Origin of the sequence: Stutzerimonas balearica DSM 6083 (assembly GCF_000818015.1) — a bacterium.
In the GTDB taxonomy this organism is placed as follows: domain Bacteria; phylum Pseudomonadota; class Gammaproteobacteria; order Pseudomonadales; family Pseudomonadaceae; genus Stutzerimonas; species Stutzerimonas balearica.
Genome location: NZ_CP007511.1, coordinates 909846 through 1023010, shown reverse-complemented (window position 1 = coordinate 1023010; position 113165 = coordinate 909846). Strand labels below are relative to the sequence as shown.

General features: G+C 64.4%; 106 protein-coding genes and 2 tRNA genes (2 of these 108 cut by a window edge). 54 read left to right on the top strand and 54 right to left on the bottom strand.

Translation table 11 applies throughout. From position 1 onward, the window contains the following. On the top strand, positions 1-150 hold the final stretch of the coding sequence (locus tag CL52_RS04635; RefSeq protein WP_041111143.1) for a Crp/Fnr family transcriptional regulator. Its footprint begins 648 nt before the window's first position; only the last 150 of its 798 coding nucleotides appear in the window; its start codon lies off the left edge, out of view; the stop codon is at positions 148-150. A 181-nt stretch (positions 151-331) separates the two neighbouring features. Here CL52_RS04635 and CL52_RS04630 read toward each other — a convergent pair whose 3' ends face one another. Then, a complete protein-coding gene (locus CL52_RS04630) occupies positions 332-1231 on the bottom strand; it encodes a ChaN family lipoprotein (RefSeq protein WP_043218807.1) in 900 nt (299 codons plus the stop codon). Positions 1232-1361: 130 nt separating this feature from the next. Between CL52_RS04630 and CL52_RS04625 the strand changes: the two genes are divergently transcribed. The 12 genes from CL52_RS04625 (at position 1362) to CL52_RS04570 (ending at position 15924) form a co-directional block, all read left to right on the top strand. Further along, entirely contained in the window at positions 1362-1697 is a 336-nt protein-coding gene (locus CL52_RS04625) for a Rieske (2Fe-2S) protein (RefSeq protein WP_043218805.1), read from the top strand. Positions 1698-1758: 61 nt separating this feature from the next. Continuing rightward, entirely contained in the window at positions 1759-3519 is a 1761-nt protein-coding gene (locus tag CL52_RS04620) for a protein-disulfide reductase DsbD (protein WP_074519913.1), read from the top strand. Between the two features lie 147 nt (positions 3520-3666). Further along, on the top strand, positions 3667-4110 hold the full coding sequence (gene aroQ / locus CL52_RS04615) for a type II 3-dehydroquinate dehydratase (protein ID WP_041111149.1): 444 nt from the start codon (positions 3667-3669) through the stop codon (positions 4108-4110). 76 nt (positions 4111-4186) lie between these two features. Next, complete coding sequence (accB, locus tag CL52_RS04610; RefSeq protein WP_043218803.1) at positions 4187-4645, top strand: acetyl-CoA carboxylase biotin carboxyl carrier protein; 459 nt, start codon at positions 4187-4189, stop codon at positions 4643-4645. Positions 4646-4662: 17 nt separating this feature from the next. After that, the gene (accC, locus tag CL52_RS04605) at positions 4663-6012 is read left to right on the top strand and encodes an acetyl-CoA carboxylase biotin carboxylase subunit (RefSeq protein ID WP_041111152.1); all 1350 of its coding nucleotides are present in this window, start codon (positions 4663-4665) and stop codon (positions 6010-6012) included. A gap of 138 nt (positions 6013-6150) precedes the next feature. Beyond that, complete coding sequence (gene prmA, locus CL52_RS04600; protein WP_043218802.1) at positions 6151-7029, top strand: 50S ribosomal protein L11 methyltransferase; 879 nt, start codon at positions 6151-6153, stop codon at positions 7027-7029. A 66-nt stretch (positions 7030-7095) separates the two neighbouring features. After that, positions 7096-8328, top strand: a complete 1233-nt coding sequence (locus CL52_RS04595; protein WP_043218801.1) for a DUF3426 domain-containing protein — start codon at positions 7096-7098, stop codon at positions 8326-8328. A 165-nt stretch (positions 8329-8493) separates the two neighbouring features. Continuing rightward, positions 8494-9507: a tRNA dihydrouridine synthase DusB gene (gene dusB, locus CL52_RS04590; RefSeq protein ID WP_041111158.1), complete on the top strand. Its 1014-nt coding sequence runs from the start codon at positions 8494-8496 to the stop codon at positions 9505-9507. Next, positions 9504-9824 carry a DNA-binding transcriptional regulator Fis gene (gene fis / locus CL52_RS04585; RefSeq protein ID WP_041111160.1) on the top strand — a complete coding sequence of 107 codons (321 nt, stop codon included), beginning with the start codon at positions 9504-9506 and terminating at the stop codon, positions 9822-9824. The genes dusB and fis overlap by 4 nt, the downstream gene beginning before the upstream one ends. 83 nt (positions 9825-9907) lie before the next feature. Continuing rightward, entirely contained in the window at positions 9908-11512 is a 1605-nt protein-coding gene (gene purH, locus CL52_RS04580) for a bifunctional phosphoribosylaminoimidazolecarboxamide formyltransferase/IMP cyclohydrolase (protein WP_041111162.1), read from the top strand. Positions 11513-11732: 220 nt separating this feature from the next. After that, on the top strand, positions 11733-13025 hold the full coding sequence (gene purD, locus CL52_RS04575) for a phosphoribosylamine--glycine ligase (RefSeq protein WP_041111164.1): 1293 nt from the start codon (positions 11733-11735) through the stop codon (positions 13023-13025). 115 nt (positions 13026-13140) lie between these two features. Continuing rightward, positions 13141-15924, top strand: coding sequence for a hybrid sensor histidine kinase/response regulator (locus tag CL52_RS04570; protein ID WP_043218800.1), 2784 nt, complete (start codon positions 13141-13143; stop codon positions 15922-15924). Between the two features lie 9 nt (positions 15925-15933). On the opposite strand, the gene CL52_RS04565 is transcribed toward CL52_RS04570, so the two are convergent. Then, positions 15934-17169, bottom strand: coding sequence for a cytochrome P450 (locus CL52_RS04565; RefSeq protein WP_043218799.1), 1236 nt, complete (start codon positions 17167-17169; stop codon positions 15934-15936). Positions 17170-17386: 217 nt separating this feature from the next. Between CL52_RS04565 and CL52_RS04560 the strand changes: the two genes are divergently transcribed. Further along, positions 17387-18331 carry a lysylphosphatidylglycerol synthase transmembrane domain-containing protein gene (locus CL52_RS04560; protein ID WP_041111170.1) on the top strand — a complete coding sequence of 315 codons (945 nt, stop codon included), beginning with the start codon at positions 17387-17389 and terminating at the stop codon, positions 18329-18331. 75 nt (positions 18332-18406) lie between these two features. Beyond that, positions 18407-19126, top strand: a complete 720-nt coding sequence (locus CL52_RS04555) for a VC0807 family protein (protein ID WP_041111172.1) — start codon at positions 18407-18409, stop codon at positions 19124-19126. A gap of 15 nt (positions 19127-19141) precedes the next feature. Here CL52_RS04555 and CL52_RS21740 read toward each other — a convergent pair whose 3' ends face one another. The 5 genes from CL52_RS21740 to CL52_RS04535 form a co-directional block, all read right to left on the bottom strand. Further along, positions 19142-19243 (bottom strand): small membrane protein YohP, encoded by a 102-nt coding sequence (locus tag CL52_RS21740; protein ID WP_446678052.1) that lies wholly within the window; start codon positions 19241-19243, stop codon positions 19142-19144. A gap of 56 nt (positions 19244-19299) precedes the next feature. Continuing rightward, a complete protein-coding gene (locus tag CL52_RS04550; RefSeq protein ID WP_043218797.1) occupies positions 19300-20199 on the bottom strand; it encodes an AEC family transporter in 900 nt (299 codons plus the stop codon). Between the two features lie 86 nt (positions 20200-20285). Continuing rightward, on the bottom strand, positions 20286-21200 hold the full coding sequence (gene rfbD, locus CL52_RS04545; protein ID WP_043218795.1) for a dTDP-4-dehydrorhamnose reductase: 915 nt from the start codon (positions 21198-21200) through the stop codon (positions 20286-20288). 239 nt (positions 21201-21439) lie between these two features. After that, positions 21440-22147 carry a DNA/RNA nuclease SfsA gene (sfsA, locus tag CL52_RS04540; RefSeq protein WP_043218794.1) on the bottom strand — a complete coding sequence of 236 codons (708 nt, stop codon included), beginning with the start codon at positions 22145-22147 and terminating at the stop codon, positions 21440-21442. After that, complete coding sequence (locus tag CL52_RS04535) at positions 22147-23319, bottom strand: pyridoxal phosphate-dependent aminotransferase (RefSeq protein ID WP_043218791.1); 1173 nt, start codon at positions 23317-23319, stop codon at positions 22147-22149. The genes sfsA and CL52_RS04535 overlap by 1 nt, the downstream gene beginning before the upstream one ends. Before the next feature lie 187 nt (positions 23320-23506). On the opposite strand from CL52_RS04535, the gene dksA reads away from it, so the two are divergent. From dksA to CL52_RS04460, 15 genes are all read left to right on the top strand, one after another. Next, positions 23507-23953, top strand: coding sequence for an RNA polymerase-binding protein DksA (gene dksA, locus CL52_RS04530; protein ID WP_041111182.1), 447 nt, complete (start codon positions 23507-23509; stop codon positions 23951-23953). Positions 23954-24005: 52 nt separating this feature from the next. Further along, entirely contained in the window at positions 24006-24917 is a 912-nt protein-coding gene (gluQRS, locus tag CL52_RS04525) for a tRNA glutamyl-Q(34) synthetase GluQRS (RefSeq protein ID WP_043218790.1), read from the top strand. An 85-nt stretch (positions 24918-25002) separates the two neighbouring features. Next, entirely contained in the window at positions 25003-25179 is a 177-nt protein-coding gene (locus tag CL52_RS21025; RefSeq protein WP_003095129.1) for a hypothetical protein, read from the top strand. Then, positions 25163-28117 (top strand): sensor histidine kinase, encoded by a 2955-nt coding sequence (locus tag CL52_RS04515; RefSeq protein WP_043218789.1) that lies wholly within the window; start codon positions 25163-25165, stop codon positions 28115-28117. Before CL52_RS21025 ends, CL52_RS04515 begins: the two co-directional genes overlap by 17 nt. Before the next feature lie 58 nt (positions 28118-28175). After that, positions 28176-29585: a sigma-54-dependent transcriptional regulator gene (locus CL52_RS04510; protein WP_043218787.1), complete on the top strand. Its 1410-nt coding sequence runs from the start codon at positions 28176-28178 to the stop codon at positions 29583-29585. A gap of 634 nt (positions 29586-30219) precedes the next feature. Continuing rightward, positions 30220-31614, top strand: a complete 1395-nt coding sequence (locus CL52_RS04505; protein ID WP_043222943.1) for a polynucleotide adenylyltransferase PcnB — start codon at positions 30220-30222, stop codon at positions 31612-31614. Continuing rightward, complete coding sequence (folK, locus tag CL52_RS04500; RefSeq protein ID WP_043218785.1) at positions 31614-32108, top strand: 2-amino-4-hydroxy-6-hydroxymethyldihydropteridine diphosphokinase; 495 nt, start codon at positions 31614-31616, stop codon at positions 32106-32108. The genes CL52_RS04505 and folK overlap by 1 nt, the downstream gene beginning before the upstream one ends. A 157-nt stretch (positions 32109-32265) precedes the next feature. Next, positions 32266-33066, top strand: coding sequence for a 3-methyl-2-oxobutanoate hydroxymethyltransferase (panB, locus tag CL52_RS04495; RefSeq protein ID WP_043218782.1), 801 nt, complete (start codon positions 32266-32268; stop codon positions 33064-33066). After that, on the top strand, positions 33063-33926 hold the full coding sequence (panC, locus tag CL52_RS04490; RefSeq protein WP_043218780.1) for a pantoate--beta-alanine ligase: 864 nt from the start codon (positions 33063-33065) through the stop codon (positions 33924-33926). Before panB ends, panC begins: the two co-directional genes overlap by 4 nt. A 78-nt stretch (positions 33927-34004) precedes the next feature. Then, entirely contained in the window at positions 34005-34385 is a 381-nt protein-coding gene (gene panD / locus CL52_RS04485) for an aspartate 1-decarboxylase (RefSeq protein WP_041111198.1), read from the top strand. Between the two features lie 201 nt (positions 34386-34586). Beyond that, positions 34587-36254 (top strand): glucose-6-phosphate isomerase, encoded by a 1668-nt coding sequence (gene pgi / locus CL52_RS04480; protein WP_041111200.1) that lies wholly within the window; start codon positions 34587-34589, stop codon positions 36252-36254. Between the two features lie 19 nt (positions 36255-36273). Further along, positions 36274-37149, top strand: a complete 876-nt coding sequence (locus CL52_RS04475) for an oxygenase MpaB family protein (RefSeq protein ID WP_043218775.1) — start codon at positions 36274-36276, stop codon at positions 37147-37149. A gap of 86 nt (positions 37150-37235) precedes the next feature. After that, positions 37236-40118 carry a DUF748 domain-containing protein gene (locus CL52_RS04470; RefSeq protein ID WP_043218773.1) on the top strand — a complete coding sequence of 961 codons (2883 nt, stop codon included), beginning with the start codon at positions 37236-37238 and terminating at the stop codon, positions 40116-40118. Then, on the top strand, positions 40118-40417 hold the full coding sequence (locus CL52_RS04465) for a DUF2845 domain-containing protein (RefSeq protein ID WP_043218771.1): 300 nt from the start codon (positions 40118-40120) through the stop codon (positions 40415-40417). Before CL52_RS04470 ends, CL52_RS04465 begins: the two co-directional genes overlap by 1 nt. Before the next feature lie 41 nt (positions 40418-40458). After that, positions 40459-40734 (top strand): DUF2845 domain-containing protein, encoded by a 276-nt coding sequence (locus tag CL52_RS04460; RefSeq protein WP_061340570.1) that lies wholly within the window; start codon positions 40459-40461, stop codon positions 40732-40734. Positions 40735-40775: 41 nt separating this feature from the next. Here CL52_RS04460 and CL52_RS04455 read toward each other — a convergent pair whose 3' ends face one another. The 16 genes from CL52_RS04455 to rlmE form a co-directional block, all read right to left on the bottom strand. Beyond that, positions 40776-41165: a BON domain-containing protein gene (locus CL52_RS04455; protein ID WP_041111210.1), complete on the bottom strand. Its 390-nt coding sequence runs from the start codon at positions 41163-41165 to the stop codon at positions 40776-40778. A 258-nt stretch (positions 41166-41423) separates the two neighbouring features. Further along, a complete protein-coding gene (gene pnp, locus CL52_RS04450; protein WP_041111212.1) occupies positions 41424-43532 on the bottom strand; it encodes a polyribonucleotide nucleotidyltransferase in 2109 nt (702 codons plus the stop codon). A 167-nt stretch (positions 43533-43699) separates the two neighbouring features. Then, on the bottom strand, positions 43700-43969 hold the full coding sequence (gene rpsO, locus CL52_RS04445) for a 30S ribosomal protein S15 (protein WP_003293213.1): 270 nt from the start codon (positions 43967-43969) through the stop codon (positions 43700-43702). A 110-nt stretch (positions 43970-44079) separates the two neighbouring features. After that, positions 44080-44997, bottom strand: coding sequence for a tRNA pseudouridine(55) synthase TruB (gene truB / locus CL52_RS04440; protein ID WP_043218767.1), 918 nt, complete (start codon positions 44995-44997; stop codon positions 44080-44082). Positions 44998-44999: 2 nt separating this feature from the next. Beyond that, on the bottom strand, positions 45000-45389 hold the full coding sequence (gene rbfA, locus CL52_RS04435) for a 30S ribosome-binding factor RbfA (protein ID WP_041111216.1): 390 nt from the start codon (positions 45387-45389) through the stop codon (positions 45000-45002). A 121-nt stretch (positions 45390-45510) separates the two neighbouring features. Further along, the gene (infB, locus tag CL52_RS04430) at positions 45511-48012 is read right to left on the bottom strand and encodes a translation initiation factor IF-2 (RefSeq protein WP_041111218.1); all 2502 of its coding nucleotides are present in this window, start codon (positions 48010-48012) and stop codon (positions 45511-45513) included. A 30-nt stretch (positions 48013-48042) separates the two neighbouring features. Further along, on the bottom strand, positions 48043-49524 hold the full coding sequence (gene nusA / locus CL52_RS04425; RefSeq protein ID WP_043218764.1) for a transcription termination factor NusA: 1482 nt from the start codon (positions 49522-49524) through the stop codon (positions 48043-48045). Between the two features lie 46 nt (positions 49525-49570). Then, positions 49571-50029, bottom strand: coding sequence for a ribosome maturation factor RimP (gene rimP, locus CL52_RS04420; RefSeq protein WP_041111222.1), 459 nt, complete (start codon positions 50027-50029; stop codon positions 49571-49573). Between the two features lie 129 nt (positions 50030-50158). Continuing rightward, positions 50159-50235 (bottom strand) — tRNA-Met (locus CL52_RS04415). 82 nt (positions 50236-50317) lie between these two features. Then, positions 50318-50403 (bottom strand) — tRNA-Leu (locus CL52_RS04410). Between the two features lie 7 nt (positions 50404-50410). Further along, positions 50411-50779, bottom strand: a complete 369-nt coding sequence (gene secG / locus CL52_RS04405; protein WP_043218762.1) for a preprotein translocase subunit SecG — start codon at positions 50777-50779, stop codon at positions 50411-50413. Positions 50780-50783: 4 nt separating this feature from the next. Next, a complete protein-coding gene (gene tpiA / locus CL52_RS04400) occupies positions 50784-51539 on the bottom strand; it encodes a triose-phosphate isomerase (RefSeq protein WP_043218761.1) in 756 nt (251 codons plus the stop codon). Positions 51540-51603: 64 nt separating this feature from the next. After that, a complete protein-coding gene (glmM, locus tag CL52_RS04395) occupies positions 51604-52938 on the bottom strand; it encodes a phosphoglucosamine mutase (protein ID WP_043218758.1) in 1335 nt (444 codons plus the stop codon). Between the two features lie 11 nt (positions 52939-52949). Continuing rightward, a complete protein-coding gene (gene folP, locus CL52_RS04390) occupies positions 52950-53801 on the bottom strand; it encodes a dihydropteroate synthase (protein ID WP_043218757.1) in 852 nt (283 codons plus the stop codon). An 18-nt stretch (positions 53802-53819) separates the two neighbouring features. Next, positions 53820-55730: an ATP-dependent zinc metalloprotease FtsH gene (ftsH, locus tag CL52_RS04385; protein ID WP_043218753.1), complete on the bottom strand. Its 1911-nt coding sequence runs from the start codon at positions 55728-55730 to the stop codon at positions 53820-53822. Positions 55731-55873: 143 nt separating this feature from the next. Continuing rightward, complete coding sequence (gene rlmE / locus CL52_RS04380; RefSeq protein WP_041111231.1) at positions 55874-56503, bottom strand: 23S rRNA (uridine(2552)-2'-O)-methyltransferase RlmE; 630 nt, start codon at positions 56501-56503, stop codon at positions 55874-55876. A gap of 80 nt (positions 56504-56583) precedes the next feature. Between rlmE and CL52_RS04375 the strand changes: the two genes are divergently transcribed. Further along, positions 56584-56895 (top strand): YhbY family RNA-binding protein, encoded by a 312-nt coding sequence (locus tag CL52_RS04375; protein WP_043218750.1) that lies wholly within the window; start codon positions 56584-56586, stop codon positions 56893-56895. Between the two features lie 14 nt (positions 56896-56909). Here the strand turns inward: CL52_RS04375 and CL52_RS04370 are convergent, their stop codons facing one another. From CL52_RS04370 to grpE, 8 genes are all read right to left on the bottom strand, one after another. Then, positions 56910-57311 (bottom strand): hypothetical protein, encoded by a 402-nt coding sequence (locus CL52_RS04370; RefSeq protein ID WP_043218749.1) that lies wholly within the window; start codon positions 57309-57311, stop codon positions 56910-56912. Positions 57312-57315: 4 nt separating this feature from the next. Then, positions 57316-57792: a transcription elongation factor GreA gene (gene greA, locus CL52_RS04365; protein WP_041111237.1), complete on the bottom strand. Its 477-nt coding sequence runs from the start codon at positions 57790-57792 to the stop codon at positions 57316-57318. Continuing rightward, positions 57789-61010, bottom strand: a complete 3222-nt coding sequence (gene carB / locus CL52_RS04360; RefSeq protein ID WP_043218745.1) for a carbamoyl-phosphate synthase large subunit — start codon at positions 61008-61010, stop codon at positions 57789-57791. Before carB ends, greA begins: the two co-directional genes overlap by 4 nt. 173 nt (positions 61011-61183) lie before the next feature. Further along, the gene (gene carA, locus CL52_RS04355; protein ID WP_041111241.1) at positions 61184-62320 is read right to left on the bottom strand and encodes a glutamine-hydrolyzing carbamoyl-phosphate synthase small subunit; all 1137 of its coding nucleotides are present in this window, start codon (positions 62318-62320) and stop codon (positions 61184-61186) included. Between the two features lie 183 nt (positions 62321-62503). After that, positions 62504-63310 (bottom strand): 4-hydroxy-tetrahydrodipicolinate reductase, encoded by an 807-nt coding sequence (gene dapB / locus CL52_RS04350; RefSeq protein ID WP_043218743.1) that lies wholly within the window; start codon positions 63308-63310, stop codon positions 62504-62506. Positions 63311-63378: 68 nt separating this feature from the next. Beyond that, on the bottom strand, positions 63379-64506 hold the full coding sequence (gene dnaJ / locus CL52_RS04345; RefSeq protein WP_041111245.1) for a molecular chaperone DnaJ: 1128 nt from the start codon (positions 64504-64506) through the stop codon (positions 63379-63381). Between the two features lie 165 nt (positions 64507-64671). After that, the gene (gene dnaK / locus CL52_RS04340; protein ID WP_043218742.1) at positions 64672-66585 is read right to left on the bottom strand and encodes a molecular chaperone DnaK; all 1914 of its coding nucleotides are present in this window, start codon (positions 66583-66585) and stop codon (positions 64672-64674) included. A gap of 97 nt (positions 66586-66682) precedes the next feature. After that, positions 66683-67261: a nucleotide exchange factor GrpE gene (grpE, locus tag CL52_RS04335; protein ID WP_074519915.1), complete on the bottom strand. Its 579-nt coding sequence runs from the start codon at positions 67259-67261 to the stop codon at positions 66683-66685. A 199-nt stretch (positions 67262-67460) separates the two neighbouring features. Here grpE and recN point away from each other — a divergent pair, with 199 nt between their 5' ends. Next, the gene (gene recN / locus CL52_RS04330; RefSeq protein WP_043218741.1) at positions 67461-69134 is read left to right on the top strand and encodes a DNA repair protein RecN; all 1674 of its coding nucleotides are present in this window, start codon (positions 67461-67463) and stop codon (positions 69132-69134) included. Positions 69135-69218: 84 nt separating this feature from the next. Here the strand turns inward: recN and fur are convergent, their stop codons facing one another. Beyond that, the gene (fur, locus tag CL52_RS04325) at positions 69219-69623 is read right to left on the bottom strand and encodes a ferric iron uptake transcriptional regulator (protein ID WP_041111251.1); all 405 of its coding nucleotides are present in this window, start codon (positions 69621-69623) and stop codon (positions 69219-69221) included. 95 nt (positions 69624-69718) lie between these two features. Between fur and CL52_RS04320 the strand changes: the two genes are divergently transcribed. After that, the gene (locus CL52_RS04320; protein ID WP_041111253.1) at positions 69719-70231 is read left to right on the top strand and encodes an outer membrane protein assembly factor BamE; all 513 of its coding nucleotides are present in this window, start codon (positions 69719-69721) and stop codon (positions 70229-70231) included. Positions 70232-70302: 71 nt separating this feature from the next. On the opposite strand, the gene CL52_RS04315 is transcribed toward CL52_RS04320, so the two are convergent. The 7 genes from CL52_RS04315 to mdtD all read right to left on the bottom strand — a co-directional run bounded on the left by CL52_RS04315 (position 70303) and on the right by mdtD (position 77146). Beyond that, positions 70303-72144, bottom strand: a complete 1842-nt coding sequence (locus CL52_RS04315) for a nitric oxide reductase activation protein NorD (protein ID WP_041111255.1) — start codon at positions 72142-72144, stop codon at positions 70303-70305. Between the two features lie 78 nt (positions 72145-72222). Next, positions 72223-73647, bottom strand: a complete 1425-nt coding sequence (locus tag CL52_RS04310; RefSeq protein WP_043218740.1) for a cbb3-type cytochrome c oxidase subunit I — start codon at positions 73645-73647, stop codon at positions 72223-72225. Positions 73648-73650: 3 nt separating this feature from the next. Further along, positions 73651-74091 (bottom strand): c-type cytochrome, encoded by a 441-nt coding sequence (locus CL52_RS04305; protein WP_041111259.1) that lies wholly within the window; start codon positions 74089-74091, stop codon positions 73651-73653. A gap of 174 nt (positions 74092-74265) precedes the next feature. Then, on the bottom strand, positions 74266-74703 hold the full coding sequence (locus tag CL52_RS04300; RefSeq protein WP_041111261.1) for a CBS domain-containing protein: 438 nt from the start codon (positions 74701-74703) through the stop codon (positions 74266-74268). Between the two features lie 118 nt (positions 74704-74821). Continuing rightward, positions 74822-75136, bottom strand: a complete 315-nt coding sequence (gene sugE / locus CL52_RS04295; RefSeq protein WP_200889417.1) for a quaternary ammonium compound efflux SMR transporter SugE — start codon at positions 75134-75136, stop codon at positions 74822-74824. A gap of 131 nt (positions 75137-75267) precedes the next feature. Then, positions 75268-75525: a hypothetical protein gene (locus tag CL52_RS04290; RefSeq protein WP_041111301.1), complete on the bottom strand. Its 258-nt coding sequence runs from the start codon at positions 75523-75525 to the stop codon at positions 75268-75270. Positions 75526-75721: 196 nt separating this feature from the next. Next, positions 75722-77146, bottom strand: a complete 1425-nt coding sequence (gene mdtD, locus CL52_RS04285) for a multidrug transporter subunit MdtD (RefSeq protein ID WP_043218736.1) — start codon at positions 77144-77146, stop codon at positions 75722-75724. A 231-nt stretch (positions 77147-77377) separates the two neighbouring features. On the opposite strand from mdtD, the gene CL52_RS04280 reads away from it, so the two are divergent. Genes CL52_RS04280 through CL52_RS04265 form a run of 4 tightly spaced genes read left to right on the top strand, consistent with a single transcriptional unit; the run spans position 77378 to position 80496 of the window. Beyond that, positions 77378-77911 carry an iron transporter gene (locus CL52_RS04280; protein WP_043218734.1) on the top strand — a complete coding sequence of 178 codons (534 nt, stop codon included), beginning with the start codon at positions 77378-77380 and terminating at the stop codon, positions 77909-77911. After that, positions 77911-78249, top strand: a complete 339-nt coding sequence (locus CL52_RS04275; protein WP_052264517.1) for a cupredoxin domain-containing protein — start codon at positions 77911-77913, stop codon at positions 78247-78249. The genes CL52_RS04280 and CL52_RS04275 overlap by 1 nt, the downstream gene beginning before the upstream one ends. A 19-nt stretch (positions 78250-78268) precedes the next feature. Further along, positions 78269-79126 carry an FTR1 family iron permease gene (locus CL52_RS04270; protein WP_043218731.1) on the top strand — a complete coding sequence of 286 codons (858 nt, stop codon included), beginning with the start codon at positions 78269-78271 and terminating at the stop codon, positions 79124-79126. Next, positions 79123-80496 carry a 4Fe-4S binding protein gene (locus CL52_RS04265; protein ID WP_043218729.1) on the top strand — a complete coding sequence of 458 codons (1374 nt, stop codon included), beginning with the start codon at positions 79123-79125 and terminating at the stop codon, positions 80494-80496. Before CL52_RS04270 ends, CL52_RS04265 begins: the two co-directional genes overlap by 4 nt. 34 nt (positions 80497-80530) lie before the next feature. Here the strand turns inward: CL52_RS04265 and CL52_RS04260 are convergent, their stop codons facing one another. From CL52_RS04260 to CL52_RS04250, 3 genes are all read right to left on the bottom strand, one after another. Continuing rightward, entirely contained in the window at positions 80531-81226 is a 696-nt protein-coding gene (locus CL52_RS04260; RefSeq protein ID WP_043218728.1) for an anaerobic ribonucleoside-triphosphate reductase activating protein, read from the bottom strand. Beyond that, positions 81223-81378 carry an anaerobic ribonucleoside-triphosphate reductase gene (gene nrdD, locus CL52_RS04255; RefSeq protein WP_003287967.1) on the bottom strand — a complete coding sequence of 52 codons (156 nt, stop codon included), beginning with the start codon at positions 81376-81378 and terminating at the stop codon, positions 81223-81225. The genes CL52_RS04260 and nrdD overlap by 4 nt, the downstream gene beginning before the upstream one ends. A 76-nt stretch (positions 81379-81454) precedes the next feature. Next, the gene (locus CL52_RS04250; RefSeq protein ID WP_043222939.1) at positions 81455-83458 is read right to left on the bottom strand and encodes a ribonucleoside triphosphate reductase; all 2004 of its coding nucleotides are present in this window, start codon (positions 83456-83458) and stop codon (positions 81455-81457) included. 242 nt (positions 83459-83700) lie between these two features. Here CL52_RS04250 and CL52_RS04245 point away from each other — a divergent pair, with 242 nt between their 5' ends. Continuing rightward, positions 83701-84378, top strand: coding sequence for a Crp/Fnr family transcriptional regulator (locus tag CL52_RS04245; RefSeq protein ID WP_041111275.1), 678 nt, complete (start codon positions 83701-83703; stop codon positions 84376-84378). 89 nt (positions 84379-84467) lie between these two features. Continuing rightward, entirely contained in the window at positions 84468-84860 is a 393-nt protein-coding gene (locus CL52_RS04240) for a putative zinc-binding protein (RefSeq protein WP_041111277.1), read from the top strand. Positions 84861-84874: 14 nt separating this feature from the next. On the opposite strand, the gene ubiT is transcribed toward CL52_RS04240, so the two are convergent. From ubiT to norR, 5 genes are all read right to left on the bottom strand, one after another. Beyond that, entirely contained in the window at positions 84875-85369 is a 495-nt protein-coding gene (ubiT, locus tag CL52_RS04235) for a ubiquinone anaerobic biosynthesis accessory factor UbiT (RefSeq protein WP_041111279.1), read from the bottom strand. Next, positions 85363-86253, bottom strand: coding sequence for a U32 family peptidase (locus tag CL52_RS04230; RefSeq protein WP_043218725.1), 891 nt, complete (start codon positions 86251-86253; stop codon positions 85363-85365). Before CL52_RS04230 ends, ubiT begins: the two co-directional genes overlap by 7 nt. Positions 86254-86267: 14 nt before the next feature. Continuing rightward, complete coding sequence (ubiU, locus tag CL52_RS04225; RefSeq protein ID WP_041111283.1) at positions 86268-87263, bottom strand: ubiquinone anaerobic biosynthesis protein UbiU; 996 nt, start codon at positions 87261-87263, stop codon at positions 86268-86270. Between the two features lie 156 nt (positions 87264-87419). Further along, complete coding sequence (locus CL52_RS04220) at positions 87420-87629, bottom strand: hypothetical protein (RefSeq protein WP_043218723.1); 210 nt, start codon at positions 87627-87629, stop codon at positions 87420-87422. 88 nt (positions 87630-87717) lie between these two features. Beyond that, a complete protein-coding gene (norR, locus tag CL52_RS04215) occupies positions 87718-89247 on the bottom strand; it encodes a nitric oxide reductase transcriptional regulator NorR (RefSeq protein WP_043222937.1) in 1530 nt (509 codons plus the stop codon). Between the two features lie 146 nt (positions 89248-89393). Here norR and ytfE point away from each other — a divergent pair, with 146 nt between their 5' ends. The 4 genes from ytfE (at position 89394) to CL52_RS04195 (ending at position 91599) form a co-directional block, all read left to right on the top strand. Then, on the top strand, positions 89394-90053 hold the full coding sequence (ytfE, locus tag CL52_RS04210) for an iron-sulfur cluster repair protein YtfE (RefSeq protein WP_041111288.1): 660 nt from the start codon (positions 89394-89396) through the stop codon (positions 90051-90053). A gap of 46 nt (positions 90054-90099) precedes the next feature. Then, entirely contained in the window at positions 90100-90576 is a 477-nt protein-coding gene (locus CL52_RS04205; protein ID WP_043218722.1) for a hypothetical protein, read from the top strand. An 87-nt stretch (positions 90577-90663) separates the two neighbouring features. Continuing rightward, the gene (locus CL52_RS04200) at positions 90664-91341 is read left to right on the top strand and encodes a Crp/Fnr family transcriptional regulator (protein WP_041103887.1); all 678 of its coding nucleotides are present in this window, start codon (positions 90664-90666) and stop codon (positions 91339-91341) included. 66 nt (positions 91342-91407) lie between these two features. Then, positions 91408-91599 carry a hypothetical protein gene (locus CL52_RS04195; RefSeq protein ID WP_041103885.1) on the top strand — a complete coding sequence of 64 codons (192 nt, stop codon included), beginning with the start codon at positions 91408-91410 and terminating at the stop codon, positions 91597-91599. 51 nt (positions 91600-91650) lie between these two features. On the opposite strand, the gene CL52_RS04190 is transcribed toward CL52_RS04195, so the two are convergent. Further along, positions 91651-93930, bottom strand: coding sequence for a TonB-dependent receptor (locus CL52_RS04190; RefSeq protein WP_043218719.1), 2280 nt, complete (start codon positions 93928-93930; stop codon positions 91651-91653). 134 nt (positions 93931-94064) lie between these two features. Between CL52_RS04190 and CL52_RS04185 the strand changes: the two genes are divergently transcribed. Continuing rightward, positions 94065-94745, top strand: coding sequence for a Fe2+-dependent dioxygenase (locus tag CL52_RS04185; RefSeq protein WP_043218718.1), 681 nt, complete (start codon positions 94065-94067; stop codon positions 94743-94745). Further along, positions 94738-95493, top strand: a complete 756-nt coding sequence (locus CL52_RS04180) for a tetratricopeptide repeat protein (RefSeq protein ID WP_043218717.1) — start codon at positions 94738-94740, stop codon at positions 95491-95493. Before CL52_RS04185 ends, CL52_RS04180 begins: the two co-directional genes overlap by 8 nt. 43 nt (positions 95494-95536) lie before the next feature. On the opposite strand, the gene CL52_RS04175 is transcribed toward CL52_RS04180, so the two are convergent. After that, positions 95537-96697 (bottom strand): type III PLP-dependent enzyme, encoded by a 1161-nt coding sequence (locus tag CL52_RS04175; protein WP_043218715.1) that lies wholly within the window; start codon positions 96695-96697, stop codon positions 95537-95539. Positions 96698-97103: 406 nt separating this feature from the next. Here CL52_RS04175 and CL52_RS04170 point away from each other — a divergent pair, with 406 nt between their 5' ends. From CL52_RS04170 to CL52_RS04160, 3 genes are all read left to right on the top strand, one after another. After that, entirely contained in the window at positions 97104-98687 is a 1584-nt protein-coding gene (locus CL52_RS04170) for a peptide chain release factor 3 (RefSeq protein ID WP_041103878.1), read from the top strand. Positions 98688-98751: 64 nt separating this feature from the next. Next, the gene (locus tag CL52_RS04165) at positions 98752-99060 is read left to right on the top strand and encodes a hypothetical protein (protein WP_052264516.1); all 309 of its coding nucleotides are present in this window, start codon (positions 98752-98754) and stop codon (positions 99058-99060) included. Positions 99061-99105: 45 nt separating this feature from the next. Beyond that, on the top strand, positions 99106-99513 hold the full coding sequence (locus CL52_RS04160; RefSeq protein ID WP_043218712.1) for an endonuclease domain-containing protein: 408 nt from the start codon (positions 99106-99108) through the stop codon (positions 99511-99513). A 411-nt stretch (positions 99514-99924) separates the two neighbouring features. On the opposite strand, the gene CL52_RS04155 is transcribed toward CL52_RS04160, so the two are convergent. From CL52_RS04155 to ptsP, 4 genes are all read right to left on the bottom strand, one after another. Beyond that, on the bottom strand, positions 99925-102324 hold the full coding sequence (locus tag CL52_RS04155) for a membrane-bound PQQ-dependent dehydrogenase, glucose/quinate/shikimate family (protein WP_043218709.1): 2400 nt from the start codon (positions 102322-102324) through the stop codon (positions 99925-99927). Positions 102325-102444: 120 nt separating this feature from the next. Then, positions 102445-104184, bottom strand: a complete 1740-nt coding sequence (locus CL52_RS04150; protein WP_043218707.1) for a PTS fructose-like transporter subunit IIB — start codon at positions 104182-104184, stop codon at positions 102445-102447. Between the two features lie 17 nt (positions 104185-104201). After that, complete coding sequence (pfkB, locus tag CL52_RS04145) at positions 104202-105140, bottom strand: 1-phosphofructokinase (RefSeq protein WP_043218704.1); 939 nt, start codon at positions 105138-105140, stop codon at positions 104202-104204. Beyond that, a complete protein-coding gene (ptsP, locus tag CL52_RS04140) occupies positions 105140-108022 on the bottom strand; it encodes a phosphoenolpyruvate--protein phosphotransferase (protein WP_043218702.1) in 2883 nt (960 codons plus the stop codon). Before ptsP ends, pfkB begins: the two co-directional genes overlap by 1 nt. Positions 108023-108252: 230 nt before the next feature. Here ptsP and cra point away from each other — a divergent pair, with 230 nt between their 5' ends. The 6 genes from cra (at position 108253) to CL52_RS04110 (ending at position 112270) form a co-directional block, all read left to right on the top strand. Further along, positions 108253-109242, top strand: a complete 990-nt coding sequence (gene cra / locus CL52_RS04135; RefSeq protein ID WP_043218701.1) for a catabolite repressor/activator — start codon at positions 108253-108255, stop codon at positions 109240-109242. A gap of 171 nt (positions 109243-109413) precedes the next feature. Continuing rightward, complete coding sequence (locus CL52_RS04130; protein ID WP_043218700.1) at positions 109414-109719, top strand: nucleotide pyrophosphohydrolase; 306 nt, start codon at positions 109414-109416, stop codon at positions 109717-109719. Continuing rightward, on the top strand, positions 109716-110465 hold the full coding sequence (locus tag CL52_RS04125) for a methyltransferase domain-containing protein (RefSeq protein WP_043218698.1): 750 nt from the start codon (positions 109716-109718) through the stop codon (positions 110463-110465). Before CL52_RS04130 ends, CL52_RS04125 begins: the two co-directional genes overlap by 4 nt. Positions 110466-110481: 16 nt before the next feature. Continuing rightward, positions 110482-111111, top strand: coding sequence for a DUF4136 domain-containing protein (locus CL52_RS04120; RefSeq protein ID WP_052264515.1), 630 nt, complete (start codon positions 110482-110484; stop codon positions 111109-111111). A gap of 57 nt (positions 111112-111168) precedes the next feature. Further along, on the top strand, positions 111169-111726 hold the full coding sequence (locus CL52_RS04115; RefSeq protein ID WP_043218696.1) for a DUF4136 domain-containing protein: 558 nt from the start codon (positions 111169-111171) through the stop codon (positions 111724-111726). 94 nt (positions 111727-111820) lie between these two features. Continuing rightward, a complete protein-coding gene (locus CL52_RS04110; RefSeq protein ID WP_043218694.1) occupies positions 111821-112270 on the top strand; it encodes a DMT family transporter in 450 nt (149 codons plus the stop codon). A gap of 11 nt (positions 112271-112281) precedes the next feature. On the opposite strand, the gene CL52_RS04105 is transcribed toward CL52_RS04110, so the two are convergent. Then, positions 112282-113165, bottom strand: the 3' portion of a protein-coding gene (locus CL52_RS04105) for an SdiA-regulated domain-containing protein (protein WP_043218691.1). 37 nt of this gene lie beyond the right edge of the window; only the last 884 of its 921 coding nucleotides appear in the window; its start codon lies beyond the right edge, outside the window — the gene reads right to left on this strand; the stop codon is at positions 112282-112284.

Here is a 113165-nt window from a genome sequence, read left to right as displayed (position 1 = left end):
TGTACGGTGATGGTCATCCCCAAGGAGCAGTTCATCGGCCTGGCCCAGAGCAATCCGCGGATTGCACACAGCCTGATCGAGAGCATGGCCCGGCGAATCGATCTGCTGAACAAGGAGCTGACGCAGTTGCGATTCGCCACCGTGGCGTGACGAAAGGTGCATCCGAGTGCTTGACTCGCTAATGAGAATTGTTATTATTACTTCAACTGATCGCGAGATCAGCCGGTAACTGAAAGCCCAGGCAGTCGGACTTTCGGGTTATCTCCTCATCAGGCTAATCACGGTTTTTGACCCGGCACCCGCCGGGTCTTTTTTTGCCTGACGAAACGACTCAGGGCTTTCCGCCGTCGGCCGCGGCCTTGAAGCCCGCACAGTGATCCTGCTCCGGCAGGCCCGGGGTGAACCAGACAAAGTCTGCCTGCCGCGGCTCGACCGGCTCACCGACCTCGGCAAGCATCACCACCAATGGGGCTGGCCCACCCAGGTCGGCAATATGCAGCGGCACACCGACATCGCGGCGCGCATGGAAGCCGCCCGCCAATAACAGGGCCGGCGCCGGCGCGGCCAATAGCCGCTCGGCCATGCGTCGATCACGTTGTTGCTGTATGCCGACCATCGCAGGCACCTGAGTGTCGGGCAACATGCCGCAATGCGACTGCACGATCTGCGCCGTCAGCGCCTCGATCACCGCCCGCCGGGACGAGGCTCTGCCGGGTATCGGCACAGGGGAACGGTAGAGTTCCACTATCTCGCTTCGGTCCAGATTGGCAGCCAGCAGCGGGTATGGCTGAGCAAGCGCATAGCCCACCAGCGATCCGTAGAGATTCCACGGCCAGCCTTCAGACCAGTCCAGCCGGGCGGGCAGATCGGCAGGCCTGTCGCCGCGCGCCAAGTCCGCTCGCGCCTGATCAACCCGGGCCTGCTGTGCCGGAACGATCATTTCCAGCAGCACGCTGCCCTGCGCGCGCTCGTGCGCAAGCGCCTGCAGGAGCCAGAGCTGGAGGCTGTGATGGTCTGGATTGTCGTGGCGCTCCCCTACGATGACCCGCTCGGCGGGCGCTAGCCGTTCGACCAGCTGCCGGGGATCGATCACCTGCCCCGTACGCAAGTCGACGATGCGCCCGACCTCGCTGTGCTCCAGCCCCTCGGTCGCCTGCCACTGCGGCAAGACCGGAGCTGACGAACTGCACGCGGCCAGTAGCAAGCACAACAACGAAAGACAGCGACGCATCGAGACACCTCACAAGCGAACGTACAGGACTGCCGGCGACTATCGCATGCGCAGCGCCGGACAGCACCCGGGGCGATTGCTGCGACCGCAGCGAAGCGGATAATGCGTTCTTTTGCGCGGGAGCCCGAAGATGATTCGTCTCTGTCCTGGCCACGAAATAGGCGAAGGCCAAAGCCGCGGCTTCGAGCTGCCCGAGCTGCGGCTGGTCGCGGTGCGGCGCAATGGCAAGGTGTATCTGTACGAAAACCGCTGCCCTCATCGCCAGCTACCGCTGGAATGGCAGCCGGATCGTTTTCTCGACGACAGTGGCAGCCTTTTGCAATGCGCGAGCCACGGCGCGCTGTTTCTCATCGAAACCGGGCTCTGTGTCGCGGGCCCTTGCGAAGGCCGGGCGCTACGGGCACTGCCACACATAGAGGAGCAAGGCTGGATCTGTCTGCAGGAGGAAGGCCGGGATGACGACTGACCGCGCGCCATGCTGGACGAGCTTGGGTATGATGCCGCGCACTGTTTCAGGTGGAACGACCATGCGCCGTGTGCTGACCCTGCTGTTTCTGCTGCTCTTGCCCCCGCTGACCCAGGCTGGGCTGTTCGATAAGCAACCGCCCGCGCTGGGAACGCTGAACAACAGTGCCGACTTCCTTCCGGTTCGCGAAGCCTTCCGCCTGAGCGTCACCCAGAGCTCACCCACACAAGTGAAGCTGCGCTTCATCGCCGCGCCTGGCTACTACCTCTATCGGCATCGGTTCCAGTTCACCACGACCACCCCCGGCGTGACCCTGGGCGAAGCTCAACTGCCTAGGGGGGAGCAGAAGACCGACGACTACTTCGGCGAGGTCGAAGTGTATTACGGCGTGCTCGATGTAGAGCTGCCGGTCAGCAACCCCGACAGTCGGTCATTCGGTCTGCGTGTCAGCTACCAGGGCTGCGCCGACCAGGGGCTTTGCTATCCGCCAGAAACCGAGATGCTCACCATTGGCGACGAGCCTCCGGCAGGCGAGCAGCCCCAGGCTGCGAGCACCGATGGCGAGCCGCTGCTGCGCTCGGTGCTGCTGTTCTTTCTCGCCGGCCTCGGCCTGACCTTTACCCCCTGCGTACTGCCCATGCTGCCGATTCTGTCCGGCGTGGTCCTGCGCGGTCAGCCAAGCACCGGCCGCAGCCTGGCGCTTTCGCTGGCGTACGTACTGCCAATGGCGACTGGCTTCGCGTTGCTCGGCGCGCTGATGGGGCAGTTCGGCGCCGAACTCAACCTCCAGGCCAGGCTGCAATCGCCCTGGGTACTGGTCCCGTTTGCACTGTTCTTCGTCGCCTTCGCCCTTGCCATGTTCGGCTTGTTCGAACTGCGCCTGCCGCAGGCGATCAGCGCCCGGCTGGATGGTCTCGCCAACCGTGCCCGGGGTGGATCGATTGCCGGCGCCGCGCTATTGGGCGCCGTCTCCAGCCTGCTCGTCTCGCCCTGCGTCTCGGCGCCACTGGCCGGCGCGCTGCTGTACATCAGCGCCAGCGGAGACGCCCTTGGCGGTGGTCTGAAGCTGTTCGCACTGGGTCTGGGCATGGGCACGCCGCTGGTCCTGTTCGCAACGGGCGGCAGTGCGCTGCTGCCCAAAAGCGGGCCTTGGATGGTGCAGGTGCGCAACGCCTTTGGCGTGCTGCTGCTGGCCGTCGCCGTGTGGATGCTCGAACGCATCCTGCCCGGCCCGCTCGCATTGGCACTGTGGGGCACGCTCGCGGCCGGAACGGCGATCTTTCTCGGTGCGCTCGAATTCGTACCCAAGACCTCGCCTCGCAAGCTCGCACAGCTGGCAGGCCTGGCGCTGCTGGTCTATGCCCTGGCCGCCTGGGTCGGTGCGCTGCAGGGAGCCGACGACCCATTGCGTCCGCTGGCACGCGCGCTGCCAACCGAAACGGCGGAAACGACCGATCGGTGGCATAGCATTTCCACCCCCGAAGAGCTGCAGCGCCAGTTCGCGGCCGCCAGACAGGCGGGTCAGCCGCTGCTGCTCGACTGGTATGCCGACTGGTGCATCAGCTGCAAGGTGATCGAGCGCGAGGTGTTTCGCGCCACGCAGATCGCCCCGCGCCTGAACGGTTACCGCCTGGTTCGTTTCGACATCACCGAGAGCAATGCCGAGCAACGCGCCCTGCTGGACCGCTACCAGTTGTTCGGCCCTCCGGCGATCCTCTTCTTCGATCGCCAGGGGGCCGAGATCGGCGCCGCGCGAGTGGTAGGCGAACTGGACGCCGGCGAATTCGCCACGAAGCTGGATATCGCCGCCGACCAGCTGTGATTTGCGCGGCGAATTCCAGATATCGTGCGGCCATTTCCGCCGATCGCCACATGACTGGACAGTCAGCCCGGCCTTCATGCATAGTCTTGGCCTTTTCCGGCCGCGGTTCCACGCGCGCCGTGCCAACGAGAAGAACAAGGGACATCCATGGCCACGTTTCTGGTCCTTCACGGCCCGAATCTCAACCTGCTGGGCTCGCGTGAGCCCGGCGTCTACGGCGCCGTTACCCTGGCGCAGATCAACCAGAACCTCGAGCAGCGCGCGCGCGAGGCCGGCCATCACCTGCTGCACCTGCAGTCGAACGCCGAATACGAACTGATCGAACGCATCCACGCTGCGCGCGACGAAGGCGTGGACTTCATCATCATCAATCCCGCCGCGTTCACCCATACGAGCGTCGCATTGCGTGACGCGCTGCTTGCGGTGAGCATCCCATTCATCGAAGTGCACCTATCCAACGTGCATAAACGGGAACCCTTCCGCCATCACTCCTATTTCTCCGACGTAGCGGTTGGAGTGATTTGCGGCCTCGGCGCCAGCGGCTATCGCCTCGCCCTGGATGCCGCCCTGGAACACATCGCAGCTTCCTGACCGGCGACGCACCTGTCAGCCTCGGGAGACTGCGAACGGTAATGCCCTCTGAACTTAGCCTGGGAGTCAACGCTTCATGGATATTCGCAAAGTCAAGAAACTGATCGAACTGCTGGAAGAGTCGGGCATCGACGAGCTGGAGATTCACGAAGGTGAAGAATCCGTTCGCATCAGTCGCCACAGCAAGCAGATGGCCGTGCAGCAACCGGTCTATGCGCCGGCTCCCGCGCCGGTCGCTGCCCCGGCACCTGCCGCTGCACCCGCCGCAAGCGAATCGGCCCCAGCCGCTCCAAAGCTGAACGGCACCGTGGTTCGCTCGCCGATGGTCGGCACTTTCTATCGCGCCTCTTCGCCGGAAGCCAAGCCTTTCGTCGACGTCGGCCAGACCGTGAAGAAAGGCGACATCCTCTGCATCGTCGAAGCCATGAAGATGATGAACCACATCGAGGCCGAGACCAGCGGCACCATCGAATCCGTCCTGGTGGAAAATGGCCATCCGGTTGAGTTCGATCAGCCGCTGTTCACCATCGTTTGAACCGCCGGGAGCCAACGATGTTGGAAAAAGTACTGATCGCCAACCGCGGCGAAATTGCGCTGCGCGTACTGCGCGCCTGCAAGGAGCTGGGCATCAAGACCGTCGCGGTGTACTCCACCGCCGACCGTGATCTGATGCACGTCTCGCTGGCCGACGAGTCGGTGTGCATCGGCCCGGCGGCCTCCGCCAAATCCTACCTGAGCATTCCGGCCATCATCGCGGCCGCCGAAGTGACTGGCGCCGACGGCATCCACCCCGGCTACGGCTTCCTTGCCGAGAATGCCGACTTCGCCGAACAGGTGGAAAAGTCCGGTTTCACCTTCATCGGCCCGACCGCCGACGTCATTCGCCTCATGGGCGACAAGGTCTCGGCCAAGGATGCGATGAAGAAGGCCGGCGTACCGACGGTGCCGGGCTCCGACGGCCCACTGCCGGAAGACGAGGAAGAAGCGCTGAAGATCGCCCGCGAAGTGGGCTATCCGGTGATCATCAAGGCCGCAGGCGGCGGCGGTGGTCGCGGCATGCGCGTGGTGCACAAGGAAGAGGACCTGATCGCCTCGGCCAAGCTCACCCGTAACGAAGCGGGCGCTGCCTTCGGTAACCCGATGGTTTACCTCGAGAAGTTTCTGGTCAATCCGCGTCACGTGGAGATCCAGGTACTTGCCGACGGCCAGGGCAACGCCATCCACCTGGGCGACCGCGACTGCTCGCTGCAGCGCCGCCACCAGAAGGTGATCGAGGAAGCTCCTGCGCCACTGATCGACGAAGAGGCTCGCCGCAAGGTCCAGGCCCATTGCGTGCAGGCCTGCCTCGACATCGGCTACCGCGGCGCCGGCACCTTCGAGTTCCTCTATGAAGACGGCAACTTCTACTTCATCGAGATGAACACCCGCGTCCAGGTCGAGCACCCGGTCACCGAAATGGTCACCGGCGTGGACATCGTCAAGGAAATGCTGCTGATCGGCGGCGGCCAAAAGCTGTCGATCACGCAAGAAGACGTGGTGATTCGCGGCCATGCCATCGAGTGCCGGATCAACGCCGAGGATCCTCGCACCTTCATGCCGAGCCCGGGCAAGGTAAAGCACTTCCATGCGCCCGGCGGCAACGGCGTTCGCGTCGATTCGCACCTGTACGACGGCTATGCGGTACCGCCGAACTACGACTCGCTGGTAGCCAAGCTGATCACCTTCGGCGGCAGCCGCGACGAGGCCATGGGCCGGATGCGCAATGCCCTGGACGAACTGATCGTTGACGGCATCAAGACCAACGCCCCGCTGCATCGCGAGCTGACGCGCGATGCTGGCTTCTGCAAGGGCGGCGTGAACATCCATTACCTGGAAAAGAAACTGGGTATGGACAAGCACTGAGCCACAGGCCCGGCGCTGCAAACAGAGGCTGCCTTCGGGCGGCCTCTGTCGTTTTCGCAACCCCTCGCTGCACTGGTCGCGCTGCACCCTCTCCAGTAAGCTTGCCCGCCATCCCTGCCCATCCCGAAGAGGCCTCCCATGCCCTGGCTGCAAGTCCGACTCGCCATCACGCCCGAGCAGGCGCCCGAACTGGAAGACCAGCTGCTGGAACTCGGCGCCGTTTCGGTCACCTTCATGGATGCGGAGGACCAGCCCATCTTCGAACCCGACCTGGGAACGACGCCGCTCTGGACCCACACACACCTGCTCGCCCTGTTCGAGGATGACACCGACGGCGACTCGCTGCTCGCGCACCTCGCGCTGCTGCGCGGCGGCCAGGTGCCGGATCACCAACTCGAGCGCATCGAAGACCAGGACTGGGAGCGTAGCTGGATGGACAACTTCCAGCCCATGCGTTTCGGCAGGCGCCTGTGGATCGTACCGAGCTGGCACGAAGCACCGCAGCCCGAGGCGGTCAATCTGCTGCTGGACCCCGGCCTGGCCTTTGGTACCGGCACCCACCCCACCACCGCCCTCTGCCTGGAGTGGCTGGACGGCCAGGCCCTTGGCGGCTGCAGCGTGCTCGATTTCGGCTGCGGCTCGGGCATCCTTGGTATAGCCGCCTTGCTGCTCGGCGCCGCTTCGGCGCGCGGCACCGACATCGATCCACAGGCGCTGGAGGCCTCGCGCGACAACGCCGGCCGCAACGGCTTGGCGGCCGACGCCTTCCCGGTCTACCTGCCGGCCGACCTGCCGCAAGAGCCCGCGGACGTCGTGGTTGCGAACATCCTTGCCGGTCCGCTGGTCGAGCTGGCACCGACCATTACCGCACTGGTCAAAAAGGGTGGGCGCCTGGCGCTGTCCGGGATTCTGGCCGAACAGGCCGACGAGGTCCGCAGTGCCTACCAGGCCGCGTTTGATCTTGACCCGACGGCCGAAAAAGATGGCTGGGTGCGAATCAGCGGCGTGCGCAGCTAACGGCAGCGCTGCCGGATCAGCCATCGCCTGCGCTAGACTAGCCGGCATTTTCCTGCGGAATCGTGCATGACCAGCTTCATCACCCAGTGCCCTCACTGCAGCACCAGCTTCCGCGTCAGCAGCACCCAGCTGACTGCCGCGCGCGGCATGGTGCGTTGCGGCGCCTGCCTGGAAGTGTTCAATGCCGCGCACGCACTTTCGCAGGATCCGCAGAGTGGGCAACCGCAGCAAAGCCCCCTTGCCGAGGCGCCCACGCAAACTCCGGCGCCTGCAGCTGCCGCGCCCAGCGCCGGCCCCGACAGGGCTGCCCAGGACGACTCGCAGTGGATCCACGACGACCTTGACCTGGACAACCTGGATCTCGATGAAGAACTGGCCAAGCTCGAAGCTCAGGAGCGCGCACTCTCGCGCGACCTCAACGAGCTGACCGAAGCCAATACCCTGACGGCTCGCCCGCTCGCGCAGCCGCCACACCCGGACGAGGCCTGGGCCGAAGCGCTGCTGGCCGAGGAACAGCGCGACGACACCAAAGCACCGCCCGCCGCCAGCCCCTTTGCCAATGACCGACTCACGCCGGCTGATCGCAACACCGCGACACCCCCGGCACCACTGACTCGCCCCGCTGCGCCATCCAGCGCGGCCCCGCTCGAGGAACGCATCGAGCCCGCACTGAGCACGACGGCGCTTGAAACGCAGGGTTCCGACGACGAGCAGACGGCCATTGAGCACTCCCGACAGGAGCCCGACCTGCCAAGGGGCGACTTGTTCGAACTCGAGGAAGAGCCGTTGCAGCTCGACTGGCGCGAGCAACGCAAGCCGTGGGGACGCTGGTTGGGCTGGGGACTGCTGAACCTGCTCGCCGCGGGCGGCCTCGCCGCTCAGTATCTGGTCTACAACTTCGACGAACTGGCACGGCAGGATCGCTACCGTCCCTGGTTCGAACTGGCCTGCCCGTCGCTAGGCTGCACACTGCCATCACGCGTGGACATCAGCCAGATCCGCAGCAGCAACCTGGTGGTGCGCAGCCATCCGGACTTCGAGGGCGCGCTGGTGGTCGATGCCATCCTCTACAACCGCGCCCCCTTCGCCCAGCCCTTCCCACTGCTGGAGCTGCGCTTTGCCGATCTCAACGGCAAACTGGTCGCCAGTCGCAGCTTCAAGCCCGGCGAATACCTCGCCGGCGAACTGGCCGGCCAGCACGAGATGCCGCCGCAGGTCCCTATCCACATCGCGCTGGATATCCTCGACCCGGGTGCCAAGGCGGTCAATTACAGCCTCAGCTTCCATTCCCCGGAGTGAACTGGCGGCGCGCCAGGCGCCGCCAACAACTTCTGGCGATAAGCTTTCGGCTGCTCAGAATTTGTTCAGAACAACCTTTAACCCGTCATCCGGAGCGGGTATTATGCCCACCCTTTTTTGCAGTCCCGATCGACCTAACAAGCAGGCTCCAGGCAGGGAATCTACATGTCAGCGGTACGCATCGGCCCTTACACCTTACCGAATCGCCTGATTCTCGCGCCCATGGCCGGCGTGACCGATCAGCCGTTCCGACGCCTGTGTCGTCGCTTCGGCGCCGGCATGGTGGTCTCGGAGATGCTGACCAGCGACGTGCGCCTTTGGCACAGCCGCAAGTCCCGCCTCAGGCTGCAGCACGCAGGCGAGCCCGAGCCCCGCTCGGTCCAGATCGCCGGCGGTGATCCGCAGATGCTGGCCGAGGCGGCTCGGCGCAACGTCGAAATGGGCGCCCAGATCATCGACATCAACATGGGCTGCCCGGCAAAGAAGGTCTGCAACAAGGCCGCCGGCTCCGCCCTGATGCGCGACGAAGCCCTGGTCGCGCAGATTCTCGAAACCGTGGTCGCGGCCGTCGACGTTCCGGTGACGCTGAAGATCCGCACCGGCTGGGACCGCGACAACCGCAACGGCGTGACCATCGCGCGCATCGCCGAACAGGCGGGCATCTGCGCACTTGCCGTGCACGGCCGGACCCGCGCCGACCTCTACACCGGCGAGGCCGAATACGAAACCATCGCCACCATCAAGCAGAGCATCGGCATTCCGGTGTTCGCCAACGGCGACATCGATTCTCCGCACAAGGCACGCGAAGTGCTGGCCCGCACCGGCGCCGACGGTCTGTTGATCGGCCGTGCAGCCCAGGGCCGCCCCTGGATCTTCCGTGAGATCAATCACTTCCTCGAACACGGCACGCTGCTGCCGACGATCGGTGTCGAGGAACTGCGCGGCGTTCTGCTAGAACACCTTGATGCGCTGCATGCGTTCTATGGCGATGTGATGGGCGTACGCATCGCCCGCAAGCACGTCGCCTGGTATCTCGAATCACTGCCGGGCGCACGCGAGTTCCGCGCCCGGTTCAATCGTCTGGACGACAGGCTGGCACAAGGACTGGCCATTCAGTCCTTTTTTGCCGAGCAACGCTCAGGGCCCAACGCGGAGGATGGACAGGGGGAGGCCGCATGACGCTTTTGAACGAAACCTTGGTAACTGGAACAGCATCCGTGAGCGACAACCTGAATCTCAAGCAGCACCTCAGCACGCCGAGCGACGCGGGGCAGACCCTGCGCGGCAGCGTCGAGAAAGCGCTGCACAATTACTTCGCCCGCCTAGAAGGGGCCGACGTCACGGACGTGTACAACCTGGTGCTCTCCGAAGTCGAAGCGCCCTTGCTGGAAACCGTGATGAATTACGTCAAGGGCAATCAGACCAAGGCCTCCGAGCTGCTCGGCCTGAACCGAGGCACCCTGCGCAAGAAACTCAAGCAATACGATCTGCTTTAACGAGGGCCGCGTGCCGCCGAACGCGGGTCCCCGCGCGCGTGCAGCCTGTCGCCCGTAGCCTGCAGTCCCATTCTGGAACCGTTATGACCGACCAAACCACTCGCCTACCCGTTCGCCGCGCACTGATCAGCGTTTCCGACAAGACCGGTGTCGTCGACTTTGCCCGTGAGCTCGCAGCACTCGGCGTCGAGATCCTATCCACCGGGGGCACCTTCAAGTTGCTGCGTGACAACGGCGTGGAAGCAGTGGAAGTTGCCGACTACACCGGTTTTCCGGAGATGATGGATGGCCGGGTCAAGACCCTGCATCCGAAGATCCACGGCGGCATCCTCGGCCGTCGTGACCTCGACGGCGCGGTCATGGCCGAACACGGCATCCGGCCCATCGACCTGGTGGCGGTCAACCTGTACCCGTTCGCGGCCACCGTTGCCAAGCCGGGCTGCACCCTGCCGGACGCCATCGAGAACATCGATATCGGCGGCCCGACGATGGTTCGCTCGGCAGCCAAGAACCACAAGGACGTCGCCATCGTGGTCAACGCCGACGACTACGCGAGCGTGCTCGAGAACCTGAAAAACGGTGGCCTGACCTACGCCCAGCGCTTCGACCTGGCGCTCAAGGCGTTCGAACATACCGCGGCCTACGACGGCATGATCGCCAACTACCTGGGCGGCATCGATCAGGGCACCGATACGCTGTCCACGGACAATCGCAGCCTGTTCCCGCGCACCTACAACATGCAGTTCGTCAAGGCGCAGGACATGCGTTACGGCGAGAACCCGCACCAGCAGGCCGCCTTCTATGTCGAGAAGCCCGATGAAGCCTGCGTCGCCACGGCCCGCCAGCTGCAGGGCAAGGAGCTGTCGTTCAACAACGTGGCCGACACCGATGCCGCGCTCGAGTGCGTGAAGAGCTTTACCAAGCCGGCCTGCGTGATCGTCAAGCATGCCAACCCGTGCGGCGTCGCGGTCGTACCGGAGGACGAAGGCGGCATCCGCAAGGCCTACGACCTGGCCTACGCCACTGACAGCGAGTCGGCATTTGGCGGCATCATCGCCTTCAACCGCGAGCTCGACGCCGAAACGGCGAAGGCCATCATCGAGCGGCAGTTCGTCGAAGTCATCATCGCGCCAGTGGTGGCGGCCGAAGCGCGCGCCGTCGTGGCCGCCAAGGCCAACGTCCGTCTGCTCGAATGCGGCCAGTGGCCGGCCGAGCGCGCACCGGGCTGGGATTACAAGCGCGTCAACGGAGGCCTGCTGATCCAGAGCCGCGACATCGCCATGATCACCGAGGCCGACCTGAAGGTCGTGACCCAACGTGCGCCGACCGAGCAGGAACTGCACGACCTGATCTTCGCCTGGAAGGTAGCCAAGTTCGTCAAATCCAACGCCATCGTCTATGCCAAGCACCGGCAGACCGTCGGCGTCGGCGCCGGACAGATGAGCCGGGTCAACTCAGCACGGATCGCGGCCATCAAGGCTGAACACGCGGGGCTGCAGGTGCAGGGTGCGGTCATGGCTTCCGATGCGTTCTTCCCCTTCCGCGACGGCATCGACAACGCGGCCAAGGCCGGGATCACCGCAGTGATCCAGCCAGGCGGCTCGATGCGCGATGAGGAAGTCATCGCGGCAGCCGACGAGGCCGGCATGGCGATGGTGTTCACCGGCATGCGCCACTTCCGTCACTAAGGTGGCATGGCCGCGCTGAAGCAGGCGCCCGGGTTGTTGCGGACGACTTCGCTCATGCTCATTGCCAGCGGCAACTGCGCTGAGCGAAGCCCTCCGCGCCTGGCACCGACCCGCGCCATCGCGGCCCGGATAGATTCGCAAGAGCAACAGCTTTCGTAGGGTGGACAGCCGTCGCTGTCCACCGATCGGGCCACGGGCCCGACTCCCGCAGGAGAATGCAATGAACGTATTGATCATCGGCAGCGGTGGCCGCGAGCACGCCCTGGCCTGGAAGGTGGCGCAGGATCCCCGCGTCGAAAAGGTTTTCGTCGCCCCGGGCAACGCCGGCACGGCGCTGGAAGCCAAGTGCGAGAATGTCGCCATCGACGTGCTGGCCATCGAGCAGCTGGCCGATTTCGCCGCGACCAATGTCCAGCTCACCATCGTCGGCCCCGAGGCACCGCTGGTCAAAGGCGTAGTCGACCTGTTCCGCAGTCGCGGCCTGTCGATCTTCGGCCCCACCGCGGGAGCCGCCCAACTGGAAGGCTCCAAGGCTTTCACCAAGGACTTCCTCGCACGCCACGACATCCCCACCGCGGCCTATCAGAACTTCACCGAAGTCGAACCCGCACTCGCCTATCTGCGTGAACGCGGTGCACCGATCGTCATCAAGGCCGATGGCCTGGCCGCGGGCAAGGGCGTGATCGTCGCCATGACGCTGGCCGAAGCCGAGGAGGCGGTACGCGACATGCTCTCGGGCAACGCCTTTGGCGACGCCGGCGCGCGCGTGGTGATCGAGGAATTCCTCGACGGCGAGGAAGCCAGCTTCATTGTCATGGTCGACGGCGAGAACGTGCTGCCGATGGCGACGAGCCAGGACCACAAGCGTGTGGGCGATGGCGATACCGGCCCGAACACCGGGGGCATGGGCGCCTATTCGCCAGCCCCGGTGGTCACGCCCGCAGTGCACCAGCGCGTGATGGACGAGATCATCTACCCGACCGTGCGCGGCATGGCCGCCGAAGGCAACGTCTACACCGGGTTCCTCTATGCCGGTCTGATGATCGACAAGTCGGGCGCACCGAAGGTCATCGAGTTCAACTGCCGCTTCGGCGATCCGGAAACCCAACCGATCATGTGCCGGCTGGAGTCGTCGCTGATCCTGCTGATCGAGGCCGCCCAGGCCAAGGCGCTGAACAAGGTCGAAGCGACCTGGGACCCGCGCCCGACCCTGGGTGTCGTGCTGGCAGCCGGCGGTTATCCGGGCGACTACGCCAAGGGCGACGTGATCGACGGGCTCGACGAGGCGGCAGCGCTGGACGGCAAGGTATTCCATGCCGGCACCGCGCTCGACGCCGAAGGCCGGGTGGTGACGGCCGGCGGTCGGGTCCTGTGCGCCACGGCGATCGGCGAAAGCGTCGAACAGGCCCAGCAGCAGGCCTATCGCCTGGCTGAAAAGATCCGCTGGAACGGGATGTTCTATCGCAAGGACATCGGCTATCGCGCCATTGCGCGTGAGCGGTCCGACCGCTGAGCGGGCGCCTTTCGCAAATACGGGCGAAGACGCATGTGATGGCGTCTTCGCCCGATTACAGGCCGGTAGCCGCGTGACTATAATCCGCCGTCACACTCGAGAAGGGACTTCGGTCGTGGGGCGGTTCTGGATTGTCATCGCGTTGTTCCTGAGCCTGCTGGCAAACGCGGACGTGTTTGCAGCCCCGGCGTCCGACGCTCGTCTGGAAGATGAGGCCGGGCAGACCTGGCGCATGCTGATCGATCGCTCTGCGCGCCTGTCACTCGAAGAGGTCGCCGTACAGCGCCCGCTGTTCCAGCGACTCGATGCCCGTGCGTTCAGCGCGCCGGCCAGCGAGCAGGCGGTCTGGCTGCAGGTCAACCTGCCCCCCTTTGCCCAAGCCCATTGGCTCTGGCTGTATGCCCCGCGCATGCAGTACGTGGACTTCTACCTACTCAACAACGGCCAGATCGAACGGCACACCGCCACCGGAGAGCTGCGCCCGCTCAGCTCCCGGCCGTTACCCGATCGCGCCTACCTGTTCGAGTTGCCGAACGACGGTGAGGTACGCACGGCTTACATACGCCTGCAGTCGAGCCATCCGATGATGACCTGGTTCCAGGTGCTGGATGAAGCCGGCCTGGTCAAGCAGGCCAATCCGGCCTACCTGTTCGGCGCCCTGTTCGGTGCGCTCGCGCTGCTGGTGATCTATAACCTGGCGCGCTTCGCCTACACCCGCAGCTACAGCCATGTCTGGCTGGCGCTGACCCTCGCCGCGATGCTCTGCTGCGCGGTCGCCAACCTCGGCTTGCTCGCCACCTGGGCACCGCGACTGGTCTACAGCCAGCCGTTGATCGCCGACCTTTCGACGCTGGCCGGCTGCGTCGCCCTGCTCGGTTTCACCATCGCCTTCTTTCATCAGCGCAGCCGACCCTGGTGCAACTGGCTACTGGGCCTGCTGTTCAACCTCTGCCTGGCACTGGCAGGCGCGATCATGCTTGGCCCCTGGCTGTGGAACGTCTGGCTGATCTACGGACTGGTAGCGCTTGCGGTGTTCGCCTGCTTTGGTGTCGCGACCTATCACTGGCGCGATGGCTACGCTCCGGCGCGCCTGATCAGCATCGGACTGGCGCTGTTCGGCAGCACCTATCTGTTCTTCCTGCCCGCGCTGCTGGGGCTGGAGCAGTTCAAGCCAGGCCTTTTGACCGGCGGGTTGTTCAGCGCAGCGATGTCGTGCGGCCTGCTGTTGAGCCTCGCCCTGCTCGAACGCCAGCGCCAACTGCTCGCCGACAGCCGTACTCGCCATACCGCCCTGGCAGTGATGAGTGCCGAGCTGCGCACCAAGGCGGATTTCCTCGCCCGCGTCAGTCACGAGATCCGCACGCCGATGAACGGCGTACTCGGCATGAGCGAACTGCTGCTCAACACTTCGCTCTCGGCCAAGCAGCGCGACTACGTGCAAACCATCCATAGCGCCGGCAACGAGCTGCTGAATCTGATCAACGAGATCCTCGACGTCTCCAAACTGGAGAGCGGCCAGATCGAGCTGGAAGAGGTCCAGTTCGACCTCAGCGCGCTGATCGAGGACTGCCTGAACATCTTCCGGCCCAAGGCCGAACAGCAGCGAATCGAACTGGTCAGCCATATCCATCCGCAGTTGCCGGTGATCATCACCGGTGACCCCGGAAGGCTGCGCCAGGCGCTGCTCAGCTTGCTGGAGAACGCGTTCCGCCAGACCGAGGCAGGCGATCTGCTGCTGACCTCCTCGCTGGAGCATTCCAATGGCAAGCCCAGGCTGCGCATCAGCCTGCAGGACAGCGGTAAGCCGCTGGAAAGCCATGAGCGCAACGCCCTGCTCAACGCGTCCCTGGACAATCACGAGCTGCTTGCAGCCTCCAGCCATGGCGGCCGGCTCGGCCTGGTGGTAGCGCGCCAGCTGGTGCAACTGATGGGTGGCGAGCTGGGCATCCACAGCGACGACGCCGGCAATGCCGTGTGGATCAGCCTGCCGCTGAACGCCGACGACCTGCTGCATGCCTCCGCCGAATTCGACCGCACTCTGCAGGGCACCCGCTTGCTGGTGGTCGATGACAACGAGACCTGCCGCAAGGTCCTGGCGCAGCAATGCACCAGCTGGGGCATGGAGGTCAGTGCCGTGGGGTCCGGGCGGGAAGCCTTGGCCCTGCTACGCACCAAGGCGCATCTGAAGGATTACTTCGATGCGGTGCTGCTCGACCAGGACATGCCAGGCATGAACGGCATCCAGCTGGCGAGCAAGATCCGCGAGGATTTCAGCCTGACCCATGACCTGTTGCTGATCATGCTCACCGGCATGAGCAGCGCGCCGACCAAGGTCGAGGCGCGCAATGCCGGGATCAAGCGGATCCTGGCCAAGCCGGTGGCCGGCTACACCCTGCGCACGACCCTTGCCGAAGAGCTTGCCCAACGCCACAAACGCGAGGAGCGCCCGGCGCCGCCCGCACCGACCCTGCCGACAGCCACCGAAGTACCGATCGATTTCCGCATCCTGGTCGCCGAGGACAACAGCATTTCGACCAAGGTCATCCGCGGCATGCTCAACAAGCTGAACCTGACGCCCGACACAGCCAGCAATGGCGAACAGGCGCTGCTGGCGATCAAGGAGCAACCCTACGACCTGGTGCTGATGGATTGCGAAATGCCGGTCATGGATGGCTTCGAGGCCACCCGCCAACTGCGCGAGTGGGAAGCCAGCGAGGGGCGCCCACGCACGCCAGTGGTGGCGCTGACCGCGCATATTCTCAGCGAGCATCGGGAGCGCGCCCGGGAAGCCGGCATGGATGCGCACATGGCCAAGCCCGTCGAGCTCTCGCAGCTGCGCGAGCAGGTGGAGCACTGGGTGCAGTTCAAGGAGTCACGCGCCTCGTCCGAGACGCACTGATCGCGGCGCTCAAGCGACGATCTCGCTGATGACCAGGCCGCTCGCCGGCCGGGACGGCATGCGGGTCTCGTCGACGCGCAGATCCTGTTCGGGCACCCGGTAATCCATCCGCTGTGACAGCAGGCGCACCGCAGCCTTGGTCAGCTCGATCGCCGGCCGCTCACCCGGGCAGCGATGCCCTTGTGCCAGGTCCCCGCCACCCTGGGTCAGAAAGCTGTAGGCGTTGCCCTCCCAGCCAACGAATCGTTCGGGGCGGAACGCTTCAGGATCGGCCCAACTGCGCTCGTCGCGGTTGGTGCCGTAGAGGTCCAGCAGAACCCGAGTGCCCTTGGGAAAACGGAACCCACGCCAGTAAAAGTCCTCGCGAACCCGCGCGGCGGTAAACGGGAAAAAGGCGTGCAAGCGGCGCACTTCCTGGACGAAGGGCTCGACCATCCCGTCGTCCTGCCGCAGCCGCTCTCGCCACTGCCGATGCCGGGCCAGCTCCAGCGCGGCGAAGACGATGAAGCGCGATACCGCCACGGTCGGACGCAGCAGGTTCAGAAGCTCGACCGCGGCCGTGGCCAGCGGCAGCAGCTGGCCATTGGCCTCACGGTGCCAGGCCAGCGTCGCCAGCGCCGAAGCCGGCGATGCCTCGGCGCGACGGACCGAGGCGAGCAAGCCGACCGCCCACTGTTCAGCCTCACGCCGAGAGCGGCGCGCGTGCCAATGCCTCGCACCGATGCCGCCGGCACCCTCGATCAGCGCGGTCAGTTGTTCACATCGTTGCCCTACCTCCGCTTCCGGCAGCGGCACGCCCGCCCAGGTGCAGACACTGCGGGTGAGCAATTCCTCGACAGCCGGAAGCAATGTCACCTGCCCCGCCGCGCGCCACCGGGGCAGCGCCGTCAGCCACTGCTGCTGGAACAGCGCAACCAGCGCCTGCACCTGCTCGGCCCCGAGCAACTGGAGAAACATACCTTTGCGCCGCCGATGAGCTTCATCATCGAGGCCTTGCACGCCACCCTGGCCGAACAACGTCTTCTGCAACATCCGCGGAGCCGCGCCGGCGCGCTCGAAGCGACGCTCGTCATAGAACAGGCGAGCCGCTTCTTCGCCGCTGATGCACAGCGTGTTCTGCAGCAGCAGGCGCACCTGGAACACGTCACTGTGCAGTCGCCGGCAGCGCTTCTGGATGAAGGCGTTGCCATCGCTGAGCAACGCCAGCGAACCTTCGATTCGTTCCTCGCGTGGAATTTCGCTCATGGGTCTGTCCCGGCTCATTTCTCATGCTGACCATGCCCATCCGCGGGCGTGCCCGTGCGGCGACGGGCTGCAGGCTGCACTGAACAAATCCGGATTGCCGCTGCCGATCTAAGCAGTACTGGCCGAATCGAACACTTACGTGCATGCTTTGCGCCCCTGCCGGGCAAAGCGCCATATATCCAGACGCCGGACCTGCCGTAGCGAGGAGCCCCAATCGATGACGAGACGAAGCGATGTCGCCTGGACCCTGATCGGGCTCGTGGCGGTACTGCTGTCCGGCTATCTGCTGTACGAAGAGGTTCGCAACATTTCCCTGGCCGAGCTGGCCGACAGCCTGCGAGCCATTGCCCCCATGCACTGGCTGGCGGCCGCCTGCGCCACGGCCGGCGCCTACTTCGCGCTGGCCTGGTACGACCGCATCGCCATGCTCCACCTGGGCAAGCGAATTTCCTGGTGGTTCATCACGCTCTGCTCATTCACCACCTACGCGCTGGCACACAACATCGGTGCTTCGGTGTTTTCCGGTGCCGTGGTCCGCTACCGGGCCTACCGCAGCAAAGGCCTGACACCGCAGGAAATCGGCATCCTGATCGTTTTCTGCTCCTTGACCTTCGGCCTGGGCACGCTGTCGGCCGGCGGCGCGGTACTGGTGCTGAAACCCTCGGTACTTGATCGCATCGTCGAGGTGCAGCCGGCGGTTGCGATCGGCATCGGCACCTTGCTGATGGGGCTCGTCGGGCTCTACATATTCGGTGCCTGGCGCCAGCTGCGCCCCCTCAAGCTGGGCAAGTGGCAGGTGGAGTATCCACGCCTGAGGGTGGTGGCCCGTCAGCTGCTCGCCGGGCCACTCGAGCTGCTCTGCGCCGCAGCGATCATCTACGTGGCATTGCCGGTGGAGAACAATCCGGGTTACCTCACCGTTCTCGGCGTCTTCCTGGCATCGTTCTCGCTGGCCTTGCTATCGCATGCACCCGGCGGGCTCGGCGTGCTGGAGGTAACCTTTCTCGCCGCCATGCCCGAACTGGCCACTGCCGATGTGCTGGCCGCGCTCATCGTCTTCCGTGTGCTCTATCTGTTGCTGCCCTTTGCGCTGGCCATCTTCGTCGTGCTCGGCTTCGAGATAGGTCAGTGGTCCGATCGCCGCAAGCCGCCAGCGGGATGAACAAAACGCGAAGCGGGGCTGGCGACTCGACCCGACACAGGCGATCATGACCGCCCTCGAACGCGACACACCGACATGAACGACACTTCCACCGCCCAGACCGAGCACCAACCTCGCCCGCTGATCGACATGGCGGTCAGCATCGTCATCCCCTCGATCATTCTGATGAAACTCAGCGGCGAGCATCGTCTCGGCGCCGATGGCGCCCTGGTGCTGGCCCTGGCCTTCCCGCTGGGGTGGGGCCTGTGGGAGCTGGTGCGCTATCGCAAGTTCAACTGGATTGCCCTGCTCGGGCTGGTCAGCGTGCTGCTCACCGGCGGCATCGGGCTGTTGCAACTGAATACGCGCTGGCTGGCCATCAAGGAAGCGGCGGTGCCCGGGCTGATCGGGCTCGCGGTCCTGTTCTCCACGCGCACTCGCTATCCGCTGATCCGCACCATGCTCTACAACCCGAAGGTCATCAACGTCGCCAGGGTCCATGAGCAGCTCGAGACCAAGGGGCAGACCGAGCACTTCGAGAAGCGCCTGCAGCGGGCGACCTACTGGCTGAGCGGCACCTTTTTCTTCTCGTCGGCCATGAACTACGTGCTGGCAAAGTGGATCGTGCACAGCCCGGCCGGAACCGAGGCGTTCAACGAAGAACTGGGGCGTATGACGCTGCTCAGCTATCCGATGATCGCCATCCCCAGCATGCTGATGATGATGGCCATCTTCTACTACCTCTGGCGCACCATCCATGGCCTGACCGGGCTATCGCTGGAGGAGATCATGCACGCCCCCCACGAGCGCAAGTAGCGGGCGTGCCTGGCGTCAGAACACCAGCTTGAACAGGCCGATCACGACAATCAGGCCAATGATGAAGATGATGCCAGCAGTGCCACCGATGAACTTGAGCATGGGTACCTCCTTCACAGTCGTCATCCGATGGACAGCGAACGCCGTGCCGGCGTTCTCTCGAACTCACGCCGTCAGCCGGCGAGCAGATGCATCCAAAGTGGCAGACTGACCGCCGCGACCACGGTCGAGAGAAACACCGCCGAGCCGACCGGCCGGGTGTCGTCGGCATGCCGAACGAACGCCAGCACGTTCACCCCGCTCGGGCAGGCCGCCAGTAGCACCAGCACGCTGCGCGCCTCCATGCTCAGCCCGGGCAGCAGCCCCGAGAGCCACCATACCGAGAGCGGAAACAGCCCCAGCTTGATCACGCTCAGCACGAACGCCGCCGGACTTGGCCGCAATCGATAGCGCGCCAGACTCAGCCCCAGCACCAGCAGCGCACAGGGTAGCGCCGCCTGGGCCAGCCAGCCCGCCAGGCGCCAGAATGGCTCGGGTAGGTCGAGCCCCGACAGGTTGAGCAAGGCTCCGGCAACCAGGCCGACGATCAGCGGATTGGCCAGATTCTTCAGCAGCGCGGCGCCACTGACGCGCTCGCCGGAACCCAGCGCCACGTAGAAGCTCTGCAGCGAAAACAGAATCAGGCTGTGGAATACGAGAATGGCGAACACGAAAACCAGGCTTTCGCTGCCCAGCAACGTGCTGACCAGCGGAATGCCGACCAGCACGTTGTTCGAATAGGCGGCGGTGAGGCCGAGCGCCGTGGGACGACCGCGCAGCCGATGCGCCACCAGGTTGACCAGGACGAATACCAGCAGCACCGGCGCGAAGTAGGCGACCAGCAGCATCGGCGACATGCCTTCGCCCAGCTCGGCCCGGGCGATGCCGTTGAACAACACGGCCGGCATGAACAGTTTGAAGGTCAGCGACGCGAGGCCGGAACTCCCCTCCGTGCTCAACCAGCCGCGCCGCCCGATCAGCAGGCCCAGGGCAATCAAGGCGAAGATCGGCAGAATCGCTTGAACCGCTACCATGCAACGCTCCCGCCGCTCAGTACAAAGTTGGCAAAAGCGTCAAGAATACCGGCCACGCCGCGCAGGCGCACGCTTGCCGGCGCGAATCAGGCGAGCGAGGCGTGTGCGCTGCGTGCTGACGCCATGGACAAGCGCTCCAAGACGTCGGCGAGATCCTGCCGCCAGTCGCGCTGGGCTATCCCGAAGGCCTGTTCCAAGCGGCTGCAGTCAAGCACTGACCAGGCCGGCCGCTGCGCGGGTGTAGGGTAGTCGAGCGTCGCGATCGGGCTGACCTGCGGCAGCTGCGCAAGCAGCCCGATCCGGCCGGCCTGCCGAAAGATTTCTTCGGCGAACTCGTACCAGCTGCACGACGGCGAGCCGCTGTAGTGGTAGAGGCCCCAGGCCAGCGAGCCCTCCCGGCCATAGCGGCGCGCCAGCTCGAGCAGCACCTCGGCGATGCTGCCAGCCGCCGTCGGACCACCCATCTGGTCGCTGACCACACCCAGCGCGTCGCGCTCGCCGCCCAGACGCAGCATGGTCTTGACGAAGTTGCGCCCGTGCACGCCGTAGACCCAGCTGGTGCGCAGGATCAGATGCCTGTCCAGACATTCGCGTATCGCATCTTCGCCGGCCAGCTTGCTGGCACCGTAGACGCCGGTAGGTCGCGTGGGGTCGCTCTCGCGATAGGGCGCTCGACCATCACCGGCGAAGACATAATCGGTGGACAGATGCAGCAGCGGAATGCCGGCGCGCGCAGCAGCCTCGGCCAGGTGGCGCGGGCCGTCTCGATTGACGGCGAAGGCCTGCTCGACCTCCGTCTCGGCATGATCGACATGCGTATAGGCGGCCGCATTGATGATCAGTTGAGGCTGAAGCTGCCAGAGATCACGCTCGATCTGTACCGGGCAGCCGATATCGAGCTGCTGGCGGCTTCGCCCGATCGCCGTCATGCCGAACGCCGCCGCCCTCTCGACCAGCTCGCGGCCGACCTGCCCGCTCGCGCCACATACCAGAATCCGCATCGTGTAATTGCCCCGTCGATGACACGCCCGCTGCCAGCGTGCGCCTTGGAATGATTGCCGAGCCAGCCGACCACCCCGAGCCGACGTAGCCCTTCGTCCCGCTCGTTTATCGACCGTCAGGCTGCTTGCCGGAGCTGCGCTCAACCGATCTCCGCACGCAGCCTCGTTGAGGCTCGCAAACGGCCGCTTTGTTCCGCGCCCGTATCATTCAGCTACAACTTTGGTCGCAAGCTTGAGTATCAGAGGAGCACCGGCACCCGCCGCGCCAGGCGGATTTCCTCGGGAGACAGCTCCGCCGCATAGGCGAGCACCTCGACGCCGGCCGCCCGCGCATCCTGCAGCGCCGCATGGTAAGCCGGATCGATCTCCCGGGCGGCGCGGACCGCCTCGACGTCAGTCAGATTCACGCAGTACAGCAGCACCGCCCGGACACCCGCACGCGCCTGGGCCGCGAGCTCTCGCAGGTGCCGCGCCCCCCGCGCGGTGACCGCATCGGGAAAGGCTGCGATCGGGTCGTCGGCAAACCCAAGCGTGACGCTTTTGACTTCCACGTAGACCTCGCCACGGGGAAAGCTCAACTGAAAGTCCACTCGGCTGTTTTCCTGGCCATAAGCGACCTCCCGCCGCAGCGCGGTAAAGCCATCCAGCTCGGCGATCACACCGGCGAGCAGCGCTTCTTCGACCAGCCGATTGGCCCGCGCCGTATTCACGCAAGCCAGGCGCCCATGTGGTGTCTGCACCAGCTCCCAGGTGCCCGGCAGCTTGCGACGCGCATCGTTATGACGGGAAAACCATACGCGCGCGCCCTCCCCCATGCAGTTGAGCATCGAACCGGTGTTGGGGCAGTGGATGCACAACGGCTCGCCGCCATCGGTCAGCACGTCGGCGAAGAAGCGCTTGTAACGACGAACCAACGTGCCCGTCTCGAGCGGCTGCGGGTAACGCATCAGGGTCGCCAGCTCTGCAGGCCACGGGCGATGCGCGCCACCGCCTGCTCCAGCACCGGCAGCGCCTGGGTATAGGCGAATCGCACATGGTGCCCGGCCTGGTAACGACCGAAATCGAGACCGGGCGTGATGGCGACGAACTCGGTTTCCAGCATGTGCTGACAGAATCGGTAGGCATCGCCGCCGAAGGCGCGGATATCGGCATACAGATAGAAAGCGCCCTGCGGCTCCACCGCTATCACGAAGCCCAACTCGCGCAGCGCCGGCAGCAGGAAGTCACGACGCCTGGCGAACTCGGCGCGACGCGCCTCGAGGATTTCCAGCGTCGGCGCCTCGAAACACGCCAGCGCCGCATGCTGGGCCATGCTCGGGGCACTGATGTAGAGGTTCTGCGCCAGCTTCTCCAGCTCCGGCACCGCGGCCGGCGGGGCGACGAGCCAGCCCAGCCGCCAGCCAGTCATGCCGAAGTACTTGGAGAAACTGTTGAGTACGAAGGCCTGGTCGTCGACTTCCAGAACACTGGGCGCGTCCATGCCGTAGGTCAGCCCGTGATAGATCTCATCGACCACCAGGTGGCCGCCGCGCGCGCGCAATGCAGCCGAAAGCGCCGCCAGCTGTGCGCGATCCAGCACCGTGCCGGTGGGATTGGCTGGCGAGGCCACCAACGCGCCGACGCTGGCGGCGTCCCAGTGGCGTTCGACGAGTTCGGGCGTCAGCTGGTACTGGCTCTCCGGGCCGACCGGCACCAGCTGCGCGGCCCCTTCGACCAGGCGCAGGAAATGCCGATTGCACGGGTAGCCGGGATCGGCCAGCAGCCAGTGCTTGCCCGGATCGACCAGCAGGCTGCTGGCCAGCAACAGGGCACCGGAGCCACCGGGCGTCACAAGAATGCGTTCGGGGTCTATGGTTAAACCATGGCGCAGCCCATAAAAGGAAGCGATCGCCTCGCGCAGCTGCGGCAAGCCTCGCGCGGCGGTGTAGCGGGTGTGGCCGGCCGCGAGTGCCGCCTGCCCCGCCGCGACGATGGGCGCCGCCGTGGTGAAGTCGGGTTCGCCGATTTCCAGGTGAATGACGTCATGGCCCTGAACCTGCAGCTGATTGGCCCGGTCCAACAACGCCATGACATGAAAGGGTTCGATCGCACGGCTGCGTGCGCTGAAAGACGAGGTCATCGGACCTACCTGATCGGTCAAAACAGGGATTCTAACCAAGGCCCCGCAAAGCCAGAAGCCACCATCGTTTAGGGGAGTAGCGCGCCCCGAGCCGATCTGGTAAGTTCGCCCGCTTGCAGCCGCAGGGCCGGCACGGGCCGGCGGGGACCACCATCTGCGCAATGGACATAGCGAGAGGCGTTCATCCATGCCCATTACCAAAGCGACACCGACTAGCAGTCAACTGATTCGCGCCTTCGAGCCGTACAAGGAAGCCCCCGGCGAGGAGTACATGAGCGACAAGATGCGCGCTCATTTCACCGGCATCCTGAACAAGTGGAAGCAGGAGCTGATGGAGGAAGTCGATCGCACCGTGCACCACATGCAGGATGAGGCCGCCAACTTCCCGGATCCGGCCGACCGCGCCAGCCAGGAAGAGGAATTCAGCCTGGAGCTGCGCGCCCGCGACCGCGAGCGCAAGCTGATCAAGAAGATCGACGAAACCCTGCAGCTGATCGAGGACAACGAGTACGGCTGGTGCGAGTCCTGTGGTGTCGAGATCGGTATCCGCCGCCTCGAAGCCCGTCCGACCGCCACGCTCTGCATCGACTGCAAGACGCTGGCCGAGATCAAGGAAAAGCAACTCGGTTCCTGATCCCGACGGGGCGCTTAGGCGCCCCGCTTCTTTTCCCCCTGTCGCCCCATCGATGCCCGCCCGTTCCACGCCCACTGCCGCAGCCGAACGCTATGTCGGGCGTTTCGCACCTACCCCCAGTGGCCTCCTGCACTTCGGCTCACTCGTAGCCGCGCTGGCCTCCTACCTGGATGCGCGTGCCGTCGGCGGCATCTGGCTGCTGCGCATGGAAGACCTGGATCCACCGCGCGAGATGCCCGGCGCGCAGGACGCCATCCTGCATACGCTCGAAGCCTACGGTATGCAGTGGGACGGGCCGGTTCTGCGCCAAAGCGAACGTCTCCCCCTCTACAACGCGGTCATCGACGACCTGCTTGCCCGCGGGCTGGCTTACCCTTGCAACTGTTCGCGCAAGCAGCTGCAAGCCCATGCCGGCGTTTACCCGGGCTTCTGTCGTGACGCCAACCTGCCGCTGCAGGACGCCGCCATCCGTCTTCGCGTACCAGCCCGCGAGTACAGCTTCGACGACCGCGTACAGGGTGAGTTTCACCAGCACCTGGGACGCGAGGTGGGCGATTTCGTCATTCGGCGGCGCGACGGCCTGATCGCCTACCAGCTCGCCGTGGTGCTCGATGACGGCCAGCAGGGCGTGACCGACGTGGTTCGCGGCGCCGACCTGCTCGACTCCACGCCACGCCAGCTCTACCTGCAGGAGCTGCTGGGCCTGACACGTCCGCGTTACCTGCATTTGCCGCTGATCATCCAGCCCGACGGCCACAAGCTGGGCAAGCGCTACCGCTCACCGCCGCTGCAGCCCCACGAGGCCGCGCCTCTGCTGTTGCGCGCATTGCGCGCGCTCGGCCAGCAGCCGGACCCGGCATTGGCGCAGGGCACGCCGGAGGAGGTGCTGCGCTGGGCGACAGCCCACTGGGATGCGACGCGCATTCCTCGCTGCCGCACGCTGGCCGAGGCCCAGCTGCGCTGATCGCACGCGCTTCGCAGAGGCAGCGCGCTTCTAGCCGGCAGCTGCTTCCTTTACCATCGGGCCCACTTCCGATGTGAGAGGCGGCATGTACATCTACCGACTGGTGCTGCTCCTGGTGGTGGGGATTTACCTGTTCTCCCCAGCCATCATGGACTGGTGGATCGACCCCAACGGCGCGTGGTATCGGCCCTATCTGCTGTGGCTGATCCTCATCGTGGTGACCTTCATCCTGCAGAGCCAGCGTGATGCCGACGAACTTTAGCCTGAGCCACCTGGTACTGATCAGTGCCGCCTACCTGCTGGCGTTGTTCGGCGTCGCCTGGTTCAGCGAACGTGGGCTGATCCCGCGGGCGATCATTCGCCATCCGCTGACCTATACGCTGTCACTCGGCGTCTATGCCAGCGCCTGGGCCTTCTACGGCACGGTCGGGCTGGCCTATCAGTACGGCTATGGCTTTCTCGCCACCTACCTGGGCGTGTGCGGTGCCTTCCTGCTGGCACCCGTGCTGCTCTACCCGATCCTGCGTATCACGCGCACCTATCAGCTCGCCTCGCTGGCCGACCTGTTCGCCTTTCGCTTTCGCAGCACCTGGGCCGGCGCGCTCACCACGATCGTCATGCTGGTCGGCATGCTGCCGTTGCTCGCCCTGCAGATCCAGGCGGTGGCCGACGCGATCGGCATCCTGACCCTGGAGCCGATGCAGGAGCGCGTCGCGCTCGGCTACTGCGCACTGATCATGCTGTTCACCGTGCTCTTCGGTGCACGCCATATTGCCGCCCGGGAGAAACACGAAGGTCTGGTCTTCGCCATCGCCTTCGAGTCGGTGGTCAAGCTGGCAACCTTTGGCGCGATCGGCCTGTATGCGCTCTATGTGGTATTCGGCGGCCCGCACCAGCTGGAGCTCTGGTTGCTGCAGAACCAGTCGGCGCTGCAGGCGTTGCATACGCCCCTGCAGGAAGGGCCCTGGCGCACACTGCTGCTGGTATTTTTCGCCTCGGCGATCGTCATGCCGCACATGTTTCACATGACCTTTGCCGAAAACATCAACCCGCGTGCGCTGGTCAGCGCCAGTTGGGGGCTGCCGCTGTATCTGCTGTTGATGAGCCTGGCAGTACCGCTGATCCTCTGGGCCGGGCTCAAGCTCGGGGTAAGCACCAACCCGGAATACTTCACGCTTGGTCTCGGCATTGCCGCCGGCAACGAAGCGCTGGCACTGCTCGCCTTTCTCGGCGGCCTGTCGGCTTCCAGCGGGCTGATCATCGTCAGCACCCTGGCCCTGTCGGGAATGGCACTCAACCACCTGGTCCTGCCGCTCTACCAGCCGTCCTCGGAAGGCAACATCTACCGCTGGCTGAAGTGGACGCGGCGCAGCCTGATCCTGGCGATCATCCTGGCCGGCTACGGCTTCTACCTGCTGCTCGGCGCCGAGCAGGACCTGTCGAACCTGGGGATCGTCGCCTTTGTCGCGACCCTGCAGTTCCTTCCTGGCGTGCTCTCGGTGCTCTACTGGCCGACCGCCAATCGGCGCGGCTACATCGCCGGGCTGGTGGCGGGAATCGGCGTCTGGCTGACCACCATGCTGCTGCCGCTGGTCGGCAACCTGGATGGCTTCTACATCCCCTTGCTGAACATGGTCTACGTGCTGGACGACACCAGCTGGCACCTGGCGGCAATTGCCTCGCTGGCAGTGAATGTCCTGGCCTTCACCCTGGTTTCGCTGTTCACCGACAGCAGCCCGGAGGAGCAGAGCGCGGCCGAGGCCTGCGCCGTGGAAAATCTGCGGCGACCGCAGCGCCGCGAACTGCTGGCCGCCTCACCCCAGGAGTTCGCCACCCAGCTGGCCAAACCGCTGGGCGCCAAGATCGCCCAGCGCGAGGTCGAACAGGCCCTGCGCGACCTGAAGATGCCCTTCGACGAGCACCGCCCCTACGCCCTGCGCCGGCTGCGCGATCGCATCGAAGCCAACCTGTCGGGCTTGATGGGCCCTAGCGTCGCGCAGGACATCGTCGAAAATTTCCTGCCCTACAAACATGGCACAGAGGGCTACGTCACCGAGGACATCCACTTCATCGAGAGCCGCCTGGAGGATTACCACTCGCGCCTGACCGGCCTGGCCGCCGAGCTCGACGCCCTGCGCCGCTACCACCGGCAGACCCTGCAGGAGCTGCCGATGGGGGTCTGCTCGCTGGCCAAGGATCAGGAAATCCTGATGTGGAACCGTGCCCTGGAAGAGCTGACCGGCATTCGCGCGCTGCAGGTCGTGGGCTCGCGGCTGCCCACCATCGCCGAACCCTGGCGCAGCCTGCTGGTGGATTTCATCGCCCAGGCCGACGAGCATCTGCACAAGAAGCGCCTGTCGCTCGATGGCACCCGGCGTTGCCTGAACCTGCACAAGGCGGCCATCGCCGAACCACTGGCGCCCGGCAACAGCGGCCTGGTCCTGCTGGTCGAAGACCTCACCGAGACCCAGGAGCTGGAGGATCGGCTGGTGCATTCCGAGCGCCTGGCCAGTATCGGCCGGCTCGCCGCCGGGGTCGCCCACGAGATCGGCAATCCGATCACCGGCATCGCCTGCCTGGCGCAGAATCTGCGCGAAGAGCGCGAGGGCGACGGGGAGATCATCGAGATCAGCAGCCAAATCATCGAGCAGACCAAGCGCGTCTCGCGGATCGTGCAGTCGTTGATGAGCTTCGCGCATGCCGGCGGCCGCCAGCAGAGCCTGTATCCGGTGAGCCTGCGCGACATCACCCAGGAAGCCATCGCCCTGCTCTCGCTCAACCGTCAACGCACCGAAGTCCGCTTCGTCAATCAGTGCCACGCCGAGCACCTGGCCGAGGGCGACGCCCAGCGCCTGGCCCAGGTGGTCATCAACCTGCTGTCCAACGCGCGGGACGCCTCGTCGCCAGGCGGCACGATCCGCATCAGCAGCGAGCAATCCGAGCAGACGGTCTACCTGATCGTCGAGGATGAGGGCAGCGGAATTCCCAAGGCCATCCAGGATCGGCTGTTCGAGCCATTCTTCACCACCAAGGACCCTGGAGAGGGCACCGGGCTGGGCCTCGCGCTGGTCTATTCGATCGTGGAAGAGCATTATGGCCAGATCGATATCGACAGCCCGGCTGACCCGGTAACGCAGCGCGGCACCCGTTTCCGCATCACCCTGCCGCGGCATGTCGAGGCATCACATGCCGCAAGTTGAAGAGGCGACGCCGTCCGGCTCGACGCCGGGACGCCTCCAGACCGCCGAGAGAGTACCGATGTCACACATACTGATCGTCGAAGACGAAACCATCATCCGCTCCGCCCTGCGACGCCTGCTCGAACGCAATCAGTACGAGGTCAGCGAAGCCGGTTCGGTGCAGGAGGCGCAGGAGCGCTACAGCATCCCCGCCTTTGATCTGATCGTCAGCGACCTGCGGTTGCCCGGAGCGCCGGGCACCGAGCTGATCAGACTCGCCGAGGGCACCCCGGTGCTGATCATGACTAGCTACGCCAGCCTGCGCTCGGCGGTGGACTCGATGAAGCTAGGAGCGGTCGACTACATCGCCAAGCCGTTCGACCACGACGAGATGCTGCAGACCGTGGCGCGTATCCTCAGCGACCGTCAGCAGCTTGCCAGCCAGCCTGCCATCGCGCGCGAGGCCCCGCCTTCGACCGCCGCCAGCAGCAACCAGGCGAGCGATATCGGCATCATCGGCCACTGCGCGCCAATGCTCGACCTGTTCGGCAAGATTCGCAAAGTCGCCCCGACCGATTCCAACGTGCTGATCCAGGGCGAATCGGGCACCGGCAAGGAGCTGGTCGCCCGCGCGCTGCACAACCTCTCACGCCGCGCCAAGGCGCCGATGATCTCGGTCAACTGCGCGGCAATTCCGGAAACCCTCATCGAATCCGAGCTGTTCGGCCATGAAAAAGGCGCCTTCACCGGCGCCAGTGCCGGGCGCGCCGGACTCGTCGAAGCGGCCGACGGCGGCACGCTGTTCCTCGACGAGATCGGCGAGCTGCCGCTCGAAGCCCAGGCACGCCTGTTGCGGGTGCTTCAGGAAGGCGAGATCCGTCGTGTCGGCTCGGTGCACTCGCAGAAGGTCGACGTGCGACTGATCGCCGCCACCCACCGCGACCTCAAGACCCTGGCCAAGACCGGGCAGTTTCGCGAGGACCTCTATTACCGTCTGCACGTCATCGCGCTGCGCTTGCCGCCGCTGCGCGAACGCGGCCACGACGTACTGGAGATCGCCCGCGCCTTTCTCGATCGCCAGTGCGAGCGCATGGGCACCGAGCCAATGCACTTCTCGCGCGAGGCCGAGCAGGCGATCCGACGCTATTCCTGGCCGGGCAACGTGCGTGAACTCGAAAATGCCATCGAGCGAGCCGCGATTCTCAGCGAAGGGCCGGAAATCAGCGCCGAGCTGCTGGGGCTGGATATCGAGCTCGACGACATCGACGATGACTTCGAGCCGAACTGCGGACCTCTCGCCGCAAGCGCCTCCAACGAGCCCACCGAAGATCTGTCGCTCGAGGACTACTTCCAGCACTTCGTCCTTGAGCACCAGGACCACATGACCGAAACCGAGCTGGCCCGCAAGCTCGGCATCAGCCGCAAATGCCTGTGGGAGCGCCGCCAGCGCCTGGGGATACCGCGACGCAAGTCGGGCGCTACCGGCTAGGCAGGTGTTACCGCCGCAGCGACGAGTAACAGGGAACCGGGTTCATCGGTAACGAAGAACCCGGTTTTTTATTGCCTTGTACCTCCCAAGATTACGTAACCACCTGAAATATAAGACTTTTCCAAAAGTGGCACGCCACCTGCTTACTACATGGCACAACAACAATAACAAGCGACCCCACAATAAGAACAAGACGTAACGGCTCCAGCAAAACAACGACAACAACGCGGAGGCGCAGCTAACTGATTCTTTTGGAGAGGACTTGCCGAGGCCACTGGCCAGCTGACCGGACCGAGAAGAACAAGAACTGCATGAAAGCAGTACCCGTACCGGCCGACAGGCAACTCAGCGACCAAAGAAATCCGTTTGCTATTGGCTCCTGATCGGAGCGTTCTTCCCAGCGATACTGATCTCTGGGAACAGGCGAAAACAAAAACAAACGCCTGCGAACAATAACAACAGCACGCGACAATCTTTCCAGAGGGGAGCTTCGGCTCCCCTCTGTGCTATCGCCTCACAGTTTTGACACCCCCGCCTCCTTCGTTCACCATCGCTTGCTACCCGGTGCTAGAATCCGCGCACGTTTGCCGGCATTCGCGTGCCGTTCCGCTATCTCGCCAACAGTGCCTCCCTCATGCTGAAAAAGCTGTTCCAGTCATTTCGCTTTCCCCTGCGCCGCGTCCCGCACGCCCGACGCTCTCCCGAAATACTGACCAGCCGGCAACACTCGCTGCATCGAAACGAAATCAGCCGGTACGCCGTCAATGTCGTCGAGCGCCTTCAACAGGCCGGCTACGAGGCCTACGTCGTCGGCGGTTGTGTCCGCGACCTGCTGCTCAAGCTCGACCCCAAGGACTACGACGTCGCCACCAGCGCCACGCCGGAGCAGGTGCGCGCCGAATTTCGCAACGCGCGGGTAATCGGCCGCCGCTTCAAACTCGTCCACGTGCACTTTGGCCGCGAGATCATCGAGGTGGCTACGTTCCGCGCCCACCACCCGCATGAGGACGAGGAGCAGGACCAACACCAGGCCGCTCGCAACGAAAGCGGGCGCATTCTGCGCGACAACGTCTACGGCACGCTGGAAGACGACGCCCAGCGGCGCGACTTCACGATCAATGCCCTGTACTACGATCCAAGCACCGAGCGCATCCTTGATCACACCCACGGCGTGCATGACATCCGCAATCGTCTGGTGCGGCTGATCGGCGATCCCGAGCAGCGTTACCAGGAAGACCCCGTACGCATGCTGCGTGCCGTACGCTTCGCCGCCAAGCTCGACTTCGAGATCGAACGGCACAGTGCCGAACCCATTCACGACCTCGCCGAGCTGCTGGAAGACATCCCGGCGGCACGACTGTTCGAAGAGGTCCTCAAGCTGTTCATGGGCGGTCGTGCCGAGCAGACCTTCGACCTGCTGCAGGAATATGGGCTCTTCGCACCGCTGTTCCCGGCAACCGCCGTGGCGCTCGAGCGCAACCCCGACTATGCCGAGACGTTGATCCGCAACGCCCTGGCCAATACCGATCTGCGCATCCAGCAGGGCAAACCGGTCACACCGGCGTTCCTGTTCGCTGCGCTGCTCTGGCCCGCCCTGCCGGCACGCGTGCTCGAGCTGCAGGATCGCGGCATGCCACCGATCCCCGCCATGCAAGAGGCGGCGCACGACATCATCTGGGAACAGTGTCAGCGCACTGCGATTCCCAAGCGCTTCACCATCCCGATGCGCGAGATCTGGGATATGCAGGAACGCCTGCCGCGCCGGCAGGGCCGCCGCGCGGATCAGCTGCTGGAGAATCCGCGCTTCCGCGCCGGCTATGATTTCCTGCTGCTGCGCGAGAGCGCTGGCGAACAGACCCACGGCCTTGGCGAATGGTGGACGCGCTATCAGGACGTCGACGACAGCGAGCGCCGCCACATGATTCGCGAGCTCAGCAGCCGCGACGAAGGCGGCGCCCCGCGCAAACGCCGCCGCAGCGGTGGGGGGCGTCGCCGTCGCGGCAGTGGCTCGCCGGCCGCGGCCGACTGATGGAGCGCGCCTATATCGGGCTGGGCAGCAATCTGGCGGAACCCGAGCAGCAGCTCCGCGATGCGATCGCCGCGCTCGCCGGCATCGTGAATACCGAGCTGATGGCGGTCTCCTCGTTCTATGCCAGCGATCCACTCGGGCCAAGTGACCAGCCGCGCTATGTGAATGCGGTCGCCGCACTGGATACCGGGCTTGCGCCGCTGCAACTGCTCGATGCACTGCAGGCGATCGAACTCGCCCAGGGGCGTCAACGCAAGGCCGAGCGCTGGGGCCCGCGCACCCTTGACCTGGATATCCTGCTGTTCGGCAATCGATCGCTGAGCGAGCCGCGACTGACCGTGCCGCATTACCACATGCACGCGCGTCCCTTCGTGCTATATCCGTTGGCCGAGCTCGTGCCCACCGGCTTTCGCCTTCCGGACGGCCGTACGCTGGACGAGCTGATCGCCGCGTGCCCCTTCACCGGACTGGAACGCTTGGCGACCGATCTGTAACGCATTGCGGTAACGACCGTAACACCCGGGTAACACCCATCATTGACTTAGCTGGGCGTCAACCCGAGTATAAGCGCCCTCTGCTGGTACCGATTGTCGCACGCAGCTGCGCACGGCCCGGCGACAGACCCCTCAGAGGCCCCGAAGAGGACGGCTCATGCCAGACGTAACCCTGACCACACTGCAAGGGCTCAAGCAGAAGGGCGAGAAGATCGTCATGCTGACCTGCTACGACGCCACCTTTGCCCGCACGGCATGCGATGCGGGGGTGGAGATGCTGCTGATCGGCGACTCGCTCGGCATGGTCCTGCAAGGTCACGACAGCACGCTGCCGGTGAGTGTTGCCGACATGGCCTATCACACAGCCAGCGTCAAACGCGGTAACCGCGGCGCCATGATCGTCGCCGACCTGCCGTTCATGGCCAATGCCACGCTCGAGCAGACGCTGAACAATTCCGCGATGCTGATGCAGGCCGGAGCGCACATGATCAAGCTCGAAGGTGCCGGTTGGCTGGCCGAATCGATCGGCCAGCTGGCTGAGCGCGGCATCCCCGTCTGCGCGCACATGGGCCTGACGCCACAGGCGGTCAACCTGTTCGGCGGTTACAAGGTGCAGGGCCGGGGCGAGGCGCAGGCCGAGAAGATGCTCGCCGATGCCCGTGCCCTGGAGGCTGCCGGTGCGGCCATGCTGCTGCTCGAATGCGTGCCCAGCGAGCTGGCGGCCCGCATCACCGAAGCGGTTCGCATCCCGGTGATCGGCATTGGCGCCGGCAGCGCCACCGATGGGCAGGTTCTGGTGCTGCATGACATGCTCGGCCTTTCGCTCAGCGGTCGGGTACCGAAGTTCGTGAAGAACTTCATGCAGGCACAGAACAGCATTCCGGCCGCCATTGCCGCCTATGTCCGCGCCGTGAAAGCGGTCGAGTTCCCTGCAGCCGAACACGAGTTTTCCGCATGAACATCGTCAAGACCGTCGCCGATCTGCGTGCCGCCGTGGCGCGTGCCCGCGGCGAGGGCAAGCGTATCGGCTTCGTGCCGACCATGGGCAACCTGCATGCCGGGCATATCGCCCTGATCAAGAAGGCCGGCCAACGCGCCGACTTCGTCGTCGCCAGCATTTTCGTCAATCCGCTGCAGTTCGGTCCCAACGAGGATCTGGCCAGCTATCCGCGGACACTGGCCGCCGACCAGGAAAAACTGGTCAACGCCGGTTGCCACCTGTTGTTCGCCCCCAGTGTCGAGGAAATGTACCCCCACGATCAGGCAGACCAGACGCTGGTGCGCGTGCCCGGTGTGTCCGAGGGGCTGTGCGGGGCCAGTCGGCCTGGGCATTTCGATGGCGTATCGACGGTGGTGACCAAGCTGTTCAACATGGTGCAGCCCGACCTGGCCGTGTTCGGCCAAAAGGACTTCCAGCAGCTGGCAGTGATCCGCACCATGGTGCGCGACCTGAACATGCCGGTGCAGATCATCTCCGAACCGATCGTGCGCGCCGACGACGGCTTGGCGCTGTCCTCGCGTAACGGCTACCTGACCACGGAAGAGCGGACCATCGCCCCGCAACTGTATCGCACATTGTGCGAACTGCGCGATGCGATTGCCGGTGGCGAGCGCGACTATTCGGCGCTGGTCGAGCGCGGCCTGAACCGCCTGCGCCAGGCAGGGCTACGTCCGGACTATCTGGAGCTGCGCAACGCCGTCGATCTGCAGCCGGCCGATCAGCACTCGCGCGAGGTCGCCATCCTCGTAGCAGCGTTTCTCGGCAGGACACGCCTGCTCGACAACATCCTGGTGGAAACCGGCACGACCGCCCACTGAACCGCCCTCCCGCAGCCTTGAACACACCCAAGGCTTCGGGCACACTCTGCGCCGCTTGCGCCCCCGGAGGACCCTGCCATGCACGCCATCATGCTCAAGGCAAAACTGCACCGCGCCGTGGTGACCCATTCCGTACTCGACTACGAAGGCTCCTGCGCCATCGATGGTGAGTGGCTCGACCTGGCCGGGATCCGCGAGTACGAACAGATTCAGATCTACAACGTCGACAACGGCGAGCGGTTCACCACCTACGCCATTCGCGGCGAGGAAGGTTCGAAGATCATTTCGGTCAACGGCGCCGCCGCGCACAAGGCGGGTGTCGGCCACCGGCTGATCATCTGCGCCTACGCCCACTACAGCGAAGCCGAGCTGGCGAACTTCAAGCCGCACGTGCTGTACATGGGCGCCGATGGCGACCTCAGCCACACCAGCAACGCCATTCCGGTCCAGGTTGCCTGACCTGCCACGGCGATGCCCGAAAGCCCGAAGCGCAGTCTGTGCTTCGGGCTTTTTCGTATCGACCAGGCCGCCAAGAACCTGCGGAACACAGCGGCACGGCACAGGTCTGAGCAGACTCGGCGGTAGCGCCGGCCATGCATTGCTACCGCCCTCCTGCATTGCCATATGATGGCCCGACATAGCAAAGGAAGCCGCCTCATCATGAGCTATTACCTGAACCCTCTCGATGTCACCGCCCTGCCATCCTGGAAAGCTCTGGAAGAGCACCGCCTGGCCATGCAGCACTTCAACATGCGCGAGGCCTTCCAGGCGGACCCGGAGCGTTTCAACGAGCTATCGGTCTCCTGCTGTGGACTCTTTCTCGACTACTCGAAGAACCTGATTACCAACGAAACCCGCGCCTTGCTGGTCAACCTGGCCCGTGAGGCGGGCGTCGAGCAGGCGGCCCATGCCATGTTCAACGGCGAACCGGTCAATGCCTCGGAACGGCGCCCGGCACTGCACACCGCCCTGCGCCGCCCACTCGGCGACAGCCTGATGGTCGACGGCCACAACCTGATGCGCGAAGTGCACGGCTCCCTGGCGCAGATGACGGATATCGTCGGGCGTATCCACAACCATCTCTGGCGGGGCTACAACGACAAGCCGATCACCGACGTGGTCAACATCGGTATCGGCGGTTCCTTCCTTGGTCCGCAGCTGGTGTCCGAGGCCCTGCTGCCGTTCACCCAGCAAAGCGGCGTGCGCTGCCACTACCTGGCCAACATCGACGGCAGCGAGTTCCGCGAGGTGACCGCGAATCTGAATGCGGAAACCACCCTGTTCATCGTTTCGAGCAAGTCGTTCGGCACCCTGGAAACCCTGAAGAACGCCCAGGCCGCACGAACCTGGTATCTCGCTCGCGGCGGCAGCGAAGAAAAGCTCTACCGGCACTTCATCGCGGTGACCAGCAACAAACAGGCAGCGATCGACTTCGGTATCCGCGAGAAGAACGTATTCCCCATGTGGGACTGGGTTGGCGGGCGCTATTCACTCTGGTCGGCGATCGGCCTGCCGATCGCTCTTGCCATCGGCATGCACAACTTCAAGGACCTGCTGTCCGGCGCCTACAGCATGGACCAGCACTTCCTGCACGAGCCCTACGAGCGCAACATGCCGGTCCTGCTGGCGATGCTTGGCATCTGGTACCACAACTTCTGGGGCGCACAGAGCTACGCCTTCCTGCCCTACGACCATTACCTGCGCAACTTCGTCAAGCACCTGCAGCAGATGGACATGGAGTCCAACGGCAAAAGCGTGCGCCAGGACGGCAGCCCCGTATCCTGCAGCACCGGCCCGGTCATCTGGGGTGGTGTTGGCTGTAACGGCCAGCACGCCTACCACCAGCTGTTGCACCAGGGCACCCCGCTGATACCGGCCGACTTCATCGTTCCGGTGGTCAGCCACAACCCCGTCGCCGATCACCACGAATGGCTCTACGCCAACTGTCTGTCGCAGAGCCAGGCGCTGATGCTTGGCAAGACCCGTAGCGAGGCCGAGGCCGAGCTCCGCGCCAAGGGCCTGGCCGAAGCCGAGATCGCCCGGCTGGCACCGCACAAGGTGATTCCGGGCAACCGCCCGAGCAACACCCTGGTGATGGAGAGCATCAGCCCCGGGCGCCTGGGTGCGCTGATCGCGCTCTACGAGCACAAGGTATTCGTGCAAGGCGTGATCTGGGGTATCAACTCCTTCGATCAGTGGGGCGTGGAGTTGGGCAAGGAACTGGGCAAGGGCGTCTACAACCGTCTGACCAGCTACGAGAGCTCGGCGGCCGAGGATGCGTCTACCCAAGGCCTGATCGACTACTTCCGCGGCCGCCACCGCGGCTGACGTTGCCGCCCCGAGCATCGTGGAGCGGCTCCGCCGGCACATCGAAACGCAGGTGCTCAGCCTGACCGGGCTGGCCCTGCCGGGCATCGACTACGAATCACCCGCGGGCGACCCCGGCCTCTTCGGTCCGGATTCGCTCTGCTGGCGCGTCCATGGTGACTTCACTTCGATGCTCGTCGGCGGCATTGCCGCGCTGCTGTTGCAAGCCCTGCATCCGCTGGCGCTGGCCGGTGTCTGGGACCATTCACGCTTTCGCGAGGATCTCCTTGGCCGGCTTCGCCGCACCGGGCAATTCATCGCCGGAACCACCTTTGCGAGCACCGATGATGCCGAACGACTGCTCGAACGGGTTCGTCGTATCCACCTGGGCGTCACCGGACAGGCCGAGGACGGCCGCCCTTATGCGGCATCGGACCCCGAGTTGCTGACCTGGGTGCATGTAGCCGAAGTCAGCTGCTTTCTCGAGGCGCATCTGCGCTACCGCAATTCCGCTCTGCCTCCCGCGGACCAGGATCGCTATCTCGCCGAGGTTTCGATGATTGCCGGACGGCTCGGGGCTACCAGTGTGCCGACCACCCGCGAGGCGACCGCTGGCTATTTGCAGGCCATTCGCGGCGAGCTGGTTTGCGATCACCGCTCGCACGAAATTCTTCGCATCCTGCTTGCCGCCCCGGCACCCAGTCGCCTGGCGCAACCGTTCGCCAGACTGATGCTCAGGGCCGGCATCGAGCTGCTTCCGCAATGGGCTTGCGAGATGTTCGGGATCTCGATGTCACCGGCGCGACGCTGGCTGATCCGTCATCAGGTCCGGGCCACGGCGGGCGTGCTGCGCTGGGCGGTGCGCAACGGTTCGGTGCATCGGGCACGACGTCGCATGGGATTACCGCCACGTTGAGCAGCCGCAGCGCGGCGCCGATCGCATGAGGAACCGGGACGACGTGCCATACTCCAAGCCAACCTATCCAGAGGAAACCTTGGCAAATGCGCAACGGTCTGAAGCGCCTGGCGATCGCCGCGGCAACCGCACTCATCTGCTACGCCCTGCTCGGCTTTCTGATCCTGCCCGGGCTCGCTCAGCGCATCGCCAACCAGCAGCTCGCCGTATACGCCTCCGTTCCGGCGAGCCTGGCGCGAATGGAATTCAACCCGTTCAGCCTTGAGCTCGATGTCTTCGCTCTGTCACTGGGCACAGCCGAGCAACACGACGTCGGCTTCGATCACCTGTATGTCGATCTCGCCTGGGACAGCCTGTTCCGGCGCACCCTGCACCTGAGCGAAGTGCACCTGGAGGCACCGCGAGCGCAGTTGCGCTTTGCCAAGGACGGTACCTTCAACCTGGCCCAGCTGTTCAGAGCCCCCGAGCAAAAATCCGAGCCCGAGACGCCGGCCGCCGAAGGCGAGGTATTTCCGCTGCAACTGGACCGCTTCCGACTCAGCGCCGGCCAATTGCGCTTCATTGATAAGCGCCCCAGCGAGCCTATCGACCTGCTTTACGACGAGCTGAATCTGGAGCTGCACAACCTCGTCACCCGGGAGGATGGGGCCGCCGACGCCACGCTGGCGGCCTCTGGCCCAAGCGGCGGGCACATCGGTTGGCAGGGCCAGCTGAACCTCGCTCCACTGCGCTCCAGTGGCAGCCTGACCGTGGACTCCGTGGCGCTGGCGGACTTCTGGCCATACGTCCGCGACGCAGCGCCCCTGGCTCTCGAGCGCGGCACGCTCAGCGCCAGTACGCGCTACGAACTGGATTTGAGCGAGGCCCTCCAGCTGCGCCTGCTCGACCTGGACGCCACGCTCGCGCCGCTGGCGATCGATGACCTGCAGGGCAATCCACTCGTGCGCCTGGAGCGCCTCGAAGTCGCGGAAACAAAGCTCGACCTGGCCGATAAGCGCCTGCAAATCGGCAAAGTGCGCAGCGCCGGGCTGGAAACCTGGGTCATACGCGAGCAGGACGGTGCACTGAACTGGCAGCGGCTGTTCGCCGAGCCGACAGGAACGGACAGCAAGACACCTGCCGCGCAACCGAGCGAGCCCGCCTGGCGGATTCAACTGAGCGAGGCGCAGCTGGCCGACTATCGCATCCACCTGACTGACCGCGTGCCCGAGCAGGAGGTTGCCCTCGAACTCGCACCCCTGAAGCTCACACTTCGACAGTTCGACAGCCAAGGAAAAACGCCTTTCAAGGTCGATCTGGATACCGGAATCGGTCGCCAGGGCAACCTGCAGGCTACTGGCGAGCTGCAACTGGCTCCGTTGAGCGGTCGGCTCGACGTTCGCACCCGGGATCTCGATCTGCGCGTGGCGCAGGCCTATCTCGCCCCCTTCATTCGACTCGAACTGCGCAGCGGCATGCTCTCGAGCGACCTGCAGCTGACGCTGGATGGAGCCGAACCGCTTGCTTTTTCGGCAACCGGTACGGCCGAGATCACCCAACTGCATACGCTCGACACGCTGAAGGACCGCGACTTCGTCAAATGGCAGCGACTGCGGCTCGAAGGCATCGACTATCAGCACCAACCCCAGCGACTGGCCATCGAAACGGTCGATATCGATCAGCCATATGCGCGCTTCATCATCAACCCGGACCTGAGCACGAACGTCAACGAGCTGCTGGTCGACCAGCCTGGAGAACCAGCCGCTGCCGCGCCGGCCGGCCCGGCCAGCGCCCCGTTGGCGCTGCATATTGGTGGCATTCGGTTGACCGATGGCTCGGCCAACTTTGCCGATTTCAGCCTGCGCCCGCCGTTCGCCACCGCCATTCAGGATCTCGACGGCCACATCGGCACGCTCGACAATCAACAGCAGCCCGCCGCGCCGGTCGATATCACCGGCAAGGTCGACCGCTATGCGCCGGTCGCCATCAAGGGCAGCCTGACGCCCTTCGACCCGCTGCAGCGCTTGGATATCGCGACCAGCTTCCGCCAGGTTGAGCTGACTACGCTCACGCCCTATTCCAGCAAATTCGCCGGCTATCGTATTCGCAAAGGCCGTCTGAACCTGGACCTGCATTACCGCATCCAGCAGGGGCAACTCGACGCACAGAACCGGGTGGTACTCGAGCAGCTTCAGCTCGGCGAGAAGGTCGACAGTCCCGATGCCGTCGACTTACCGGTCCGCCTCGCGGTCGCCCTGCTCAAGGACACCCACGGCACGATCGACATCAAGCTGCCGGTCCAGGGCAACCTGAACGATCCGCAGTTCAGCGTCATACCGATCATCTGGCAGACGCTACGCAATCTTGTCCTGCGCGCCGCCCAGGCTCCGTTCAAATTCCTTGCCGGGCTGGTAGACGGCGGACAGGAGGATCTCAGTCAGATTGCGTTTGCTCCAGCAAGCAGCGAACTCGACGCCCAGGCACGCGCCAACCTGAAAGCCTTGGCCCAGGCGCTGCAACAACGCCCGCAACTGGCGCTGGAGGTAGAGGGCCGCAGCGCGGCCAGCGAAGGCAGGGCGTTGGCCGAGCAGCGACTTGAACGCGAGTATCAGAGAACGTTCTACCGCGTGCTGCAACGCCGCGGAGAAAAGGTGCCGGGCAGCGAAGACGAGCTCGTCGTCGCCGACGACGAGAAACCGGCGTTGCTCGAAGGCATCTATCGCAGTCGCCTCGGACGCCAGCCACCAGAACAGTGGCGCGAACTGGAGGAGGACGCCCGTGCCCAGCAGTTGCGCGAAGCGGTCATCGACTCCTGGTCGTCGAGCGCCATACTCTTGCGCAACCTTGCACGCGAGCGGGCCGCTACGATCAAGAACCAGCTGACCGACCTGGGCCTGGATCCGCAACGCGTCTACCTGCTGGACACCGGCACGATCGACGCGCAACCTGATGGCGAAATCACCGTTGTGTTGCATCTCGGGAGTGAGTAATGAAGTCATTGGCATGGCAGCTGGTGCTGGTTTCGCTGTTCGCGGCCCCCTCGATCGCCGCGGCCGACACCTTTCGCTGTGGCAGCCAGCTGGTCAGCAGCGGCGACCGCAGCTTCGAAGTGGAGCGCAAGTGCGGTCCACCGACACATCGCACGCCGATAGGTTATACGCTCGGTCCGAACGACCGACGCGAGTTCGTCCTTGAGGAATGGGTGTACGGGCCAAGCAACGGGATGCTCAGCATCCTGACCTTTGAAGCCAATCGACTGATCCGGGTCGAAACCCGGCGGGCACAGTGAGAACGCGCGTGCGCCTAGCTGCGCTTGCCATGCTGCCCCTTATGTTGCTCCTCAGTGCCGTCGTTGAGGCAGGCTCGACATACCGCTGTGGAAGTCGGTTGGTCAGCCTGGATGCGTCCACCTCGGAGGTCCTGGGCAAGTGTGGCGAACCACAGGGACGCTCGCTGACCGGCTACAAGGAGATCGTCGACGACTATGGGTTCCGCCAGGAAGTCGCGGTCGAGGAATGGGTTTACGGCCCCACCCACGGCATGTACCACTACCTACGCTTCGAGGGAGGCCGGCTGCGCAACATTGACAGCCAGCGGGGCCAATAAAAAACCCCGCCATGGCGCGGGGTTTCAGTACAGGCTAACGGTCAGTCGGCGGCTTTCAGACCGTCGGCAGCCACCTCGCGTACGCCTTTGATGCCCTTGGCCTTGGCGATCGCAGCCTCTTTCTCGGCCTCGGTCGCTACGGTGCCGGAAAGCGATACCACACCGTCTTTGGTTTCGACTTCAATCTGCATGCCCGGGGTCGCGTCTTCGACCAGCAGCACGGACTTCACCTTCGTGGTGATCCAGCCATCGGAGACAGCATCGCCTGCCTCTTCCATGGCGTGCTCAGCCTCCCGGGAGGCGTCATTGGCCGCGAGCATAGTCGCTTGGCTGTCGTCGATGGCAGGCGTGCTGGCTGCCATCGCGTATCCGGCGACCGAAACACTCAGAGCAGCACCAACGGCGGCAGCGGTAAGGGTCTGAATTTTCATAGCTGTCACTCCTGTTCTCGTGGTTTACGGGGCTCTTGCTCCCGCCCCGCTCTCTTGTTCAGAGTCGCAACCGACGTGCCAGGTTTCGTAGAAAATTATTTCCCTTTTAAATCAGTAACTTGATAAACCAAAGTGGCTGACTGGCTGTTGCAGAGTGCAATTTTGCCTACCGTCCGGCTTGCAAACTGCACGTGATATCCGCCGTCAGCTCATACGAAAAAAGGGCCCGAAGGCCCTTTCTCTTACGCAACGAGACGGTCAGACGCCCGAAGCTTCGGCTGCCGCGACGTCCTTGATCGACAGCTTGATGCGGCCACGGTTGTCCACGTCAAGCACCAGCACCTTGACTTCCTGGCCTTCCTTCAGCACGTCGGTGACTTTCTCGATGCGCTGATCGCTGATCTGCGAAATGTGCACAAGACCGTCCTTGCCCGGCAGGATGTTGACGAAGGCGCCGAAGTCGACGATGCGCTCGACCTTGCCGACGTAGATCTTGCCGATTTCGGCTTCGGCAGTGATGCCCAGCACGCGCTGCTTGGCCGCTTCTGCCGCTTCCTTGGTTTCGCCGAAGATCTTGATCGAGCCATCATCTTCGATGTCGATCGAGGCCTTGGTTTCTTCGCAGATGGCGCGAATGGTGGCGCCACCCTTGCCGATCACGTCGCGAATCTTGTCTTGGTCGATCTTCATCGCCAGCATGGTCGGAGCGTTGGCCGACAGCTCGCTGCGCGATTGGGCAATGACCTGATTCATCTGACCAAGGATGTTCAGGCGTGCTTCCAGCGCCTGCCCCAGAGCGATCTCCATGATCTCTTCGGTAATGCCCTGGATCTTGATGTCCATCTGCAGCGCGGTTACGCCGTTGGCGGTGCCGGCAACCTTGAAGTCCATGTCGCCCAGGTGGTCTTCGTCACCGAGAATGTCGGTCAGTACGGCGAACTTGTCACCTTCCTTGACCAGGCCCATGGCGATACCGGCTACCGGCGCCTTCATTGGCACGCCGGCGTCCATCAGCGCCAGCGAGGCACCGCACACCGAAGCCATCGAACTCGAACCGTTCGATTCGGTGATCTCGGATACCACGCGAATGGTGTAGGGGAACTCATCGGCCGACGGCAGCATGGCGGCGACGCCACGACGAGCGAGACGGCCATGGCCGATTTCGCGGCGGCCGGCGCTACCCATACGACCACACTCGCCGACGGAGAACGGCGGGAAGTTGTAGTGCAGCATGAAAGCGTCTTTCTTCTCGCCTTCCAGCGTGTCGAGCAGCTGCGCATCGCGCGCGGTACCCAAGGTCGCAACAACCAGCGCCTGGGTTTCACCACGGGTGAACAGGGCCGAACCGTGGGTCTTGGGCAGTACCCCGACCTCGATTTTCAGCGGGCGCACGGTACGGGTGTCACGGCCATCGATACGCGGTTTGCCGTTTACGATGTTCTCGCGAACGGTGCGGTACTCCAGCAGGCCGAACGCCTCCTTGACCTCGCCGACGCTCGGCTGGCCTTCACCCTCGGTGGCGAAGCGGGCGATGACCTGCTCGCGCAGCTGATCCAGACGGCTGTAACGCTGCTGCTTGATGGTGATGGTGTAGGCCTCGGAAATCGCCTCGCCGAACTCGGCCTTGATGGCCGACAGCAGCGCGGTGTTCTCGACCGGGGCACTCCACTCCCACTTCGGCTTGCCAGCCTCGGCGGCGAATTCCTTGACAGCCTGGATGACGGCCTGGAACTCCTGATGGGCGAACAGCACGGCGCCGAGCATCTGGTCTTCGGTCAGCTCCTGGGCCTCGGACTCGACCATCAGCACCGCTTCCTCGGTACCCGCCACGACCATGTCGAGGCTGGAGGCCTTGAGCTGCTCGTAGGTCGGGTTCAGCAGGTAGCCGGTGCTCTCGTGGAACGCCACGCGGGCGGCGCCGATCGGACCGTCGAAGGGGATGCCCGAAATGGCCAGCGCAGCAGAAGTACCGATCATCGATGCGATGTCCGGATCCGTCTTCTTGCTGGTGGAAACGACGGTGCAGACTACCTGCACTTCGTTCATGAAGCCTTCCGGGAACAGCGGGCGAATCGGCCGGTCGATCAGGCGCGAAGTCAGGGTTTCCTTTTCCGACGGACGCCCTTCACGCTTGAAGAAGCCGCCGGGAATCTTGCCGGCTGCGTAGGTTTTTTCCTGATAGTGGACCGACAGCGGGAAGAAGCCCTTGCTCGGATCGGCATTCTTCGCACCTACCACGGTGACCAGCACAGCCACGTCGTCATCGACGGTGACCAGCACGGCGCCGGTGGCCTGACGGGCGATACGGCCAGTCTCCAGGGTTACGGTCGACTGACCGAACTGAAATTTCTTGGTTACCGGATTCACGGTGTTTTCCTTCTCTTTGTTGCCTTTGGGGAAATCGGCAGGAACCTCGGGAGTCGGCCCGATCACTCCTGCAAAAACCAAAAAGCCGAAAGCCCGAAGCTGTAGCGGAGCGTGGCTCCAACTCTCAACCTCAGGCTTCCAGCTTCAGGCTTCCAGCTCGCAGCGTCTTAGCGACGCAGGCCCAGACGACCGATCAGGGTGCTGTAACGAGTGGTGTCCTTACCCTTCAGGTAATCCAGCAGCTTGCGACGCTGGTTGACCATGCGGATCAGACCACGACGGGAGTGGTGGTCCTTGCCGTTGGCCTTGAAGTGGTCCTGCAGCTTGTTGATGTTGGCGGTCAGCAGGGCTACCTGCACTTCCGGAGAACCGGTGTCGCCTTCAGCTTGCTTGTACTCGTTAACGATCTGGGCTTTTTCTTCAACGCTCAGTGCCATGATGGGCTCCTTGAGTGAACAGGCCGGGATAGGCTCCCGTGTGAGTAGTAAGAGGCATGACCGTGCCTGCTGACAGCCACCCTCAACGCCCCCATAACGGAGGCGATCGGTCATTCCGACCGAATCAACCGACGCGGCGCTACACGCCCATCGTCCGACACTTCACCGATTCCGATGAAGCGTCCGTTTTGATCTTGCACTCGAACCATGCCAAAAGCTGGCGCATCCGGCGCGCGTACAGGCTGGCCATGTAGCCAGTAGTAGGCGCTGTGCTCGGAAAAGCTCAGCAATGGCCAATGCTGCAAACCGCAATCGACCGGTTTCAGGAAACGGTCGAGCGCCTCGCTGCCACCTTCGCCGTGAGCCTGCTCCAACGCCTCAAGACTGACCGTGTCAGCCAGAACGAAGGGACCCGCCTGGGTCCGCCGCAGCTCTGCCACATGCGCACCACAGCCGAGCGCTCTGCCGATATCCTCGACCAGGGTGCGGATGTAGGTGCCTTTGCTGCAGGAAACCGCGAGCCGCACACGGTCGCCGATCACCTCCAGCAATTCGAGGCGCGTAATGGTAACAGAACGCGCCTCACGCTCCACTACTTCTCCCGCTCTGGCCAGCTTATAGAGTGGCTGCCCATCGCGCTTCAGCGCCGAGTGCATTGGCGGGACCTGTTGGATATCGCCGCGGAAACGAGGCAACACGGCTTCGATGTCGGCCGCGGACAGCGCTACCGAACGGCGCTCGAGCACGTCGCCCTCTGCATCGGCCGTGCTGGTCGTCACGCCGAGCTGTGCCACCGTCTCGTAGGCCTTGTCGGCATCGAGCAGGTACTGCGAAAACTTCGTCGCCTCGCCAAAGCACAGCGGCAGCACCCCGGTCGCGAGCGGATCCAGGCTGCCGGTGTGACCAGCCTTTTCGGCGTTGAGGAGCCAGCGCACTTTCTGCAACGCAGCGTTGGAGGTGAAGCCGCGCGGCTTGTCGAGCAGGATGATGCCGCTCACCGAGCGACGAATGCGTTTGACCTGAGCCACGCTTACTCCTCGCGCCCTTCGCCGTGCTTGCGATCTTCTGCCACGGCGCGCTCGATGAGCGAGGACAACTCGACGCCGCGGCGAATGCTCGCATCGTATAGAAAGTGCAATTGGGGAATGGTGCGAACCTTCATTGCTTTGCCCAGCTGCATACGAAGAAATCCGGACGCCTCGCCGAGAATGTGCAGGTTGGTGGAGATCGCCTGCTCGTCGTCATCCTTGCCCATCACGGTGATATATACCTTGGCGTGTGACAGGTCACGGGTGACGTCAACCCCGGTAATGGTCACCAGCCCGAGGCGCGGATCCTTGATTTCACGCTGAATCAACAGTGCCAGCTCTCGCTGCATCTGATCGCCGATACGTTGGGTTCGGCTGTAGTCTTTGGCCATAAAACTGCCTCTAGCTGCAAGCTGCAGGCTTGGAATTCATCGAGCCGCAAAGCCAAACGGCAAGCGCCAAGTGGAACAGGTCGCACTTGAAGCTTGCCGCTTGAGCTTGCCGCCTGGGTGGTTATAGCGAACGCGCCACTTCGACCTTCTCGAATACCTCGATCTTGTCGCCAGCCTTCACGTCGTTGTAGCTCTTCACGCCGATACCGCACTCCATGCCGGCGCGCACTTCGGCGACATCGTCCTTGAAGCGACGCAGCGACTCCAGCTCGCCTTCGAAGATCACCACGTCGTCACGCAGCACGCGGATCGGACGGTTGCGGTAGACGTTGCCCTCGAGGACCATGCAGCCGGCGACCGCGCCAAACTTCGGCGAACGGAACACCTCGCGGACTTCGGCGACGCCCAGGATATTCTCCCGCACATCACTGCCAAGCATGCCGGACAGCGCCTTCTTGACGTCTTCGATGATGTCGTAGATGACGTTGTAGTAACGCAGATCCAGGCCTTCCTGCTCGACAATCTTGCGGGCGCCCGCATCGGCACGCACGTTGAAGCCGAACAGCACGGCGTTGGATGCCAGCGCGAGGTTGGCGTCGCTTTCGGTGATACCACCGACACCGCCACCGATCACGCGCACCTGCACTTCCTCGTTGCCCAGGTCGCCGAGCGAGCTCTGCAGCGCTTCCAGCGAGCCACGAACGTCGGCCTTGAGGACGATGTTCAGCGTCTTCTTCTCGTCCTGGCCCATGGTTTCGAAGATGTTTTCCAGCTTGCCGGCATGCGCACGGGCCAGCTTGACCTCGCGGAACTTGCCCTGACGGAACAGGGCGATCTCGCGCGCCTTCTTCTCGTCGGCCACCACGATCAGCTCGTCGCCGGCCTCAGGCGTACCGTCGAGGCCGAGGATCTCGACCGGAATGGACGGCCCGGCTTCCTTGATCGGCTTGCCATTCTCGTCGAGCATCGCCCGAACACGGCCGTAGTTGACGCCGCACAGGACCATGTCGCCCTGGCGCAGCGTACCGTCCTGAACCAGCACGGTGGCTACCGGGCCACGGCCCTTATCCAGACGCGACTCGACCACGACACCACGACCAGGCGCGGTCGGCGTCGCCTTGAGTTCAAGCAACTCGGCCTGCAGCAGGACCGCTTCGAGCAGTTCGTCGATACCGGTACCGGCCTTGGCCGAAACCGGGACGTAGGGCGCATCGCCACCCCACTCTTCGGGGATCACGTCGAGCGCAGCCAGGCCGTTCTTGATGTTGTCCGGATTGGCTTCCGGCTTGTCCATCTTGTTCACAGCGACCACGATCGGCACACCGGCTGCCTTGGCATGCTGCACAGCTTCCTGCGTCTGCGGCATCACGCCGTCGTCGGCCGCCACCACCAGAATGACGATGTCGGTCGCCTTCGCACCACGCGCACGCATGGCGGTAAATGCTGCGTGACCGGGGGTGTCGAGGAAGGTGACCATGCCACGGTCGGTTTCCACGTGGTAGGCACCGATGTGCTGGGTGATACCACCCGCCTCGCCCGCAGCAACCTTGGCGCGACGGATGTAGTCGAGCAGCGAGGTCTTGCCGTGATCGACGTGGCCCATGACCGTCACCACCGGCGCACGGGAAACAGCCTCGCCTTCGAACTTCAGCGATTCGGCAAGTTGCTCTTCGAGCGCGTTGTCGCTGACAAACTTGACCTTGTGCCCCAGCTCTTCCGCTACCAGCTGAGCGGTTTCGCGATCGAGCACCTGATTGATGGTGACCGGCGAACCAAGCTTGAACATGAACTTGATGACTTCGGCGGCCTTCACCGACATCTGTTGCGCCAGCTCCGACACCGTGATGGTCTCGCCGATGGAAACCTCACGCACCACCGGCCCGGTCGGGCTCTGGAAGCCATGCTGATTGCGCTTCTTGAGCTTGGACTTGCCGCCACGGCCGCCACGACGGAAACCGTCGGCGTCGTCGTCGCCACTGCGCACGGTGCGAGTCAGCGGCGCCTTGCTCTTGAGCGACGGGCGGTGCTGCGCATGCTTGCGGTCACGACGCTCATCGTCGTCGCGCGCCTTTTCCGTGCGACGCGGTTCTTCCACGCGGCGGGGCTCCTCGCGCTTACGCTCCTCAGCCGCCGGCGCAGGCGCTTCTACCGCAGCAGCCGGTGCAACGGGTGCGGGCTTCGCCTCGGCCTCGGCGCGGGCGCGCTCTTCAGCCTGCCGACGGGACTCTTCCTCTGCGCGCAGGCGAGCCTCTTCCTCAGCCTTGGCGCGCGCGGCCTCTTCGGCGGCTCGCTGCTGCTCGAGTTCGCGCTGCTTTTCCGCCTCGATTTCATCGGCGCTGCGCTTGACGAAGGTCTTCTTCTTGCGCACTTCGACGCTGATGGTCTTGCTGCCACCCACTTTCAGCTTGGTGGTGGTCTTGCGCTGCAGCGTGATCTTGCGCGGCTCGTCCACCTTGGCTCCATGGCTGCTCTTCAGATGCGCCAGCAGAGCCTGCTTTTCGTTATCGGTCACTACTTGCTCGGCGCTGGTGTGCGACAGTCCCGCTTCGCGCATCTGCTGAAGCAGGCGCTCGACCGGTGTGTCGACCACCTGGGCCAGTTCTTTCACCGTGACTTGCGTCATGCATTTCTCTCCTCAGGCCGCTTAATTAACTCACTCGAACCAATGGGCTCGGGCGGCCATGATCAGCTTGCCGGCACGCTCTTCATCGATGCCGTCTATCTCGAGCAGATCATCGATCGACTGCTCGGCCAGGTCTTCGCGGGTAACAACGCCGCGGACTGCCAACTCGACTGCCAATTCCTTGTCCATGCCCTCCAGCGCGAGCAGATCTTCCGCCGGCTGGGCGTCGGCCAATTTCTCCTCGGTGGCAATCGCCTTGGTCAGCAGACGATCCTTGGCGCGGGTGCGCAGCTCATTGACGATATCTTCGTCAAAGCCGTCGATGCCAAGCATTTCCTCCATCGGGACATAGGCGATTTCTTCGAGGGTGCTAAAGCCTTCCTCGACGAGTACCTGCGCCAGCTCTTCATCGACGTCCAGTTCGTCTACGAAGTGACGAAGGATGTCGCCGGTCTCCTCCTGCTGCTTGGCCTGGATATCCGACTCGGTCATCACATTCAGCGTCCAGCCAGTCAGCTGACTGGCCAAGCGCACGTTCTGACCGCCACGCCCAATGGCCTGGGCGAGGTTATCCTCGGCCACAGCGATATCCATGGCGTGAGCATCTTCGTCGACGATGATCGCAGCGACTTCGGCCGGCGCCATAGCATTGATCACGAACTGGGCCGGGTTCTCGTCCCACAGCACGATATCGACGCGCTCGCCGCCGATTTCGCCGGAGACGGCCTGTACGCGCGAGCCTCGCATGCCAATACAGGCGCCTTGCGGATCGATACGCTTGTCCTTGGAACGAACAGCGATTTTCGCGCGCGAGCCCGGATCACGCGAGGCAGCCATGACCTCGATGAGCCCTTCGGCGATTTCCGGAACTTCGATACGGAACAGTTCGATGAGCATCTGCGGGGCCGTACGCGACAGGATCAGCTGCGGGCCACGATTCTCCGTACGGATTTCCTTCAGCAGCGCACGCATCCGAGCACCAACACGGAAGGTTTCCCGCGGGATGATGTCTTCGCGAGCCAGCAACGCCTCAGCGTTATTGCCCAAATCGACGATCACGCTATCGCGTGTGACCTTCTTCACCGTGCCGGAAATGATCTCGCCAACGCGATCACGATAAGCCTCGACGACCTGCGCACGCTCAGCCTCGCGAACCTTCTGCACGATGACCTGTTTAGCCGTCTGCGCGGCGATGCGGCCGAACTCGATGGACTCGATCTTTTCCTCGAGTACATCTCCGATCTTCGCATCGGGCTTGCGCTCCTGCGCCATGTCCAGGGTCAGCTGGTGAGCCGGATCCTCGAAATCCGCTTCTTCGACCACCGTCCAGCGGCGGAAGGTTTCGTAACTTCCATTCTGACGATTGATCTGCACGCGCAGATCGACCTCGTCTTCATAGCGCTTCTTGGTGGCGGTCGCCAGGGCCAATTCGAGCGCTTCGAATATCAGGTTGGCCGGCACGCCCTTTTCGTTGGATACCGACTCTACAACTAGCAGTACTTCTTTACTCATCGTACGCCTCGCCTATCGCAATCCTTTGGGTTCGCGGGATCCGCGCTCAATCAAAACGGGGAACAATGTTGGCCTTGTCGATCAGATCGATCGGCAACAGATACTCATGATCATCCACCAGCACTACGACATCCTGGTCCTCTACGCCGCGCAGGACGCCCTGAAAGTTGCGCCGTCCTTCGAAAGGCGAACGCAGCTTGATTTTCACCTGGTCGCCCACATGCGTAGCGTATTGCTCCAGCGTGAAAAGAGGACGATCCATGCCTGGCGAGGACACTTCGAGCGTGTAATCCACACTGATCGGGTCCTCCACATCGAGGACACCGCTCAACTGGCGGCTCACTTTTTCGCAGTCTTCGATGAAGATGCCGTCCGGATGATCGATATAGACCCGCAACAGTGAATGGCGCCCCTGGGACAGAAACTCGATCCCCCAGCATTGATAGCCGAGCGCCTCGACCACGGGGGCCAACAAGGCCTGCAACTGTTCTAGCTTGCTCGACATCGAAGTCCCTCGCGCATGCTCTAGAAATGAAAAATGGGCGCAACGCCCATCCCTGACAGCCGCCTGTAAGTGCCGGCGACCTGGCTTGAAGCTAATAAAAAGCCCCTTTTGAAGGGGCTTTTTATCAACTGGTTGCGGGGGCTGGATTTGAACCAACGACCTTCGGGTTATGAGCCCGACGAGCTACCAGACTGCTCCACCCCGCGCCAAACTGGGCACGAATCATACAACCAATCGCACCAGCACGTCAAGAAACAAGAAAGCCCGCACTTGGCGGGCCTACTTGTTTGGTACCGAGGAGGGGACTCGAACCCCTACAGCCTATGGCCACTACCACCTCAAGGTAGCGTGTCTACCAATTCCACCACCTCGGCAAAACCCTTACGGCTTCTGCTGCTCCTGAGAAACGTCTGACGCTCCTTTTTCCAGAACCGGCACATCACCAGTTGCTGGCTCCGCAGCCGGAACCTCCAACACCGCCGGATCAGGCAAGCCTGCCTCCGACAACGCGCCTGCCTGCTGCTTCGCAAAAAACGCCAAGCCCAAGCTGGTCACGAAAAAAACGGCGGCCAGTATAGCAGTAAATCGACTCAGAAAGGTAGTACTACCTTGACTACCGAACACCGTTGCCGATGCCCCCGACCCGAATGAGGCTCCCGCATCGGCACCTTTGCCGTGCTGCAGCAGCACCAATACAACCACACCCAGAGCAACCAGCAGATGCACCACAATCACAACAGTCTGCAACATCTGTTCAGTTCCCCGCGGCGCGACAAATCGCACCGAACTCATCTGCTTTCAGGGAAGCGCCACCCACAAGCCCCCCATCGATATCCGGCATGGCGAACAGCTGCGCTGCATTATCCGCCTTAACGCTGCCGCCATATAGCAGCCGCGTTACCTCTGCGACTTCCGAATCATGCTCCGCGAGCATTCCACGAATTGCCGCATGAACTTCTTGCGCCTGCTCGGGCGTTGCCGTCAAACCGGACCCAATCGCCCAGACCGGCTCATACGCGATAACAGCACCAGCAAAACTGGCGATACCTCTATCAGCAATCACGCTCGACAACTGCTCGTGCACCACTTCCAGGGTTCGCCCTGACTCTCGCTGCTCGAGCGTTTCACCAAGGCACAGCACAGGCACCAAACCATTTGCCTGCACCGCGGCAAACTTTCGACTGACCGTTTCCAGCCCCTCTCCCAGTATCAAGCGCCGCTCGGAATGACCGACCAACACCCACTCGACACCGAGATCAGCCAATTGCGCCGCTGAACTCTCCCCCGTCAAGGCGCCAAAACCACTCTCTACCGAGCAATCCTGCGCCCCAACAGAGATCGACGTTCCCGCGACGCTCGCAATCACCCTCTCAAGATGCATTGCGGACGGAAAGACGACCACATCGACATCCGACGATAATTCTTGCTCGCGCAACGAATCAATCAGCTTTGCAACGCTGGCGCGGGTACCGTTCATTTTCCAGTTACCTGCAACCATCTTGCGCCGCATGCTTTACCTCGTCGGTCAAAGTGGGCGCAGATGTTACTCAACGACCCGCACCCTGGCAAGCCTGTTATTCACAAACTTTTGCCACCACCGCTGCGAGGTGCTCAGCATGCTGACGCACTACCGATTCCTCGTCGCCTTCCACCATCACTCGCACTAACGGCTCGGTGCCCGATTTGCGCAGCAATACTCGCCCGCGACCGGCCATTTGGCGATCCACCTCGTCACAGGCCGCCTGCACATCGGGATTGCTCAGTGGATCGACGCCTCCCTTGAGCCTGACGTTGATCAGGACCTGTGGGCACTTATGCCAGGCCAAGCGCTCCTGAGCGAGCGTTTGCCCGCGACGACGCAGCGCAAGAACCACTTGCAGCGCAGCGATGATCGCGTCACCGGTAGTGGTGTGCTGGGAGCAGACGATATGACCGGAGTTCTCACCGCCCAGCTGCCATCCCCGCTCCAGCATTTCGGCGATCACGTAGCGGTCACCAACCTTGGCCCGCGAGAACGGGATCTCTCGATCCTTGAGCGCCAGCTCGAGCCCAAGATTGCTCATCAGGGTCCCGACAACTCCGCCGGTGAGCCGCTCGCGCTCCTGCAAGTCGGTGGCAATGATGAACAGCAGTTCATCGCCATCGACTACCGCACCAGTGTGATCGACCATCAGTACGCGATCACCGTCACCATCGAACGCGATACCCAGATCGGCGCCTTGCTCAACCACAGCCTTTTGGAGCTGGGCGATATGCGTCGAGCCGACATCGGCATTGATGTTCAATCCGTCCGGCTGGGCACCGATCACAGCCACCTGCGCGCCCAATTCACGGAAAACGCTCGGCGCCACCTTGTAGGTCGCACCGTGGGCACAGTCGAGCACGATCTTGAGACCGGAAAAGTCGGTACTGGTCGGCACACTGCTCTTGCAGAACTCGATATAGCGGCCAGCCGCATCGTTGATTCGCGACGCCTTGCCGAGCTGCGCAGACTCGACCACGCTCATCGGCGCATCGAGCAGCTCCTCGATCATCAGCTCTACCTCATCCGGGAGTTTGGTACCGCGCCCGGAAAAGAACTTGATGCCGTTATCGTGGTGCGGATTGTGCGATGCGCTGATGACGATCCCGGCGTCGGCATGGAACGTTCGGGTCAAGTAGGCGACCGCGGGAGTGGGCATAGGCCCGAGCAGCAACACATCGGCACCGGCAGCCGAGAGACCGGCCTGCAAGGCCGACTCAAACATGTAACCGGAGATGCGGGTGTCCTTGCCGACCAGGATCCGACACTTGCCCTGCCTGCGAAACGCCATTCCCGCGGCCCAGCCGAGCTTGAGCATGAAATCCGGGGTAATCGGATACTGACCGACATGCCCCCGAATACCGTCGGTGCCGAAATACTTTCTCATCGAATCCTTCCCTAAACCGCGTTTTCGACCGCGGCAATCATTCTGACGACGTCGACCGTTTCGGCGACATCGTGCACACGTATGATGCTGGCTCCTTTTGCCACCGCTAACGCGGCGAGCGCCAAGCTGCCATAAAGGCGACCATCGACCTCGCGCCCAAGCACCTTACCGATCATGCTCTTGCGCGAGACTCCGACCAGCAGTGGGCGCCCCAGCGCTTCGAGCTGCTGGAGGTTTTTGAACAGCGAGAGATTATGTTCCACGGTTTTGGCGAAACCGAAGCCCGGATCAAGGATAATTCGCTCGCGAGCGATGCCGGCCGCCTCGCATGCGTCCATGCGGGCAGCCAGGAACTGCCGCACTTCGGCGGTTACGTTCTCGTACCGCGGATCGTCCTGCATGTCCGCCGGCTCGCCCAGCATATGCATCAGACAGACCGGCAGCCCGGTCGCTGCAGCGGCATCCAGAGCGCCATCCCGTTGCAGGGAGCGCACATCATTGATCAGTCCGGCCCCCAGCCTCGCCACCTCACGCATCACTGCCGGAGTCGAGGTATCCACCGATATCACGACATCGAGATCCCGCGCGATAGCCTCGACCACCGGCGCGACGCGCTCGAGTTCCTCGGTAGGAGAGACCTGACGCGCACCGGGCCTGGTCGACTCACCGCCGACGTCGATGAACGTAGCACCTGCGGCCACCATCTGCGCAGCATGCCGCAGCGCTGCATCACGCCCGGTGAAGCGGCCACCATCGGAAAAGGAATCGGGAGTTACATTGAGGATGCCCATCACCTGCGGACGGGCCAAATCAAGAACCCGGCTGCCGAAGGTCAGCCGGGTCTGTAATGAAGCATCGGTCATTCAATATTCCTGGAAAGATCAGTGCTCGCCGGCAGGACCTCCGATCGGAGTTTCCGGGCGCCCGCCTTCAGAAGACAACGGCGTCCCGGATGCGCCCGAGCCTCCCTGCCAGTCGCGCGGTTCCCGCGGCTCGCGTCCAGCCATGATGTCGTCGATCTGCTCGGCATCAATGGTTTCGTACTTCATCAGCGCCTCGGCCATCATGTCGAGCTTGTCACGGTTGTCCGAGAGAATCTGCTTGGCGGTGCCATAGCAGTGATCGATGATCGCCCGAACCTCCTCGTCGATAAGCTTGGCCGTTTCTCCGGAAACATTTGCATGCTGGCTGCCGGCACTGCGCCCGAGGAACACTTCGCCTTCCTCTTCGGCATACATCAACGGGCCGAGCTTTTCGGACAACCCCCACTTGGTCACCATGTTTCGCGCCAGCTGCGTGGCCCGCATGATGTCGTTGGAAGCGCCCGTCGTAACGCCTTCGAAACCAAGCGTCATCTCTTCTGCGATACGCCCGCCGAACAAGGAGCAGATCTGACTGACAAGCGCCCGCTTGGACAGGCTGTAGCGATCCTCCTCCGGCAGGAACATTGTCACACCCAACGCGCGGCCACGCGGAATGATCGAAACCTTGTACACCGGGTCGTGCTCGGGAACTACCCGACCGACGATCGCATGCCCTGCCTCGTGATATGCCGTGTTCAGCTTTTCCTTTTCGGACATGACCATCGACTTGCGCTCGGCGCCCATCATGATCTTGTCCTTGGCGAGCTCGAACTCGCGCATCTCCACCAGACGCTTGTTGGCGCGCGCGGCGAACAGAGACGCTTCGTTGACCAGGTTGGCCAGATCTGCGCCGGAGAATCCGGGCGTACCCCGAGCGATGACCGCCGGATCGACATTGTCACCGACCGGCACCTTGCGCATATGGACCTTGAGTATCTGCTCGCGCCCACGAATATCGGGCAGGCCGACCACGACCTGGCGATCGAAGCGCCCGGGGCGCAACAGCGCCGGATCCAGTACGTCCGGCCGGTTGGTGGCGGCAATGACGATGATCCCGTCGTTCATCTCGAAGCCATCCATCTCGACCAGCAACTGGTTGAGGGTCTGCTCGCGCTCGTCGTGACCGCCACCCAGCCCGGCACCACGATGACGGCCCACAGCGTCGATCTCGTCGATGAAGATGATGCAAGGCGCATGCTTTTTCGCCTGCTCGAACATGTCGCGAACACGGCTCGCACCGACACCGACGAACATCTCGACGAAATCCGAGCCAGAGATGGTGAAGAACGGCACCTTGGCTTCGCCCGCGATCGCCTTGGCCAGCAAGGTCTTACCGGTCCCGGGCGGACCGACCATCAGAACACCGCGCGGAATACGGCCGCCCAGGCGCTGGAACTTACCCGGATCGCGCAGGAACTCGACGAGTTCATGAACCTCTTCCTTGGCTTCATCACAGCCAGCGACATCGGTAAAGGTAGTCTTGACCTGGTCTTCGGAAAGCAGGCGTGCCTTGCTCTTACCGAAGCTCATCGGGCCGCCCTTGCCTCCGGCGCCGCCCTGCATCTGCCGCATGAAGAACATGAACACGGCAATGATCACCAGAATCGGGAAGCTCGCGACCAGCAGTTGGGTCCAGATGCTCTGCTGTTCCGGCTGCTTGCCCTCGATAACGACGTTGTTGTTGATCAGATCGCCGATCAAGCCGTTGTCCTGGATAGCCGGACGGACAGTCTTGAACGTCTCGCCGTCGTTGCGCTTACCGATAATCACGAAGCCGTCGACCGTCACACGCTCGACCCGACCTTCCTTGACCTGCTCGATGAAGTCCGAGTAGTTCAGCGCCTGCGGCTCGTTCGGGGTGGAGAAATTGTTCATCACCGTGACCAGAACGGCGGCGATGATCAGCCACAGAATCAGGTTTTTTGCCATGTCGTTCAAAATAACTACCCTCTGGAGCAGGTCCGCAACACGGACCCGCATGACGGCCGAAAGCCTTGCCGGTTTAACTTACTACACAACGTGACGAAGCTGGCACTCCGTCTGTAACCCGGTATGAAACGCGGCGCCGCAAGTCAGTCCTGGCCACCTCTGAAGCCACGCGCCAACAAGTACTGCTCGCGCGATCGATCACGAGACGACAAGGGCTTGCGCATCTGCACCTTGTCGAAGTTCTGCCTGACCTCCTTCAGATAAGCATCGAAACCTTCACCCTGGAAGATTTTGATCAGGAAGTCTCCGCCGGGGCGCAGCACGCGCATGGCAAGGTCCAGCGCAAGTTCGCAGAGGAACATGGCCCGCGGCTGGTCGGCAGCCCGCACACCACTCATATTGGGGGCCATGTCGGAAATAACAAGATCGACCGGATGCTCACCAATGGCCTCGAGGATCTGAGCAAACACCGCGTCCTCGGTGAAATCGCCTTGAATGAACGTGACATCGGCGATCGTATCCATCGGCAGGATATCCGAAGCGATCAGGCGCCCCTTGTCCCCGATCAGACGGCTGGTAACCTGCGACCAGCCACCTGGCGCCGCCCCCAGATCAACCACCGTCATGCCCGGACGCAGGATGCGGTCCTTCTCCTGGATCTCGAGCAGCTTGTAGCTGGCGCGCGAGCGATAGCCGTCCTTCTGTGCCATTTTGACGTAGGGATCATCGAAATGTTCTTTGAGCCACCGCGGGCTCGTCTTGGAGCGTGCCAAGCTGTTACCTCATCTGGGCGGGTGCAGGCCTGTCGGTTACACTAGCCGCCGTTTATCAAGTTCGATGCAAGGGTCGCGATATGCCGCTCACCAATGAGCAGAAAAAGCAGTACAAGGCCATCGGCCACCAACTGAAGCCTGTGCTGATCGTAGCGGAAAACGGCCTCAGCGAAGGCGTTCTGGCAGAGCTCGATCGAGCGCTCAACGATCACGAGCTGATCAAGATACAGTTCCGCCTGGCCGAGCGCGACGATAGACGCGCGTTGATGGAAGAGCTATGTGGAATCGCCGGCTGCGAGCTTGTCCAGACCATCGGCAAGATGGCTCTGGTCTACCGACGCAACCCGAAGCCCAACAAGCAGCTATCCAACCTGCATCGCCATCAGGCCTGATCGATCGCAGCGGCTCACTCGCCTGCGCGAGGAGCCGGCTGCAACACCAGCAGCACACCAATCACCGCCATTGCCAGGTAGCCGAAGGTCACCCAGAACGCCGATGCCTGCGGCAGAAAGTGGCGGACGGCGAAAAACAACGCCGCCGCACACCACGCCAGCAGCAAGAGCTGACCACGCAAGTCCCGTACAAAGCGCCGCAACCCGTTCAACTGCACGAGCACCATCGCCTGCAGGGCCACACAGAAGGCCGCGAAGCCGACCAGCAAAGGGCGCAATACGTCCGCCACATCGTCTACCAGCAGCGGCGCCCAGCCCATTCGGGCGAGCGCCGGCAGCAGAACGAAGTGCAACATCCAGAGCCCGCCAACCCAAAACGTCTGGGCCAGCCGCCAGCTCATCGCGGCGGCACGCAGCGGCTCAGATATGGCGAACCTCGACGATCTCGTACTCGACCACTCCGCTCGGGGTTCGGACCGTCACGACGTCGCCTTCCTGCTTGCCGACCAGGGCACGCGCAATCGGCGAACTGACCGACAGCTTGCCCTGCTTGATGTCCGCCTCATCATCACCAACGATCTGGTAGGTCACCTGGTCGTCCGTATCGACATTGGCAATGTCGACCGTGGTGCCAAAGATCACCTTGCCGGTATGCGGTATGTTCGACACATCGATGACCTGGGCATTCTGCAGACGCCCTTCGATATCACGGATACGCGCCTCGACCATACCTTGCTGCTCGCGCGCGGCGTGATATTCGGCATTTTCCTTCAGATCGCCCAGCTCCCTCGCCTCGGCAATAGCCTGGGTGATCTGCGGACGCATTACGGTCTTGAGGTGCTTGAGCTCCTCTTCCAGGGCGCGTGCGCCCTGGACAGTCATGGGGAATTTGGTCATGCGTTGATTCCTGCATGGAGATCCTGCAGACGGCGCACGGTCTTCTCGGGACCGAATTTCAGCGCTTCACAGATCGCCTGACCACCGGCAATGGTGGTGGTGATGCAGATCTTGTGCTGCAGGGCGTTACGACGAATGGAATAGGAGTCGGCGATCGACTGCCGCCCCTCGGTGGTGTTGATGACCAGCGTCACCTCGTCATTCTTGATCATGTCGACCACATGCGGACGGCCTTCGGTCACCTTGTTCACCCGGCGCACCGGCAGCCCAGCCGCTTCGATCACTTTAGCGGTGCCGGCGGTGGCTACCACTTCGAAGCCCAGCTCGACCAGGTCACGCGCAACCTGGGCAACCAGCGGCTTGTCGTCCTCGCGCACGCTGATGAACGCGCAGCCCGAGGTCGGCAGGATTTCGCTAGCACCCAGCTGAGCCTTGGCGAACGCTTCGGCAAAGCTGTCGCCGACTCCCATGACCTCGCCGGTCGACTTCATTTCCGGACCGAGGATGGTATCGACGCCCGGGAACTTGGCGAAGGGGAACACCGCCTCTTTCACACTGTAGTAGGTCGGAATGATCTCGCGAGTGAAGCCCACTTCCGCGAGAGTCTTGCCCGCCATGACGCGCGCGGCGACCTTGGCCAGCGACTCGCCAACGCACTTGGACACGAACGGGACGGTACGCGAGGCACGCGGGTTGACCTCGAGCACGTAGATGTCTTCGCCTTGCACCGCCATCTGCACGTTCATCAGACCGACCACGTCGAGTTCCAGGGCCATCTTGCGCACCTGCTCGCGGATTTCGTCCTGGATATGCTGCGGCAGCGAATAGGCCGGCAGCGAGCACGCGGAGTCGCCGGAGTGAACGCCGGCTTGCTCGATGTGCTGCATGATGCCGCCAATCACCACGGTCTCGCCGTCACAGACAGCATCGACATCGACCTCGATGGCGCAGTTGAGGAAGTGATCCAGCAGCACGGGGCTGTCATTGGACACCTGTACGGCTTCACGCATGTAGCGCTTGAGCTCTTCTTCCTCGTAGACGATCTCCATCGCGCGACCGCCCAGCACGTAGGACGGACGCACAACCAGCGGATAACCGATGGCCTTGGAAGCGGCGATGGCCTCTTCTTCGCTACGCGCGGTGGCATTCTGCGGTTGACGCAGGTTCAGCCGCTGAACCATCTGCTGGAAGCGTTCACGGTCCTCGGCGCGGTCGATGGCGTCCGGGCTGGTGCCAATGATCGGCACGCCGGCTTCTTCCAGGGCGCGGCAGATCTTCAGCGGCGTCTGACCGCCGTACTGCACGATCACACCCTTGGGCTGCTCGACGCGAACGATCTCCAGCACGTCTTCCAGGGTCACCGGCTCGAAGTACAGACGATCGGAGGTGTCGTAGTCGGTGGAGACGGTTTCCGGGTTGCAGTTGACCATGATGGTCTCGTAACCGTCTTCACGCATGGCCAGCGCGGCATGTACGCAGCAGTAGTCGAACTCGATACCCTGGCCGATACGGTTGGGGCCGCCGCCGAGGATCATGATCTTGTCGCGGCTCGACGGGTTGGCCTCGCACTCTTCCTCGTAGGTCGAGTACATGTAGGCGGTATCGGTGGCGAACTCGGCGGCACAGGTGTCGACACGCTTGTACACCGGCAGCACCTTGAGCTTGTGGCGGTGGCTGCGCAGGTTCTTTTCGGTCACGCCGAGCAGCTTGGCCAGGCGCGCATCGGAGAAGCCCTTGCGCTTGAGCTTCCACATCAGGTCCCGATCGATACTGGAAAGGCCCAGCGTCTTGACCTGCTCTTCTTCCTTGACCAGGTCTTCGATCTGTACGAGGAACCAAGGATCGATCTTGGTCAGGGCGAACACATCCTCGATGCTCTTGCCAGCCCTGAACGCATCCGCCACGTACCAGATGCGGTCGGCGCCCGGTACGGTCAGCTCGCGCTTGAGCGTGCTCTCGGCCTCGCTGTCTTCCAGGTTCAGCTGCGGATCGAAGCCGGTGGCGCCGACCTCCAGACCGCGCAGGGCCTTCTGCACGGATTCCTGGAAGGTGCGACCGATGGCCATGACTTCACCGACCGATTTCATCTGGGTGGTCAGGCGCGCGTCGGCCTTGGGGAACTTCTCGAAGGCGAAGCGCGGCACCTTGGTCACTACGTAGTCGATCGACGGCTCGAAAGACGCCGGGGTACGGCCTCCGGTGATGTCGTTGGACAGCTCGTCGAGGGTGTAACCGACCGCCAGCTTGGCGGCGATCTTGGCGATCGGGAAGCCGGTGGCCTTGGAGGCCAACGCCGACGAACGCGACACGCGCGGGTTCATCTCGATGACCACCATGCGCCCGGTATTCGGGCAGATGCCGAACTGCACGTTGGAGCCACCGGTTTCCACACCGATCTCACGCAGCACCGCCAGCGAGGCGTTGCGCATGATCTGGTATTCCTTGTCGGTCAGGGTCTGTGCCGGCGCGACGGTGATGGAGTCGCCGGTGTGCACACCCATCGGATCGAAGTTCTCGATGGAGCAGACGATGATGCAGTTGTCCTTCTTGTCGCGGACCACCTCCATCTCGTATTCCTTCCAGCCGATCAGCGACTCGTCGATCAGCAGCTCATTGGTCGGCGACAGATCCAGACCGCGAGCGCAGATTTCCTCGAACTCTTCACGGTTGTAGGCGATGCCGCCGCCGGTACCACCCATGGTGAAGGACGGCCGGATGATGCAGGGAAAACCGACCTGCTCCAGCACGCCATAGGCTTCATCCATGTTGTGGGCGATACCCGAGCGCGGACAGGCCAGGCCGATGTCACGCATGGCCTTGTCGAAGCGGGAGCGGTCCTCTGCCTTGTCGATGGTGTCGGCATTGGCACCGATCATCTCGACGCCGAACTTCTCCAGCACGCCGTGGCGCTCGAGGTCCAGCGCGCAGTTGAGCGCCGTTTGGCCGCCCATCGTCGGCAGCAGCGCGTCGGGGCGCTCCTTCTCGATGATCTTGGCCACGGTCTGCCACTTGATCGGCTCGATATAGGTGGCGTCGGCCATGGCCGGGTCGGTCATGATGGTCGCCGGGTTGGAGTTGACCAGAATGACGCGGAAGCCTTCCTCTTTCAGCGCCTTGCACGCTTGAGCGCCGGAATAGTCGAACTCGCAGGCCTGGCCGATGACGATGGGGCCAGCACCGAGGATGAGGATGCTTTTGATATCTGTACGTTTTGGCATTTTCGTTACTCGAATCCTTAGGTCGGTCGGCGAGTCATCTGGAGAGTTACTGCGCGCCGCCTGGGCTGCGTTGCGCGGTACTCACTTCCTCGCCGTACTACCTGAACTGTCTCGTCGTTGCGTTCCGGGCGCCTTGCCCAGACCGCGCTCGCTACACTCTCAGAACGACTCGTTTACTGTCGCTTGGCCATGGCCTCGATGAAACGATCGAACAGCGGCGCGACGTCGTGCGGACCAGGACTCGCCTCGGGGTGCCCCTGGAAGCTAAAAGCCACCTTGTCGGTACGCTCGATGCCCTGCAGCGTGCCGTCGAACAGGGATTTGTGCGTGGCGCGAACGTTCGCTGGCAGGCTCGCGTCGTCCACGGCAAACCCATGGTTCTGGCTGGTGATCATCACCACCCCGGTCTTTAGATCCTGCACCGGATGGTTGGCGCCGTGGTGGCCGTTGGGCATCTTCACGGTCTTGGCGCCGGAGGCCAGTGCCAGCAGCTGATGGCCAAGACAGATCCCGAATACCGGAATGTCGGTCTCGAGCACCTCTTGAATCGCCTTGATCGCGTAGTCGCACGGCTCGGGGTCGCCTGGGCCGTTGGCCAGGAAGATGCCGTCGGGATTCAACGCCAGCGCCTCGCTGGCCGGTGTCTGTGCGGGCAGCACGGTCACCCGGCAGCCGCGCGCGGTGAGCATGCGCAGAATGTTGTATTTGACGCCGTAGTCGAAGGCGACCACGTGGTACGGCAATTCGCTTGCTGGGATTTCCGCGTGGCTGTCGGTTTCCAGACTCCACACCGAGGAGCGCCATTCGTAACGCTCCTTGACGCTGACTTCCTTGGCCAGATCCATGCCCTTGAGCCCCGGGAAGCTGCGCGCCAACTCGAGCGCCTTCTCTTCGGTGGCATCCGCTCCAGCCAGGATGCAGCCGTTCTGCGCACCTTTCTCACGGAGGATACGCGTCAGGCGGCGCGTATCGATGCCGGCGATGGCAACGGTGCCGTTCTCCTTAAGATAATCCGGCAGCGACTGCTTGCTGCGCCAGTTGCTGGCCAGCAACGGCAGGTCGCGGATGACCAGACCAGCGGCCCAGACGCGCCAGGACTCGGCGTCCTGCGGCGTGGTGCCAGTGTTGCCGACATGGGGGTACGTCAAGGTGACGATCTGCTTGGCATAGGAAGGATCGGTAAGGATTTCCTGATAGCCGGTCATGGCGGTGTTGAACACCACCTCACCGATGGTCTGGCCATCGGCGCCGATGGATTCGCCGCGAAAAATGCTGCCATCAGCAAGGGCGAGAATGGCTGGCTTAGTCAAGAGACCTCCCGTAGATCAAGGCTGGAGCAGACGCAGATTGTAAAAAAGCGGGATGACGTATGAAGGTCATCCCGCTTTTTTGTTTGATTCATTTCTGCGCAACTTTTAGTGGACACACTAAAGCGGGCAGCTTACAGAAAAAGCCTATTTTGGTCCACCCCGACAGAGTAGCCGGATGACCGCTCAATGCAGCCCGAGCACATCCTGCATGTCATAAAGGCCAGCCGGCTTGCCGTCGAGCCATAGCGCAGCGCGCACCGCACCCTTGGCGAAGGTCATGCGGCTGGAGGCCTTGTGGGTGATCTCCACACGCTCGCCATCGGCGGCGAACAGCACCGTGTGGTCTCCCACCACATCCCCGGCACGCACCGTGGCAAAGCCGATGGTTTCGCGCTGCCGCGCGCCGGTCTGCCCCTCGCGACCATAGACGGCGACCTTCTGCAGGTCGCGCCCGAGCGCCTCGGCCACCACCTCTCCCATGCGCAGCGCGGTGCCGGATGGCGCATCGACCTTGTGCCGATGGTGGGCCTCGATGATTTCGATATCCACATCGTCGCCGAGCACGCGCGCGGCCGTATCGAGCAGCTTCAGGCAGAGGTTGACGCCCACGCTGAAGTTGGCAGCGAAGACGACGGGAATATCCTTGGCCGCCTGCGCAAGGCGCTCCTTCTCCTCGGCCGAGAACCCGGTGGTACCGATCACCATGGCCTTGCCGGCCCGACGACAGATCTCCAGATTCCTCAAGGTGACGGAAGGATGCGTGAAGTCGATCAGGACATCGAATTCGTCCACGGCCTTGGCCAGGTCGCCCGACAAGGGCACGCCGAGACGCCCGATGCCCGCCAGTTCGCCGGCATCAGCCCCGACCAGGGTGCTGTCCGGGCGATCGATCGCCGCGGTCAGGCCAGCCGCGCCCGCGGTCTGCTGTACCGCCTCGATCAGGATCTTGCCCATGCGCCCGGCGGCACCCATCACTGCAATACGTCGCATATCCAATAGCTCCAAGGGTCACGGAAGGCCGAAGGCTTGCGCGCATCGCGGCAGCCTTCGGCCGGCACTCACACGTCGCCGAAAAAGCGCTTCACACCCTCGAACCAGCCACTGGCCCTGGGCGAATGGGAGGTGTTGCCCTGCAGCGAGGCGCGAAACTCTTCGAGTATCTCGCGCTGACGCTTGCTCAGGTTCACCGGCGTTTCCACCACGACGCGGCACATCAGATCGCCCGGCGCGCCCCCACGCACGGGTGCGACTCCCTTACCCCGCAGGCGGAACTGCTTGCCGGTTTGCGTACCCTCGGGAATCTTCAGCTTCACTCGACCATCAAGCGTGGGCACCTCCAGCTCACCACCAAGCGCGGCATCGGCAAAGCTGATCGGCACTTCGCAGTACAGATGTTTGCCGTCGCGCTGGAAGATCGGATGCTCGCGCACGCTGACCACGACATAGAGGTCCCCCGCCGGACCGCCCTGGGTACCGGCTTCACCCTCGCCGGACAGACGGATGCGATCGCCGGTATCGACACCAGCCGGCACCTTCACCGACAGGGTCTTCTGCTCTTCCACACGCCCCTGCCCGTGGCAGCTGCCGCATGGGTCGGAGATCATCTTGCCGCTGCCATGGCAGCGCGGGCAGGTCTGCTGCACGGAGAAGAACCCCTGCTGCATGCGCACCTGGCCAATACCACCACAGGTCGTACAGGTGACCGGCGTGGTTCCCTTCTTCGCGCCAGAGCCGTTGCAGACCTTGCACTCGGCAAGCGTCGGGACCCGAATGGTCACCGTGGTGCCGCGCACAGCCTCCTCGAGATCCAGCTCGAGCGTGTAGCGCAGATCGCTGCCGCGCTGGGAGCCCCCACGCGAAGCTCCGCGGGCGCCACCAAAGAAATCGCTGAAGACGTCACCGAAGATGTCCGAGAAGTTGGCACCACCAAAACCTGCACCGCCAGCCCCACCCATCTGCGGGTCGACCCCGGCGTGACCATACTGGTCATAGGCTGCCCGCTTGCTGGCATCGGAGAGCACTTCATAGGCCTCGTTGGCCTCCTTGAACGCCTCTTCAGCCGCTTTGTCGCCCGGATTACGGTCCGGGTGGTGCTTCATGGCGAGGCGGCGGTAGGCCTTTTTCAGATCCGCCTCGCTCGCGCCGCGCTCGACACCCAGCACTTCGTAATAATCACGTTTGGCCATAACTTTCCTGAACCCTCAATTCATGCCCTCCAGACACGCCGACGCGGGAGTGAACTCCCGCGTGGCAGTCGGCCCGACCGGAGGCAGCCGGTCGAGCTGGAGCGAAAAGCGGCAGGCCCGAGGCGCTGCCGCATCCCTGGAAACCCCAGGGGTCATAAGCGGAGCTTACTTGTTGTCCTTGACCTCTTCGAACTCGGCATCCACGACGTCATCGCCCGCCTGCGACTTGCCTGCCTCGGCCTGCGCCTCGCCGCCCTGCGGCTGCTCGGCATACATCTTCTGGGCCAGCGGAGTGGACGCCTGGGACACGGCCGCGATCTTCGCTTCGATTTCCGCCTTGTCATCGCCCTTGACCGCTGCTTCCAGCTCGCCCAGCGCCTTCTCGATGCTGGCCTTGTCATCCGCACTGGCCTTGTCGCCAGCCTCGGTCAACATCTTGCGCGTGGCATGCACCAGCTGATCACCCTGGTTGCGCGCCGTCACCAGCTCCTCGAACTTGCGATCCTCCTCGGCGTTGGCCTCGGCGTCGCGCACCATCTGCTCGATCTCCTCCTCGGACAGACCGGAGTTGGCCTTGATCACGATCGACTGTTGCTTGCCGGTCGCCTTGTCCTTGGCGGACACGTGCAGAATGCCGTTGGCATCGATGTCGAAGGTGACCTCGATCTGCGGCATGCCGCGCGGCGCCGGCGGGATGTCAGCCAGATCGAAGCGACCCAGCGACTTGTTCTGCGCCGCCTGCTTGCGCTCACCCTGCAGCACGTGGATGGTCACGGCACTCTGGTTGTCGTCGGCGGTGGAGAACACCTGCGACTTCTTGGTCGGGATGGTGGTGTTCTTCTCGATCAGCGGAGTCATCACACCGCCGAGGGTCTCGATGCCCAGCGTCAGCGGCGACACGTCCAGCAGCAGCACGTCCTTGACGTCGCCAGCCAGCACCGCGCCCTGAATGGCAGCACCCATGGCAACGGCTTCGTCCGGGTTGACGTCCTTGCGCGGCTCCTTGCCGAAGAACTCGGCGACCTGCTTCTGCACCAGCGGCATGCGGGTCTGGCCACCGACCAGGATCACGTCGTCGATCTTGGAGACGTCGATGCCGGCATCCTTCAGTGCGATGCGGCACGGCTCGATGGTCCGCTCGACCAGATCCTCGACCAGCGACTCCAGCTTGGCACGGGAGATCTTCACGTTCAGGTGCTTCGGACCGGACGCATCGGCCGTGATGTACGGCAGGTTGACGTCGGTCTGCTGGCTGGAGGACAGCTCGATCTTGGCCTTCTCGGCCGCTTCCTTCAGGCGCTGCATGGCCAGCGGATCACCCTTGAGGTTGATGCCGCTTTCCTTCTTGAACTCGTCGACGAGATAGTCGATCAGGCGAATGTCGAAGTCTTCACCACCGAGGAAGGTATCGCCATTGGTGGCCAGCACCTCGAACTGATGCTCACCGTCGACCTCGGCGATCTCGATCACCGACACGTCGAAGGTACCGCCGCCCAGGTCATAGACGATCACGGTATGGTCGCCCTTGGCCTTGTCCATGCCGTAGGCCAGTGCTGCAGCGGTCGGCTCGTTGATGATCCGCTTGACGTCCAGGCCGGCGATGCGACCGGCGTCCTTGGTGGCCTGGCGCTGGCTGTCGTTGAAGTAGGCCGGCACGGTGATCACCGCCTCGGTCACGGCTTCACCCAGATAGTCCTCGGCGGTCTTCTTCATCTTTTTCAGGACTTCGGCGCTGATCTGCGGCGGCGCCATCTTCTGGCCCTTCACCTCCACCCAGGCATCGCCGTTGTCGGCCTTGACGATGCTGTAGGGCACCATCTTGATGTCCTTCTGCACGACGTCCTCTTCGAAGCGACGACCGATCAGACGCTTGACTGCATAAAGGGTATTCTGCGGATTGGTCACCGCCTGGCGCTTGGCCGACTGGCCGACCAGGGTTTCGCCATCATTGGTGTAGGCGATGATCGAAGGCGTGGTGCGCGCGCCCTCGGCGTTCTCGATGACCTTGACGTTGCCGTTTTCCATGATGGAGACGCAGGAGTTGGTGGTCCCCAGGTCGATACCGATGATTTTGCCCATATCTCTCTCCGAATCTTGGTTGGTCCGCGCCTTCAGCCTGGCGCCGGATAAAGCTTTAATTTCGCTTGCCTAGCAGATGGGGCCTGCGCCCGCTATTTCAAGCCTTCTCGTCGATCGAAGGCGGCGCGTCTGCCGGAGCCTTGCTGACAACAACCATGGCCGGCCGCAACAGCCGCCCATTGAGCAGGTAGCCCTTCTGGAACACCTTGATCACGCTGCCTGGCTCGGCATGCATGCTCTCCTCCATTGCCATCGCCTGGTGGTGCTCGGGATTGAAGGGTTCACCCACCGGGTCGACTGCCACGAGCTGGTGCCGTGCGAGCGTGTCGAGCAGCAGCTTATGGGTCAGCTCGAGCCCTTCGCGCACCGCCTTGCTGGTCTCATCGTCCGGCCGTGTCAGCTCCAGGCCACGCTCCAGGCTGTCGGCTACCGGCAACAGGTCGCCAGCGAACTTCTCCAGGGCGAACTTGTGCGCCTTTTCCACGTCCTGCTCGGCACGTCGGCGGATGTTCTGCAACTCGGCAGCCACGCGCAGCGACTGATCCTGCGCCGCGGCGAGCTGCTCTTCGAGCGACTGCACGCGCGCGGCAAGATCCTCGGCCACGCTGTTTTCGGCTTCGGGATTTTCCGGGGGCTGGTTATCCAGGTTCTGCTCGTCGGCCATGCGCTCCTCCATATCTGTCTCAATGCGGGGCATCCCCCGCGCATGTGCCGCTATATGGGGGCAGCGAAGAGCGCTTCAAGGCACCGGGAGCAGATATGCGCAAAAAGGCGACACATTCGCCGTAGCCGACTCGATGCAGCGCTCGACGGTGCTTGAAGGGCGCCGAAAAAGCACTGTATAAATAGCCAGCCACATCAATTGGAGCGCCGCCATGCTGGTCCATCTGTCGGTCCACAACTACGCCATCGTCGAACACCTCGATCTCGAACTGCAGCGAGGGATGACGGTGATCAGCGGCGAAACGGGCGCAGGCAAGTCGATCATGCTCGATGCGCTGGGCCTCGCACTTGGTGATCGCGCCGACAGCAGCGTGGTCCGCCAGGGTGCGGACAAGGCAGATATCCTTGCCAGCTTCGATCTGGCCGATATCCCTGATGCCCAGGCCTGGCTGGCCGCGCGCGACCTCGACAACGACGGACCGTGCATCCTGCGCCGCGTGATTACGGCCGAAGGTCGTTCGCGCGGCTACATCAACGGCTCGCCCTGCCCGCAAGGTGATCTCAAGGCGCTCGGCGAGCTTTTGATCGATATTCACAGCCAGCACGAGCATCAATCGTTGCTCAAGCCAGACACGCATCGCCGCTTGCTGGACGAGTACGCCGGCGCTCAGGAGCTGGCCCGGCAGGTCCATCTCGCTGCGCAGCGCTGGAAGCAAACACGCCAGACGCTCGACCGCCTGAGCAACGCGAGCGACGAGCAACGTGCACGCCATCAGTTGCTCAGCTATCAGCTCGAAGAGCTGGAGAATCTGGCGCTGGGCGAACATGAATTGGAGCAACTGGAGCAGGAGCACAAGAACCTCGCCAATGCCGGGCAACTGCTCGGCGCCTGCCAGCAGGTCATGGAGCTCTGTAGCGAGAACGATGCCGGGAATGTGCTATCGGCGCTCACGTCAAGCCTGCAACGCCTGACGGCTTTCCAGGGTCAATCCGGCGCGCTGGGCGAAGCCGTCAACCTGCTCGCCAGTGCGCAGATCCAGGTCGAGGAAGCAGTTGGCGAGCTCAACCGTTTCATCGACCATTTCGACGCGGACCCCCAGCGCCAACAAGCGCTGGAAGAACGACTGGATGCCATCTACAGCCTGGCACGCAAGCATCGTGTACAGCCGGCCGAACTGCCCGAGCTGCAGCAACGCCTGCTGAGCGAGCTGGAAAGCCTGAACGCCGATGACGAGGCCGTCGAACGTCTGGGCGAGGAGCTCGAAGCCTACGCACGGCATTACCTCGAGAAGGCCGAAGAGCTGAGCCGCGTTCGTCAGGCGGCGGCTACCTGCCTGGGCGAAGCGGTGGAAGACGAGATCCAGCGCCTGGGAATGCCGGGCGGGCGCTTCAGCGTGGTGCTCAAGCCGGTCGCGCCAGGCGAGAACCCGCCACACGGTCTGGAGCTGGTGGAGTTTCTGGTCAGCGCCAACCCCGGTCAGCCGCCGCGTGCCCTGGCCAAGGTCGCTTCGGGTGGTGAACTGTCGCGCATCAGCCTGGCGATTCAGGTCATCACCGCACAGACCTCGCGCACGCCGACGCTGGTATTCGACGAAGTCGATGTCGGCATCGGCGGCCCTACGGCCGAGATTGTCGGCCAACTGTTGCGTCGTCTCGGCGAGCGCGGCCAGGTACTCACCGTTACCCACCTACCGCAGGTAGCTGCCCAGGGCCACAACCACCTGTTCGTGCACAAGGCGCGCGGCGCCGACGAAACCCGCACCGCAGTCGCCGAGCTGAATGGCGACGCCAGGGTCGAAGAAATCGCCAGAATGCTCGGTGGGGTCGACCTGACCGAACAGTCGCTGGCCCATGCCCGGCAGATGGTCTCCACCGCGCAGGCATAACGCTTCGCCGCGAGAGGAGTTGCAGCCGCCATAAATGAAAAACCCCGCCACTATGGGCGGGGTTTCAGGTATCGACCGCGCTGATCAACCCTTCTTGCGTACGTAGAGCACCAGATTGTGATCGACCAGCTCGTAGCCGTGGCGGGCGACGATTTCCTTCTGCAGCTTTTCGATCTCCGAATCGAAGAACTCGATGACATCACCGCTATCGACGCAGACCATATGGTCGTGATGGCCACCATCGGCCAGCTCGAATACGGCATGCCCGCCGTCGAAGTTGTGGCGAACCACCAGGCCAGCCGCCTCGAATTGAGTCAGAACGCGGTAGACAGTCGCCAGACCGACGTCTTCACCGGCCTCCATCAGCGCCTTGTAGACGTCCTCGGCGCTCATGTGGCGCTGGCCCGTGCTGTCGAGCATTTGCAGAATCTTCACCCGGGGAAGGGTTACTTTCAGACCAGCTTTACGAAGTTCGTTGTTCTCAACCATGGTTGGCTTTCTCGCTGCTGCTGTTTCGCAGCCTCCTTCAATACGGGTATGATCCGGGTTCTTTGCCCAGCCAAGATAGTGGAAGTCACCCACCGATGCAAAACACCAAGCTCATGCTGACCAGCCTCACGCTCGTGGGCCTGTTCGCACTCGCCGGTTGTTCGTTTCCTGGGGTATATAAGGTCGACATTCAACAGGGCAATGTCGTCACGCAGGACATGATAGATCAGCTGCGCCCCGGAATGACCCGTAAGCAAGTGCGGTTTATCATGGGCAACCCCCTGATCACCGACACCTTCCACGCCAATCGCTGGGACTACCTCTACAGTATCCAGCCTGGCGGTAGCCAGCGTCAGCAGGAGCGGGTCAGCCTGGTGTTCGACGGCAACGATCAACTGGTAGGCCTGGCCGGCGACTTCATGCCCGGTGTCAGCCGCGACGAAGAGATTCTCGGCACCTCGCCGACGCCGTCCAGCGTCAGCGAAAAGCCGGCCCAGCAGCCGGCCGAGCGGCCGACGCCGGGCTCGCTGCTCGAGGAAATCCAGCGCGAGGTCGATGCGGCCGAACCCGTTCCGGTTCCAATCCCGGAGCCGCTGGAAACCGAATGAACAAAGCCCGGCTATCGCCGGGCTTTCTTTTCTCCCTATCCCTGGCAGAGGCCTCACCAGCCGCTGCTGGCTCAGCGTTGGGTCAACTGCCTGTACAGTTGCGGTAGACGCACCGGCAGCTGCTGCGGCTCCTTGATCAGCGTGTAGCCGTTGGCCCCGAACATGTACGGCAGGTAATCGCCGGCCTCGCGGTCGATGGTGATGCAGAAAGGCAGCAGTCCCTGCTGACGCGCCTCCAGTACCGCCTGGCGCGTATCTTCGACACCGTAGCGCCCTTCATACAGGTCCAGATCGTTCGGCTTGCCGTCGGTAACCAGCAACAGCAGCTTGCGCCGCTGCTTGCACTCGGCCAATAGACGGGTGGCCTGGCGGATCGCCGCCCCCATGCGCGTGTAGTAGCCCGGCTTGAGTGCCTGAATGCGCCCGCGCGTCTCATCGCCATAGGCCTGGCGGAAACTCTTGAGTTCCTGCATGCGCACCTGCTGGCGGCGCAGCGAGGAGAACCCATAGAGAGCGAACTGATCGCCGACAGTCGACAGCGCCTCGCCAAACAGCAGCATGCTGTCGGTCACTACGTCGATGACCCGGTGCTCGTTATCCAGATGCGCATCGGTCGACATCGAGAGATCGGCCAGCAACAGGCAGGCCAGGTCACGGCGATTCTGCCGCTGCTCCATGAACAGACCGCGCTCGGCACAATGGCCGTTCTGCCTTTCGACGTGGAAGTCGAGCCAGGCCTGAAGGTCCAGCTCCGAGCCTTGCGGCTGCTGGCGCAGCCACTGACGATCGGTACGCAGGTGCTCGAACTGACGCCGCAAGCGCCGCGCCAGCGGCGCCAGACGTATCGGCAGCGGCTTCGCTTCGGCGCCCCGCGGCAGCATCATCTGGAGGTTGACGAAGTCCTTCTGCAGGCTCTGCTTGCGATAGTCCCACTCCGGCAGTTTGATTCCGGGGCCCAATGGAATGTCGTCGAAGTCTGCCGCCGGCAGGTCCAGGTCGAGTTTCAGCCCGCCACCCTGGCGCATGCGCTGGCGCGACAGGGCCAGTTCGTCCAGGTCCTCGGCCACGCGGGCGGCGTCCAGGTCCTCGGTATCGTCGCCGCAGCGATCCAGCTCGACATGCTCGGACCAGCTGAACAGGTTCTCCAGACGAAACAGCAGCAGGCCACTCTTGCTGGTGCTGTCCTCGACGCGTCGGGCCCGCTTGCGCTGTCGGCTCTGGCCGTTAGGCGGACTTTCCAGAGCACCCTCGCCGTCCGCGCCCTGATCCAGACTCTGCGGTTCGCCCAGGTTCTGCGCCGGATAGAGCCACAACGGTACGGGCCAGGGCGCACGTTCGCTACGCGGGAACTGCACGACACAACCGGGTTCTCGCAGCGCCTGACACACGGCCTGCTCCAGGGCGGCCTCGCCACGGGGCAGGTCGGACGGATCCGGACGCAACTGCAGGTGCGCCTCGACCAATCGGCGATAGCGCGAGCGCATTGCCGGGAACTGTTCGAGCAGGCGCTGCGTCCAGCGCTGGTTGTCGCGCGCCCAGTGGCGCATCTCACCGGCCTGCGCGGCCAGCAGTGCGAGCCAGCGATAGAGGTCGCGATTCAGGGCCGGGTCCGGATAGACCGCCAGGCTTTCCGGCAGCCTCAGGTTGCTGCTGTCGCACCAGGCCACAGGCAGCTGCTTGCAGGTGCCGGCGACCTGCTGCAATAGATTGCGCCGCACCAGCAGGTCGCGCGCACTGGCCGCCTCGACACCGATACCGCTGGCACCGCCCATGGCGCGAAACAACAGCGACAACGGCCGCTGCATCTCCTGCAGTTCGACGCGCGCCTCGGGAAAGTCCGGGCTGGCGCGGCGAGTGATGAAACGGTGCCAGACGCTACCGACCCACTCTTCGACTTCGATGGCGAATGCCATGGTGATCACCTCGTAGCGCTTGGAAAACGACGACGGCCCGCTAGTCAGCCGGGCCGTCGATGCTCACTGCGTCCCGACTCAGGCGGTAGCCGCGACCGTGGAAGCCACGGTCACCCGGCCACGCTGGCGGAAGCTATAGAGGTAGCAGATCAGGCCGATCAGGAAGAACACCCCGGCGATCAGGCGCAGCCAGAAGAAGACGGCCAGCTGATCAGCAGTGTTCATGAACGACATGGCAGCGCCATCGGCGGGCAGACGCTGCAGCCACACTTGCACCACGCCGGCGGCGGTGAGGAACAGGGTGATCGCCATCATCGAGATGGTCATCAGCCAGAACCCCCAGACTTCGATGGTCTGCGCCCGTGCATCCGGCGCTTCGCCCAGCCCGCGCAGGCGCGGCATGGCGTAGCTGATCATCGTCATCACGATCATCGCGTAGGCACCGTAGAACGCCAGGTGGCCGTGCGCCGCAGTGATCTGCGAACCGTGCGTGTAGTAGTTCACCGGAGCCAGGGTGTGCAGGAAGCCCCACACGCCTGCACCGAGGAACGCGGTGACCGTGGTGCCCACTGCCCAGAGCGAGGCGGCGCGGTTCGGGTGCTCGCGGCGGCGACGGTTCACCATATTGAAGGCGAACAGCACCATGGCGAAGAACGGCAGCGGTTCCAGCGCGGAGAAGATCGAACCCAGCCACAGCCAGACGCCCGGTGCGCCGATCCAGAAGAAGTGGTGACCAGTACCGATGATGCCGGTGATCAGCGCCATGGCAATGATGACGTACAGCCACTTCTCGACGACTTCGCGGTCCACGCCGGTGATCTTGATCAGGACGAAGGCCAGCATCGAACCCATGATCAGCTCCCAGACGCCTTCCACCCACAGGTGCACGACCCACCACCAGTAGTACTTGTCACGCGCCAGGTTCTCGGGGTTGTAGAAGGAGAACAGGAAGAACACCGCGAGGCCGATCAGACCGGTCATCATCACCGTGCTGACCACGGTCTTGCGACCTTTGAGCATGGTCATGCCGATGTTGTAGAGGAAGCCCAGCGCCACGATCACGATACCGATCTTGGTGATCGTCGGCTGCTCGAGGAACTCGCGCCCCATCGTCGGCAGCAGCTCGTTGTGGGTCAGCTTCGCCAGCCCGGCATAGGGCACCAGCAGGTAGCCGAGAATGGTCAGCACGCCGGCTGCGGCGAACACCCAGAACAGGACGATCGCCAGTTTCGGGCTGTGCAGTTCGCGGTCGGCTTCCTCGGGAATGAGGTAGTAGGCCGCGCCCATGAAGCCGAACAGCAACCAGACGATCAGCAGGTTGGTATGCACCATCCGTGCGACGTTGAATGGAATCAGCGGGAACAGAAAGTCGCCAACGACGTACTGCAGCCCCATGATCAGACCGAAGAGGATCTGCCCGACGAAGAGCATCAGCGCAAACACGAAGTACGGCTTGGCGACGGCTTGCGATTGGAATTTGAGATGCGGATTCATGATGCTCATCTCTCAGCCCTCCCTGTTTGGCGGCCAGCTGTTGGTGTCGATCTTCGAAGTCCACTTGAGGAACTCCGCCATGTCGTCCACTTCCTGGTCGGTCAGATGGAATTGCGGCATCGCCCGGCGACCCGGCGCGCCCAGCGGCTGGGCCTTCATCCAGGCATGCAGGAACGGCTTGAAGCCCTCCTCGCCGCCGCGACGAACAAAGACGTTACCCAGCTCCGGCGCGAAGTAGGCGCCCTCACCGAGCAGGCTGTGGCAGCCGATGCAGTTGTTGTTTTCCCAGACTGCCTTGCCGCGCACGACCGCCTCGGTCATTTCCGATTCGTTCGATCGCTCGGGGAAAGTCTGCTCTGTGTGATAGGTAAGGCCCAGGAATACCAGGAAGAAGAACACGCCTCCTCCGAAGTAGATATTCCGGGCCATACCCTTGGTGAAGGTCTCGGACATGGTCGCCTCCTATTGGCTTGGCGTGGCCAGTTTAAGAAGGCGCCTATCGAAACCCGCTTGATAGCAATCAAGAAAAACCCGAACGCGGTAGTCAGGCTTTCCTCAGCCGGCAATGAAAGTGGCAGCGACCCGCATGCAGTCCCTCACCCCGTCTGGTTCGGGGCCCGGCGGCAGCTACTCGCCGCGGATGTACTGTTCGAGCTGCTGGATCAGGCTGTCCTGCTCGGCCATGGTTTCCTTGACCACGTCACCGATGGACAGCAGGCCGAGCGTGCGCCCCTCCTCCACCACCGGCAGGTGGCGCAGGTGCTTGTCGGTCATGATCTGCATGCACTCTCGCAGGGTCTGCCGCGGCTCCACCGTGACCAGCGACGAGGTCATGATCGCGCTCACCGGCGTGGCAAACGACGAGCGCCCGAGCAGGACCATTTTCCGTGCGTAGTCGCGCTCGCTGATGATGCCTACCAGCTTTCCACCGGCATCGGCGACCGGCAGCGCGCCGACATTCTTCTCGGCCATCAACCTCAGTGCATCGAGCACCGAGTCGGTCGGGGCGATGGTGACGACTCCTTGTATCTGCTTGGCGCTGAGCACCTGGGCGATCGTTTTCATGGAATGCTCCTGTTGTTCTCCGGCCGGGGCGGGGCCGCCCCGTTTCTCGGCATCCTTCGATCAACATATCGCGCCAGGCGCGGCCGGCAAAGTACCCGCCCGGTTAGCGCAACCGGCGCTAGGCGGTCAGCTTGAGGCCCAGCAGGCCGGCAACCAGCAGCAGCAGACTGAGCAGGCGCCAGAGCCCGGCGCTCTCACCGAACAACAGAATGCCGAGCAGTACCGTACCCAGTGCACCGATGCCCACCCAGATTGCATAGGCGGTACCGACCGGCAGGCTTTTCATCGCCTGCGCGAGCAGATAGAAGCTCGCCGCCATGCTGAGCAGGGTGAAGACTGTAGGCAGCGCGCGGGTGAAGCCCTCGGATGCCTTGAGCCCCAACGCCCAGGCAACTTCCAGCAAGCCGGCGACGACCAGCATGATCCAGGCCATATTCATGGCTACAAACTCCATGCACAGGCAGGGTCGTCCCCGCAAACTCAGGCAGGCCGGCGGGTCGTCCCGCGGCGAGGCGGACCTTAGCACAGCGCGCCGCAAGATGCGCCGACCGGAGGTCTGAGGGGCTAACCCAGGCCGCGCAACAACTGGAGTTGGCGGCGCAACTGTTCAGCCTGCGCCCGTTCAGCGCGCAGGCCAGCGGCCAGCTCGGCGTTCTGCTGCTCGAGGCGGCGAATCACCTCGCCCACGCCCTGCATCAGCCCGCGCAACACGTCGAGCTCGACGCACTGCGCCTTGCAGCGCAGCCACTGCAGCCAGCAGAGCAACATCAGCAGCAGCGCCGCGAAGGATGAAAACAGCATGACCATCCAGGACAGACTCATCGGCATTGTCTCGCACTCCCTATGCGCCAATCGCAACGCCGCCACGATATGTCCAGACTGACGACAGGTCGATATTGTTTACTTGCACAGGTAAACAATTGGTGCGCACCGGCGGCGTACCGCGGCTGATACGGCTCGAAAGCGCACCTGCCTACACCGCGACATGTCAAGGAAGTGGGCGGATGATAGCTCCCCCTCAGTCATCCACATCCAGCCGGGCCGACGCCCGAGCCGGGCGCGCTGGCATACGGTCCAGCTGCAGGAACAGCACCGAGGCGAGCATGGCCATGGCGCCGACACAGAGAAAGGTCAGACGAAACGCGTGCAGCAAGGCGTCGCCCGTCGCGCCGGGGCTGGTGAAGCCTCCGAGCAGAGCACCGGCCGTGGCCACGCCCAGGCTCATCGACAGCTGGACCACTACCGAGAGCAGGCTGTTGCCGCTGCTGGCGTCGCGATTGCTCAGCCCGACCAGCGTCACGGTGTTCATCGCGGTGAACTGCATGGAGTTGACCATGCCGATCAGCCCCAGATGCAGGAGCACCCAGAGCCCAGCAGTACGCTGGTCGAACAGCGCCAGACTGGCGATCAGTGCACCCAGCAGCAAGGTATTGCCGACCAGGATGCGTCGGTAGCCGAGCCGGTCGATCAGCTGACGTGCGATCGACTTGGTCAGCATGGCGCCAATCGCCAAAGGCACCATCATCATCCCGGCCTCGGCTGGCGAATAACCCAGCGCCAGTTGCAGCAGCAGAGGCAACAGGAACGGCAACGCGCCACTGCCCAGGCGGGCGAACAGGTTGCCGAAGATGCCGACGGCAAAGCAGCGCGTGCGAAACAGCCTGGGGCTGAACAGTGGTTGCTCGATGCGACCGGCACGCAGCCAGTACGCCGCAAGGCAGGCGACGCCGGTCGCGAGCAGCAGCATGACGCGCGCATGCGGCAGCTGCAGCTCGCCAAGCCCTTCGAGCGCGATGGTGATCAACACCATCGCCGCACCGAATAGGGCGAAGCCCAGCGTATCGAAGCGCGTCCGCTCCGGCCCACGCAGATCCGGCATGAAGCGCAGCGCGGCGAGGCTGCCGAGCAGGCCGACCGGCAGGTTGATCAGGAAGATCCAGTGCCAGGAGGCGTACTCGACGAGCCAGCCGCCCAGCGTCGGCCCCAGCAGCGGGCCGACCATGCCTGGCAAGGCGATGAACGTCATCACTCGCACGAACTCGCTGCGCGGAAAGGCCCGCAGCACCACCAGCCGACCGACCGGCAGCATCAGCGCCCCGCCAATCGCCTGCACGACGCGGGAGATGACCAGCAGGTTGAAGCTGCTCGACAGCGCACAGAACAGCGAGCCCAGGGTGAACAGCGCAATGGCGACAAAGAACACGCGCCGTGAACCGAAGCGATCGGCCAGCCAGCCCGAGGCGGGAATCAACAGCGCGACCGTGAGCATGTAGGCGATGACGACGCCCTGCATGCGTAGCGGATCCTCGGCCAGGTCGCGCGCCATCGCCGGCAGCGCCGTATTGAGAATGGTGCCGTCGAGCGTCTGCATGAAGAAGGCGGTGGCGATCAGCCACGGCAGGACCCGAGCGGTGCGAGCGTCCAGTTCGACAGGTGATTGCATGGCAGCCTCTGAAAACCGAGGGGCATCATGTTAGAGGATCGCCGTCCCTCCGGTTCGCCAGCGCAGCGGCGTACAGGCTCGGCTTCGCCGTCTGCACACCTCTTCACCGCGCGCAAGTCTGCGACAAGTTGTCGCCGTAACAATTTATTTCTTTCAACATTGACGCGAATCATTATCATTAGAAGGCGCAAGCGAGATCATTCGCGTCACACCTCGTCAGGAGTACCACTCATGCGCCATCCGATCATGCTAGCCACCGCCACCCTGCTGCTCGCCCCACTGGCCCAGGCCAAGGAATACCCGATCGGCGAACCGCAGCAATGCGGCGGTATGGAAGTCGGTGCGGTCTACCTGCAACCGGTGGAGATGGATCCGGCCGGCATGATGCGCGCCGCTGCCGAGTCCGATGTGCACCTGGAAGCTGACATCAGCGCCCTGGAAAACAACCCGAACGGCTGGCAGGAAGGCAGCTTCGTGCCCTACCTCGGCATCCAGTACGAGCTGCGCAAGAAGGGCTCGGACGAAGTGATCAAGGGCGACTTCCACCCGATGGTCGCCAATGACGGGCCGCATTACGGCGACAACGTCAAACTGCTCGGCCCCGGCAAGTACCAGCTGACCTACAAGATCCTCCCGCCCGGCTCCGGCCATGCCATGTTCGGCCGTCATACCGACAAGGAAACCGGCGTCGGCCCCTGGTTCGAGTCCTGCGAGCTGACATACGAATTCACCTATGCCGGCATCGGCAAGAAGGGCGGCTACTGATGGCCCTCCCGCTGTTGCGACGCGCCCTGTGCGCAACGCTGCTCGCCAGCTTCGCCGCTGGCGCGCAGGCGGGGCTGCCGACCTACGAGCTGACCATCCGTGACGGCCACTTCGAACCGTCGACCATCGAGGTCCCGGCACGTCAGCGTTTCAAGATCGTCGTGCACAACGCCGGCAGCGGGCCGACCGAGTTCGAGAGTACGCCGCTTCGCGTGGAGAAGGTCCTCTCGCCGGGCGTTACCTCCTTCGTGGTGATCCACCCGCTCAAGCCGGGCCGTTATCCGTTCTTCGACGAATTCCATCTGGACCTCCCGCAAGGCGAGATCGTCGCCAAGTAGTCCCTGCAAGGAGACAACCATGGGCCAATCCCTGTTCATCGTCTGGCGCGAAAGCGTCGAGGCCCTGCTGGTCATCGGCATCCTGCATGCCTGGCTGCGCCAGCAGCCGGCGGCAGGCGGCGCACTGCGCATGCTCTGGAGCGGCGTAGCCGGGGGCCTTGGCCTGGCCCTGCTGCTGGCCTGGGGAGTGCTGCAGGCCGGCGAGTGGCTGGCCGGTAGTGCCGGCGAGTGGTTTCAGTGCGCCATGCTGGTCACGGCCAGCCTGCTGATCCTGCACATGGTCGGCTGGATGCACCAGCACGGGCGCACGCTGAAGGCCAGCCTGCAGAACACCGCCGCCGAGCGGCTCAGCCAGGGCAACGGTATCGGCCTCGCCGTGCTGGCGATGCTGGCGGTCGGCCGCGAGGGCAGCGAGACCGTGGTGTTCCTTTATGGCATCGGCAACCAGCAACAAGGCCAGGACCTCACCGGCTTCGTCATCGGTGGCCTGCTGGGCTTCGCCCTGGCCCTGCTCACCTATGGCCTGCTGCAGGCTGGCAGCCGCTTCTTCAGCTGGCGGCGTTTCTTCCAGGTCAGCGAGGTACTGCTCCTGCTGCTGGGCGGCGCCCTGCTGATGGCTGGCCTGGATCGCTTCGCCGGCCAGCTGATGGGCATGGAGCTGCCCGAGCAGGTCTATGGCTTCCTAGGTGACCCTCTCTGGGACACCTCTGCCCTGCTCGATGACGGCAGCACCCTGGGCAGCACGCTCGCCGGGCTTACCGGCTATCGCGCGATGCCTTCGCTCGCCGCCGTGCTGACCATGGCCCTCTACTGGCTGGCAGTCTGGCTGTGGCTGCGCCCCCGCCCGCAGCGCTCGCTGGCCGCGGAGCCGGCATGAACAGCGCGACACCCCTGCTGGCACGACTCGGCGACGGGATGCGCCGTCATGCCAGCCTGATTCGCACCGTGCAATGGATCGTGGTCGGTTTCTACGTAGTGCTGCTGGTGCTGCCGGCGTTTCTCAGCCTGCCACCCTCGCAGGCACGAATGCTGGATGACCTGACCCTGTTCGCGCAGTTCGTCTTCTGGGGCCTTTGGTGGCCATTCGTCCTGCTGTCGATGATCTTTTTCGGCCGACTCTGGTGCGGCGTGCTCTGCCCGGAGGGCTCGCTCAGCGAGTGGATCAGCTGGAAGGGCCTGGGCCGGGGCACGCCACGCTGGATCCGCTGGAGCGGCTGGCCCACCGTCGCCTTTGTGCTCACGACTGTCTACGGGCAGTTGATCAGCGTCTACGACTACGCCCAGGCGGCGCTGTTGATCCTCGGGGGTTCGACGGTCGCAGCCATGGTCGTGGGTTTTCTCTATGGACGCGGCAAGCGCGTCTGGTGCCGCCATCTATGCCCCGTCAGCGGCGTGTTCAGCCTGCTCTCGCGGCTGGCGCCGCTGCACTACAAGGTCGACGAGCAGCGCTGGCTGGAAAATCAGCCGCCGCACCTGGCTACGCCCAACTGCGCCCCACTGATCGACATCCGCCGCATGCGCGGCAATAGCGAATGTCATGCCTGCGGCCGCTGCAGCGGGCAGCGTGGCGCGGTCCAGCTCAGCGCGCGCTCACCGAACGAAGAGATCCTCATCGTCGGCTCGCAATCGCGCAGCCACTGGGACAGCACGCTGCTGCTGTTCGGCATGATCGGCCTGGCGATGGGCGCGTTCCAGTGGACGGTCAGCCCCTGGTTCATCACCCTCAAGCAGGCGCTCGCGGAATGGCTGGTCGAGCGCGATATCTTCTGGCCACTGGAAGCCAATGCCCCCTGGTGGCTGTTGACGCATTATCCGCAGGTCAACGATGCCTTCACCTGGCTCGACGGCACGGTCATCCTGCTCTACATCTTCGGTTGTTCGCTGCTGATCGGCTCGGCGCTCTGGCTGCTCTTGCGCGGTGCGACCTGGCTCATGGGCCGCGGCGGCGACGTGTTCGAGCACCTGGCCCTGGCGCTGACGCCGCTGGGCGGTGCGGGCCTGTTCCTGGGGCTGTCCGCAACGACGGTCAAGCTCCTGCGCTACGAAGGCTTGGCCCTGGACTGGGCGCAGCCGGCACGCGCGGCGCTGCTGTTCGGGGCCATCGCCTGGAGTCTGCTTCTGGCCTGGAAGGTCATCAGCGTGCGCGGCGGCCACGGCCTGCGTCGACTCCTCGCCTTCGCGCCGGTCATCGCCGCCTGCGCACTGGTCGGCTTTGGTTGGTATCTGCAGTTCTGGGGCTGGAGCTGAGGGCACCTGCTGACCTCGCGATCAACGCCGGCGATCAGCCGCGCAACACGAAGGTCGGGAATAGCCGATCCAGGCGTTCCCACAGGCGCTGCTGGTCGTAGGGTGCACGGCTCTCGGCGAGGTCTTCGTCGAGCATGCGCGCGGTGCGCACGCACTGCACGGCGAAGCGTTCGACACCCAGCCGACGCAGACGCTGGGCCAAATCCCACAGGCTGTCAGCATCGAACAGCTGCCAGTGCACGGTGGTCCGGCATTCGTGCTCGACGCCACTTTCAAGCAGATGCTCAAGACTCTTCCAGTTGGCCTTGCCGCTGCCATCCACGCCGGTGATCGCCGTGCTGTGCTCGGGTAGCGCCTTGACGTCGAAACCGACCCAGTCCACCAGCCGCAGGATGTTGGCGAACAGCTTCGGCTTGATGCCGGCGCTGTGCAGGCCGACCTTGTAGCCCAGTGCCCGCACCTGGGCGATGGCCTCGGGTAGCGCGGTCTGCAGGGTGGGCTCGCCGCCGCTGAACACTACCGCCTCGAGCAGGCCGACGCGCTGCTCGAGAAAGCCGAGAATCTCCGACCAGGGCTTTTCCTCGCTGCCGCAGGCAGGAATCAGCTGCGGGTTGTGGCAGTAGCGACAGCGCCAGCCGCAGCCCTGGCAGAACAGCACGCAGGCCAGATGGTCGGGAAAGTCCAGCGTGGTCAGGGGGACCAGCCCCCCGACGCGAAGTGCTGCGGTCACCGCGCCGCCGCTTCAGTGAAGTGCAGGCGCTCGCGATGCTCGGACTGCTTGCCCGGATTGAAGGCAGCGACCGGGCGGTGATAGCCCATCACGCGGGTCCAGACTTCGCAACGCTGGCGCTGGTCCTGGGGTAGTTGGCTGGCTTGGCTCATGTTGCTTCTCCTTACTTGCTGGGGTGTGAGTATGCAGCGCCGCACTGTGCGGAGCTGCGGGGCATGGGGTCGCAGCTCAGACGGCCCGGGCCGCTTCGGCCTGCTGCAGCAGCACCTCATCGCATTTCGGGCAGAACTCGTGCTCGCCAGCGAGATAACCGTGCACCGGGCAGATCGAGAAGGTCGGCGTCACCGTCAGATAGGGCAGGCGGAAGCGCGACAGCGCATTGCGCACCAGCTTCTTGCAGGCCTCGGCCGAAGAAATCTGCTCGGCCATGTACAGGTGCAGCACCGTGCCGCCGGTGTACTTGCACTGCAGTTCGTCCTGCAGCGCCAGGGCCTCGAACGGGTCGTCGGTGAAACCCACCGGCAGCTGCGATGAGTTGGTGTAGTACGGCGCCTCGGCCGTGCCCGCCTGGAGGATGTCCGGGAAACGCTTGCGGTCTTCCTTGGCGAAGCGATAGGTGGTGCCCTCGGCCGGCGTCGCCTCGAGGTTGTAGAGGTTCCCGGTGTCTTCCTGGAACTGCACCAGCCGCGCCCGCACGTGATCGAGCACCTCGATCGCCAGCTGCCGCCCCGCCTCGCTGTGCAGCCCCTCGGCGTCATCGGTGAAGTTGCGCAGCATCTCGTGCAGGCCGTTCACGCCGATGGTTGAGAAGTGATTGCGCAGGGTGCCGAGGTAGCGCTTGGTGTACGGGTAGAGCCCGGCATCCATATGCTGCTGGATGACCTTGCGCTTGACCTCCAGGCTCTGCCGCGCCATCTCCAGCAGGCGATCCAGCTGCTGGAGCAGGGCCGCCTTGTCGCCGCGATAGAGGTAACCCAGCCGCGCGCAGTTGATCGTCACCACGCCCAGCGAACCGGTCTGCTCGGCCGAGCCGAACAGCCCGCCGCCACGCTTGAGCAGCTCGCGCACGTCCAGCTGCAGGCGGCAGCACATGGAACGCACCTGGTTGGGCTGCATGTCCGAGTTGAGGAAGTTCTGGAAGTACGGCAGCCCGTAGCGCGCGGTCATCTCGAACAGGCGCTCGGCGTTGTCGCTGTCCCAAGGGAAGTCGTGGGTGATGTTGTAGGTCGGAATCGGGAAGGTGAACACGCGGCCGAGGCCGTCGCCGGCCTGCATGACTTCGATATAGGCGCGGTTGATCAACTCCATCTCCGCCTGCAGCTCGCCGTAGGCGAAGGGCATTTCCTCGCCGCCGATATAGGGGATCTGCTCGCGCAGGTCCTCCGGGCAGACCCAGTCGAAGGTGAGGTTGGTGAACGGCGTTTGCGTGCCCCAACGCGACGGCACGTTGAGGTTGTAGATGAACTCCTGGATCGCCTGGCGCACCTCATCGAAACCAAGCTGGTCCTTGCGCACGAACGGCGCGAGATAGGTATCGAAGCTGCTGAACGCCTGGGCGCCGGCCCACTCGTTCTGCAGCGTGCCGAGGAAGTTGACCATCTGCCCCAGGGCGCTGGACAGGTGCTTCGGCGGGCCCGCCTCGACCCGTCCGGGAATGCCGTTGAAGCCCTCGGTAAGCAGCGTGCGCAGTGACCAGCCCGCGCAGTAGCCGGCGAGCATGTCCAGGTCGTGGATATGCAGATCGCCTTCGCGGTGCGCCGTGCCGATCTCCGGGCTGTAGACCTCGTCCAGCCAGTAGTTGGCGGTGACCTTGCCCGACACGTTGAGGATCAGCCCACCCAGTGAATAGCCCTGGTTGGCGTTGGCCCGTACGCGCCAGTCTTCGCGCGAGAGGTATTCGTTCATCGAGGCCGCGACATCCACCACCGCCTTCTTATCACGACGCAGGCGCGCATGGCGCTCGCGGTAGACGATGTAGGCGCGCGCCGTGTCGAAGTACCCCGCCGCCATCAGTGCTCGTTCGACGCGGTCCTGAACCTGCTCGATTTCGACATGCGGTTCGCCGCTCAGCTGCTGTGCTACCGCTTCGGCCAGCGTCGCGGCGGCCTGCTCGGAGAACTCCCCGGTACTCCTGCCCGCGGCGGCAATCGCGCGCGCGATCTTCTCCGTACTGAACGGCATGTCCCTGCCATCGCGTTTGCGCAGCCGCGTCGGTGCCTTTCCGACAGTCATGTCCACCCCTCGCTCCTCACAACATCTAGTTGCTGTTCATTCAGAAAACACAAGATGCTGTGCATGGTAGGAAGATAGGCCGCAGATAAATTGATGACCGTCAATTTGCTGCGGATGCTGGAAATTTTTTTAACGCGACAGATCGGCGCAGCCGGCTTACTTGTCCAGCGTCAAGGAAGCCGAGCCGCCGAGCCTCCTAGCATGCCCCTGGATCAACTGCATCTCGTGCGCCGGGAGGACCGATGCTTACCGAAATGTCCCTCATCACCGCGCTGCGCAGCCACCACCTGTTCAGCCGGCTACCGGATGCCGCCATGCAGGAGGTCTGCGCGCTGGCAAATCTCAAGCGGCTACCGGCCGGTGCCACCCTGTTCCACCAGGGCGACAAGGCAGACCGCTTCTACTATCTGTTCAGCGGTCAGGTAAAGCTGCATCGGGTGGTCTGCGACGGCCAGGAAAAGCTCGTCGAGGTGATGCGCGCCGGCGATTCCTTTGCCGAAGCCCTGCTGTTTCGCGGCACGCCCTATTACCCGGTCAGCGCCACGGCGCTGAAAGCGAGCCTGGCGGTCAGCCTCAACGGCCCGCATTACCGACGCATCCTCGAAGAGCAGCCTGGCATCTGCCTGGAGATTCTCGCCACCCTCAGCGTGCGCCTGCACCAGCGCATGGTCGAGATCGACACCCTGACGATGGCCAACGCCAGCCGGCGGGTGGTGCGCTTCCTGCTGCAGTCCGCCGGCGAGCGCGACGGCGTGGTGACCCTCGACGTGCCCAAACGCCTGGTCGCCTCCAAGCTCGGTATCCAGCCGGAAACCTTCTCGCGCATCCTTCATCGCCTGGTAGAGGCCGGCACCATATCCGTGGAGCGTCGGCGCATCGAGATCCTCGACGCGAATACCCTCGCTGCACACGACGAGTAACGCGCCGGCCCGTTCTTGACTGCAGTCATGCACGCCGGCCGCCCGCATGCGGATACTGCCCCCTCCTCGCCAACGCATCGGGAGTGCTCATGACCACGCCAAACAACGGACCGCTGGTGTATTCCTGCTCGGGCTGCTCGAACGTCGCACAGATGGCCAATACCCTCGCGGTTCGCCTCGACCGCGCCGGGCTGGCGGAAATGTCCTGCATTGCCGGCGTTGGCGGACGGGTGGAGGCGCTGGTCAGGAAAGCCAACTCCGGCCGGCGCATCCTGGCCATCGACGGCTGCCCGCTGCACTGCGCGCGAGCCTGCCTGGCGCAGCACGGCGTCACCCCGGATGTGCACGTCACGCTCAGCCGCTACGGGCTACGCAAGCGCTATCGTCAGGATTGCAGCGAAGAGGAAGTCGGCGCGCTGTTCGAGGACATGAAGGCGATCATCGCCAGCGACCGCATGCGCCCCCGGCCGCTGGCTTGCTGAACAACTGACCCCTGTCAGGTACCGGCTGGCTGGGCCCGGCCGGCCGCTGCGACCTCTTCGCCGGCGCCCTGCAGCATCTTCCACAGCCAGCCCGGCAGGGTATCGGGGTCCAGGCTGTCGATCAGATTCTTGATCGCCAGGCCCAGCTCGGTATCACCTTCGATGATCAGCCGACGGCGGAAGAACAGCGTGTCCGGGTCCTCCTGGCGACTGGCGAGCAGGAGGAATTCGCGCCAATTGCCGCGGATGCTCACTTCCACCGGCGCATGCTCGGCGATCCGCAACCGGCCGTTGGCGCAGGTGAGGCACCAGGCCAGACCAAGATCGCAGACCTCCAGCTTCATCCAGCGTGCGTCCAGCACGTCGAATGCGCCGTCGGCCAGGGCCTCGGCGAAAACCTGATTGAGGCTGCGCTCCAGCGCCAGACGCTGGAGCAGGAACGGCGTCTTTGCCGCCAGGGGCAGCAGGCGGCTACCGAGGTTTACCAGATGCGTGCGCGGCTTCAGCATAGCCCGGCCTCCTCGGCACGCAGCATGCCCGGCTGGCCATGCCAGTAGCCGTTGCAGCCGTCCACCGCGAGTGGCGGCAGCCCGCCCTGGCGCACGCTATCGAAGGCGGCGATGACCTGCTCCATGCCTTCGGCCCGCGGGCTCAAGCGCAGCAGGTCGGCGCCGGCCTGGACCAGCGCCGGATAATCGGCCAGCAGGTTGCTGACCGAGGCGGACATCGTCTGGATGCCGTTGATGGTGAACAACGGTTCGTTCTCCTGGCTGAGCAACGGGATGCCTTCCGGGTAGTTCTGACAGCAGAACTGGCAATCGTCCTTCGGCCGATTCTCGGCGCGCGCGGTGAAACAGCGCGCCGAATAGGCCAGCGGCAGATGGCCATAGGCGAAGATCTCCACCTCCGGCCGCTGCACGCCGAGCTCATCGGCCTGGCGCAGCGCGCTTTCGATCAGCTGCCCGGAAGCCTCGACCGGCGGAACCCAGCGGATCATGCCGCTGGCCACCAACTCGCCCAACGCATGGCCGTTGTAGATGTTGAGTGCCGGTCCGCCGACGAAGGGCAGCTTCTTGCTCGCCAGGTACTGCACGGCGCCCATGTCGTTGGCCTCGACCAGCAGCTCGCCGTTGTCGCACAACCGGCGCAAGGCGGAGAGTTCGGAGGCCGCCTCGACCAACGTCAGGCCGGAGAGCACCAGCTGCGCGCGCGAGGCCTCGGCCAGGTCGCGCGCCAGGCCGAGCCAGTCATCGAGCATCATCGCTCGGCGCTTGGAGCACACCGTTTCGCCCAGGTACATCACGTCCAGCGGCTGATCGGCCATGCTGGCGTAGAAGTCGTGGGTCTTCTGTCGATCCCAGTAGAACAGCACGGGGCCGAGAGCTAGTTTCATGGTGGTGTCCTCGTTTATTGCCAGGCGCGGTGGTAGGCGCCCAGCGTGGTCTGCGAGCCCTCGGAAAGCCCGTCGAGCACCTCGCGCCAGGCCGGCTGTACCGCATAGCGCTGCGGTGCCTTGAGGTAGCTGTCCAGCGCGGCGCGCCAGACGCGGGTGACCTGCTCGACATAGGCCGGGCTGCGCTGGCGACCCTCGATCTTCATCGCCGTGACGCCGATGGCGGCCAGTTCGGGAATGAGGTCCAGGGTATTCAGGCTGGTCGGCTCCTCGAGCGCATGGAAGCGCTTGCCATTGACCATGAAACGCCCTTTGCACAACGTCGGGTAGCCGGCCGACTCGCCTTCGGCGTAGCGGTCGATGAGCACATTGTTCAGGCGGGAGGTCAGCCCCTCGGCCTCGTCGCTCCAGCGCACCGCCTTGGCCGGCGAGCATACGCCGCATAGGTTCGGCGACTCGCCAGTGAGGTAGGACGAAAGGTGGCAGCGGCCCTCGGCCATGATGCACAGGCTGCCAAAAGCAAAGACTTCGATCGGCACCGGGCTGCTCGCTGCGACCTGCTTGACCTGTTTGAGCGACAGTACCCGCGGCAGCACCGCCCGGCTGATGCCGTAGCGTTCCTGGAAGAAACCCAGCGCGGCGGCATTGGTTGCCGAGCCCTGTACCGACAGGTGCAGTTTCAGCTGCGGATGCCGCTTGCTGGCGTAGCCGAGCACGCCGGCATCGGCCGCGATCAAGGCATCCACGCCCAGGTCGGCGGCCTGATCGACGGCGCGCTGCCAACGCGACCAGCCCTCCGGCTGGGCATAGGTATTGACCGCCACATAGAGCTGGCGGCCTTTCTCGCGGATCAGCTGCAGGCCTTTGTCGAGCTGCTTGTCGTCGAGATTGAGGCCGGCGAAATGACGCGCATTGGTGTCGTCACGAAAGCCAACGTAGATGGCATCGGCGCCCTGCTGGACGGCGGCCTTGAGCGCGGGCAGGCTTCCTGCCGGGCAGACCAGGTGCATGGCAACTCCTAGACGTATGGAAACGGGCGCGCCGTGCGACAGACGCAAGCGTCGCCCGGCTGATGGCAAACAGCGGGCAGTCTAGGGAGCCGGCTCGGCGCCAGCATTGATAGGGGTCAAGGTTGAACGGCCCGCCACGGCAGGCTCGCGACGGGCTCAGACGCCCTCGTCGCCCTCGAATTCCTCGGTGGCACGGGCGACCATCTGGCGCCAGGCGCCGGATTCCTCGGCCAGCAGGCGCATGGCCTTGAGGCTTGCTTCGAAGGCATCGCGGTAGTGCAGCGGGTCGGCCTGGCTGACCGCCAGCTCGGCATGCGCGCGCGCCTGGTCGAGCAGCGCTTCGAATTCGTTCCGGTCCAGCGCCATGGTGTTCTCCTCGCAGGTTGCAGATTGAAGATAGACCACCACGGCGCGCCGGGAGTCGCCGCCCAGGCCAGCGGGCCGACGAGCGCGCCTACTTGAGCTTCAGCCGCCGCGCCAGCTTGTGCAGGTTGCTCGGGTCGACATCGAGCAGCCGCGCAGCCTTCGCCCAGTTCTCCCCGCACAGCTCGAGCGCCCGCACGATGGCTCGACGCTGGCTGTCATCGACCGTCTGGCGCAGCGGCAGCACAGTGTCACCAGGCTCGGGTGCAGCCGGCTCGGTGGCCACCGCCAGGCTCGGCAGCACATGGCTGTCGAGGTCCAGCATGTCCGCCTCGAGGGTGAGGATCTCGCTGCGCGAGGCGCCGCGGCTGAGCAGACGCAGGGCCGCGCGACTGATCACATGCTCGAGTTCGCGCACGTTGCCCGGCCAGCCATAGCCCAGCAGTGCGCGCTCGGCCGCCGGCGACAGGCGCACGCTTCGCAGGCCCAGGCGTGCCCGATTCAGTTCGAGGAAATGCCCGGCGAGGATCAGCACGTCATTGCCGCGCTCGCGCAGCGGCGGGATCGGCGCCGGGTAGACCGACAGCCGGTGATAGAGGTCGGCGCGAAACAGGCCGTCGCGCACGCTATCGCGCAGGTTGCGGTTGGTCGCCGCGATGATCCGCACGTCAACCTGACGCGGCTTGTCCGCACCCAGGCGCTGGATCTCGCCGTTCTGCAGGGTGCGCAGCAGCTTGGCCTGCACCGTCAGCGGCAGCTCGCCGACTTCGTCGAGCAGCAGCGTGCCGCCGTTGGCCGCATCGAAACGCCCCGGGCGATCGGTGGTGGCGCCGGAGAACGCCCCCTTTACATGGCCGAACAGTTCGCTCTCGGCAAGCGACTCGGGCAGCGCCGCGCAGTTGACGTGCACCAACGGCTTGTTGCGCCGCCGCGAATGGCGGTGCAGCCAGCGCGCGAACATCTCCTTGCCCACGCCCGTCTCGCCGAGCAGCAGCACCGGCAATTCGGAGTCGGCAACCACCTGCAGCTCGCGCAGCAGACCGCGAATCGCCTCGCTCTGCCCGAGGATCTCGCTCTCCCCCGGGTCGAAGCTGCTGTCGGAGACATCGCTGCGCGCCAGGCGCAGGCCGCGGTTCTCGTGTTCGAGGCGGGTCACCCGCACGGCCGCCTCGATCATCAGCGTGTAGCGCTGCAGGTCCAGGCGGGCGGCATCGTCGAAGGTCCCGGCATGCAGTGCATCGAGCGTCAGCGCGCCCCACAGCTTGCCCTCGACGAACAGACTGACGCCCATGCAGTCGTGCACCGGCAACGGCTCACCGACGTGCTCGTCGAGCAGGCCGTCGTAGGGATCGGGCAAGCGGCTGTCGGGTTCGAACCAGGTCGGTTCACGCTGCGAGAGAATTGCCGCCAGGCGCGGATGCTGCGCGACCACAAAGCGCCGGCCGAGGGCCTCCTGCACCAACCCGGTGGCCGCCAATGGGCGCAGGCTGTCGTCGTCCAGGCGCAACAGTACGACCGCACCGCAGCGAAAGCGCTGTTGCAGCGTGTGCACGAGCCGCTGCAACCGCACGGCGTTGGGCAGTTCGGTGATCAGGTCCGCGAGTAGGGCTTCTTCCATCATGGTCATTACTACCTTGAACGGTGACAAGAACCCTACCCGAAGACGGTAATGTTCACCAGCACGAGCTGGAATAGCCTGTTTTATCAAAGGGTTACACATGGCATGCCGGTTGCGTTGGTAGCCGCAACCTCTCACAGGAAATTGCCATGAACCTGATCGATGAAACCCTGGGGACCCTGGCCTGCTCGATTCCCGGCGCCACCCGGGTATTGCGCCAGTACCATCTCGACTTTTGCTGCGGCGGCAACGTCCCGCTACGCGAAGCCGCCAGCAGCCTCGGCCTGGATGCCGAGCAGATCGCCAACGAACTCGCCGCGCTGGGCGACACCCAGCAGGGCCCGGATTGGCGCCAGGTCAGTTCCGGCGAACTGATCGAGCATATCCTCGCGCGCTTTCATGAGCGCCACCGCGATCAGCTGCCGGAGCTGATCCGCCTCGCCAGCCGCGTCGAGCAGGTCCACGGCAGCAAGCCCGAATGCCCCAACGGGCTGGCCGAACACCTCTGGTGCATGCAGCAGGAACTCGAGAGCCACATGCTCAAGGAGGAACAGGTGCTGTTCCCCATGCTGCAGCGCGGCATGCGCACCCCGCAGACCGATGGTCCGATCTCGGTGATGCGCTACGAACACGACCAGCATGGCAATGCGCTGGCTCAGCTGGCACTGCTGACCAACGACATCACCCCGCCGGCGCATGCCTGCAACACCTGGCGCGCGCTGTATCGCGGCCTGGAAGAACTGCGTGACGATCTCATGCAGCACATCCACCTGGAGAACAACATCCTGTTCGCCGGTGCCCAGCAGTAACCGAGCCAGGCGGCGCACCACGCCGCCTGGCCAGGAGAGCCGTCCGATGAAGCATCTGATCCAACCGCTCGCCTGGGGCGTGACCCTGGCCTCGATATTGGCGGCCGCCAGCGCGCTGGCACTGAGCCTGGCCACCCCGATGGCAGCCGCCGCGACCGCCGCACCTCATCACCTGCACAGCGCGCAGGAGGCTCTGCCGGTCAGCGCCGGGCATGCGACCGATGCGGCGCTGCGCGAGGGCATGAGCCGGGTCCGCGATGCCCTGCAGAGCGCCGGCAGGGCACCCGACGACCAGGCTGCCGCGGTGCTCGCCGGTGAAATCGAAGCCGCCGGCGCCTACCTCGTGGCCAACTGTCGCCTGCCCGAAGCCGCCGACACGACGCTGCACGGCGTGCTCGGCAATCTTCTCGGCGCCGCCGACCGGCTGCGCGGGCCCGGCGCACCGCGCGACGCCGCGCTGCGGCAGGCACGCTCGGCGCTCGCCCGCTATCAGCAGCTGTTCGACGCACCGCACTGGCGCTGACGGCCGTCAAACTCGAAAGACCGCGTCGCGCAGTGCTATCGTCAGCGACGCGCGCCTCGTCAGACCTAGAACAAAGGATGCCCTTGCATGGTGCTTCACCGCGTACATCACCAGATTCTCCGCAGCCATCACCTGTTCGAGCCGCTCAACGAGGAGCAGCTCGACGAACTGATGGCCTCCAGCCAGCTGCTCAACCTGGACAAGGGCGACAACCTGTTCCACCAGGGCGAGCCGGCCCACTCCTTCTACTTCGTCATCTCGGGCGCGGTGAAGATTTACCGCCTGACGCCGGACGGACAGGAAAAGGTCTTCGAGGTGATCGGCAACCGGCAGACCTTCGCCGAGGCGATGATGCTGATGGACACGCCCAACTACGTAGCCTCGGCCCAGGCGGTCTGCCCGACTCAGGTCTATCGGTTCTCCAATACCGCGTACATGCGCCTGCTCGAGACCAACCAGCGCCTGGCCTTCGCCCTGCTCGGCAAGCTCTGCGTGCGCCTGCATCAGCGTCTCAACGAAATCGAAACGCTGTCGCTGAAGAACGCCACGCACCGCGTGGTGCGCTACCTGATGACCCAGCTGGCACGCGCCGAGGCCACTGCGTTCGAGCTGCCGATGGCCAAGCAGCTGGTCGCCGGGCATCTGTCGATCCAGCCGGAAACCTTCTCGCGGATCATCCGCCGCCTGATCGACGAGGGCATCATCACCCAGGAAGGCCGACTGATCACGGTGCTCGACCGACAGCGCCTTGAACAGTTCGAGTGACTTGATTCCCGTCATGGGGCGTATAGCGCGGGCTGTGACAGCCTGCGGCTACGGAGGAAACAGACCATGGCCGCCTGCCTTTACTGTCAACGGGACAACCCCTCGGGGCAAGACGAGTGCCGTCATTGCGGCATGCCCCTGCCAGCCCTTGCCGACGGTGCGGGCGCGCGCCGTCAACGGCGCTTCCTGTGGTTCTGCATCGCCCTGGCGCTGTTCTGCGCGGTGATGATCGCCTGGCTGCCTCGCAGCATGCCCTGACTTCAGATGCAAGAAAGGCCGCCCAAGGGCGGCCTTTCTTGTCTGCGTCGATCAGAAGTGGAAGTTGGTGCTCAATAGCGCCGTGCGCCCCGGTGCAACGTGGGCCATGTGGCTGGTGTAGACCTGGTCGAAATAGCGCTTGTCGGTCAGGTTCTGCACGTTCAGCTGCAGATCCAGATGCTTGCTCACGCGATAGGCCGCCATCGCATCGTAGCGCCAGTACGACGGCACCTCGACGCTGTTGGTGACATCGCCGAAGCGCGAATCCACATAGTTGGCGCCGCCACCGACGGTCAGCACCGGCGTCAACTGGTAGGTGCTCCAGAAGCTGAAGCTGTTCTGCGCAGTGTTCGGGATGTCGTTGCCGTTGGCACCGCCAACCACATAGTCGACATTCGCCGGACCGTTGCCAGGGCGCGCATTGACATCCACACGGCCGCTTTCGACGATCTCGCCGTCGAGATAGGTGTAGCTGGCAAAGGCATTCCATTTCGGCGTGATCTGCCCATTGAGGCCCAGCTCGAAGCCATCGACGCGGGTTTCGCCAATGTTGCTCGTGGTGCCGTCGGCTTCGAGTACGCGGGCGTTGGTCTTCTCGGTGCGGAACAGCGCCGCCGTGACACCCAGACGGTCGTCGAAGAAGTCCCATTTGGTGCCGACTTCGTAGTTGCGGTTGCGCTCCGGCGTCAGCTCCTCGGTCGCCACGGCGATATTGCTGGCACCCTCGCCGGCAGTTTCACCCACCGGGTTGGCCGAGGTCGACCAGGCCGCGTAGACGCTGCCATTGGGTAGCGGATTGAACACCAGGCCCAGCTGATAGCTCCAGAAATGGCTCTTGTTCTCCAGCTCGGTCGTTCCGTCGACGGTGTTGGTACCGCGCGTGACGGTCACGCCGCTGGCCCGGGTTTCGAAGTCGTCGTAACGCAGCCCGACGTTCAGCGACCAGCGCTCGTCGAACTTCAAGGTGTCGAAGATATAGGCCGACAGGGTATCGGTATCGGTATCGGTGAAGGCGTTGCTATCGGTGATGCTGCCGGTCCACGCCGCCTCATGGTCCGGATTGCTCAGGCTGGTGCAGTCGCCGCTACTCACGTGCGCCGGGCTGCACGTGCTGCCTGCGGTGCCCGGGCTGGTGAAGTAGGCGCGATTGTGAACGCCCTCTCGACTGATCTCCACGCCGGTGACGAGGCTGTGCTCGATCGCGCCGGTGGCGAACAGTGCCTTGAGATCGGTCTGGTTGGCCCAGCCCTCGGACGTGGAATTGCGGCTTTTCGGGGCCCGATAGACCAGGCCCTGCGACAGGTTGCCGGTCTTCGAGTCGTTCGGCGTGGTGACGATGTAGTCGAGCGTGGTGCGCACCACGCGCGTGGTGTTGAGCAGCGTCAGGCTGTCGTTGAGGTCGTGCTCGAGCTTCAGCGTGCCGGCGTCGGTCGTGCTGTCGCGGTAGTCGCGGTTGCTCAGCCCGTAGAAGTTGTCACGGTCGACCGCAACCGGCTTGCGCGCCGAGTCGGGCGCGGTGGCATCGGTCAACGGCAGTCCGTAATCGGGGATGTCATCGGTTTCCAGATGATAGTAGGACAGCGTTGCCCGCGTCGGTGTGTCGAAGCCGAAGGTAATCGTCGGCGCCACGCCCCAGCGGCGCACCTCGACACCGTCGCGCCCAGCCACGTTGGCTTCATGCTTGAGCAGGTTCAGGCGCCCGGCGACGTTGTCAGCCAGCACCCGGTTGACGTCCAGCGTGTAACGGCGCGTCTGGTCGGAGCCATAGGTGAAGCTGGCATCACCGAAGTCCTGCTGCTTCGCGGTCTTGCTGATCAGGTTGAGGCTGCCGCCGGTTGAGCCCGCGCCGGTATAGGCCGAGCCCGGCCCCTTGCTCACTTCGATGCGCTCGATATTGAAGATCTCGCGGGTCTGCGAGCCGACATCGCGCAGGCCGTCGATAAAGGTGTCGCTCTCGGCATTGAAGCCGCGAATGATCGGCCGGTCGCCTGCCGGATTGCCACCTTCGCCGGCACCAAAGGTGATGCCCGAAGTGGTACGCAGCGCATCGACCAGGCTCAGCGAGCCCGTGTCGCGAATCACCTGGTCGGTGATCACGGTGACCGACTTCGGTGTTTCACGCAGCGGCGCGGTGTACTTGTTGGATGCCGATTCGTCGGCCTTGTAGGCCTCCTGATGGTCGCCGACCACGGTCACGGCATCCAGCGCCACCGGTTCGTCGGCGGGCCGACCGGCACCGGCGGCAGCAGGAAGCGACAGGGCAGTGACAGCGGCGCCCAAGGCAGAAGCAAACAAGCGAGGGGAATTCGGTTCCGGGATTTGACGCGACATCGACGAAGGCATCCTTGAGAATGTTATGCAAAGCAAAACGATAATTCATATTGTTTGAGAATATATTCTGATACATTCCGCCCCCGCTTGAGAACTGCAAACGCGAACTTTTATCACTCGCAGGGGTATTGCCCATGCTGCTACGCATCGCCCAAGTCTTTTCTGCAGAAGAGGTGGCCCGCATCCGCGCCGCGCTCGAAGCGGCCGAATGGCTCGATGGCCGCGTCACCGCCGGCTACCAGTCGGCGCGCGCCAAACACAACCTGCAGCTGGCCGAGGACGATCCGCTGGCTCGCGAGATCAGCGAGGCGATGTTGCAGCGGCTCTGGCAGCATCCGCAGTTCATGTCCGCAGCGCTGCCGAACAAGGTGTTCCCACCGCTGTTCAACTGCTACACGGCCGGCGGCGAGTTCGGCTATCACATCGACAATGCGGTGCGCCAGGTCCGCAACAGCGCCGAGCGGGTGCGCACCGACCTGTCCGCAACGCTGTTCTTCAGCGAGCCGGACGAATACGACGGCGGCGAGCTGGTGATCCAAGACACCTATGGCACGCAGCGGGTGAAGTTCGCTGCCGGCGACATGGTGCTCTATCCCAGCACCAGCCTGCACAAGGTCGAAGCGGTAACCCGCGGCGCACGGCTGGCCTCGTTCTTCTGGATCCAGAGCCTGGTGCGCGAGGATGCCCAGCGCACCCTGCTCTACGAAATGGATCAGGCCATCCAGCAACTGACTGCCGATGTGCCGGACCACCCATCCCTGGTGCAACTGACCGGCACCTACCACAACCTGCTGCGCCGCTGGGTCGATGTTTGAGCACCGCCTGCGCCGATGCGAGGCCGTCGACATCAGTGCCCTTGGCGACGAACCCCGGGCCCTGGCACGCCTGGCGCTGAACGGCGCCGCCACGGGCGATGCGCACGCCCAGGCATTGCTCGCCCAGCTGCTGCTCGATGGTCACGGCATCGAGGCCGACCCGCGACTGGCCCTGAGCTGGTTTCGCATCGCCGCGGCGCGCGGCCATGCCATGGCGAGCAACATGGCCGGGCGCTGCCTGGAGCACGGCTGGGGTTGCCGGGCCGACGTCGCCGAGGCGGCGACCTTCTATCGCCGCGCCGCCGCGCTGGGGCTCGACTGGGGCTGCTACAACCTGGCCAACCTGCTGGCCACCGGGCGCGGCGTGCCGCAGGATCTGCCGGCGGCCTACTGCCTCTACCGGCAGGCCGCCGAGGCTGGCCACGCCAAGTCGATGAACCTGGTCGGGCGCTGTCTGGAAGACGGGCTTGGCGTCGCCGCGGACCCGGCAGCCGCCCGCGCCTGGTACCGACGTTCGGCCGAAGCCGGTGACTTTCGCGGCCAGTTCAGCCACGCCGCGGTGCTGCTGGCGCAAGGCGCCCTGGCCGATGCCCGCCACTGGCTGCAGCTGGCCCTGGCGAACGGCCACCTTAAATTCATCGACACGGCTCTGACGGCGCTGCGTGCCGCGGCGCTCCCCGAACTCGAGGATATCGTCGCCGCCTACGCCGCGCGCCGCGCCGCCCTCGCCAGCGGCGCCCGGACATGAAAACGCCCCGGCAAGCGGGGCGTTCTTCAACCGGCGGCGCGGCTTAGATGTAGTAGGCCTTCAGCGGCGGAAAGCCGTTGAACTCCACCGCGCTGTAGCTGGTGGTGTAGGCGCCGGTGGACAACCAGTACAGGCGGTCGCCGGCGGCCAGGTTCAGCGGCAGGCCGTAGCGGTAGTTCTCGTACATGATGTCGGCGCTGTCGCAGGTCGGGCCGGCGATCACCACTTCTTCCATCTCGCCCTTCTTCTCGGTCCAGATCGGGAACTTGATGGCTTCGTCCATGGTTTCGATCAGCCCGCTGAACTTGCCGACATCGGCGTAGACCCAGCGCTCGACCGCGGTGCGCGACTTGCGCGAAACCAGCACCACTTCGCTGACCAGGATGCCGGCGTTGGCGATCAGCGAGCGGCCCGGCTCGAGGATGATCTCCGGCAGCTCGTCGCCGAAGTCTTCCTTGAGGAAGCGGATGATCTCGGCGGCGTAGGTTTCCAGGTCGTTGGTCTTGGCGATGTAGTTGGCCGGGAAGCCGCCGCCCATGTTGATCATCTTCAGGACGATGCCGTCCTCTTCCTTCAGGCGCTCGAAGATCACCTTGACCTTGGCGATCGCCGCATCCCACACGGAGATGTCGCGCTGCTGGCTGCCGACGTGGAAGGAGATGCCGTAGGGCTCCAGGCCCAGCTGGCGGGCGAGAATCAGCAGGTCCATGGCCATGTCGGTCTGGCAGCCGAACTTGCGCGACAGCGGCCAGTCGGCCGTGGTCGAGCCTTCGGTGAGGATGCGCACGTATACCTTGGAGCCCGGCGCGGCCTTGGCGATGTTGCGCAGGTCGGCCTCCGAATCGGTGGCGAACAGGCGCACGCCCTTCTCGAAGAAGTAGCGGATGTCCTTGGATTTCTTGATGGTGTTGCCGTAGCTGATGCGCTCCGGGCCGACGCCGCGGGACATCACCTTGTCCAGCTCGTAGATCGAAGCGATGTCGAAGCTCGAACCCTTGTCCTTGAGCAGGTCGATGATCTCGACCGCCGGGTTGGCCTTGACTGCGTAGTAGATCTTGGCGAACTCGAAGCTGCCGCGCAGATCGTCATAGGCCTTTCTGATGGTCTCGGTGTCGATCACCACGAAGGGGGTTTCGTGCTGGTCGGCGAAGGCCTTCATCTTCTGAAAGGTGGCGCGAGGGTAATAGTCTTCGATCTTGATCATGCCAGGGCTCCGAAATCGGGAAACGGAATCGAAATTAGGGAGTGGGCGCATACGGCCCGTCACGAACGCCTGATCAGTTTCCCCACTTTGGTTCGCCTACTTCCCAAGGCATGTCGCCGAGTATCACGGGTGATCTCTCGTCGTCAGTACTTGAGCCGGATGGATCGTTGCCAGCATGGACGTTCGGGCGCGAACTTTAGGACCAAGGGGGGCCCAGATCAACCAAAAAAACGCCCCGACCGGCCATCCGCTGGCGGTTGTTCTCGATACTCAACAAAGCGTCCTGGAAACTGCACAAATCCTGGCTTTGCGAAGGGGCGAGCGGGCCACAGGCGCTGTCGTTTGCCGCTATAATCCCCGCCTTTTTTGACAGACCGACTACTCCGTCGACGGGTTCCTTATTCAGATGACCACTCAGGCCGCCGAAGTCGCGAAGCGCCGTACCTTCGCCATCATTTCCCACCCCGACGCGGGTAAGACCACCATCACCGAGAAGCTGCTGCTGATGGGCAAGGCGATCGAGGTCGCCGGGACCGTGAAGTCGCGCAAGTCCGACCGTCACGCCACCTCCGACTGGATGGAAATGGAGAAGCAGCGCGGCATCTCCATCACCACCTCGGTGATGCAGTTCCCCTACCGCGAGCACATGGTCAATCTGCTCGACACCCCCGGCCACGAAGACTTCTCGGAAGACACCTACCGCACCCTGACCGCGGTGGACAGCGCGCTGATGGTGCTCGACGGCGGCAAGGGCGTGGAGCCGCGCACCATCGCCCTGATGGAAGTCTGCCGCCTGCGCGATACGCCCATCGTCAGTTTCATCAACAAGCTCGACCGCGACATCCGCGACCCCATCGAACTGCTCGACGAGATCGAGGCGGTGCTGAAGATCAAGGCCGCGCCGATCACCTGGCCGATCGGCTGCTACCGCGACTTCAAGGGCGTGTATCACCTGCGCGAAGACAAGATCATCGTCTACGTGCCGGGCCACGGCCATGAGCGCACCGAGCAGAAGGTCATCGACAAGCTCGACTCCGACGAGGCCCGCGCGCACCTGGGCGACATGTACGACGATTTCGTCGAGCAGCTCGAACTGGTCCAGGGTGCCTGCCACGAGTTCGACGAGCAGGCATTCCTCAAGGGCGAGATGACACCGGTGTTCTTCGGCACCGCGCTGGGCAACTTCGGCGTCGACCAGGTGCTCGATGCCATCGTCGACTGGGCGCCGATGCCGCTGTCGCGCGCCGCCCACGAGCGGGTGGTCGAGCCGGTGGAAGAGAAGTTCAGCGGCTTCGTGTTCAAGATCCAGGCGAACATGGACCCCAAGCACCGCGACCGCATCGCCTTCATGCGCATCTGCTCGGGCCGTTACGAGAAGGGCATGAAGATGCGCCACGTGCGGCTGAAGAAGGACCTCAAGATCGCCGACGCGCTGACCTTCTTCTCCAGCGAGCGCGAGATGCTGGAAGAGGCCTGGGCCGGTGACATCATCGGCCTGCACAACCACGGCACCATCCAGATCGGCGACACCTTCACCGAAGGCGAAGTGCTGGGCTTCACCGGCATCCCGCACTTCGCCCCGGAACTGTTCCGCCGCGTGCGCCTGAAGGACCCGCTCAAATCCAAGCAGCTGCGCCAGGGCCTGCAGGAACTGGCCGAGGAAGGCGCCACCCAGGTGTTCTTTCCCGAGCGCAACAACGACATCATCCTCGGCGCGGTGGGCGTGCTGCAGTTCGACGTGGTCGCCAGCCGGTTGAAGGAGGAATACAAGGTCGAGTGCGCCTACGAGGCGATCAACGTCTGGTCGGCGCGCTGGATCGAGTGCAGCGACGAGAAGAAGCTCAAGGAATTCACCGACAAGGCCTACGAGAACCTCGCCGTCGACGGCGGTGGCCACCTCACCTACCTGGCGCCGACCCGGGTCAACCTGAGCCTGATGGAAGAGCGCTGGCCGGACGTGAAATTCCGCGCCACCCGCGAGCACCACTGAGACCTGCCCCACAGGCGGCGCAAGAGAGATAGGCTAAGTTGGGCCGTCCAACGGGAGCCATATCATGTACCGCCTAGCCCTGCTTCTCGCCTTAATCGCCCCGGCCGCTCAGGCCGGGGTTCTGGTCAACAGCCCCTACTGGGTCGTCGCCCTGACCTGTGCCAACTACCAGCAATGCTTTGCCGCCAGCAACGGCAGCTACACCGGTTCACTGAGTGGCGCACGGCGCTTCGACGATCAGACCCAGGCCACGAAGTTCTTGAACAGCCTGACGTCCAGTCTGCGGGACAAATCTCCACGCCTGGAGCAGCATACGGAGCCGCAATGCGTGGAGCCCAGCGGTAACCGTACTTACCAGGGGCGCCCCTGCTGAGCTGTTTTTGCCTAAGCCGGCCCGTTAATTCACAGGGATCGTGAAATGCCCGATGAGCGAGCCTCCAGCGAACAACGCCAGTTCGCCCGACACCTCCGATACCAACTCACCGATTGCGAGCGCCTAATGTGGCGGCAGCTGCGCAATCGTGGTTTGGCAGGGTTCAAGTTCCGGCGACAGCACCCGTGGCCACCCTATGTGCTGGATTTCTATTGTGCCGAGCTGCGGCTGGTGGTCGAACTCGATGGTGGCCAGCACTATGACGATGCCGGACTGGCGAAGGACCGCCTGCGCACCGACTACTTGAAGCGGCAGGGGCTGGACGTTCTGCGCTTCAGCAATCTGGATGTACTGCAGAATCTCGACGGTGTAATGACCGAGCTATTGCGCTGGGTCGAAGCGCGGCCCCCTCACCCCAACCCTCTCCCCAAAGGGGCGAGGGAGCTGGATTGAGCGCGCCGGATGATGCTGATTTATATGTAACGAAATAGGCCGCTTCGTGGATCAGCGACTCACGGGGCTGCGCATTTCTGAGGTGGTCTGACTGAGCTTTTGCGCTGGATCGAAACCCGCCCCCTCACCCGACCCGCTCACGCAAAAGAGCAAAGGCGCTGGATCGAGCGCACCTGATGAGCGCGGCAATCTCAACCGGAAAGACGGCCACCTAGTCATCGGCCCGCCAACCGCCAACCGCCAACCGCCAACCGCCAACCAGCATGAGAGCTCAAGCTGGCTACCGATCGTTTCGGCTTGCACGAAACCGGTCCCCTCTCCCATTCGGGGAGAGGGCTAGGGTGAGGGGGCGGAGTTTCGGCGGGTGACGTCGCCGAGGCCATCACCAAATTCGTCGAAGGCAGCCACCCCCTACTCGCCTTCCTCATCCAGCACAAAGGCGACCAGAGAGTCGCCGATCTCCGTCCCGAACGAACCATGCCCGCCGGCCATCTGCACCACGTATTGCTTGCCGTTTTTCTCCGACACGTAGGTGATCGGCGTGGCCTGGCCACCTGCGGGCAGGCGGCCCTTCCATAGCTGCTCGCCGGTCTTCAGGTCATACGCCCGCAGGTAGTAGTCCAGCGTGCCGCTCATGAAGGCCACCCCGCCCGCGGTGACGATCGGCCCGCCCAGCGCCGGCGTACCTACTGGGAAAGGCAGCCCCAGAGACGCGCTGTCACGACTGGTGCCGTTCTTGTGCAGCCAGACCTTCTTCATGTTGCGCAGGTCGAGCGCGGTGACATACCCCCACGGCGGCGTCTGGCAAGGCAGGCCAATCACCGACATGAAGGGCTTGAGCGTCACCATGTAGGGCGCGCCCAGGTTCGGCTGCAGGCCGGTTTCGCCGCCGCCGGTGCGCTCATCCGGAGCGACCTCGCTACGCTTGACCATGGTCGAGACGAAGGCCAGGTAGTTCGGCGCGCCGAACAACAGCTGGCGGTGTGGATCGACCGCTACGGACGGCCAGTTGAAGGTCCCGACATTGCCCGGGTAGATCAGCGAGCCCTGCTCCGACGGCGGCGTGAAGTCACCTTCATAGCGCAGCTTGCGGAACTGGATGCGACACATCATCTGGTCCAGCGGCGTGCCACCCCACATGTCGCGCTCGCGCAGCGGTGCCTGTGGCGCATAGCTCAAAGCCGAGGTGGGCTGGGTCGGCGCGGTGAATTCGCCGTAATCGGTGCCCTGCGGAACGGGGATCTCCTTGACCGGCACGATCGGCTCGCCGGTGCGCCGGTCGAGCACGTAGAGGTCACCACGCTTGGTCGGCTGGACAATGGCCGGCACCACACCCTGCGGCCCTTCGATGTCGACCAACGTTGGCTGCGAAGGCAGGTCGCGGTCCCAGAGGTCGTGGTGCACCGTCTGGAATTCCCAACGCACCTTTCCGGTCGCCAGCTCCAGCGCGACCAGGGTAGCGGTGAAGCGCTCCGTCTCAGGTGTGCGCGGTTTCGCCCATTGGTCGGGCGTCTGGTTGCCGGTGGGAATGTAGACCAGGCCCAGCGACTCGTCGGCCACCGACGTCGTCCACCAGTTCGGCGTGCTGCGCGTATAGGTCTCTCCCGGTGGCAGGGGCTCGGTGGCGTCCGGGTTGCCCGGGTCGAAGTTCCAAACCAGTTCGCCACTGCGCACGTCGTAGGCGCGAACCACGCCCCCGGGCGAATCCACCGCGCCGTTGTCGGTGATCGAACCGCCGACGATGACCAGCCTTTCGGTGACCACCGGTGGCGAAGTCGGCAGATAGACACCCAGCGCGCCCTCGCCCAGGCCGGCCTTGAGATCCACCACGCCGGCATCGCCGAAGTCCTCGCAGGGCTTGCCGTCGTCGGCGTCCAGGGCAACGAGCGTGCCGTCGTTGGTCGGCAGGAACAGGCGGCGCTCGCAACGCGCCGCTCCCTGCCCGGTATCGCCGGGGCTCGCGGCGTAGCGGCTCGCATCGTGGAAGGCCAGCCCCCGACAAGTCATGTGCTGGTAATACTCGGCCTTGCGGTTGATGTTCGGGTCGAAGCGCCAGCGCTCCTCTCCGGTGGTGGCGTCCACAGCGATGGCGATGCTGTGAGGGGTGCAGAGGTAGAGGTTGTCGCCGATCTTCAGCGGCGTGACCTCGTAGGTGAACTCGCCCGGATCGTTCGGCCCCGGCAGGTCCCCGGTGTGGAACTCCCAGGCCTTCTTCAGTTTGCCGACGTTCTGCGGCGTGATCAGGTCCGCCGGTGAGTAACGGTTACCGCGGTCAGAGCCACCGTAGGCGGTCCATGCTTCGGCCTCACGGCCGGCCTGGCCTTCCGGGGCAAGGCCTTGCATCTGCGCGTCGCTGAACTGGCCCTCGATCGAGTGGTAGTCCTGCGTCAGCGAGTAGGCGGCCATCAGCGCGCCGGCCAACAGGCCCACGCCAAGCAGGCCACTGGCACCGTCACGCCAGACCCGCCGGCGGCCGACATGGCGATTGACGAAAGGCAGGATCAGCCAGAGCCCGAGGATGCACCAGAGGTCTATGCGCGGCGCCAGCTGCCACCAGTCGAAACGGACTTCGTACAGCGTCCACGCCAATGTCCCGAGCAACAGCGCGGCGTAGAGCCAGAGCGCGGCGCGTCGGCGAGCGAACAGCAACCCGGCAACCAGCAGCAGCCCGACACCGGCGATCAGGTAGTACCAGGATCCGCCCAATGTGGCCAGGTAGCCGCCGCCTACAGCCAGCACCACGCCCAGCACCACCACCACCAGGGCCGTCAGGGTGATTCGCAGGGGCCGTGGCCCGTGATCGATGCTCATGCAGTGCCTCCACCGTCTTGTTCTGGAAATCCGGGAGCGAAACGTTCTGACACAAAGCCTCCCCCGGCATTCAGTGGATACGGCGGCAGGCCGTTTAGTTCAGCCCTTGCAGCGCACCGCTCAGGGTGCGGCGCCGACCGAGAGCGGCTGTGTCTCGGACTGTTTGATCAGTGCATAGACCACCCCGGTCAGCAGGCTCCCGGCCAGGATCGCGACCAGGTAGAGCAAGGCATGGTTGATCGCGTTGGGGATCAGCAGCACGAACAGCCCGCCATGGGGCGCCAGCAGCTTGGCACCGAACGCCATGGACAGCGCGCCGGTCAGCGCACCGCCGGCGATGCTGGCAGGAATCACCCGCAGCGGGTCCTTGGCAGCGAAGGGAATCGCGCCCTCGGAGATGAAGCAGCACCCCAGCACCAGCGCGGCCTTGCCGGCTTCGCGCTCGGTCTGGGCGAACTTGCGCCGGGCGATCAGCGTGGCGATGCCCATGCCGATCGGCGGCACCATGCCGGCGGCCATGGTCGCGGCCATCGGCGCGTAGCTTTGCGAGGCGAGCAGCCCGACGGAGAAGGCATAGGCCGCCTTGTTCACCGGCCCGCCGAGATCGACGCACATCATGGTGCCCAGCAGCAGCCCGAGCAGGATCGCGTTGGAGGTGCCCATGGTGTCGAGGAATTCGGTGAGCCCGGCGAGCAGCTTCGCCACCGGCGTGCCGACGATGTAGATCATCACCAGGCCCGTCACCAGGCTGGCCAGCAGCGGAATGATCAGGATCGGCTTGAGCGACTCGATGCTGGCCGGCAGTGGAATCCAGCGACTCACCGCCTTGGCCGCATAGCCGGCGACGAAACCGGCGATGATGCCGCCAATGAAGCCCGCGCCGAGTGTGCCGGCCAGCAAGCCGCCGATCATGCCGGGCGCCAGGCCCGGGCGGTCGGCGATGGAATAGGCGATGTAGCCGGCCAGCAGCGGCACCATCAGCTGGAAGGCGGTTTCGCCGCCGATCTTCATCAAGGCAGCGGCCAGCGTGCCCTCCTCCTTGAACGCCTCGATGCCGAAGACGAACGACAGGGCGATCAGCAGACCGCCCGCCACCACCATCGGCAGCATGTAGGACACCCCGGTCAGCAGGTGCTTGTAGACACCGGTCTTCTCCGCCTTCTGCTCCCCTGCCACGGCGCCTGCCGTAGCGCCACCGCCGAGCACGGCCGCCTCCTGCAGCGCGCGATCCAGCGTCGCCTCCGGTTGCTTCAACGCGACACCGGTGCCGCAGCGGAACACGCGCTTGCCGGCGAAACGGGCGACATCCACCTCGATATCGGTCGCCAGCAGCACCGCGTCGGCCGCCTCGATGGCCTGGGGGTCGAGCACATTGCGCGCGCCCACCGAGCCGCGCGTCTCCACCTGCAGGTCGTAGCCTTTGCGCACCGCCGCCTGCTGCAGGGCCTCGGCCGCCATGAAGGTATGCGCGACACCGGTCGGGCAGGCGGTGATAGCCACCAGCTTGGGTTTACCGCCAGCTGGCGCGGCGTCGGCGTCATCAATCTGCTGCAGTTCGGTCGCCGTCTCAGCGGCGCTGCGCAGAAAGCCCTCCGGGTCGAGCAAGGCTTCGGACGGCGTCGATTGCACCACGCGCTTGCCGACGAAACGTTGCAGCGACAGTGGCCCGGTCTTGACCACCACGACCAGGTCGGCGTTGGCGATCTGTGCCGGCGTGAGCGGCGAGCCAATGGCCTTGGGATCGTGAACCTCCACGGCGGTCGACCAGCCCAGGCGCTGGGCCGCGGCTTCGAGCAGGCGCGAGGTCAGCACGCTGGTGACCATTCCGTTGGGGCAGGCCGTGATGATGAGCAGATTCATTCCTTCACCTCTTGTAATTATTGGCTGAGCGGCTGCAGCCGCACGGCCGCTTCAAGCTCGGCGAGTTGCGCCCGATCAGTGATACCGAAGCCAACCTGCCCGACGGCCTGAGCCGCAATCGCCGTGGCATGCGCCAGGGTGCGCTCGGCCGGCCACCCCGCCAGCAAGCCGTGGAGCATGCCGGCCAGCAGCGAATCCCCCGCGCCCACGGTGCTGACCACCCGCACCTTCGGCGGCTGGGCATGCCAGGCGGCAGTCGGCGAAAACCAGCTGACCCCGGCGGCGCCCTGCGACACCACGACGTGCTCGATGCCCTCGACCTGCAGCCGCCAGGCTTCGCGGCCAAGGACCTGCGGATCGACCAGCTGGCGGCCACGCGCCTCGGCCAGTTCCTCTTCATTGGGCTTGACCAGCCAGGGCTTGGCCGCCAGCCCCTCGCGCAGCGCCGCACCGCTGGTGTCCAACGCCAACCGTGCACGGAGCGCTTTGAGCGTGTTCAGCATCTCCACGAACCAGTGGCTGTCGACGCCACGCGGCAGGCTGCCGGCCACCACGACCAGCTCATGGCCAGGCACCAGGCGCTCGAGGCGGGCTAGGAGCTCGTCGCGCTGGGCGGCACCGACCTCCAGCCCCGGGCCATTGATATCGGTAATCCGCCCATCCGCCTCGGCCAGCTTGATGTTGCTGCGGGTCTCGCCCGCCACGCGGACGAATTCGTCGGCAAAGCCCCGCGCGGCAAACAGCTGCTCGAAAGGCTGCGCATTGGCTTCGCCGAGAAAGCCGGTCACGGTCAGCTGATGGCCGAGATCGGCCAGGACCTGGGCGACGTTGAGCCCCTTGCCCGCGGCATGCACCTGCAGGTTGTCGCTGCGATTGACTTCGCCCAGGCGCAGCGCGGGCAGCTGCACGGTGAGATCCAGTGCAGGATTGAGGGTGACGGTCAGTACGCGCGCCATCAGCAATGCTCCCCGACGAAGGCGCGCACTTCATGGGCGCCGGGCAACATCAGGGCCTGCTGAGCCAGCCTCTGACAGGCGACGAAGTCCAGCTCGCGCACCCGCGCCTTGACCAGCGCGATGCTGCGCGCCGACACACTCAACTCGTCAACGCCCAGCCCCACCAGCATGGGTATAGCCAGCGCATCGGCGGCCAGCTCGCCGCAGACGCCGACCCATTTGCCCTGCGCATGGGCGGCTTCCACCGTCATGCCGATCAGGCGCAACACGGCCGGGTGCAGGCCATCGGCCTGGCCGGACAGCGTCGGGTGGCCACGGTCGATGGCCAGCGTGTACTGGGTCAGATCGTTGGTACCGATGCTGAAGAAATCGACTTCCTGCGCCAGCACCGGCGCGATCAGCGCGGCGGACGGGATCTCGATCATGATGCCCACCTGCAGGTCGGCCACCGGCAGTTCGACGCGCAGGCGATCGACCAGCGCCTTGGCGGTGCGCCATTCCTCGATATTGCCGACCATGGGAAACATGATCCGCAGCGGCCGGCCGTCGGCGGATGCCAGCAAGGCACGCAGCTGGGTTTCGAGAATGTCCGGGCGTTGCAGGCTCAGGCGAATGCCGCGCACGCCGAGGAAGGGGTTCTCCTCGGCCGGCATCGGCCAGTACGGCAGCGGCTTGTCGCCGCCGACGTCGAGCGTGCGCACCACCAGGGGCCGGCCTTCGAGGGCTTCCAGCACACGGCGGTATTCGGCTTCCTGAGTCGCCTGATCCGGCGCCTGAGCGTGGTTCATGAACACCAGCTCGGTGCGCAGCAGGCCGATGCCCTCGGCACCGAGCGCCACCGCCTCGGGCGTCTCGCCGGCGGCGCCGATGTTGGCAGCGATCTCCACCGGATGGCCGTCACGGGTGATCGCCGGCTCCAGACGTCGCTCATGGGCCAGGCGCTTGCGTTCCTCCCGCGCGGCGCGCTCGCCCCGGGCCTGTTCGAGCTGCGTATCGCTCGGCGCCACCAGCAGCTCGCCGCGCTCGCCATCGAGCAGCAGCAGGGTGTTGGGCGCCAGGCCGAGCACACCGGGCCCGGCGCCGACGATGGCCGGAATACCCAACGCCCGGGCAATGATGGCGCTGTGCGAGGTGGCGCCGCCGCCGGCAGTGAGAATACCGGCGACGCGCTGGGCATTGAGGGTGGCGACGTCCGACGGCGCCACCTCGTCCATCACCAGAATGTAGGGCTCATCCGGGGCCTGCTCGGCTTCGACACCGGCCAGGCAGGCCAGCACGCGGCGGCCCACGTCGCGCAGGTCGGCCGCACGCTCGGCGAGCAGCTGGTCATGCAGCGCCTCCTGCTGCTGCGCCGCGCTTTCGATTTCCTCCATCCAGGCCGCTTCGGCGCTGAGGCCTTTCTGCAGGCGCACCTGCACCTCTTCGCGCAGGGCGGGATCCCTGAGCATGGCCTGGTGGGTGGTGAAGATGTCGCGGATGCTGGCGACCTGGCTCTGCGCGATCAGCGTGCCGATTTCGCCGAACACCTTGTCCAGCGCCGCGTCGAGCCGCTGCAGCTCGACGGCGGGCGATTCGCCGCGCCGCGGATAGTCGATCGCCTGCGGCTTGCGCACCAGCACCGGGCCGATGGCGATGCCGGGCGAGGCGGCGATGCCGATAACCTGCTCGCCGGCCCGCAGGGCGGGCACGTCCTGGGCGCCTTCATTCAGTTGCACGGTGGCAGCTGGCTGCTCCGCCGACTCACCGCCGGCTGGCAGCGGCTCGATTTCCTCGCCCAGCCCTTCTTCCACCGCGCGCACCAATGCCGGCAGCGCATCATTGGCGATCGAGGGCTCGGCGATGAACTCCAGCACCTGCCCACGATGCGAGCCCATCGCCAGCAGCTTGCTCAGGCTCTTGGCCGACACCCCCGCGCTCTGGCTGCCGGCCAGGCGCACGCGGATCTCGCCGGCGAAAGCCTGTGCGACCTCGGTCAGCACCTTGGCCGGGCGTGCGTGCAGGCCGTGGGCATTGGCCAGCGGCACGCGGGCGCTCGGCCAGTCCGCCGGCACGTCGCCGCCCAGTGCTTCGAGCACTGTGCGACTGGAGGTCGCCTGGCTCAGCTCCGCGCCGCGCCCCTCGATCAGCAGGTTGCACAGGCGCTCGAGCATCGCCCGGTGTGCTTCGCCGAGGCTGGCCAGCACGAACAGGCCGTTGAGCGGCTGGCCGTGATGATCCAGCGACGCGGCGGGTGTGACGAACGCCAGCCCCGGTCGCTGCACCGACTGCTCGCTGCTCAACCACCAGAGGCCCTCACCGAGCGGCAAGGCCTGGTCGAGCGCGAGCCCGGCATTGAAGCCGGAGACCACGCACTCGGCGCGCTTGAGCAGCTTGACGCCCTGCCAGGCCAGCTCATCGAAGTCCTCGGCGGCAACGCCCAGCCCCACCAGTTCGCCATCGAGCGCCAGTTCCTGCGGCGCCCCCTGCAGTAGGGCGATGATCGCCTCGGGGCTTTCGGCGCTCTGCAGCGCCTCACTGAGGTCGCCCTCACCGAGGGCGCGGGTCAGCAGCTGCAGCAGACGCAGATGCTCGTCGGAGCGCGCGGCGATGCCGATGGCGAGGTGGACCTGCTGGCCGTTGCCCCAGTCGACGCCCTCCGGAAAATGCAGCAGCCGCACGCCCGTGGTGAACACCTGATCGCGGGTTTCCGGGGTGCCATGGGGGATCGCGATGCCCTGGCCGAGAAAGGTCGAGCCCTGGGCTTCACGTGCGCGCAAGACGTCCAGGTAACCGGGCGCCACCAGCCCGTCGGCGACCAGCACCTCGGCCAGCAGCGCCAGCGCTGCGTTCTTGTCGACGGCGGCCTGTTGCATGTGGATGTGCTGGGCATTGAGTTCAAGCATGGAAACACTCCTTGCGGGCACGCGATTGTTCTTATCCCGCCGGCGACATCAGCTATTGCACCGACTGTGGGCTGTGACTGAATTACTGCTGAAACGTTTCAGCAAAGGCTGGCACATTACGCAACTTTGCGTAACTCTAGAAGCCCGGAGGCCGACCATCCGTCTTGGTCAGGGCCATCACTGCGCCGCCGCGCCCAGGTGCGAGCGCACGTTCCAGCAGGATTTTTTCGTTGAAACTGACCGACCTCGCCCGCCTCGCCAACGTTTCGGTAACCACCGCCAGCTATGTGCTCAACGGCAAGGCGCAGCAGCGGCGAATCAGCCCGGCCACCGTCGAGCGTGTGCTGGCGGTGGCCGAGCAGCAGGGCTTCCAGCTCGACCAGCAGGCCGCCGGGCTGCGCCGCGGCCAGTCGCGCACGCTCGGCTTCATCGTCCCGGACCTGGAAAACCCCAGCTACGCACGTCTGGCCAAGCTGCTCGAGCAGCGTGCCCGCCAGCGCGGCTACCAGTTGCTGATCGCCAGCTCCGACGATGAGCCGGCTACCGAGCGCCAGGTGATGCAACTGCTGCGCTCGCGGCGCTGCGATGCGCTGATCGTCGCCAGCAGCCTGGCAGCGGACGATGCCGGGTACCGCAAGGTCCAGGCGGCCGGCACGCCGGTGATCGCGCTGGACCGTGCGCTGGATGCCGAGCACTTCTGTTCGGTGGTCAGCGACGACCGCGAAGCCGGCGCGCAGCTGACCCGCTCGCTGGACGTGCCGCCCGAGGCGCATGTCGCCCTGATCAGCGCGCGCCCGGCGCTGCGCATCAGCCAGCAGCGCGAGGAAGGTTTCCAGCAAGCACTGGCGCAGCACCGCGGGCCGGTCAGCATCCTGCGGGCCGAGCAGTTCAGCCGCGCCTGCGGCCGCGAACAGATGCTCGCCCTGCTCGACCGCGGCGCGCTGCCCGATGCGCTGGTCACCACGGCCTATGTGCTGCTCGAGGGTGTCTTCGATGCGCTGCGTGAGCGCGACCTGCTCTGGCCCGAACAGCTGCGGCTGGGCACCTTCGGCGATGCGCAGCTCCTGGATTTCCTGCCGATCCGGGTCAACGCGATCTCCCAGCAGCACGCGCAGATCGCCGAACAGGCGCTGGAACAGGCGATTCGCGCGATCGAACAGCACGACTATCGGCCCGGCGTGATCGCCATCGCCCGCGAACTGAAGATTCGCCGGCTCTGACGCGCGCCACCAAGCCCCGAATCGGCACCTTGCCTGCGCAGATCTCGCAGGCAAGGCCGGGCCTGGCGGCGTTCGCGAGCAAGCTCGCTTCTACAGGTTCTGCCACTATAGGCAGACCGTTAACCCGGCGGCCTGATAGCCCAGCCCCCCTAGAACGAACCCACCCTTGCAATGAACATCGAACAGATCATCCAGCGCCTGCATGCGATCCGCGATCGCAACGACTGGCGGCGCTTTCACAGCCCCAAGAACCTTGCCATGGCCGCCAGCGTGGAAATGGCCGAGCTGGTGGAAATCTTCCAGTGGCGCAGCGAGGACGAATCGCGGCAGCTGCCGGCCGACGCCCTCGCCCATGCCGGCCAGGAGGTCGGCGACATCCTCATGTACCTGCTGCTGATGTGCAGCGAACTGGGCATCGACATGGAGCAGGCGCTGCTGGACAAGCTGGCCGACAACGAACGGCGGTTTGCCCGATGAGCGACCGCCACTTCGATGCGTTGGCGGCACGCTTCGCCGAAAAGATCTACGGCGGCGCCAAGGGCGCGATCCGCCTGGCAGTGCTGCAGGCCGACCTGGCCGAAATCCTGCCGCCACGGCCGCTGCGCGTACTCGACGTGGGCGCCGGCCTTGGTCACATGAGCCTCTGGCTGGCGCAGCAGGGCCACGAGATCACGCTCGCCGAACCCGCCGCCCCGATGCTCGACGGCGCCCGCGAGCGCTTCGCCGCCGCCGGGCTCGAGGCGCGCTTCATCCAGGCCAGCTGGCAGCAGCTGGCGAGCGCCGGGGAGCAGACCTATGATCTGGTGATCTGCCACGCGGTGCTCGAGTGGCTGGCCGAGCCGGCAGCGATCCTGCCGGTGCTGCATGGCCTGCTGGACGCCGATGGCTGGCTGTCACTGGCGTTCTACAACCGCGATGCGCTGATCTACCGCAATCTGCTGAAGGGGCATTTCAAGAAGCTGCGTACGCAGTCGTTCGCCGGTGAGCGGCAGAGCCTGACGCCGCAGCAGCCGCTGGACCCGCGCGAGCTGGCGGCACAACTGGCCGAGTATTTCGTGGTCGAACGGACTAGCGGCGTGCGCGTCTTCCATGACTACATGCCGAGCGATTTCCAGGCGCGTACCGAGCTTGGCGAGCTGCTGGAGATGGAACTGGCCTATCGACGCCATCCCACCTTCCAGGGCCTGGGCCGCTACCTGCACTGGCTGTGCCGGCCCCGTTGAGGGCGAGGAGGAAACCATGGCGCCAGCCGCGAGAACCCTGTGCAGCGGCGCGCGCGCGTTGAGCGTGTTGCTCGGCTTGTTGGGCCTGGCCGCGTGTGCCGCGCGCAATCCATACACCGCCGACTCCACGCCGCTGCCGCCTGCACCAGCAGCCTCCAGCGAGCGGGCGCTCGACCCCGCCGCCTACCCCGCGGCGCCGCTGGACTTTTCCGCCTACCGCAGCTGGCGCTGGCAGGCCCTGCCGGCCGGCTCCGGCGTCATCAGCCCGGAACAAGTGCAGGAGATGGTCGCTGGCGCTCTCGACCAGCATGGCCTGCGACCGGCCCCTGCGCAGCAGAAGGCCGATGTCGAGGTGAGCGTGGGGGTACGCAACGAGCGGCGCATCCGTCAGGTCTACGACGACTATGGCGGCTATTACGGGCGCGGCCCCTACGATCGTGCCTATGGCGCCTGGGGCAGCGTTCCGCTGGTGCGCAGCTACGAAGAAGAGGTGCTGGTGGTGCAGATCGAACTGTTCGACCCGGCGCTCGGGAGTCGGGTCTGGAGCAACCGGGCCGAGGCACGCGTGAGCGATGACCGCGGCGAGCGGGCCGACGCCTTGCGCCGGGCCATCGCCCAGGCCCTGGAAGATTACCCGCCGCGCTGATGCCCAGGCCGGCGCTCACCCCTCAAGGCCGTTGGCCGCTATCGTCGGAGATCGCTCATGCTGCGCCACCTCGTTCTGATACCGCTGCTGCTGGCCCTGGCCGCGTGCCAGACCGCCCAGCTGCAGCGCGACTTCGACCCCAGCCGGGATTTCGCCGGCTATCGCAACTGGAGCTGGAAGGAACCGGCCGTGCAGTACCGCCCGGACGATCCGCACCTGAAGAGCGACCTGACCGAGCAACGCATCCGTAACGCCATCGCCGAGCAGCTCGACCAGCGCGGCCTGCGGCCGGCACGCGACGCGGCAGGTGCCGGGCTGCTGGTGCAGGCCTGGTACATCGTCGACCAGCGTACCCAGACCTACACCACCCTGTCCGGCGGGGCCTGGGCCGGTTACTGGCCAGGCTACTGGGGGCCGACCTACGCCGATAGCCGCACCGTGGACTATCAGGTCGCCACGCTGCAGATCGACCTGTTCGACGCCCGCGACGGCAAACTTGTCTGGCGTGCCAGCAGCGAGGACATCCTGCGCCGGGTCAGCGGCCCCGAGGAGCGCGCCGGCATGATCCGCCAGGCCGTGGCACGGGTGCTCTCGCAGTATCCGCCGCGCCCCTGAGCCGATCGGCGCGAGGCCCTGCCGGCTGCCGGTAGCCTTGGCTGGCAGCGGCGAGGATAATCCGCGCCCCATCGATCGTTCCCTGGAGGCGCCCATGCCCACCGTCGCCTGGTGGCTGCTCACCCTACCCTTCATTGCCGGGGCATTTCTGCCGCTGCAGGCCGGCATCAATGGCCAGATGGCCCGCCAGCTCGGCAGCGCCCTGAGCGCGGCACTGGTGTCGTTCGCCGTCGGCACCCTGGCGCTGCTCTGCATCGTCCTGGCGCAGCGAGCGCTGCCCAGTACCGAGGCCTTCCGCAACCTTAACTGGTGGCACCTGAGCGGCGGCCTGCTGGGCGCTTTCTTCATCGCTACCGCCGCCTTCGCCGCACCCCGGACCGGCGCCCTGCTGTTCATGGTGCTGGTGCTGGCCGGGCAACTGGCCATGGCGCTGATGCTCGATCACTTCGGCTGGGCGGGTTTTCGCCAGGCGCCGGTCAGCCTGGGCAAGCTGGCCGGACTGACGCTGATCGTCGGCGGCGTCTGGCTGATCCAGCGCGGCTGAAAGCGGCGCCGTCAGCGGCGCTCGAAGGCATAGAGCAGGTTCGGTTCGCTGACGAGATAGAGGTCGCCACGCGCGTCCAGGGTCAGGCCTTCGCCCTGCGGAACGCTATCCTCGAGACCGGCAAAGCCAGACCACAGCGAGCGGAAGCTGACCATCTCGCCGTTGCCGTCGAGTTCCAGCAGCATGCGCGCCTCGTCGCTGAGCAAGACCAGATGGCCGGTGCGCTCGTCGAAGTGCACCGAAGCCAGGTCACTTGCCATGTCCTTGTCCTCGATCCAGGCCTGGCGATCGATGATCTCCAGGCGCATGTCGCCAGCGAGCGCGGCCCGCAGGCCGCGAATCTCGTACAGCTTGCGCGGCGAGTGTTCCTTTACCACGAACAGGCGGTTGCCGGCACGGTCGTAACCGACGCCCTCGAAGCCGCTGTTTTCGTCCGCGTGCAGGGCAAGGGTCAGCGAAGGATAATCGGCGCGCCGCAAGCGGCCTGCCTGCTGCGGTACGGGCATCATCACCAGCGCCTGACGGCGTTCTTCAGCCACCAGCAGCAGGTCGTCGCCCAGATAGGTCACCGCCTCGACATCCTCGAAGCCCTGCAGCGGGTAGCGCGCGATGAAGCCACCCTCGCGGTCGATCGCCAGCAGTTCGGAGGGCGAGTTCACCACCGCCCAGAGATGCCCCCGGCGCTCATCCCAGGTCAGCCCCGAGAGGTTGTCTTTCACCGTGGCGACCGGCTGGGCGTCGATGCGCACCCGGTACTCCGGCAGCCACAGGCTGCGATGCTCCCAGCTCGACTCGTTGAGCGCCGTGCGGAGCGAATACAGCAGTCGCTCGTCAAGGTGCACCTGGCCGGCGGCAAACAGGAGACACAGCAGGAGGCCGCCCAGCCAGAATTTTC

What these genes read in the sequence shown, in the direction of transcription:
- CL52_RS04630 (WP_043218807.1), bottom strand. Translation starts at nt 1,231, where the DNA reads ATGCGTCGCTGTCTTTCGTTGTTGTGCTTGCTACTGGCCGCGTGCAGT.
- CL52_RS04625 (WP_043218805.1), top strand. Translation starts at nt 1,362, where the DNA reads ATGATTCGTCTCTGTCCTGGCCACGAAATAGGCGAAGGCCAAAGCCGC.
- CL52_RS04620 (WP_074519913.1), top strand. Translation starts at nt 1,759, where the DNA reads ATGCGCCGTGTGCTGACCCTGCTGTTTCTGCTGCTCTTGCCCCCGCTG.
- aroQ (WP_041111149.1), top strand. Translation starts at nt 3,667, where the DNA reads ATGGCCACGTTTCTGGTCCTTCACGGCCCGAATCTCAACCTGCTGGGC.
- accB (WP_043218803.1), top strand. Translation starts at nt 4,187, where the DNA reads ATGGATATTCGCAAAGTCAAGAAACTGATCGAACTGCTGGAAGAGTCG.
- accC (WP_041111152.1), top strand. Translation starts at nt 4,663, where the DNA reads ATGTTGGAAAAAGTACTGATCGCCAACCGCGGCGAAATTGCGCTGCGC.
- prmA (WP_043218802.1), top strand. Translation starts at nt 6,151, where the DNA reads ATGCCCTGGCTGCAAGTCCGACTCGCCATCACGCCCGAGCAGGCGCCC.
- CL52_RS04595 (WP_043218801.1), top strand. Translation starts at nt 7,096, where the DNA reads ATGACCAGCTTCATCACCCAGTGCCCTCACTGCAGCACCAGCTTCCGC.
- dusB (WP_041111158.1), top strand. Translation starts at nt 8,494, where the DNA reads ATGTCAGCGGTACGCATCGGCCCTTACACCTTACCGAATCGCCTGATT.
- fis (WP_041111160.1), top strand. Translation starts at nt 9,504, where the DNA reads ATGACGCTTTTGAACGAAACCTTGGTAACTGGAACAGCATCCGTGAGC.
- purH (WP_041111162.1), top strand. Translation starts at nt 9,908, where the DNA reads ATGACCGACCAAACCACTCGCCTACCCGTTCGCCGCGCACTGATCAGC.
- purD (WP_041111164.1), top strand. Translation starts at nt 11,733, where the DNA reads ATGAACGTATTGATCATCGGCAGCGGTGGCCGCGAGCACGCCCTGGCC.
- CL52_RS04565 (WP_043218799.1), bottom strand. Translation starts at nt 17,169, where the DNA reads ATGAGCGAAATTCCACGCGAGGAACGAATCGAAGGTTCGCTGGCGTTG.
- CL52_RS04560 (WP_041111170.1), top strand. Translation starts at nt 17,387, where the DNA reads ATGACGAGACGAAGCGATGTCGCCTGGACCCTGATCGGGCTCGTGGCG.
- CL52_RS04555 (WP_041111172.1), top strand. Translation starts at nt 18,407, where the DNA reads ATGAACGACACTTCCACCGCCCAGACCGAGCACCAACCTCGCCCGCTG.
- CL52_RS04550 (WP_043218797.1), bottom strand. Translation starts at nt 20,199, where the DNA reads ATGGTAGCGGTTCAAGCGATTCTGCCGATCTTCGCCTTGATTGCCCTG.
- rfbD (WP_043218795.1), bottom strand. Translation starts at nt 21,200, where the DNA reads ATGCGGATTCTGGTATGTGGCGCGAGCGGGCAGGTCGGCCGCGAGCTG.
- sfsA (WP_043218794.1), bottom strand. Translation starts at nt 22,147, where the DNA reads ATGCGTTACCCGCAGCCGCTCGAGACGGGCACGTTGGTTCGTCGTTAC.
- CL52_RS04535 (WP_043218791.1), bottom strand. Translation starts at nt 23,319, where the DNA reads ATGACCTCGTCTTTCAGCGCACGCAGCCGTGCGATCGAACCCTTTCAT.
- dksA (WP_041111182.1), top strand. Translation starts at nt 23,507, where the DNA reads ATGCCCATTACCAAAGCGACACCGACTAGCAGTCAACTGATTCGCGCC.
- gluQRS (WP_043218790.1), top strand. Translation starts at nt 24,006, where the DNA reads ATGCCCGCCCGTTCCACGCCCACTGCCGCAGCCGAACGCTATGTCGGG.
- CL52_RS21025 (WP_003095129.1), top strand. Translation starts at nt 25,003, where the DNA reads ATGTACATCTACCGACTGGTGCTGCTCCTGGTGGTGGGGATTTACCTG.
- CL52_RS04515 (WP_043218789.1), top strand. Translation starts at nt 25,163, where the DNA reads ATGCCGACGAACTTTAGCCTGAGCCACCTGGTACTGATCAGTGCCGCC.
- CL52_RS04510 (WP_043218787.1), top strand. Translation starts at nt 28,176, where the DNA reads ATGTCACACATACTGATCGTCGAAGACGAAACCATCATCCGCTCCGCC.
- CL52_RS04505 (WP_043222943.1), top strand. Translation starts at nt 30,220, where the DNA reads ATGCTGAAAAAGCTGTTCCAGTCATTTCGCTTTCCCCTGCGCCGCGTC.
- folK (WP_043218785.1), top strand. Translation starts at nt 31,614, where the DNA reads ATGGAGCGCGCCTATATCGGGCTGGGCAGCAATCTGGCGGAACCCGAG.
- panB (WP_043218782.1), top strand. Translation starts at nt 32,266, where the DNA reads ATGCCAGACGTAACCCTGACCACACTGCAAGGGCTCAAGCAGAAGGGC.
- panC (WP_043218780.1), top strand. Translation starts at nt 33,063, where the DNA reads ATGAACATCGTCAAGACCGTCGCCGATCTGCGTGCCGCCGTGGCGCGT.
- panD (WP_041111198.1), top strand. Translation starts at nt 34,005, where the DNA reads ATGCACGCCATCATGCTCAAGGCAAAACTGCACCGCGCCGTGGTGACC.
- pgi (WP_041111200.1), top strand. Translation starts at nt 34,587, where the DNA reads ATGAGCTATTACCTGAACCCTCTCGATGTCACCGCCCTGCCATCCTGG.
- CL52_RS04470 (WP_043218773.1), top strand. Translation starts at nt 37,236, where the DNA reads ATGCGCAACGGTCTGAAGCGCCTGGCGATCGCCGCGGCAACCGCACTC.
- CL52_RS04465 (WP_043218771.1), top strand. Translation starts at nt 40,118, where the DNA reads ATGAAGTCATTGGCATGGCAGCTGGTGCTGGTTTCGCTGTTCGCGGCC.
- CL52_RS04460 (WP_061340570.1), top strand. Translation starts at nt 40,459, where the DNA reads ATGTTGCTCCTCAGTGCCGTCGTTGAGGCAGGCTCGACATACCGCTGT.
- CL52_RS04455 (WP_041111210.1), bottom strand. Translation starts at nt 41,165, where the DNA reads ATGAAAATTCAGACCCTTACCGCTGCCGCCGTTGGTGCTGCTCTGAGT.
- rpsO (WP_003293213.1), bottom strand. Translation starts at nt 43,969, where the DNA reads ATGGCACTGAGCGTTGAAGAAAAAGCCCAGATCGTTAACGAGTACAAG.
- rbfA (WP_041111216.1), bottom strand. Translation starts at nt 45,389, where the DNA reads ATGGCCAAAGACTACAGCCGAACCCAACGTATCGGCGATCAGATGCAG.
- infB (WP_041111218.1), bottom strand. Translation starts at nt 48,012, where the DNA reads ATGACGCAAGTCACGGTGAAAGAACTGGCCCAGGTGGTCGACACACCG.
- nusA (WP_043218764.1), bottom strand. Translation starts at nt 49,524, where the DNA reads ATGAGTAAAGAAGTACTGCTAGTTGTAGAGTCGGTATCCAACGAAAAG.
- rimP (WP_041111222.1), bottom strand. Translation starts at nt 50,029, where the DNA reads ATGTCGAGCAAGCTAGAACAGTTGCAGGCCTTGTTGGCCCCCGTGGTC.
- secG (WP_043218762.1), bottom strand. Translation starts at nt 50,779, where the DNA reads ATGTTGCAGACTGTTGTGATTGTGGTGCATCTGCTGGTTGCTCTGGGT.
- tpiA (WP_043218761.1), bottom strand. Translation starts at nt 51,539, where the DNA reads ATGCGGCGCAAGATGGTTGCAGGTAACTGGAAAATGAACGGTACCCGC.
- glmM (WP_043218758.1), bottom strand. Translation starts at nt 52,938, where the DNA reads ATGAGAAAGTATTTCGGCACCGACGGTATTCGGGGGCATGTCGGTCAG.
- folP (WP_043218757.1), bottom strand. Translation starts at nt 53,801, where the DNA reads ATGACCGATGCTTCATTACAGACCCGGCTGACCTTCGGCAGCCGGGTT.
- ftsH (WP_043218753.1), bottom strand. Translation starts at nt 55,730, where the DNA reads ATGGCAAAAAACCTGATTCTGTGGCTGATCATCGCCGCCGTTCTGGTC.
- CL52_RS04375 (WP_043218750.1), top strand. Translation starts at nt 56,584, where the DNA reads ATGCCGCTCACCAATGAGCAGAAAAAGCAGTACAAGGCCATCGGCCAC.
- greA (WP_041111237.1), bottom strand. Translation starts at nt 57,792, where the DNA reads ATGACCAAATTCCCCATGACTGTCCAGGGCGCACGCGCCCTGGAAGAG.
- carB (WP_043218745.1), bottom strand. Translation starts at nt 61,010, where the DNA reads ATGCCAAAACGTACAGATATCAAAAGCATCCTCATCCTCGGTGCTGGC.
- dapB (WP_043218743.1), bottom strand. Translation starts at nt 63,310, where the DNA reads ATGCGACGTATTGCAGTGATGGGTGCCGCCGGGCGCATGGGCAAGATC.
- dnaJ (WP_041111245.1), bottom strand. Translation starts at nt 64,506, where the DNA reads ATGGCCAAACGTGATTATTACGAAGTGCTGGGTGTCGAGCGCGGCGCG.
- dnaK (WP_043218742.1), bottom strand. Translation starts at nt 66,585, where the DNA reads ATGGGCAAAATCATCGGTATCGACCTGGGGACCACCAACTCCTGCGTC.
- grpE (WP_074519915.1), bottom strand. Translation starts at nt 67,261, where the DNA reads ATGGAGGAGCGCATGGCCGACGAGCAGAACCTGGATAACCAGCCCCCG.
- recN (WP_043218741.1), top strand. Translation starts at nt 67,461, where the DNA reads ATGCTGGTCCATCTGTCGGTCCACAACTACGCCATCGTCGAACACCTC.
- fur (WP_041111251.1), bottom strand. Translation starts at nt 69,623, where the DNA reads ATGGTTGAGAACAACGAACTTCGTAAAGCTGGTCTGAAAGTAACCCTT.
- CL52_RS04320 (WP_041111253.1), top strand. Translation starts at nt 69,719, where the DNA reads ATGCAAAACACCAAGCTCATGCTGACCAGCCTCACGCTCGTGGGCCTG.
- CL52_RS04315 (WP_041111255.1), bottom strand. Translation starts at nt 72,144, where the DNA reads ATGGCATTCGCCATCGAAGTCGAAGAGTGGGTCGGTAGCGTCTGGCAC.
- CL52_RS04310 (WP_043218740.1), bottom strand. Translation starts at nt 73,647, where the DNA reads ATGAGCATCATGAATCCGCATCTCAAATTCCAATCGCAAGCCGTCGCC.
- CL52_RS04305 (WP_041111259.1), bottom strand. Translation starts at nt 74,091, where the DNA reads ATGTCCGAGACCTTCACCAAGGGTATGGCCCGGAATATCTACTTCGGA.
- CL52_RS04300 (WP_041111261.1), bottom strand. Translation starts at nt 74,703, where the DNA reads ATGAAAACGATCGCCCAGGTGCTCAGCGCCAAGCAGATACAAGGAGTC.
- sugE (WP_200889417.1), bottom strand. Translation starts at nt 75,136, where the DNA reads ATGGCCTGGATCATGCTGGTCGTCGCCGGCTTGCTGGAAGTTGCCTGG.
- CL52_RS04290 (WP_041111301.1), bottom strand. Translation starts at nt 75,525, where the DNA reads ATGAGTCTGTCCTGGATGGTCATGCTGTTTTCATCCTTCGCGGCGCTG.
- mdtD (WP_043218736.1), bottom strand. Translation starts at nt 77,146, where the DNA reads ATGCAATCACCTGTCGAACTGGACGCTCGCACCGCTCGGGTCCTGCCG.
- CL52_RS04280 (WP_043218734.1), top strand. Translation starts at nt 77,378, where the DNA reads ATGCGCCATCCGATCATGCTAGCCACCGCCACCCTGCTGCTCGCCCCA.
- CL52_RS04275 (WP_052264517.1), top strand. Translation starts at nt 77,911, where the DNA reads ATGGCCCTCCCGCTGTTGCGACGCGCCCTGTGCGCAACGCTGCTCGCC.
- CL52_RS04270 (WP_043218731.1), top strand. Translation starts at nt 78,269, where the DNA reads ATGGGCCAATCCCTGTTCATCGTCTGGCGCGAAAGCGTCGAGGCCCTG.
- CL52_RS04265 (WP_043218729.1), top strand. Translation starts at nt 79,123, where the DNA reads ATGAACAGCGCGACACCCCTGCTGGCACGACTCGGCGACGGGATGCGC.
- nrdD (WP_003287967.1), bottom strand. Translation starts at nt 81,378, where the DNA reads ATGAGCCAAGCCAGCCAACTACCCCAGGACCAGCGCCAGCGTTGCGAA.
- CL52_RS04250 (WP_043222939.1), bottom strand. Translation starts at nt 83,458, where the DNA reads ATGACTGTCGGAAAGGCACCGACGCGGCTGCGCAAACGCGATGGCAGG.
- CL52_RS04245 (WP_041111275.1), top strand. Translation starts at nt 83,701, where the DNA reads ATGCTTACCGAAATGTCCCTCATCACCGCGCTGCGCAGCCACCACCTG.
- CL52_RS04240 (WP_041111277.1), top strand. Translation starts at nt 84,468, where the DNA reads ATGACCACGCCAAACAACGGACCGCTGGTGTATTCCTGCTCGGGCTGC.
- ubiT (WP_041111279.1), bottom strand. Translation starts at nt 85,369, where the DNA reads ATGCTGAAGCCGCGCACGCATCTGGTAAACCTCGGTAGCCGCCTGCTG.
- CL52_RS04230 (WP_043218725.1), bottom strand. Translation starts at nt 86,253, where the DNA reads ATGAAACTAGCTCTCGGCCCCGTGCTGTTCTACTGGGATCGACAGAAG.
- ubiU (WP_041111283.1), bottom strand. Translation starts at nt 87,263, where the DNA reads ATGCACCTGGTCTGCCCGGCAGGAAGCCTGCCCGCGCTCAAGGCCGCC.
- CL52_RS04220 (WP_043218723.1), bottom strand. Translation starts at nt 87,629, where the DNA reads ATGGCGCTGGACCGGAACGAATTCGAAGCGCTGCTCGACCAGGCGCGC.
- norR (WP_043222937.1), bottom strand. Translation starts at nt 89,247, where the DNA reads ATGATGGAAGAAGCCCTACTCGCGGACCTGATCACCGAACTGCCCAAC.
- ytfE (WP_041111288.1), top strand. Translation starts at nt 89,394, where the DNA reads ATGAACCTGATCGATGAAACCCTGGGGACCCTGGCCTGCTCGATTCCC.
- CL52_RS04205 (WP_043218722.1), top strand. Translation starts at nt 90,100, where the DNA reads ATGAAGCATCTGATCCAACCGCTCGCCTGGGGCGTGACCCTGGCCTCG.
- CL52_RS04200 (WP_041103887.1), top strand. Translation starts at nt 90,664, where the DNA reads ATGGTGCTTCACCGCGTACATCACCAGATTCTCCGCAGCCATCACCTG.
- CL52_RS04195 (WP_041103885.1), top strand. Translation starts at nt 91,408, where the DNA reads ATGGCCGCCTGCCTTTACTGTCAACGGGACAACCCCTCGGGGCAAGAC.
- CL52_RS04190 (WP_043218719.1), bottom strand. Translation starts at nt 93,930, where the DNA reads ATGTCGCGTCAAATCCCGGAACCGAATTCCCCTCGCTTGTTTGCTTCT.
- CL52_RS04185 (WP_043218718.1), top strand. Translation starts at nt 94,065, where the DNA reads ATGCTGCTACGCATCGCCCAAGTCTTTTCTGCAGAAGAGGTGGCCCGC.
- CL52_RS04180 (WP_043218717.1), top strand. Translation starts at nt 94,738, where the DNA reads ATGTTTGAGCACCGCCTGCGCCGATGCGAGGCCGTCGACATCAGTGCC.
- CL52_RS04175 (WP_043218715.1), bottom strand. Translation starts at nt 96,697, where the DNA reads ATGATCAAGATCGAAGACTATTACCCTCGCGCCACCTTTCAGAAGATG.
- CL52_RS04170 (WP_041103878.1), top strand. Translation starts at nt 97,104, where the DNA reads ATGACCACTCAGGCCGCCGAAGTCGCGAAGCGCCGTACCTTCGCCATC.
- CL52_RS04165 (WP_052264516.1), top strand. Translation starts at nt 98,752, where the DNA reads ATGTACCGCCTAGCCCTGCTTCTCGCCTTAATCGCCCCGGCCGCTCAG.
- CL52_RS04160 (WP_043218712.1), top strand. Translation starts at nt 99,106, where the DNA reads ATGCCCGATGAGCGAGCCTCCAGCGAACAACGCCAGTTCGCCCGACAC.
- CL52_RS04155 (WP_043218709.1), bottom strand. Translation starts at nt 102,324, where the DNA reads ATGAGCATCGATCACGGGCCACGGCCCCTGCGAATCACCCTGACGGCC.
- CL52_RS04150 (WP_043218707.1), bottom strand. Translation starts at nt 104,184, where the DNA reads ATGAATCTGCTCATCATCACGGCCTGCCCCAACGGAATGGTCACCAGC.
- pfkB (WP_043218704.1), bottom strand. Translation starts at nt 105,140, where the DNA reads ATGGCGCGCGTACTGACCGTCACCCTCAATCCTGCACTGGATCTCACC.
- ptsP (WP_043218702.1), bottom strand. Translation starts at nt 108,022, where the DNA reads ATGCTTGAACTCAATGCCCAGCACATCCACATGCAACAGGCCGCCGTC.
- CL52_RS04130 (WP_043218700.1), top strand. Translation starts at nt 109,414, where the DNA reads ATGAACATCGAACAGATCATCCAGCGCCTGCATGCGATCCGCGATCGC.
- CL52_RS04125 (WP_043218698.1), top strand. Translation starts at nt 109,716, where the DNA reads ATGAGCGACCGCCACTTCGATGCGTTGGCGGCACGCTTCGCCGAAAAG.
- CL52_RS04120 (WP_052264515.1), top strand. Translation starts at nt 110,482, where the DNA reads ATGGCGCCAGCCGCGAGAACCCTGTGCAGCGGCGCGCGCGCGTTGAGC.
- CL52_RS04115 (WP_043218696.1), top strand. Translation starts at nt 111,169, where the DNA reads ATGCTGCGCCACCTCGTTCTGATACCGCTGCTGCTGGCCCTGGCCGCG.
- CL52_RS04110 (WP_043218694.1), top strand. Translation starts at nt 111,821, where the DNA reads ATGCCCACCGTCGCCTGGTGGCTGCTCACCCTACCCTTCATTGCCGGG.